A 115,343-nucleotide genomic window follows, 5' to 3' on the forward strand; every position below is an offset into this window, starting at 1 on the left:
AGATCACCCGCCGCTCTGCACCTATGCAGATTGTTAAATGACGCTGGACTGAATGTGTATGGAGCAGATAGTGATCCTTATTCACTTACAAAAGCCTCGAACTCATTAAAGAAATTTATTCTTCTGCCTTCAGCGAAGTTCGAAACGAATACTTATATCAGCAAACTAAATGAGATCATATTAACCTATAAAATTGACTGTATAATCCCTACATGTGAGGAAACGTTCTACTTATCTAAAAAAGAAAAGGAACTAAAGTGCCCAGTTTTTGCAGGAGGTTTTCAGCATTTGGAGGTTCTGCATAATAAAAATTCGTTTATTCAGCTTGCGAACAACTGCGGGCTGCCAGCTCCGCAGACTTGTGAATTAACAAATAAAGCAGCCGAACAATATAGTCAATTGGTAAACGGTTTTGTTGTGAAGCGTAAATTCTCACGTTTTTCGGATCATGTGATCTTTGGAAAAAGTACTGAAGACATTCCACATACTTTGTTTGAAGATGCTCATGCATGGATCATCCAAGAAAAGCTGACAGGAATTCAGTATTGTTCATACTCCATTGCAAAAGAAGGAAAAGTTGTTTTGCATTCTGTTTATAAAGCTGAATATACGGCCGGTGAGGGTGCGTCGATCCATTTTCAGCATGAATCAAGAGCGGATATAGAGAACTTTGTTCAATTCATTGTGGATAAATTGCATTATACAGGCCAAATTTCCTTTGATTTTATTGTAAATGAGAGCAATCAAGCCATTCCGATTGAATGCAATCCGCGCACGACAAGCGGCATTCATCTTTTTGGAAAAGAGCTTGTAGACTATCTGCTGGCCAAACAAAATAAAGTTCTTTACCCGAAGAAAGAGACAAAATTTGCAATCAGTGCTGCCATGCTTTTATACGGATATACAAATATAAAAAAAACAAGAGATTGTAAAAAATGGTTGAAAGCATTTTTTACCTCACCCGATACCGTTTTTCTTATGAAGGATATCAAGCCGTTTTTCTATCAATATATCAGTTTATTACATATATGGAGAGATAGCAGGAAAAATTCTGTGAGTGTATTAACACAATCAACCTACGATATATGCTGGGATGGTGAAGATTTTTGAAGATGCTCGTAACTGGAGCGACGGGTTTTCTTGGTCAAAAGCTTGTTGTGAGATTAGTACAGATGGGATATGAAGTAATTGGTCTGGGCCGGAATAAACAAGCTGGAGCAGCCTTGCAGAAGAGCGGTGTATTGTTTAAACACGTGGAACTTTCGAATCGCGAAGAGGTGCTCGATGCCTGCCAGCATGCAGATTACGTTTTCCATTGTGGAGCTCTTTCTTCACCTTGGGGAAAATATGAAGATTTTTATCAAGCGAATGTCATGGGAACAAGGCATATCATCGAAGCCTGTCAAACACATAGAGTGAAACGCCTGGTTTATGTCTCTACCCCAAGTATTTATTTTTATTATGATGAAAGAAAAAATGTAAAAGAAGACGATGTTCTCCCAGCAGCATTTGTGAATGAATACGCACAAACAAAGTTTTTAGCAGAGGAAGAGATTGATCAGGCATTCCGTAATGGGTTACCTGTGATTACGATTCGACCAAGAGCGATCTTTGGACCTGGAGATCAAGCAATTCTGCCGCGGCTTATAAGAGTTTGCGAAAAGGGAGCACTTCCAATAATAGGAAATGAAAAAGTGGAGGTAGACATCACATATGTTGAAAATGTCGTCGATGCTCTTCTTTTGTGCTTGAAATCTGGTGAACACACACTTGGCCAAAAATATAATATTACGAATGGTGTTAATGTTGATTTATATGAAATGATTGAAAAGGTAATGGAGCAGCTTGGAAAACCAGTTCGCTATAAAAAGATATCAGAAAAGACAGCCTTTTCGTTAGCGAAATGGCTCGAGTTTATCTCAAAACACCTTTTGCGCGGGCGTGAACCTATTTTAACAAGGTATACAGTCAGTGTGCTTTCAAAAAGCCAGACTTTGAATATTGAAAGAGCGAAGGAAGAGTTAGGGTATAAGCCGAGAGTCAGCATTGAAGAAGGCATGCTACATTTTGCAGAATGGTGGAAAGAAAACAATGGCAATTGAATGGGTTAAATTATATGAATGCGGCTATTGCACACATCCTGAAAAAATCGTCCATCCCAAGGCGGGTCTCAAACCTGTTAAATTTCCAGCAACAGTTGCACTTATTAAACATGAAACAAAAGGATATATTTTATTTGATACAGGCTATGCACAACGGTTTTTATCTGCAACTGAAAAGTTTCCTTATTCTCTCTACAGAAAGCTGACACCTGTCTTTTTTTCAGAGGAACAGGCAATTGTAAATCAGCTTGCAGCGGACGGCATTACTCCAGATGAGATCACAACCATCATCCTTTCACATTTTCATGGGGATCATACAGCCGGGTTAAAGGATTTTCCGCAAGCGGAAATTATTACTTTTCGTAAAGGGTATGAAGATATTGAAAACAACAGTAAGCTTCGGGCATTAACTAAAGGGTGTCTGCTCGATTTGCTTCCGGCCGATTTCAAAAGCCGCGTCCGTTTTATAGATGATCAACAGCCAGTTGCATTATCGAACCTAGGCGATTTTCATGAAGGATTCACTGTTATTGATGATGACGTTTCAATTGTTGCTGTTGATTTAACAGGACATGCCATCGGACAGTTTGGCATATTTATTAGGTTAAAAAGCGGAAAAGTCTTGTTTTTATGCGCAGATGCAGTCTGGAGCAGCAGGGCTTATGAAAAACTGGTTTACCCGCATATTATGGCGAATCTTTTGATTGCTGATAAAAGAGCCTATGTCCATCATATCCAGCGGCTGCATTCTTTAATGCACACACATCCTGACATCGATATCCTGCCCACTCATTGTCAGGTGACATGGAACAAAATTCAAAAAGGTGAAATTTATGAATAAATGGCCGATTTTAAAGCAATATATGAAAACAAAAAGAAGAACCTTTCGTTCAAGAGCAGATTTATTGGCATACCAAAATAGAAAGATTAAAGCTCAGCTGCAGTTCGTCCAGCAAAAATCACCGTTTTACGCTGACTTACTGAAGCCGTACCAAAAAGAAATAAATGAAAATCGGTGGGATGAACTGCCGATTATAGATAAAACAATCATGATGGAACATTTTGATACATTTAACACGGTCAATATTAATGCCAACGAAGCGTTTAATGTTGCAATGGAGGCAGAAGAGACGAGAAACTTTTCACCAAAAATCAGAGATGTTTCCATCGGGTTATCCTCTGGTACAAGCGGAAACAGGGGATTATTTTTAATATCTGATCAGGAAAGAGCCATATGGAGTGGGACCATCCTCGCAAAATTGCTGCCTTCCTCCATTTTCAGAAAGCATTCAATTGCTTTTTTCCTGAGAGCAAACAATAATTTATATGAAGCAGCAGGAGAAGGACGAATTTCTTTTCATTTTTTTGATCTTCTGGATTCCTTAGAATCTCATAAAAAGAGATTAAATGATTTAAAACCTTCTATAGTTGTTGGACCGCCATCCATGCTAAGAATGATCGCTGACTGGCAGAAGCAAAGTGACATTGAATTGGCTCCTCAAAAAATGATATCTGTTGCAGAAGTACTGGAAGAGATCGATCAGCGTTATATTGAAAAAGTATTTCAGCAAAAGCTTCATAATGTTTATCAATGTACAGAAGGCTTTTTGGCAGCCACATGCAGTCATGGAACCATTCATTTCAATGAAGATATTGTTTGTATCCATAAACAGTATGTAGATAAAGAAAAAGGCATGTTCATGCCAGTCATTACTGATTTCACACGAACATCTCAGCCGATTATTCGCTATCAGCTTGATGATTTATTAGTAGAAAAGAAAACAGCCTGTTCGTGCGGATCTCCATTTATGGCCGTTGAGCGAATAGATGGTCGCAGCGATGATCTTTTTTATGGAATTCAAACAGACAGCGGAGAGAAGCTGCCGATCTTTCCAGACTTTTTAAGAAGAGCCGTCATGACAGCACACGAGCAGATCACTGAATATAAAATGGTGCAGTTTCACTTGGATAAAATCATCATCTTGATTAAGGGTAAAGGTGATCAAGCGGGAATGGAACAAGAAGTGAAGAAAAATTTATTGGCGTTATATGATACATTGCAGCTTCATCGTCCCCAGCTGATTTTCCAAATATATGCTGAAACTCCTTCTCATATTAAACGCAAACGAATTGAAAGCAGACTACAAGAAAAATCATGATCGTAAGACTATATGATCAACATACGTTTGACCAGATCCCTTGGAGTGACATTAAAAATGGAGCCTACATACAGGCATATTTTGAACATCTTGTAAGAGATGGAGTGCAACATTATATTGAAAATGTGAAAACAAATTTATATTTTATTAGAATAGATCATCTGCTTTTGCCGATCACCAAAAATGATAGCCAATATGAAAATTCGTATATTTGTTCTCCCTATACTCATTATATTTCTTATGCAAAAGAAGAGCTTTGGGAGCTAGGCAATAAGCCCTTAGAGTATATTTTTGAAAAGATCATCAACATATTAGGATTATTCCTAAGAAAAAGCTCGTTTAATAAAGTGGTGATTGTGAACAATTGGCTCTTATCGACTAATTTATATTCTGCACAGCTTACATCACAGCAAATGAATGAGCTAACGGCGTGTTTAACAGAGGCTTTTCCAAAGCATACCATCATGTTTCGCTCTCTTAATAACAGGCTGCATGCTTCCATGATGAGAAATTTTCGTGAAGCGGGTTATGAAAAAATCATGTCCCGTTCGATTTATTTGATGAATGAAGACGCTGGAAGCATCTTGTCAGGAAAAGAGAAGAAATTGCTGCGGCAAGATGCCTCTTTGTTTGCAAAGTATATGCTGCAGGTGGGAGAGACACCAACGAATATAGAGGGGTACGCACCTTGCGCTTGTGAACTTTATCGTCAGCTTTATATTCAGAAATACTCCCAGCATAATCCGCAATTTAATGTGAGATACTTTAACGAAATTATGAAGAAAAACTTGATGCATTTTAAATGGATTAAAAATGAGGAAGTTGTTGGTGTCATTGGCTATTTTACCGTTAGTTATGTATTGACAACACCTATTTTGGGATACAACACTAAAATAGGGAAACAACTAGGCTTATATCGAATGCTTTCATATTTGATCACCAAAGAGATCCTCGATCACGGATATATCGGACACAGAAGTGCCGGTGCAAGTATATTTAAAAGAAAACGCGGTGCAAAACAGTATATCGAATATAATGTCATTTATCAGAAACATTTGTCCTTTAGCCGAAAATGGTCATGGCTGCTTGTGAAATGGGTGATGGACCGATTTGTGGAACCACTGGCGAAAAAAAGAAAGTTTTAAGATAGGAGATCGGAGGATTTTTGTTGGAACTCTGGTATTCCCGAAACCAGTTCCCCGCAAGGATTTCAGGAATCAGAATAACATTGTAAATCCCGAAACCAGTTCCCCGCAAGGATTTCAGGAATCAGAATAACTTGTAAATCCCGAATCCAATTCCATGCAAGGATTTCAGGAATCAGAATAACATTTTAATTCCCGAAACCAGTCGACCGCAGGATTTGGGAATCAGAACACAGAGGTAAGATAATAAGAGCCTTACAAGAAATCGTTATATCTAAATAACAAAAACTACCTAAATACTAATTTTTCCATTGATATTTCTCTTTGCATGCTTTATTATAAGAACTAAGCTGCATTGTACGTAATCATAATTAAGTTTTAACCTTTAAGCTGTAATAGGGAGTTTAAAATCAAAACAGGAATGACAAGCCTCTGTCTATACGACAAGGAGGACACGCAGGATCGTTTTTGCGAACACCCACTTTGAGAAGTGGTGGTTTAAAACTTTCTTATACTTTATTACGGCAAAGGCGGCTTTCTAAAATGTAAATGGAACTCAGTTCTCGATTCGGGGACTGAGTTTTTTATTGAGTAATTTTGAAGTGAATTTGTATCAGTATATGAAGTATAAGATGCATGTTTTTAATAGTGAATATCAGAGAATTAGCTTTACACTACAGCCATTATGTCTTTATTATGGGTATTAAGTTTAATTCTTTATATCAAAAAGGAAAGCGGATTATTTTAATCATTAGAAAAGAGAGTACCAATTTGAAGATTATATAAATTTAAATGACGCTGATTATATTGTAGTTGTGCACTAATATAATAAATAGCAAAATGATTCAAAGGAAAATTTTTTTATCCATGTTATATTTATTTAACCCAAGTGCAATGCAATTTAACTATAAAATCATACGTATAAAATCAAGGGGAAGGGAAAGTGCTAAAATGAGTCATCATCGTTTAGAATTTGGAAAGTACCTTAAGGAACTAAGGGAGTCTAAAGGTTTTTCTAGTCAAAGAATATTAGCAAATAAGATAGGGACATCTAACTCAACTATTGCAAAGATAGAGAGAGGTGAACATGAGGCGAGTGATGAAACACTTCATAAGCTTGCAGAGGTTTTCGATATGTCATATATAGAACTACTAGAGAGACAAGTTGCAGGGAATAAGGTCGACGATGAATTAATGATAGAAAAAATTAAACGATTAAGTAAGCCGCAAGTTGATATAATAAATGGAATAATTGACGAATTCTTGCGGCTAGGAGGAAGATCACACTAGTAGCTGGAATCGTTGTTGTAGTAGTTATCATGTTTATTCTATCAATAATCGGTTCAATTATTGGTGCAATTATATCAGCAACTGAAAGAAAGAAAGTCAAGGATGGTTTGAACGTGTTTCTGAAGGAACACTCCATCGTAGATTACTACGGAGAATACTATTCGGCAGGTAATCACTTTATTATTCATGACAGGTCTAACGGAATGTTTTGCGTATACGGAGATGGGTACAACGGTAGGTACTACCATGAAATAACAAAAGTGGAACTTGTTATAGATGACACTGTAGCTTACCAATCATCTTTAAGCAGTGCTGTTGGAAGAGCGGTTGTAGGTGGTGTCTTAGCAGGCGGTGTTGGAGCGGTTATAGGTGGTGTAACAGGGAAAAAAATGGTGCGAAAATGATTAATAGAGTTGAATTGATTATATCTTACAATTCGCAACAAATTCCATTTAATAGAGTTACTCTTCTAAGTGAAAAGCAAGGTGTGGACATATTCAGCGATGAATATAAACATGCAGAAGATAGAGGTCTATTCTGGAGTAACTTAATATCTTCTACTATAGGAAACTAAATTGAAAACCACAGAGCTATGAAACATAAGATAGATAGAAGAAGGATCCGACATAAGTATTTAACACGACCATAGAACCGAATAGTTAGGAATTTTATCTTCCTAACTATTCGGTTTTTTATCTGCTATCTTAAAATATTTTTTAACATGAGTGAAATGGAGCGGAGGACCCTCGACTCCAGTGGGCAATAGAGGAAAAGGTGAGACCCCGCAGAAGCTTTGCTTCGAGGAGGCTCAGCTTCCTCCCCACGGAAAGCGAGGGTCCGCAGCGAAATGGAACGGACTTGTTTGAATACCCAAATCGAGATATTGAATATTCGTGTTTTATAAACAATAAATTTTGTTTTATCTCAACATCATTCGGTTTTTATAAGTTATCTTAAAATATTTTTTAATTGAGTGAAATGAAGCGGGCTTGTTTAATTATCACCCTATGAAATTGAATACGCGCGTTTTAGATCGCATTTTAATTTATATCAGTCTTAATTTTAGAATAATCTTTATAAATGACTTGCTTTGTATTTTTTCTGTTTCAATTCTTCGTCTAGAACAGAGTAAATAGAATTTTTCCCCAACAAAAACAATTGTAAATTTTTAAATTATTTGTTATCTTTAAAATGGAAAATTGAATAATAGGTAAGATCATCCTTATTATTCTGTATACTCAAGCTTTATGATCACTTTATACATAAGCTAGGAGGGATGTGCACTAGTCATTTAAACACTTTATTACCTTGTTTAAGTATGTTTTCCACCAGTTATCATAGGTGAAAGCATCAAAGTGAAAACTGAAAATATTGTAGAAAAAGCTATTTTTTTAAATAATTTTGTAAGGGCTTTCACTAAAACGATATAGGGAATGGAGGATGAAATATGAGCAATGAAGTAATTTACTCTCCAGGTTTAGATGGTGTCGCAGCAGCAGAAACACGTATTTCTCTACTTGATACGAAGTTAGGCGAGATTGTCATTAAAGGCTATGATTTAATTCAGCTTTCAGAGTCGAAAGAATACCTGGATATCGTACATTTGTTATTGGAAGATGCACTGCCAACTCCTGCGGAAAAAGGTAAGCTAGCCAAACAGCTGCAGGATGAATATCAAATCCCCTCAGCAATCAACGACATATTTAAACTGCTGCCTAAAGAAACTCACCCGATGGATGGGCTTCGAACGGGAATTTCTGCACTGGCTGGCTTTGATCGTGATATTGACGATTCATCAGCAGAAGCCAATAAAAGAAAAGCCTACAAACTGCTTGGCCATATGCCAAACATTGTGGCGAACAGCTATCATATTCTTCAGAATAAGGAACCAGTTGCACCGCTTGAAGAATTGTCGTATAGCGCAAACTTTTATTATATGCTGACAGGAAAAGTACCTACATCCTTAGAAGAACGCATTTTTGATCAATCACTTGTCCTCTATAGTGAGCATGAAATGCCAAACTCCACATTTACTGCCAGAGTCATTGCTTCCACTAAATCAGATTTATATGGTGCCCTAACCGGCGCGGTGTCTTCACTGAAAGGAAACTTGCATGGCGGCGCCAATGAAGCAGTCATGTATATGCTGCTAGACGCTAAAACACCAGCAGAATTTGAAGCACTTCTTCAGTCGAAATTGGAAAAGAAAGAGAAAATTATGGGCTTTGGCCACCGAGTGTATATGAAAAAGATGGATCCGCGGGCATTGCTTATGAAAAAAGCGTTAAAGGAGCTTTGTGATGAACAAGGCGATGACACCCTTTATCAAATGTGTGAGGCCGGGGAAAAAGTAATGGAGCGGGAAAAAGGAATTTTCCCAAATCTTGATTACTATGCGGCACCGGTATATTGGATGCTTGGGATTCCAATTCCACTATATACACCGATCTTTTTTAGCTCAAGAACTGTAGGGTTATGTGCACATGTGATTGAGCAGCATGAAAACAATAAATTATTCAGACCAAGAGTTCATTATGTAGGCGAACGGCATCTGTTAAATCAATAGTACAACTGGGGAGTTGTTTAAACGCCGTCCGCCGAAAAAGTGCGTGTTCTGCCAAACACACCTTTTAACTATAGCTGAAATGAATAAGAAAGGAAAGATGACCATTGCTAAAAGTGACAAATGAAACGAAAACAGATCGTTTGCTGGAGCAAATTGCTGATTATGTGATTGACAAGGAGATTACAAGTGAAGAGGCTTACCAGACTGCACATTATGTATTGCTTGATACATTGGGCTGTGGAATTCTTGCTCTCAACTATCAGGAATGCACGAAACTTCTGGGACCAGTCGTGCCGGGAACGGTTGTTCCGAATGGCACAAGAGTACCGGGAACTTCCTATGTATTAGATCCCGTTAGTGGTGCGTTTAATATTGGCTGTATGATCAGATGGCTGGATTACAACGATACATGGCTTGCAGCAGAGTGGGGACATCCATCCGATAACCTGGGAGGCATTCTTGCTGTTGCCGACTATTTGAGCAGAGTCAATATTGAAGAAGGTAAAGATCCATTTACCGTTCAGGATGTATTAGAAATGATGATCAAGGCACATGAAATTCAAGGTGTGCTTGCATTGGAAAACAGCTTAAATCGCGTCGGTCTTGACCATGTAATGTTTGTAAAAATTGCTACAACGGCTGTTGCGGCGAAAATGATTGGCTGTACAAGACAGGAGATTATCAATGCATTATCAAATGCATGGATTGATAACGCTGCTCTTAGAACCTATCGTCATGCACCAAATACCGGATCAAGAAAATCATGGGCTGCAGGAGATGCAACAAGCCGCGGCGTTCATTTCGCTCTAATGGCAAAAAAAGGTGAAATGGGCTATCCATCGGCATTATCCGCACCAGGCTGGGGCTTCCAGGATGTTCTTTTTAACACAAAAGAATTAACACTTGCCCGTGAGCTGGAGTCTTATGTCATGGAGCATGTATTGTTTAAGGTTTCATTCCCGGCAGAATTCCATGCGCAAACAGCTGCAGAATGTGCAGTGAAGCTGCATCCGATTGTTAAGGATCGTTTAGATGAAATTGATAAAATCGATATTATTACACATGAATCAGCGATCCGCATTATTGATAAAAAAGGACCGCTTCATAATCCTGCTGACCGTGATCACTGTCTGCAATATATTACGGCAATCGGCCTGTTAAAAGGGCATATTACCGCAGAACACTATGAGGATGCGACAGCAGCAGAGCCTGAGGTTGATCAGCTTCGAGACAAAATGGTTGTCACTGAGGATAAGCAATTCAGTGTTGATTACTTAGATCCGAACAAGCGCTCAATCGCTAATTCGGTTCAGGTTCATTTTAAAGATGGTACTGCGACTGAAAAACTGACAAGTGAATATCCATTAGGACATCGTTTCCGCAGAGAGGAAGCACTTCCAAAGGTCATTCAAAAGTTCACTGACAATTTAAAGTCTTATTACAGTGAAGAGCAGCAGGAAAAGATTGAAAAGGCTTGTTTTGACAAGTCATCTCTTGCAAAAATGAACGTCAATGAATTTGTTGAGCTATTTGTCCGATAAAATAAATTGATTAGAGATTGAAAGAAAAATAGTGTAAAAGGAGGACAGAACATGGCATGGATTGTAGATCAGCCTTTAACACAAGCAGAGCTGGCGGATGCTTTTCGCAAGCTTGTTGACAACGCAAATATCGTGCAAATTCCCGGTGCACATGATGCAATGGCTGCGTTAATTGCAAAGAATACTGGATTTAATGCTCTTTACTTATCGGGAGCAGCCTATACCGCGAGTAAAGGACTTCCTGATTTAGGGATTGTCACTTCAACAGAAGTAGCGGACAGAGCAAGAGATATTATACGGGCAACAAATCTGCCATTGCTTGTAGATATTGACACCGGCTTTGGCGGAGTTTTGAATACAGCTAGAACAGCAAGGGAGATGGCAGAAGCTCATGTCGCGGCTGTGCAAATTGAAGACCAGCAGCTTCCAAAAAAGTGCGGACACCTTAATGGGAAACAATTGACCACAACAGAGGAAATGGTGCAAAAGATCAAAGTGATTAAGGAAACTGCACCGACTCTTTATGTGGTTGCCAGAACAGATGCACGCGGTGTTGAAGGAATGGATGCCGCGTTAGAGCGGGCTAAAGCATATGCCGAGGCAGGAGCAGATGCTATTTTTCCAGAAGCTTTGCAATCAGAAGAAGAGTTTAGACAGTTTGCGGCACAGCTGTCGGTTCCGCTGCTTGCCAATATGACCGAATTTGGAAAAACACCATATTATTCAGCAGAAGACTTTGCACAAATGGGCTATAAGATGGTCATTTACCCTGTTACCTCTTTGCGGGTCGCAGCTAAAGCATATGAAAACGTCTTTTCGCTTATAAAAGATACCGGAAGCCAGAAAGAAGCTCTTGAAAACATGCAAACTCGAAGCGAATTGTATGAAACCATCTCTTATTATAAATTTGAAGAGATGGACAAAGAACTGGCCAAAACGGTGCTAAATAAAGGACAGTAATATAATCTCGAAATGATTGAGAGGAGATATGAGAATACCATTTTAACGGTATTTCTCATCTCTCTTTCCTGATTGGAGGTTCTTGAGAATGGATAAAGCAAATATGGTGTCACACACTCCTTTTCTATTTTACGATAGCATTCATGCTCCTTTTACCCCAGAAGACTTTACAGATGATGATGCTCTTATTGCAAAAACAGCAGAACTTTTTGTGAAAAATGAAGTGAAACCTAAAATGGATGATATTGAAAAACAGCAGCATGCTGAAGTAGTAGATTTATTCCGTAAAGCAGGTGAGCTTGGCTTATTGAGCATCGAAATACCTGAAGACTATGGAGGCTTTCAATTAGATAAAAGTATTTCCGGCGTTGTCGCAGAAAAGCTGGGCTGGGCGGGTTCATTCAGTGTTTCATTTAACATTCATGCCGGTGTGGGCACACTTCCGTATATATACTATGGAACAGAAGAGCAAAAGCAAAAGTATTTGCCTAAACTAGGTTCGGGTGAATGGATTGGCGCATATGCACTGACCGAATCAAATGCAGGATCTGATGCTTTAAACGCTAAAACAACAGCGAAACAATTGGATGACGGCAGCTGGGTCATCAATGGGGAGAAACAATGGATTACAAATGCGAATGTCGCGGATGTTTTTCTCGTATTTGCGAAAACGGACCGTGGGATGACCGCGTTTATCGTTGATCGAGATTTTACAGGCGTGTCGATTGGTGCAGAAGAAGAAAAGATGGGCATTAAAGGATCTTCTACAGCAACCCTAATACTAGAGGATTGCCATGTTCCTTCCGAAAATGTACTGAGTGAAATTGGAAAAGGCCATCTTGTAGCATTAAACATTCTAAACTTAGCGCGTTTAAAGCTGTCTTTTGCAAATGTTGGGACAGCAAAGCAAGCACTGCAGCTGGCGATTCAATATGCGGGAGAACGGCAGCAATTTGGAAAAAGCATTAGCGAGTTTCATATGATTCAAGAGAAGCTGGCCAATATGGCGCTTGCTATTTTTGGAGCAGAAAGTGTTTCATATCGGACCGCAGGCTATATTGATGAGGTGTTAAGTAGTAAAGATTCAGCTGCAGACTTTAATTCACTTGTTTCAGGTTTTGCACTTGAGGCTTCCATTTGTAAAGTGTATGCTTCTGAAGCATTGGCCAGAAACGTCGATGAAGCTGTCCAAATTCATGGCGGCAATGGCTATATGAAAGACTATACAGTGGAAGCACTTTATCGTGATGCTAGAATCAGCCGGATTTTTGAAGGTACGAATGAAATCAACAGGCTAACCATTGCGAAAAATGCATTAAAAAGAACTTCCTTGCCTCAGTCTATGACCGATTTGAAAAAGAAAGAGAAATTGACTAGACAAGAGGGCTATATAGTCGGAGCGGTCACATTATTCGACAAAGTTTTGAAAGCGCTTACCAATAAAATGCAGCCAAAACAGGTTGAGCAAGAGGTAATGAGAATGCTTGCTGACATGACAACTGAACTATATGTAATGGATTCTTCCTATAGACGAAGTCTTAAATATCAAGATCATGAGTTTATACAGCTATTATCAGAAACGATTTGTGAAGAAGGCTTTTATAAAATAGCTTCTGAGGCAGCTGTGATGATCGCTTGTTCATATGAAAACGAGATGGAGAGAGAAGAAAAATTGAATGAGCTCTCAGCCATTCGTGTCCCAACACGAAGCCATTCTATTATCCAAAAAAGAAAAATCGCACAAGTTCTCCTGCAAAAAGGTCAATATTAACCCGTTTATTGAATGATTAGCGTGTATGTATAGCTTTTTTAAAGGATGGAGGTCTGGTTATGAAAAAAATAGGATTTATTGGACTGGGTAATATGGGGATGCCCATGAGCAGCAATTTAGTAAAAGCAGGTTATGATGTTTATGGATCTGATATTAACGAAAAAGCTGAAGAGGCTTTTCAAAAGCTTGGCGGCAAGATTGGAGTTCCCGTTGAAGAATTATCAGGAATTTGCGAAGTGATTTTCACCAGTCTGCCCTCAAATAAGGCAGCAGAAGCGGTTTATTTTGCTGACCATGGTCTGATCGAAAACAGCACAAAGGAATGTATTTTTGTCGATACAAGTACGATTTCACCAGAGCTTCATCAAAAAATAGAAAAAGCCATAAAGGAGAAAAATGGTCATTTTTTAGCTGCGCCAGTAAGCGGAGGAGTTGTCGGGGCAGTCAATAAAACACTGACTTTTATGGCAGGCGGCTCAAAATCCGTCTTCGAACAGGCATCTCCCGTGATGAAAGCAATGGGAGAAAACATTTTTCATATTAGTGAACAAGTGGATAGCGGAACGATCACAAAGCTGATGAACAATCTGTTGATTGGCTATTACACTTGGGGTGTGGCAGAGGCGTTAACGCTTGCTGAGAAGAGCGGACTGGATTTAAAGCAGCTTTTTGAAGTATTAAATGTAAGCTATGGCCAGAGCCGCATATACGAACGAAATTACGAATCTTTCATTGCTAAAGATGATTATAATCCAGGTTTTACTCTGAAACTGCTGATTAAGGATTTACAATTTGCGATGGAGCTGTCTGAACAGCAGCAAGTAGAACTGCCCCTTTCAAAAGAGCTTTTGGCCAAATATCAAGAAGCTGATACTGAGGGTTATGGAGATCTGGATATGTCCATCGTTTATAAAATGATTCAGGATCGCAACAGCTCAAACAAAGAGGAGGAACGGCTCGTATGATTCATACAGATGTTAAAAAAATGAAAAATCATATTAACGGAGAATGGGTAGAATCTTTAGGTGAAGCAACAGAATCTGTTCCAAACCCTGCAACTGGTAAAATCATTGCTTATGTGCCTCTTTCAACAGAGGAGGATGTAAACCGGGCTGTGCAAGCAGCGCAAACTGCCTATACCTCCTGGTCAAAGGTGCCCGTGCCGAATCGAGCTCGCTATTTATATAAATATTTAGAGCTGCTGCAATCGCATAAAGAGGAGCTGGCACAGATCATCACAGCTGAAAACGGGAAAACTCTAAAAGATGCACGCGGAGAAGTTCAGCGCGGCATTGAAGTGGTGGAGCTTGCTGTGTCAGCGCCTAATCTGATGATGGGAGATGCACTTCCGAATATTGCAGAAGGAATTGATGGGTCAATTTGGCGCTACCCGCTCGGTGTCGTCGCAGGTATTACTCCTTTTAATTTCCCGATGATGGTGCCATTATGGATGTACCCGCTCGCGATTGCATGCGGAAACACATTTGTCTTAAAAGTATCAGAACGTACGCCTGTTCTTGCTGAAAGATTAGTAGATTTATTTTATGCATCCGGCTTCCCAAAGGGCGTATTAAATTTAGTTCATGGCGGTAAGGATGTTGTCAACGGCATACTGGACAATCCGCAAATTGCGGCGGTTTCATTTGTGGGCTCTGAGCCTGTTGCGAAATATGTGTATGAAAAAGGGTCTGCCAATGGAAAAAGAGTGCAGGCTTTGGCGGGAGCTAAAAACCATGGCGTTGTTCTAGGTGACTGTAACCTGGAAAAAACCGTTCAAGGTGTGATTGGTGCAGCATTCGGCAGCAGCGGCGAACGCTGTATGGCTTGTTCTGTTGTCGCGGTAACCGAGGATATTGCGGATGAATTTGTTGCTCTACTAACAGAGGAAACACGGAAATTAACAGCAGGAGAAGGGACAAATGAGGAGCATTTTGTTGGACCGCTTATTCGCGAATCGCATAAGGAACGTGTGTTAAGCTATATTTATAGCGGCATATCGGAAGGAGCTAAGCTTCTTGTTGATGGCAGGGAAGACAGCAAAAAAGCGGAAGGCTATTATGTTGGAGCAACCCTTTTTGATCATGTCACAACAGACATGAAAATATGGCAGGATGAAATTTTTGCGCCTGTGTTAAGCATTGTCAGAATAAAAGATTTACAAGAAGGAATAGAGCTGACAAACCAATCAAAGTTTGCAAACGGTGCAGTGATATATACATCTAGCGGAAAAAGTGCACAAATCTTCCGCAACTCTATTGATGCCGGCATGATCGGTGTTAATGTCAATGTACCAGCACCCATGGCCTTTTTCTCGTTTGCGGGCAACAAGGCATCATTTTACGGAGATCTAGGTACAAATGGCAAGGATGGAGTACAATTTTATACGAGGAAAAAAGTGGTTACGGAACGTTGGTTTTAAGAGCAGTCTAATTGAAACTTTACATTATCATGAATTCCCCTGGACTTCTTTCAGGGGAATTTATTGCTAAGACCTATTGTTACTAAAATATGAACATATGGTTTTAAGGAGAGTCACCGGTTATAAACCATGTTAAGATGAAACCAGGTTTTACATCCATAGAACAAAGAAATGAGAAAAGCAGCATGGATCATGTTTATACGAGGAGGATTCCAATGTCAGACGTTGTTATTGCGGAAGTGAAGGGAAATGGTGTAGCAACATTAACACTCAATCGTCCTAAGGCGATTAATTCGCTTTCCTATGAAATGATTTCGATTATTAGTGAAAAATTAACCAAGTGGCAATCAGATGATGCAGTTAAAGTAATTGTCATGAAAGGGGAAGGAACGAAAGGCTTTTGTGCTGGCGGAGATATTAAAACATTATATGAAGCACAATCAAGTGAAATTGCATTTGAACGTGCATGCCATTTCTTTGAATTGGAATATATGCTTGATCTCTTTATCTATCAATATCAAAAGCCGATTATAGCGATATTAGACGGCATTGTGATGGGCGGCGGTGTTGGGCTTTCGAATGGAGCCTCACATCGAATTGTGACGGAGAGGACAAAATGGGCAATGCCGGAGATGAATATCGGCTTTTTCCCTGACGTAGCTGCCGCCTATTTTCTTAACAAAGCTCCAGGTCAGATCGGAGCATACCTTGCATTAACAGGCTCAAGTATTCATGCCGCAGATGTTTTATATATTCATGCAGGAGATGCCTTTATGAGCAGTGAAGATATCCCGCTCTTTTTACAGGAAATCGAAGCATTTGAATGGAAGGAAGCATCTCAAGTTGGAGAGATGATCAAGAAATACAGCAAGACACCAACAGAAAAAAGTCTCTTAAAGGAAAGGGAAGAAGAGATTAATAGTCATTTCCGCTATGACACTGTTGAAGAGATTGTGTCTTCATTAGAAAATGCTTCTAGCGAATTTGCGGCAGAGACGTTAAAGATCCTATTGTCGAAGTCACCTGTATCGTTGAAGGTGAGCTTAAAACAGTTAAGAGACGGAAAAGCAAAAACAGTCCGCGAATGTTTTGAAACAGATTATGTATTGGCCTTAAACTTTTTAAAGCATCGTGATTTTTATGAAGGCATTCGTTCGGTATTGATCGATAAGGATCGTAATCCTCAATACCAGTATACGAAGCTGGAAGATGTTTCAGAGGAATTTGTTAATCGATTCTTTACTCTATAAAAAAACAATAAGAGGCTGGGACAAAATGAAATTAATATTTCTAAAATACGAATATTTATGATCCTGGTTTGGGTATTTAAACAAGCCCGTTCCACCTGCGCTGCGGACCCTCGCTTTCCGCGGGGAGCAAGCTGAGCCTCCTCGTCACTCCGTTCCTGCGGGGTCTTACCCTTTGCTCTTCAGCCCGCAGGAGTCGAGGGTCCTCCGCTCCATTTCACTCATGTTTAGAAATATTAAATATTAAACAAATAAAGAACCGAATGATTAGAAAGATTCACTTCCTAATCATTCAGTTTTGTGGTTGTGTTAAACACTTATGTCCCTGGCTCTTTCCATTAAGTTAAGTAATGAATAGATTGGTTTGAACTGCCTCTAAATGGGAGAGTCATATCTTTTTGCTCGATCATAAAGCGGCCATCTACCAATACATCACAATAGGACAATAGTTCCTGCTGGTCGCTGCTGCCGTTTTCCTGAAGCTCAGCAAGTGTATACCCGGTATATGCCCATATATGCTTACCAAGACTTTTAAGTCTCTTCGCAACAAGCTTTACTTCTTTTGCCTGAAGAAATGGTTCACCGCCGCTTAACGTAATGTCAGTTAAAGGATTCAATGCTTCCTGGACAACTTCTTCAACACTCATGTCGGTTCCATTCTGCATATGCCAGCTGGCGGGATTATGACATCCAGGGCATTGATGGGGGCAGCCGGCAAAAAAGATGACCGTGCGTAATCCTTCGCCGTCCACTACTGAATCATGCAAAATATTCATGACCTTCATTTGTTGTCCCCGTGCTTTACGCGATTACGTTCCTCTTCCATTTTTGCCGTATTCCACTTGCTCATATCACCAACTAAATAACCTGTTATTCTGCGAATACGATGAAAGTCCTCTTCATCCCTGCTTTTACAGCTTGGGCATTCTTCATTAATCAAACCGTTATATCCGCAAGCTTTGCAATGATCTACAGGGTGATTTATACTGCCATAGCCAACATGATGGGCTGCCATTGCTTTCACTAGCCTATCTAAAGCAGTTAGATTGCGTCTTACATCCCCATCAAGCTCAATATAAGATATATGGCCTGCATTGCACAGTTCATGGAAAGGTCCTTCTAATCTAATTTTATCAATAGCCTTAATGGGATAGTGAACAGGAATATGAAAGGAATTTGTATAATAAGCCCGGTCTGTTATACCTTTTATAGCCCCAAAATGGAGCTGGTCCTGCTGTACAAATTTGCCGCTTAATCCTTCAGCAGGAGTTGCGATTAAACTATAATTCATGTCATATCTCTCAGCCGCATCATCCATCTTATTCCGCAAAAATTGGATGATTTCATAACCGAGCTTCCAGGAGTTCTCATCTTCACCATGATGTTTTCCAGTTAAAGCTTTTAAACACTCAGCTAAGCCGATAAATCCAAGCGATAAAGTGCCTTGTTTTAGAATATCCTGCAAGGTATCATCCGGCTTTAATTGTTCACCGCCTAGCCAAACGCCCTGAGAATAAAGAAAGGTAAAATCTCTCGCCTGTTTTTTTGCTTGAAATAAATAGCGATCATAGAGCTGACGAATGACAATTTCACTATATTCATTTAATAGGTGATAAAATTCAGCCATATGTGTAGAAACGAGAGCGAGTTTCACTAGATTGAGACTTGTAAAAGACAAGTTCCCTCTGCCAACGCTATTTTCCGCGCCGTGACGGTTGCTCATCACTCTTGTCCGGCAGCCCATATAGGAAACCTCTGATTCGGGAGTGCCATCATAATGTGCAAGATTAAAGGGAGAATCAATGAATGAAAAATTTGGAAATAACCGTTTTGCTGTCGTTTCTAATGCTAATTCATACAAATCGTAGTTTGGATCATTAGAAAAGAAGTTAACACCTTTTTTTAGCTTAAACACTTGAATGGGGAAGATCGGAGTCTCGCCTTTTCCCAAACCTGCCTGCGTGGCAAGAAGCAGATTTTTAATTAACAGACGTCCTTCTTTTGAAGTGTCTGTTCCATAGTTAATAGAAGTAAAAGGAGTTTGTCCGCCTCCTCTGCTATGCATGCTGTTTAAATTATGTATAAAAGCTTCACACGCCTGATAGGTAGCCCGCTCAGTTTCAGCCCATGCCTGTTTGCTCTTTTCTTCATTCGTCCAATGCAGGGGATAGCTGCTTAAGCGATTTAATATCTTTAAATAGGTTCTTTTCACAAAAGGAGCTAAGTCGTAATCAAAGGCAGGGATAGACTGACCGCCATGCTGCATATTCTGGTTAGACTGAAAAACAATAGTGGCTAATGCCATTGCACTTGTAATGTCACTAGGTGTTCTCATAGATCCATGGCCAGTATGAAAGCCGTTTTGCAAAAGCTTTCCAAGCGGAATTTGTGCACAGGTTGTTGTACCTGTCGCATAATAATCGAGGTCATGTGGATAAATGAAATTATTCTTCATCGCTTCTTTAGCTTCGTCACTTAACAGTTCTGTTTTTGTATAAAACTTTGAGGCTTCACTGGCAAATTTGTTCATCATTCCACACGGACTGCGGCCATCCATATTGGCATTTTCCTGAATGACATCTTGTTTTTTGGTTGTGACAATATCTTCAAAGGAAAGAGCTAATTGCTCGTATTGTTCAAATGGGGTGCGGTTCGTCATAATCGCTTGCTTCAATTTTGTTTCTCCTCCAATACTATATATGCTTTGTTTATGTTTATTTGGATCTATATATAGTAATATACCGTTAAATTCTAGTGGTGAATCGGCAGAGGTTAGAACATTTTGTGACAATTACTATATTGGAAGGAAACGTTGCTTCGAAAAAAAAACATAAACATACTAAGATTAGTGGGTAAGGCCATTGACGGATGGCTTTACCCACTATTTTTCTTTTTTGAGATATAGTGAGAAGTGTAAGAAAGCTCTACCAGCCTCAGGGATCTCGAATCCGAAACATAAACTGAGCTTCTTCACTTTCATTTTTGAATCAGATTTAAGTATGTTGGGGCCAATGAGCTCGTGTATAGGAAATTGGAATCGAAATGAATAAGTGAAGATCTTACAAATAATAAGAAGGGAGAATAAGATATTGGAATTGATAATGGCATTAGATATTTCAATGGGAAAAAGTTATAAAGTCTTATATGACGGTCAAACATGCCTCTCAGAAGGAGAAATTCTTCATAATAAGATTGGTTTTCAAACATTAATTGAGGAAATTTGGAGCCTTCCCGACCAACCTATTCTCGTTTTCGAATCAACTGGGATTTATTCAAAACCAATTGAAACCTTTTGTCAAAAAAATAATTTAAACTATTGCTTACTAAACCCTCTTGAATCAAAAAAGCAATTAGAACAAGGAACTCTTAGAAGTTGGAAAACAGACAAACATGATGCTCATAAATTGGCAAAGGTTCATCAATTGTTTAGTCGACCTAGAAAAATACACCAACCAGAAATATACGATGATCTTCGTGATCTTTCACGTTTTTATCAAGAAATTGAAGCTGAAATAAAACGTACACGTATGTACTTGCATCACGCGATTCAGCTAAGTTTTCCAGAGCTTGAGCAATTTTTTTCAAGCAGAGTTACGCCATATGCCTTAACACTTATTGAACTATTCCCACATCCTGATTTAGTACTACAGACAAGTATAACGAAAATCAAGAATTTATTGATGAAAAGTACAACCAAAAAGATATCAGAAAACCGCGCCAAAGAAAAAGCCCGGCAAATTACAGACTATGCACACGACTCGTATCCGGCTGTCTCCTCAAACAGTGTTCAAACTCAAAAAGTTCAATATTACGCCAGACAACTCCTTCATCTATTAAGAGAGAAGGAAAAAGTTTCAGAACAGTTAATTGCGAAAGCGAGACAGCTTTCAGAGTTTGAATTACTTATTAGCTTTCCAGGTATTGGTGAAATTAGTGCAGCGCTCTTTATTGGAGAGATTGGCGATCTGTCGCGTTTTTCAAATCATAAAAAAGTGAATGCCTTTATCGGGATTGATATCAGAAGATATCAATCTGGTAAATATGCAGGTCAGGATCATATCAATAAACGTGGGAATCCAAAGGGAAGAAAAGTCTTATATTTAATTGTTAGGAACATGATTCGTCAACAGAAAGCAGCTCCCAATCATATCGTAGATTATTATTATAAATTAAAAAAGCAACCTAATTCCAAAAAGGACAAGGTTGCCACTGTAGCTTGCATGAACAAGCTATTGAAATGTATCTATTCCATGGTCAGGAATAATATAAAGTACGAGTACTCGTACGCGGTCTCTATGGACCAATAAGAAATATTATACTATAAATCCCCCCAATTTTAAAAAAATGAATGACCGGGGTTTATTTCTTGTGCGCAAAATAAAAAAATAAAAAGAAACAGTTTATTAATAACACTTGACTAATCGTAGGAAAAGAGGCTGGGACAAAGCGAAATAAATCTTTCTAAAACACGAACTTTCAATATCTTGATTTGGGTATTTAAACAAGTCCGTTCCATTGCGCTGCGGACCCTCGCTTTCCGTGGGGAGGAAGCTGAGCCTCCTCGGAGCAAGCTCCTGTGGGGTCTCACCTTTTCCTCTATTGCCCACAGGAGTCGAGGGTCCTCCGCTCCATTTCACTCATGCTAATAAAACACATTTTATAATCGTAAAAAAACCGAATGATTAGAAAGATGACTTCCTAATCATTCGGTTCTATGAGAGTGTTAAATACTTATGTCCCAGCCTCTTGATATGATCTGGTTTAATAGTTTTATGATGCCACACAGACTCTATTTCGGCCTACGTGTTTGGCTTGGTACAGGGCAGTGTCGGCATAATCGATTAACATTGATGGATTATCAGTTGTTTCTCTATAGCTTGCTACACCAATTGAAACGGTAATATAAATAGGTTTGCCTGTACTTAATAGGAAGGCATCTTTTTCAACACTGACTCGAATTCGTTCTGCAATTTCAACAGCTCGGGCAGAGGGGCAATCCAATAGCAAGACAGTAAATTCCTCTCCGCCATTTCTGCTTACAATATCGAAACTTCTGGTAGCCTTCTGCAATCTTGCCCCTAATTCAATCAAAACGATGTCGCCTTCTTTATGGCCGTATGTGTCGTTAATTTTCTTGAAATAATCGATATCAATATAAAGCAGGGATAGCTGCTGATCACTATCCTTAACATCCTGCACAAACCGGTTAAATTCCTCATCAAATTTACGCACATTGTTTAAACCTGTAAGGCTGTCTGTTAATGAATCATTCTTATATTTTGCAAACAAAGCTTGGCTTTCACGGATATATCGTATCAAATAAAACGTTAAAAATGTAGAGATATAAGAAATGAGCCAATAAAAAATGAGAACTTCCTTTATAATGGCTGTGTCCTCACTTAGATAAATAAAAAAGATTGAAAAGATCATATTGTTAAATGTGTAGATGGATAAAATTCTCAACACAGCGGATATCTTTACTCTAGAAAAAAAGATGCCAAACAAGGTCCCAGTCACACTAATGATCAAAGCATATACCGAAATGACATCAGTCGATATAATAAATCGGCATATAATGGTCATAGTCATTGAGATCAGGGCTGGAATTGCTCCTCCATAAAAAGCAAGCAAAAGTGTCGGTATAAAACGCAAATCAACAAGCAGATCACCAATGTTAATGCTGAATAACATTAATACAATACTGATCACTCCGCCAGAGAGACCGGCAATGATTTTCATTTTTACTGCTGAATGTAAATGAAGCGGCTTTTTCATGATTACTTGAGAATATAGAAAAAGCAAAGTACCGAGTAACGCTAAATTGGCTATAAATTCTTTAATTATCATCATAGGTATCACCTAGAGTAACATACCACATTCCTGACAGAAAAAATACGGGTAGAAGCCATCTTCAAATAATTACTAAGGAAAATTCCTTTTTACACCAAATAATGCTTTTTCAATGTTAGACAAGTAAATAAACCTAAAAATGGCAGAATCAATTCAGGAAATCTATCATTTGGTGAATGAATCAGAAATAGAGGACATAGAGTAGTAATAAGTGATTCGAAGTTATTACGATTTAGGGGAGATTGATATGAGTGTAATCTCTAACGTACGGAATTTATTATTTACAATTCTATTATTTCTAATGATGTCTCTATTCCTATTTGGAGATCATGAAGGCTTCTCCTTTCTTGAGAATCTTCTTCAAGGAGAGTTAAAGGCAATTTTTATCATTTTTATTGGGATCTTCATGGAGGCCATTCCATTTCTATTGATCGGCGTCATTTTTTCTTCCATTATTCACGAGTTTATTACTGAAGACTACATAAAAAGATGGATACCTAAGCAACCTGTATTGGCTGTAGTTGCTGCTATTTTGATTGCTGCTATTACGCCAGTATGTGAATGTGCCATCATTCCAGTTGTCCGCAGGCTGATTCAAAAAGGAGTTCCGATTCATGCTGGAATAGCTATTTTAACAGCAGCACCGATCCTCAACTTCGTTGTATTTGGTTCCACGTTTTATGCCTTTCAAAGCGAACCCGGCATGTATTTGGGCAGAATGGTTCTATGCATCGCTGCATCATTAACGGTGTCTCTAATCATATATGTATTTTTCCAAGGCGGCAGCATTCTGCGTAAGCTTAAAAACGATTTTTCAGCATCTGACCATCATCATCATAATCATTCAAGATTTAATCATATTATGAATCATAGTATTGATGAGTTTTTCTTAGTGTGTAAATACTTCATTATTGGCGGGCTTTTGGCCAGTGCCGCACAAGTGTACCTCGACCGCAGTTCTTTAATAGAGACAAGCTCAGATCCAGTCATTGGCACCGCTCTTATGATGGGACTAGCCTACTTATTATCTCTATGTTCTGAAGCGGATGCTTTTGTGGCGGCAGCGTTTCAGCATGTAGTGCCACAGCATTCCATTCTTGCTTTCCTTGTATTCGGACCGATGCTTGATTTGAAAAACACACTTGTCATGCTTGCTAGTTTTAAGACGAAATTTGTACTTTTCTTTATTTTCATTGTGACTGTGGTTGTCTTTTTATTGTGTATGCTGACAGGTGTATTTTTAAAGGAGGGTTTGGTTTGAATTCTGAAGAGCGTTTGCATGTTTCTTTTCAGCAGCAATTACAGGGCATCATTTTAATATCCATAAGCCTGGTGATTTTCAAGCTGTATGTAACTGGGAATATGGCTTATATTATGGCACCAAAGATGATGCCGTTTGTCCTTTTTGCCTTTATTGTCTTACTGTTATTAGGAATGTACAGGCTGTTTCGTTCAAATCAAGAAGGAATGGCAGAGTGTAATTGTTTGTCCGTTAACTCTCATAAAAATTTATGGAAGGAGTATCCGGTTTATGGTGTGTTTTTAGCATCCATCAGTCTTTCTTTTGTAACGGAAGATTATCAATTGAATGCTGCCTCGCTAGCAAATAGAGGAATCATCAGTACTGTTTCACCGAACTTATATGATGATGTTTTGCTGGGTGAAATTTATAATGAACAGACGAACCAAATTACTGTTAATGATGATAATTACTTTAAAGTGATGCAAGCAATGAACTCAGAATTGGATCAACTAGAAGGAGTGAGCATTCTGATTCAAGGATTTATTTATCGTGAAAGTGATTTTAACGATTATGAAGCGGTCATTGCGAGACAGTCTATGACATGCTGTGTGGCTGATTCCAGTGTATATGGCTATATGCTGGAAGGGGACGTGCAGAAGTTGCCGACAGGGAAGTGGTATGATGTTAAAGGAACCATTCAGAAGGGAAGTATGAATGGAAATATAATGCCGGTGATCAGTATATCATCGATCAATGAAATAGAAACGCCTCAGGAAGTATTTTTATATGAATGATTCTTGAAATAATGTTTCTTTAAAAAGAATGTACCTCTTGAAGCGTATATAACAATCCGCTTTCTATTTCAGCTGTTTGTATTGGAGATAGAAGTGTAAAAAGGTATCTAATCGCTGGTTGTATCCGTATCAAAAAGAAATTTATATAAGATATAACCAGTAAAAAGCTCAAATAAATCGATAAAATGTTTTGGATTCTTCTCGGTCAGGGTTTCAATCTTCTGCAGGCGATAGGCAAGACTATTTCTGTGGATATGAAGGTCTGCTGCAATTTCATTCATGTCACCGTTATGCTTAACATAACTCAGCAAGGTTTCAATTAGTTCTTTGCCTTTTGTGCTATTATCCATTTTCTCAATAAGCGTAACGATATGATGGAGGTCACCATCTCGATTTGTGAGGTAATCAATAAATTGAACCTCGTCATAAAAGCAGTAAATGATCGATAATCCCATTTTATCTGCAATTTCAATCGCACGCTGAGCCTCTTGAATTGATTTCGCTAAATGAGTATATGAACCTCCTATCCCAACTAATGTTCCTTTAGCTAAATTGCTCGCTTCTAACCTTCTGATAAAATCACTATTTTCCGGCACAATGTATAAAACCATATGCTGATTATATCTAAGAGAATACTCTTGTTCTGTTAAAGTCATTTCTCTTACTTGTTTTCCTTTAACAATAATCGCTTTTCTTGGGATATTAAGAACAATGCCAAAGGTTTCCGCATTACTGGTAAATGATTCATCATATTCATCCTGACGAAAGACCCATTGATATAAAAATTCCTCTTTCATCTGTTCTTTAACTCTTCTTTCATAAAATAAAAACTCCTGATTGATCAGCAGCTCAGCAGTAACTCGAACAAGTTCAGCAAAAGAACCAACGATTTTAGGGTCTCCGCTTATACCGATGACCCCAATGATCCTATTTCTAAAATATATCGGGATATTCACACCAGGTTTACTGGAGTGATCTGTTTTATATATTGTAATCATCCTGCTTTGTTCTATAGAATTAATGGCTCCTTCATGATAGGTATTTATTCTCTCCTTTTCACCGCTTCCGATTATTAATCCTTCTTCATTCATTATGTTCACATTATATGGAATAACCGTCATTACTTTATCTGATATTTTTTGAGCTAGCACATTATCAATTCGCATACGAACATCTCCTTCTACAAATATATGTGAATTTGCCTAAATACCCTTTGCAGTTAGGAATAGAAGGTGGAACTTTATATCTTTAGTATAATGCAAATTTTGTAAGCGGCTGCCTTCCGAATGGCTTTAAATCAATAAGTTCGTTAATTCGTAATAATATGTTCACCTGTTTGAAGTTGACAAAATACAAGGTTGCAAGAATATATGTAATTTTTAGGCAAATGCATAAAAAACACTGAAAAAATTCAGACGATTACCTAAAGAAGTTTACGTAGTAATCGTTTACAATGAACTTGTGAAATATTTCTCAAAGGTTGTTAGGAACTTGAACAATATCTAGATAATGTAAGAAAAGCTGAGGAACAGGAGAAGCAGCCATCTGCAAATCTCAAAAATTCAACAAACATTAGATCTATCCAATTCCAAAAGGGGGAACTAACATGTTCGAAGCAAAAGGAGTACTGCCAGCACTTGTTACACCGTTAGATAAAAGCGGAAATGTAATGGAGGATTCTTTAAAGAAGGTAATCGATTATACGATTCAGGAAGGTGTCCACGGATTATTTGTTCTTGGCAGCAGCGGTGAGATTTATGGCCTGACAAAGGAACAAAAACGCCGGGTATTAGAAGTAACTGTTGAACATACAGCAGGCAGAGTACCTATTTATTGCGGAGCAAGCGAAATCACGACAAGGGATTGCATTGAAACGGCTCAAATGGCTAAGGATGTCGGAGGGGTAGCAGCATTATCCGTTTTAACTCCATTCTTTATGACACCAAATCAGCAGGAACTAACTACTCACTTTGCTGAAATTGCGAAATCAACTGACTTGCCGGTAATCCTATATGGGAATGAAGGTCGCACACAAGTGAAGATTGACGTAAACACTTGTGCAGAACTGAGCAAGATTGACAATATCGTCGGAATAAAGGACAGCAGCGGAGATATGACAAAAATGATCGAGTATTTAAGAGTAACGGATCGAGATACTTTCTCAGTCTTAGCTGGACGTGACACTCTGATCTACGCAGGATTATGTCATGGCGCAACTGGTGCGATTGCAAGTACAGCGAATATTGCTCCAAGATTGGTTGCGGACATTTACAATGCATTTGTTGAAAAGGATTATAAGAAGTCATTGGAATTACAATTTAAACTTTCTCCATTGCGCTTAGCAGTAGATAAAGCTACATTCCCGGTTGTTTTAAAAGAAGGATTAAGAATGGTTGGCATCGATGTAGGCTATGCCTTTGCACCATCAGCAGAAATGAGTCCGGAGAGCAGGCTGATACTAGAAAACGTTTTAAAAGATTTAGAGCTCTATAACTCTTTTAACTAATAAACAAACCTAGAAAGGTAGGGAATTAGCCATGCCATTACTCTATGCGGCACTTGGTGTTGTTTTAATCCTTATTTTAATGATTCCTTTAAAAATGAATGGATTTATCGCTTTACTGTTAGCGGCTATATTAGTGGGTTTACTGCAGGGAATGGATTTAAATCACATACTAGAATCAATGACACATGGAATCGGCGGTCAGATTGATGAATTAATTCTAATCCTAGGTTTTGGAGCTATGCTTGGTAACGTTATGGCGGATGCCGGAGCGGCTCAGAAGATTGCCAATACACTGATCGATAAGATGGGCGTTAAACGAGTGCAAATCGCTATGCTCATTGCAGCTTATATATTAGGAATCACCATGTTCTTCGAAGTAGCCTTTGTACTGCTGATTCCTTTGGTCTTCACAATTGCAAGGCAAACGAAACTAAACTTGCTCTGGGTTGCACTGCCAACGGTTGTAGGATTGTCAACAACACACAGCTTCCTGCCGCCACATCCAGGCCCAGCAGCTGTAGCAGGCGTTTTTGGAGCCAGTCAAGGTGTAACACTGCTTTATGGATTAATGATTGCCATCCCAGTCGGAACAGCTATCGCCCTGTTATGGCCAAGACTTCCTTTCGTTAGAAGTTTAAATCCGAGCATCCCAGAAGGATTAGTTACAACAAAGATGTTTACAGAAGAAGAAATGCCAGGATTTTTTGCAAGTGTTTCAGCGACTTTAATCCCTGTATTCTTGATGGCAATATTGGCTATTGCTGAAATCTTCTTACCGGAAGGAAACACTTTTAGACACTATATGGAATTCTTTGGTTCAGCACCAATCGCATTATTGCTGGCATTGCTTCTATCATTCTATCTATTAGGACCTAAAATCGGAAGAAGCTTAAAAGATGTTATGAATTCATGTTCCAATGCTATTAAACCGATGGGGATGATCATCCTTGTAATCGGTGCCGGCGGAGCATTTAAAGAAATATTAGTAGAAAGCGGTGTATCTGATTATATCCAGCAGATCACCAGCGGCTGGGATATATCACCGATTATCCTTGCTTGGCTAATCGCAGTCATCTTACGGATTGCATTAGGGTCAGCAACTGTAGCTGTTATGACAGCATCTGGTATCGTGCTGCCAATCGCTCAGGCGTCCGGCATCAGCATGGAACTCATGGTTCTAGCAGTAACAAGCGGAAGCGTAGCCTTCTCACACGTAAATGATCCAGGCTTCTGGATGTATAAGGAGTACCTAAACCTATCATTAGTAGACGCCTTGAAATCAAGAACAACCTATACTACAGCACTTGCCATCTTAGGTTTAATTGGCGTACTAATCTTAAATGTATTTGTTGGATAACATTAAATCGTTTTAAGGAGTTAGAAATAACTCTTTAAATATAAATCTTTAAAAAAATAGTAGGAGTGATTGAACAATGAAAAAAGTAGGATTCATCGGACTAGGAATTATGGGAAAACCTATGAGTAAAAACTTAATTAAAGCTGGTTATCAGCTAGTTGTAAGTGACTTTAATAAAGATGCAGTAAAAGAATTAGAATCACTAGGTGCTGAATCAGCGTCCACTCCGAAAGAAATTGCTGAAAAAGTAGATGTAGTCATTACGATGCTTCCAAATTCTCCAAACGTAAAACAAGTTGCTTTAGGAGAAAACGGCTTAATTGAAGGCGCTCGTGATGGTCTGATCTTTATCGATATGAGCTCAATTGCTCCAAAAGCTTCTCAGGAAATTAATAAAGAACTAGTTGAAAAAGGGGTGCAAATGCTGGACGCACCAGTAAGCGGCGGAGAGCCAAAAGCAATTGATGGAACGATTTCCGTTATGGTTGGCGGTAATAAAGAAGTATTTGAAGATGTGAAAGAAATTTTAGAAGCAATGGCTGGATCTGTTGTACATGTTGGTGAAATTGGAGCAGGTAATGTGACAAAGCTTGCAAACCAAGTGATTGTTGCGTTAAATATTGCAGCTGTATCAGAAGCATTTGTTTTAGCTCAAAAAGCTGGTGTAAATCCTGAAGCTGTGTATCAGGCGATCCGCGGCGGATTAGCAGGCAGCACAGTATTGGATGCAAAAGCGCCAATGATGCTTGACCGCAACTTTAACCCGGGATTCCGCATCAACCTGCATATCAAAGACTTAACAAATGCAATGGAAACAAGCCATGAATATGGTTCTCCAGCGCCATTAACAGCAGCAGTACTCGAAATGATGTATACATTAAAACAAGACGGATTCGAAATGGAAGATCATAGCAGTCTATTGAAATACTATGAGAAATTGGCTAACACTGAAGTAAGCAAATAATACACCTAAATATGGGCAGGGAGATCAGTTTCCCTGCCACCTAATAAAATAAATTGGAGCGGTGAACATGAATACATTAAAAGAAACCGTATTAACACCTGTCGTAACAGAAATGGAAGTGTATCCTGTAGCTGGCCGAGATAGTATGCTGTTCAACCTAAGCGGTGCACACGGTGCCTATTTTACGAGAAATATAGTAATATTAAAGGATAGCAATGGAAATACCGGTGTAGGAGAAGTACCTGGAGGCGAAAGCATCACAACAACATTAGAAGACGCCAAGAAATTTGTGATCGGAGCTTCTATCGGAAACTATAATAAAATTTTAAATGATGTCAGAAAAGAATTCGCAAATCGTGATTCAGGCGGACGCGGCTTGCAAACGTTTGACTTGCGGATCACCATTCACGCTGTTACAGCTATTGAAGCAGCTTTATTAGATCTTTTAGGAAAACATTTAAATGTACCTGCTGCAGCACTTTTAGGTGAAGGCCAGCAGCGTGATAAAGTAAAAACATTAGGATATCTATTCTATATTGGAGACCGTAATAGAACCGATTTACCTTATTACAGCAATGAAAATGCTGAAAACGAATGGTACCGCATTCGTCATGAAGAAGCATTAACACCAGAAGCAATTGTAAAACTTGCTGAAGCATCTCAAGAATTATATGGCTTCAAAGACTTCAAGCTTAAAGGCGGAGTACTTGAGGGAAAAGAAGAAATTAAAGCAATCAAAGCATTAAAAGAGCGCTTCCCTGATGCAAGAATTACACTGGATCCAAATGGCGCATGGTCATTAAAAGAAGCAGTTTCATTATGTAAAGATATGCACGGAATTCTAGCATATGCTGAAGATCCATGTGGTGCTGAAAATGGTTATTCCGGAAGAGAAGTTATGGCTGAATTCAAAAGACAAACAGGTCTTCCAACAGCAACGAACATGATCGCAACAGACTGGAGACAAATGGGTCATACGATTTCCCTTCAGTCAGTTGATATTCCACTTGCAGATCCGCATTTCTGGACCATGCAGGGTTCTGTACGTGTAGCGCAAATGTGTCATGAGTGGGGATTAACATGGGGTTCACACTCAAACAATCACTTTGATATCTCCTTAGCAATGTTTACACAAGCGGCAGCAGCTGCTCCTGGCGACATAACGGCTATTGATACTCACTGGATTTGGCAGGAAGGAATTGAGCGTTTAACAAAAGATCCATACCAAATCAAAGATGGCTATTTGACGATTCCAGACAAACCAGGTCTTGGTGTTGAGGTAGACATGGAACAAATCCAAAAAGCTAATGAACTCTACCATAACATGGGATTAAATTCACGTGACGATTCAGTCGGAATGCAATTCTACATCCCAAATTGGAAATTTGACAATAAGCGCCCATGCCTTGTGCGCTAATATATGAAGATGGATGGCTTAGGTCATCCTTCTTCCATTTAAGCAAATGAAAAAATGATGAAAACAGGAACGATTTCTATGTAAAGGAACGATGATTATGAAGTTTGTAATAGCACCTGACTCATTCAAAGAAAGTATGACGGCGAAAAAAGCTGCTACTGCGATTGAATCAGGAATACACGCAGTTTTTCCTGATGCAGAATGTACAATTGTTCCTATGGCTGATGGAGGAGAAGGGACGGTTGAGTCACTAACATCGATGTCAGATGGAGATATCGTAAAAGTTGAAGTGGTAGGTCCATTAGGTGAAACAGTAACAGCCGAATATGGAATCATTGACCATGGTGAAATCGCCGTGATCGAGATGGCAAGTGCGAGCGGAATAGAATTAATTTCATCACAAGAGCGAGATCCTTTAATTACAACAACATATGGAACAGGACAGCTGATCAAGCATGCCCTTGACTCAGGAGTAAAAAGAATTTTAATAGGAATTGGCGGCAGTGCCACAAACGATGCTGGCGCAGGCATGCTGCAGGCATTAGGGGTTTCTTTTAAAGATCAAAATGGCGAAGAACTAGCATATGGCGGCGGTGCACTTGACCTATTAGCTGAAATTGATATCAGTGGATTAGACAGCAGAATAAAAGATGTTCAAATTGATGTGGCTTGTGATGTAAGCAATCCGTTAGTTGGTTCTAATGGGGCATCTGCTATTTTCGGTCCACAAAAAGGAGCAACACCAGAAACAGTTGAAATACTCGACCGAAACCTTGCTCATTTTGCAGAGCTAGTGAAAAGGGAACTTAATCTGGATATTGCTCACATGGAAGGAGCAGGTGCAGCAGGTGGTCTAGGTGCTGGATTATTGGCCTTTTTGAATGCCCGACTAAAAAAGGGCATTGAACTTGTCATTGAATATACTGGGTTAGAGGAACATGTAAAAGACGCAGACTATGTCTTTACTGGTGAAGGAAGCATTGATTCTCAAACCATTTTTGGGAAAACACCATATGGAGTCGCAACCATTGCAAAAAAATACGATATACCTGTTTTTGCTGTAGCCGGTAAAATTGGTGAAGGCGTGGAACCTCTTTACGACACGGGATTTACTTCCATTTTTGGTATATTAAAAGGTGCGGTTCAATTAGAAGAAGCTTTAAAAGAAGGAGAAAAAAATCTGACTTTTACAGTAGAAAACATCTGTCGCTTAATAAATAAACTTCAGGCAGAAACAAACTAAACAATCATTGGCTAACCAACGACAAGCGACAATGGTTAGCCTTTTATAATATATGGAACATGAATATCTAAGATAAAAAGTTGTAAAAGCCTAAGCTGAAAATTAGGCTTTTTTATTTTACTATCAAACTTTAACTCTAACATTTCTGCTTGAAATTCCTTTTGAAATGATAAGATTCTTCAACAAACACATTAAATATTTCTGCAGGCTGCTTACGCCAGATAAGCAAAAAGCCAATGAGATTTTCAGCATCCACCTCCTGAAATTCCATGAAAGGGAATACAAATTGTCCAGAGTAAATGGTATAGTAAATATAAAGAGGTGGGATATGGAATTTTTAATAGCAATTGTTATTTTAATATTAGTTCTTTCATTAATTGGAACCTTAATTTTAACAAGAAAAAGTGATGAGAATTATCGTCAATCCACTAAACGGAATACAGCCAATCTGACGATTATTTATGCAATTGTAATAGTCGTTTCATTGATTGCCTTGGGCGTATATATTAGGTTTTATTAAGAGAATTTTTTATGAATAAGATACAACTTAAAAACATCATTTACCGAAGTTAAACTCCAGGTGAATGGTGTTTTAATTTCTTAGTGGTGAAATTTACGAGAATCATTTTTCGTAAGCTCTTATGACAAATTCATGAACAAATTGCCCCTTTTTCAAATTGAAAACGCTACAATTTAATTATTTTTTTTGTACATATTGACTATAATTCACCCTATTTTATACTACAGGTAAGAGAACAGAAATAGCATCTAATTATCTTTATTTGTTAATTTATTCACAAATAGAGCGATAAAAAATAAAAAGGAAATTACTGCAGGGTGGGTAGGAAATGAGTCAGCATTCTCAGAATTTAGAGGGAGAGCAGCAAAATAATTCATTTAAGCGTGGTACTAGAAAACCATTTATTCAAGATATAAGTAGCAAAAATGTTTCATCAGGTTTAATATCATTCACATTAATTATGACCGGTCCTGCATTAATGATTTTGCAAGCGGCTGAAGCGGGGCAATTCACAAATCAGCAGACGATCAACTGGATTTTTTCTGTCTATTTTTTTGGAGGCTTATTTGGGATTTTATTGCCATTCATTTTTCGTATTCCAATCACTGGAGCTCATTCTATTTCAGGTGTTGCTTTCCTAGTGACTGTGACTCCATATGTGACATACGAGCAGTTAATCGGCGGCTATGTGATCTCCGGCTTGCTCATTGCAATGGTTGGGTTTTCAGGTGTTTTTACAAAAATTATGAAATGGGTTCCGAAAGAAGTCATTGCCGCGATGCTTGCAGGCTTAGTGGCCAATTATGTTCTGCAGATTGTCCATAATATTAAACTATTGCCGATCGTAGGCAGTGCAGCATTGGTTACTTTCTTTATAAGCACCAGATTCTCTAAGCGTATCCCAGCTGTGTTAATAACAGTTATAGTAGCATTTATAAGCTTATTTTTAACAGAGGATTTGCATATTGCTTTAAATGACCTTCCTTTTACCATTCCATCTATACAGATGCCAGACTTCTCATGGACCAGCATCTTAACCATCGCTCTGCCTTTAGCATTGCTGATCTTGAGCAATGATGTAGCTGCTGGCATCGGAGCTTTGGAAAGCTCAGAATACGACCCGCCCATTCAAAAAGTTGTTTCATTTAGTGGAATATTTTCCGTCATTGCAAGTTTTTTTGGAGGACAAAGTGCAAATATTGGCGGCATGATGACAGCGATTTGCTCAAATGAAGCAGCTGGAGAAAAACCGAAACGATATATAGCGTCCATGGTATCAGGCCTATTAACCATTCTTTTTGGGATCTTTGCGTGGAAGATTGTACCGTTCATTCAGTCTCTTCCGCAATCGTTTGTAGCGATGCTTGCAGGCTTCTCATTAATAGGTGTTTTACTGTCTAGCCTGCAGCTGGGCTTTTCAGAAAGGAAATATCAGCTAAGTGCCGTATTTGCTTTTGCGATCGCTCTATCAAACGTATCTTTTTTTCATATAAGTGCTCCTGTTTGGGGATTAATTGTGGGAGCAATCATTGCGAAGACAGTAGAGAAGTAGTGAGGTTTCTTAGATCTAATAATCCAAGCCAATTTTTGATAAATCACCCTTTAATGAAACCCCTTTCGCCATTTACACGTATATAAGGTACATAAATGATCTTTTAGATTGGAGATGAACCTCATGTTCTTTGGATCGGCTACGGGGTTAAAGTTAATTATAGATAATGAGACGTCAAAAACATTGAGCAACCTTACCTTTTATGTAAATGGTAAAAGTGCTCCGAGGTCAGCAAGCATCAAAAGGATTAAACCTGCAGACAGAAAAATCATTGCCATCATTCCACAAGGTTTTAACCTTTTAGAGGACCATTATGCATTATCTATGAGCATGAACGAATGGCAAGAAACATTAGAAATTCAGCAGGAAGTCGGTAAAGACTACTATGGTAGCTATTTGATTGAAATCAGAGAAGACGACAATGATAATTTATACGTTGAATGCAGGATAGTTGATTTTTAATTGAAGAAAATGTTACTAAGGATTAAGGCTAAATGACGTTTCTTTTAAAGTTTACCGATTCCACTATAACTCAGTAAGCCTTGCTGGATGTTATGCGGCAAGGTTTTTTAAATTATGATAAAATCTAAGCTGAAAGCAATAGGGTTTTTCAAACACGTTAAACATTAAATTCATATAGAGATAAGAGGAATTAAAAGATGAAAATGATAAGAATTGTCAGTATCATATTAGTATTATCTATAATTATATTGTTTTATGTTCCATTTACTTTTAATCCACCAGGTGATACAAGAATGATTATTGATCATAATACAAGTACATATATCGCACCGCCATGTTTTGAAGAGTCAGGCGCGACGAACTACCTTCAAGAAACGACATATAAAGAGGTAAAAGAAAAAGGCTATAACTCAAATTCAGCTTGTTCGGACGAGCTGACAGCAGCTCAGAAATTGACGCTAATTGAATACTTAACAAGTCCGAATTGGGATTGGTAAACATTATTATATGGATATTTTTAAATGCATCTAGTGAAACGTTTTTAAACAGAGAGATTTTTTTTGGGGCGAAGAGAAAAAGCCGTCATTATTGCTGTGAATGTGACCGCTTTCTTAACAAAAAAATGTTATCGTAATCATCAATGCAGGCAATGCCAAAAATTTGACCGGAATATAACGAATCGTGACATTTTTATTGAATCCGATGGAAATTTTGCTTTTAATGCGGGTTATACTGAGGGCGGAATCCCATTTGGCATTACTCATGAAGAATGGTTTGAAATGGAAGAAAAAGAAAACAGAAAAGCGGATTGAGCTTAAGAATATAAAAATTGTTTAATTTTAAACACTAAGGTTCAGAACTGAAAACAATTTATAATGGAATCACATCATCGTAAATTTTTTGCTGTTGCTAATGAATAAAGAAGAAGTATATAAGGGCTAATCATTATGTTTTAATTCTAGTTTACATAATATATATTATCGGAACCAATTAATTAAACTGGATTTCCTGTCTCAACACCTAAGTATACTCAAGTTAGTGAGACAGAAAAGAAATTTTACAATTAATCCTTATAAAATACTTCACAGAGATTTATGTATTAAACTTTATTATTTTTTTCGCTCCGAAAGTCAATTATTGTTAGTTGCCAGATTTTAAACTATTTCTCATAACCATATTCACAATTTTTTCTAAGCAAAAACTCGATTTCCAAATGGTGCTAAACTTCCATTATGAAATCGAGTTTTTGTCATTATTAGATTTTCATTACGCCACCTGTACTAGCATTTGTAACAAGTTTTGAATATCGTGCCAGATAGCCTTTTTTCACTTTTGGCTCAAAGCCTCTCCAGTTTGCTTTTCGTTTTTCGAATTCTTCGTCAGCAATTTCCAGGTTAATGGTACGATTGTTCAGATCCAGTTCAATCATATCCCCATTTTCAACAAATGCAATTGGTCCGCCTTCTGCTGCTTCAGGTGAAATATGACCGATGCTGATGCCGCGTGAGGCTCCAGAAAAGCGTCCATCTGTTATGAGACCTACTTTTGCTCCAAGACCCCTGCCGACGATCTGTGAGGTTGGTGCAAGCATCTCAGGCATGCCTGGTCCCCCCTTCGGCCCTTCATAGCGAATAACAACGACGTTTCCTTCTTGAACTTTACCAGTAATAATGCCTGATAAAGCATCTTCTTGAGAATCAAAGCAAATGGCTGGCCCTCTATGGTAGCCGCCTACAGATTCATCTACTGCTCCTACTTTAATAATGGAACCTTCTGGAGCTAGATTTCCGAATAAGACGGCAAGACCTCCGCGTTCGCTATGAGGATTCTCCATCGGACGAATTACATTATGATCCAGAATTTCACAGCCTTCTACATTCTCTCTAAGTGTTTTTCCTGAGACGGTGAGGCAATCACCATTAAGTGCATCTGGTTTTTTCAGCAATTCGTGGATTACCGCGCTTACGCCACCTGCATTGTGAACGTCTTCGATATGGTAATCTGATGCTGGTGCAATCTTAGCGAGATGCGGAACTCTATTGGCAATTTCATTGATTCGTTCGATTGGATATTCAATTTCTGCTTCATGTGCAAGTGCTAATGTGTGAAGAACCGTGTTCGTAGATCCGCCCATTGCCATATCTAATGCAAATGCGTTATCAATCGCGTCAATTGTCACGATATCCCGTGGTTTAATGTTCTTTTTAATCAAATCCATTAATTGCACTGCAGAACGTTTGACAAATTTTTTCCGTTCTTCAGATACAGCCAGAATCGTTCCGTTCCCAGGCAGCGCTAATCCAAGTCCTTCTGCAAGACAGTTCATTGAATTTGCTGTAAACATGCCTGAACACGATCCGCATGTCGGACAAGCAACCTGTTCGATTTCCTGCAGCTGTGCTTCATTGATTTTACCAGATTCATAGGCACCGACACCTTCAAACACAGAGCTTAAGGATAACGGTTTTCCACTCGAATCTACTCCTGCTTTCATCGGTCCGCCGCTGACGAACATCGTTGGAATGTTTACCCTGAGCGCACCCATCATCATACCTGGTGTAATTTTGTCACAGTTCGGAATACAAACCATCCCGTCAAACCAGTGCGCAGAAACAACTGTTTCAAGGGAATCGGCAATGATTTCACGGCTTGGCAAGGAATATCGCATGCCGATATGGCCCATTGCTATTCCATCATCTACGCCGATTGTATTGAATTCAAAAGGAACACCGCCTGCTTCACGAATGGCTTCTTTCACTATTTTTCCGAATTCCTGCAGATGAACATGTCCTGGAACAATATCTATGTAAGAATTGCATACAGCGATAAACGGTTTGCCAAAGTCCTCTTCCTTTACACCTGCTGCCCGCAGTAAGCTCCGATGCGGTGCGCGGTCTACACCTTTTTTAATCATATCACTTCTCATTTGAGAATCACTCATGTTTAGAAACCTCCTATTATGCTATATTCGCATAATCTTAAAATAGTTTCTTTACAATATAAATCTTTTTTCTAACAATTTCAATAATTTCAGCAATATTTGTTTATTACTTTAAAGGATAAAATTTTCTATCTCTCTAATCGTATCCTTAATTAACATAATAAAATTATTATCAACTCTCATATTTCAAAAAAAAACAGACACAATCTGTGCCTGCTTACTAAATCTTATTCACTATCTTGTGTACTATTAAAAAACAAATTATCTTCAGTCGTTTTATCATGTTTCTGCTGCTTTTCTTTCCCCATTTGTCCGTCTGATTCATAACTTAGCTTATTAGGTGTTTTTAAATTTTTTTCTTTTGGCACTATAAACGGCCTCCTTTTTCTTTATCTTATCCGTTATAAGTGCTCTTATTCATGTGCTGGCTGTTACTACATCCGCAGCCTTTTGTAAATACTGCCTTGGTGTGCCATAATAAATCATTTTATGAAATTCTGGATAAACAGATTCGAAATAGATATAAATGGGCGAGTCTAATAGCCAAGGATAATGGGAGAAAAACTCTCGATCTCCGTAAATAAGCGCGGATAAAGCGCGATCAGCTTCCCGCTGGAAAATTAGATAACGTGCATGAGCGTATTGCTGATCAAAGTCCCCATTACTTATATGGAATTTGCCTGCAAGCACATATTGACCAAGCTGCGGAAGCCATTCTGCAGCTAATTCGTCCCTCACATTCAGATTCAATGAACTGACGTCGTATTCATGGCCAATTGATAAAAATAACTCTCCAGTTTCGTCACTATGTGTAAGTGTATATTTTCTGCGTTCCACTGGACGAAATGCGGTTGCTGGCGGTAAATAAGTAACATGCAGCTGAGATGGGTTAAACATTTCCATGGGCAACGGCTCCTTTATAAACGTATTTACTACCGTTGCCCTATTTTATGATATTCGCCTAAAATGTGTGACATTTTACACCATGCCGCTTCGTGTGTTGCACAACGCTTATTTTAGGTTCTTCATCACTTTTACATCTTGAAGCACCCATTTGCCTTCCTCATACAGCCAAGTGGATTCTATATAGCCAATGCCATCTGCATGATAAGCACCACTAATGCCCTGCACGGCTCTTAAACCATATTGCCCGTTTTCTAAGAGGATGGGTTTCAAGGATCCATAAGCGTCAATCATTAATTCTAATGGTTCATTTATCTTTCCGTTTTGATACAAGCCAAGGCGGTCATATTCTTTTTTCCTTTCTTTCAAGTCAAATTCAAAGGTTTGTCCTGTGTCTTGTATTTCAAGTTTTGCTTTGTAATCATCTAAAAACTGACTGCTTGCAATTAACCCTTCAGGAATACCTAAATCCTTTAAATCAAAATCCTTTAAAGTGTATAAAAAATAATGTGATAAACCTCCACTGCCTCCGGTTGGAATCATAATCAGCATATCTTTTACATCATCATGATTTAAGTCTTCGAAAACAATGCTTGGTTCATATCCGGCTGCTAGTTCTTTTGTATATGTTTTGCCGTTGCTGGCCTGTATTTCAAGTTTCGTTTCCTTTAGAAAGCCTGCTCCTTCATCATACGGCAGTCCGTTTATATAAATGTAGTCGGGTTTCCCATCTCCTGAAACATCTTGTTCTGCTTCAAAAACCGTATTCATTTTATCATTTTCATTGGCAAAAGCCGCCGTGATCGCTGACAGGGAAAAGAAAAACACTGCAGCAAGCGGAATCATAACTTCTTTACGCATTTGTTTGCCTCCTTCATGCTTATTCCTCATTATGATAACCATTTATGGAAAAAACATGTATGATGGCACCAACTTTTACCAAACGAAAAAGAGGCTGGGACAAAAATGAAATTAATCTTTTAAAACACGTATATTCAATATCTTAATTTGGTTATTTAAACAAGCCCGTTCCATTGCGCTGCAGACCCTGTTTTTTTCGTGGGATCACAAGCTGAGCCTCCTCGAAGCAAAGCTTCTGCGAGGTCTCACCCTTTCCTCTATTGCCCACAGGAGTCGAGTGTCCTCCGCTCCATTTCACTCAAGTTAATAAGATATATTTTATATTCATAAAAAATAAACCGAATGATTAGAAAGATGACTTCCTAACCATTCGGTTCTATGGGTGTGTTAAATACTTATGTCCCAGCCTCTTGTCAAAATTTTATTCTTTCTCTTTTTGACTTTTTACTTCCCAGCTTTCAATTCCTTTTAATCCAGGGATTGAATCACGATAAAAGGCTGGATCTTTGCCATCTTTACGCTGCTCCAGGTAGTCTTTTAAGGCAGCCCAGGCTATTCTGCTGAGAAGAACAATGGCTGTTAAGTTTATGAGGGCCATTACACCCATAAAGAGGTCAGCAAGGCTCCATACTAAGTCGAGCGATGCCACTGCACCGAATAGAACCATTACGATAACACCTAATCTATAAACAAACACAGCTATGCGGCTTTTCTTAATAAATTCAATATTGGTTTCACCATAATAATAGTTTCCAATAACCGAGGTAAAGGCAAATAAGAAAATAGCTACTGCGACAAAGACCGAAGCCCATGAACCAACCTGAACAGACAGAGCAGATTGAGTTAATTGTACACCTGACAGATCTGAGTTCATGTAATCGCCAGATAAAATAATGATAAACGCTGTTGCTGAACAAATAATAATGGTATCAACAAAAACACCAAGTGTCTGAATTAATCCTTGCTTAACAGGATGGCTGACTGCTGCCGCTGCCGCTGCGTTAGGCGCACTTCCCATTCCGGCTTCATTTGAAAAGAGACCGCGCTTAATGCCCATCATGACAGCCGCACCCATAGTACCGCCAAGCGCTTCTTCTAATCCAAATGCACTCTTTATGATCAGAGAAAACACAGCTGGGATTTCAGTAACATTCATGATCATAATCACTAGAGCCAATATAATATAAATTACGGCCATAATAGGTACGACAATTTGAGATACTTTAGCAATTCTGTGAACACCGCCAAAGATAACAGCAGCTGTTAAGACGGCTAAAACAATGCCCACCACGGTCTGGTTTGTGCCAAATGCATCCTCAAATGCTAAAGCGATCGTATTGGACTGCACGGAGTTAAAAACAAATCCAAAGCAGAAAGTAATAATAACAGCAAACAAAATCCCCATCCAGCGCTTATTGAGTCCTTTTTCCATATAATAGGCAGGACCGCCCCGGAAGCCGTCTTGGTCTTTCACCTTATAAATCTGCGCTAATGTACTTTCTACAAAACTCGAAGCACCGCCAAGAAAGGCAATAAGCCACATCCAAAAGACAGCACCTGGTCCACCGGCTGCAATAGCAGTTGCTACTCCTGCAATATTTCCTGTCCCTACACGAGAAGCTGCACTAATACAAAAAGCCTGAAACGACGAAATGCCTCTTTTTCCTTCAGAAGAGATCATCGCTTTGTCTCCTAAAATGCGGAACATTTCAGGAATTAGTCTAAACTGAACTAATTTACTCTTAATGCTGAAGAATAATCCGCTTGCAAGTAAGGCGGCAATTAAAATATACGTCCACATTACATCATTTAGTTCTCCGACTGCTAACTCAATCCATTCCATACAATTCCTCCGAAAATAGCTTGTTGTTTTAAATGTTTCTTATACTCATATAACAATACTATTTAAATTTATCAGATGAAACCGCTTAGCACAAGGAATTATATAACAGTCAGACATTTTAAAAGAATGTTATACGACTGTAATCCATGTAAAAAAGCACCTACATTTGATTTGGAACCGAGTGTTTTACAAATAGTTTGTGATGTCATGATTTAAGAATTAAAAGTTATATTTTAAACTAAAAAAAACTGAATGATTAGAAGGATCAACTTCCTAATCATTCAGTCCTATGGTCGTGTTAAATACTTATGTCCCAGTCTATTGGTTTTTACTGATCTGCCTGCCTGCTGATCCATACTTTATTTGCTTTGCCGCTGTCTGTTTCATCGATGATAAAAGATCCGTTAGAATAACGGTCATTAAAACGAATATCTGCAGCTTGCACAGCTTCCACATGCCCTTTTTCAGATTCAATGGAGATTTCATCCGTCGCTTTGGCGACCACAAATCCAATAATGCGATGCGGATTTGATTTCAGCTCTCTTAGAACCACGACGCCGCGTTTAGCACGTGAAGTTTTTTCAAACTCGGTCAGCTTCATTCGCTTGATCGAACCGCGCTGTGTCACGATCACAACAGACTGCTCTCTTTCATTTTCAATCAGCTTTCCGCCTGTAACGAAATCGCCGTCTTTTAGATTAATTCCTTTAACACCTGCCGCTCTTGCACCAACAATGTTGATTTCCTCTTCGTGGAACCATAGAGCGTAACCATGGTGTGTAACAAGAAAGAGCTGTGTATTTCCATCTGTCTTATGAACATCTACGACCTCATCAGTGCCTTTTACATTAATGGCAACAAGCGGTTTTGAAATACGCTGAGCCTGGTAGGCGCTGATTTCAGATTTCTTGACCATCCCGTTTTTCGTAACAAATACAAGGAATTCATTCGTATTAAAATCCTTCATAGGAACTGCCTTAATAATCGATTCATTACGATCAATCGGAATGATATTAGCAATATGCTGGCCAATCTCTTTCCAGCGAATATCCGGCAGCTGGTGAACTGGACAGTATAAATAATTTCCTTTGTTCGTAAATAGTAGAACAACATCCGTTGTATTCATTTCAAGCTGAGAAATGATGCGATCTGAATCCTTCATGCCGAAATCCTGTCCATTTGAAGCAGCAAACGAGCGCTGACTTGTACGTTTAACGTATCCTTCTTTTGTGACAGTTACGATCACATCTTCGCTTGCGATCAGTACTTCCAGATTGATTTTAATTTCTTCAATTTCCGCTTCAATTCTTGTTCTGCGCGCATCTGTAAATCGTTTTTTAACGTCTTTCAGTTCTTTTTTAATCACTTGCAGTAATTTCTTTTCACTTTCAAGAATGGAGGACCATTCTTCAATTTGGGCAGCAAGCTCTTCTGCCTCAGCCTGCAGTGCAGTGATATCTGTATTCGTTAATCGATAAAGCTGTAATGAGACAATCGCTTCCGCCTGTGGTTCTGTGAAAGCAAATTTGCTGATTAGGTTATCCTTCGCATCACGTTTATCTTTTGAAGCGCGGATGGCAGTGATGACTTCGTCTAAAATTGATAAAGCCTTCATTAATCCTTCTACAATATGCTGTCTGGCTCTTGCTTTTTGCAGTTCAAATTCAGTTCTGCGTGTAACAACCTCTTTGCGGTGGCCAATATATGCATCAAGCAGCTGACGGAGCCCCATCAGCTTTGGATGACGATTATGAATGGCAACCATATTAAAATTGTATGGGATCTGCAGGTCGGTATTTTTATACAAATAGTGCAGAACACCTTCTGGATCTGCATCCTTTTTCAGTTCGATCACAACTCGCAGCCCGGTGCGGTCTGTTTCATCACGCACTTCAGCAATCCCCTCAACTTTTCGGTCAAGGCGCAATTCATCCATTTTCTTTACTAGGTTGGCTTTATTGACTTCATATGGGATTTCTGTAATGACAATTTGCTTTTTTCCGCCGCGTAAATCTTCAATATCCGCTTTTCCGCGAATGATGATTTTCCCTTTGCCTGTTTCATATGCTTTCCGGATGCCTTCAACACCTTGGATAATGCCTCCAGTTGGAAAATCTGGTCCTTTAATGTATTCCATTAAATCATCAACAGAGCAACTTGGATTGTCCATGCGGTGAATCGCTGCATCAATGACCTCATTCAAATGATGAGGAGGGATCTCAGTTGCATAACCAGCAGAAATACCTGTTGAACCGTTCACCAGCAAATTTGGGTACATGGCAGGCAGCACAGTTGGCTCTTCTGACGTATCATCAAAGTTTGGGATAAAATCAACTGTTCTTTTTTCGATATCTTTGATCAGCTCAGCAGAGATAGGCGATAACCTAGCTTCTGTATAACGCATTGCTGCTGGCGGATCACCATCAATGCTTCCGTTGTTTCCGTGCATTTCAATTAACAGCTTACGAAGCTTCCAGTCCTGACTCATCCGCACCATCGCATCGTAAACAGAAGAATCACCATGCGGGTGATAGTTACCGATTACATTTCCGACGGTTTTCGCCGACTTACGGAAGCCTTTATCATGTGTATTGCCGTCGACATGCATAGCGTAAAGAATTCTCCGCTGCACCGGCTTTAACCCGTCACGTGCATCCGGCAGAGCACGCTCCTGGATAATGTATTTACTATAACGCCCAAATCTGTCACCGAGGACATCCTCAAGCGGAAGGTCACGAAACTTTTCTGCAGGATTCAACTTTCAACACCCTCCTCTGCAACAGAAATATTTTCATTTTCAAGGATGCTTCCATCTTCTTCAAGACCAAAAGCAACATTTGTTTCAATCCACTTTCTGCGCGGCTCGACTTTATCTCCCATCAGGGTCGTAACACGGCGTTCAGCACGGGCAGCATCATCAATTTTTACGCGGATCAATGTTCTTGTTTCCGGATCCATTGTCGTTTCCCAGAGCTGATCGGCATTCATTTCACCGAGTCCTTTATAGCGCTGAATCATATAGCCTTTGCCAATCTTTTTGATTGCATCCTGAAGATCATCGTCACTCCATGAATATTCAATCTGCTCTTTTTTGCCGGAGCCTTTGCTGACTTTATAAAGAGGAGGCAGTGCGATAAACACTTTGCCTGCTTCAATTAATGGCTTCATATAGCGGTAAAAGAAAGTTAAAAGCAGCACTTGAATATGCGCTCCATCTGTATCAGCATCTGTCATGATGACGATTTTATCGTAATTGACATCTTCAAGGGTAAAATCAGCACCAACACCAGCACCAACCGCATGAATAATCGTGTTGATTTCTTCATTTTTGAATATATCTGCGAGTTTGGCTTTTTCCGTATTTATAACCTTGCCTCGCAATGGGAGCACTGCTTGGAAACGGCGGTCACGCCCTTGTTTGGCAGAACCTCCGGCAGAATCACCCTCTACCAGATATAATTCATTCTTTTGGGGATTACGTGACTGAGCAGGTGTTAATTTGCCTGAAAGTACCGCTTCGCCTTTTTTGCGTTTTTTACCGCTTCTGGCATCTTCACGCGCTTTTCTAGCCGCTTCCCGGGCTTGGTACGCTTTAATAGCTTTTTTGATCAGCAGCGAGCTTGTTTCCGGATTTTCCTCTAGAAAATAAGACAAATGCTCTGACACAACAGAGTCTACCGCAGAGCGGGCTTCACTTGTTCCGAGCTTTCCTTTTGTCTGGCCTTCAAACTGCAGAAGTTCTTCAGGAACACGTACAGAGATAATCGCTGTAAAACCTTCACGAATATCGGCGCCGTCCAGATTTTTATCCTTCTCCTTCAGCAGGTTTACTTTACGGGAATATTCGTTAATGATTCTTGTCATTGCCGTCTTAGCTCCCGCTTCATGTGTCCCGCCGTCTTTTGTACGGACATTATTGACAAATGATAAAACATTTTCTGAATAGCCGTCATTAAATTGGAAAGCAAAATCAACTTCAATGCCGCCGTGCTGCCCTGCAAAGCTGACAACCGGATGCAGCACATCTTTTTCTTCATTTAAATATTGAACAAACGCTTCAATCCCGTTTTCATAATGGAAAAGCTCCTGTACAGCATTGCGTTCATCAATAATTTCGATTTTCATTCCTTTTAACAAAAACGCCGATTCTCTTAACCGTTCGCATAACGTTTCATAGTTATAGGTGGTTGCTGAGAAGATGGTTGGATCTGGTTTAAAATGAATAATGGTTCCAGATTGATTGGTTTTCCCAACCTTTTCAAGCGTTGTAACCGGCTTACCGCCATTTTCAAACCGCTGCTCATACACAAAGCCATCACGGCGGATTTTTACAACAAGCCATTCTGATAGAGCATTTACGACAGATGCACCAACACCATGGAGACCGCCGCTCGTCTTATATCCGCCTTGGCCAAATTTACCGCCTGCATGAAGCACGGTTAAAATGATTTCTGGTGTCGGTTTTCCCATCTTATGCATACCAGTAGGCATTCCGCGTCCTTTATCCTGAACGCTTATGGAGTTGTCTTTATGTATTTTGACAATAATATGGTCTCCAAAGCCAGCAAGTGCTTCGTCAACTGAATTATCGACAATTTCATATACTAAATGATGAAGCCCTCGGTTATCTGTACTGCCGATATACATTCCAGGCCGTTTTCTGACAGCCTCCAGTCCCTCCAGCACTTGTATGGCATCATCATTATAATCAAAAGCATCTTGATTTCTTGCCACAATCATACCCCTTTCATACTTCCAAAAGAAAGAAATTCCCGCGCATTCTCTTTAGCAGAGGAGGATCATTTCTTTCTGTGCCTGCTCTTGGTCTATTTTTTTACTAGAGCATTCGTATCGTATTCGTTTTTAGAAAAGCATTTTCCTTTAAAATAGATGAAATTTCCACAGTTAGGAACAAACGTTCGATGTTGGTATTTTACCATATTGACATGGAACGTCTATGCTTTATTTTATCTATTTATTTCGTTTTGGCAAATGGCTTATGCATAATTCATAGAAAAAACATGAAGATCAACTAATTGAAAGTCGTGTCAGTCATGGTGTTTTAGTATAAGAGAAAAAGAAAACATGAGACCGTAATAGTCTCATGCATCCTAACATATTTCTCATTATTTTGTCATTGCGTGTTCAACTTTAATGCATCTGTCCATGATCACTGTGTAGCCTTTTTCTTTCAAAAATTCGTACGCTTCCTCATTAGCTACGCCAAGCTGCGCCCAGAATACATCAGCATCTATTTGATCAAATTCTTTAGCTATTTCAGGCAAATATTCGGATCTTCTGAAAATATCAACAATATCCACATGCCCTTCAACGTCTTTTAAGGAAGCAACTGCTTTTTCCCCAAGTACTTCATCGACGTTCGGATTAACAGGGATGATTTCATAACCAGCATCCTGCATCGCTTTTGAAACCATATATGAAGTGCGGTCTGGATCAGCACTTAAACCTACAACAGCAATTCGTTTTGCTTTCTTTAAGATTTTCCCTATTTCTTCACGGCTTGGTATCTCAATTGTCATGATAAAGACCTCCTATTTGTATGTCCTTGAATTATTATAACCTTACCCTTATTTAGCAATTGAATGCAAGTTCTTACTGTTTTTCTTCATTCTCTTCTTCAATTGCTAATGCACTCCATGCGCTTTCATCTGCAAAGTAGCGGGACCAGCTGGCAACCCCTGCCAAATCATATTCTACAGCTAAGTCTGCCCGTTTTTTTAAGGATAATGAATCCTCGAGCCAGATCTTATAGGTGGTTTTCTCTGCTTCATCATAGTATTGGGCATAGTTTTGACCGCTGATCGGATCATACTCCGGAGTCACACCATGTTCATTTAGCCATTCCTGCACCTGGGCCATTGAAAGAGCCTGAGATGAGACTTCACCATTTTCTGTTTCTGCCCAAAGTCTGGCATATAAAGGCACTCCTAGAATGAGACGATCATTCGGAACGATCTCCAGAAGCTTTTCTAAATTACTTTCCACCCATGGAAATGAGGCAACACTGCCAGCTACGGGAGATGTTCCCCAATGCTCGTCATAGGCCATGACAACTAAGTAATCGACGATGTCAGAAAGCTTCTCTCTTTCATAAAAAGCAGACCAATTTCCGCTTGCGATAAAGGTAATATCCATGGAAACCGTTAAACCCGCTTCATGAAAATATGGAGTAGCTTCACGCATGAATTGCGTAACAAGCGGACCATCTTCTGGATTTACATTTTCAATATCAATATTAATGCCATCCAGCTTATAGATTTGGCTATAATGCAGCAGCTGGCGGATGATCTTTTGTCTTGTTTCAAATGAAGTGAAGGCCTGATGCGTTAATTCAGGATCAAATGCATTTGAAAACAGTCCCCATACTTGGTAGCCTTGCTGCTGTGCCCATTCAGAAAAGGATACAGAAGCTAAATTCTTGATGGCTCCATCAGGCGAAGCCAGTTCAAACCAAGTTGGTGAAATCACATTCACGCCAGGCATAGCCGGCATGTTTGCCGTGTCAGGATTTTGCGTATAGACAGCTTCCCATGTTAAATGAATGGGACCTTCAATTTCCGGAATCTCATGCTTCACAGGCTCTTCTGCCATAACTATTTCTTCTGTTTCGCCTTTTTGCACGAGCGACTTCTCCATATAACCCGCTTGTCCGTCAGCTTTTCTCACAAAATAGTAATCTTCTTGTTCCTGTTCAATGAATACCTCTTCATCTGCTGATACCTCAGCTACATAAGCTGATTGCAGCGTGCCTGAGGAGCGCAAGCGCAGTTTTTCTTTATGTCCATCGATAACGGTTCCATGTGTGATTGAATCTCCGTTCTGCTGAATCCAGATTGCTCCCGTTTCAGGTAATACCTCATAGTCAAAAGAATAAAAAGACATTAGCGGGTCGATCGCTACATACATTTCTCCATTATCTGTCCGAATCGGTGTAAACTGAAGTTCTACGGCTTCTTCATTTACATAGTATGATAACGATTCAGAGGGCATTTGCACTACTTTACTTTTCGTTGTAATGATCATTGAATCTGATGCCTCGTCATATATCAGACTATTATCCATATGCTCTTGTAAAAAAGCAAACGGTACATAAACGCTGTCTCCATCCATGACAGCATTCGCCACCTGGCTGCCTTGAAAGACAACAGGGTGCTCACCTGTAAAATAGTCCGTTTTTTCTTTGGAAGCAAATGGATATAATAATAAAATTATACTTGAAATAATGATGAAAAACGCTGCAAATAGTCCCGTCAAAATCCACTTTTTTGCAGGAGTTTTCGTTGTTTTTGAAAGTTCAATTTGGCTCATGTGTATTCCTCCCCACTCCCTATCGTACCTAATCCTAAACAGAAGGGAAAGGGATTTTATCATCCAAATCCTTCCCCCCTATGATAGAAACGAGAGAATAAGAGAAAAAGTTTCACAAGGCTAATAAGTTGTAAAACGGAATAACTTTTGAATTCGATAGAGAATATATTTGAAAACCGGGAGCTCTTCTTTTTCTTCATAAGCAACCGTATACTCACCATCTTCATTATTCCATAATCGATTAAAATAACGGGAAACATCCTTCATGATTTTCTCCTGTGATGGAGCTAATATTTTTAAGTTGGTCTCCAAGTTGTAATCATCTAAGTTCCTAGAAGTAAAATTGGTTGAGCCGGCGATCAGCATGCTATCGCTATTTCCTTCAATGAAAAGCATTTTACTGTGATATTGTTCTTGTCCTGTGTTATACCAGCGTATATCGATTTGCTCATTGCCCAGCTTTTTCAGCTCTGCTGCAACAGGAATATTCGGCAAGCCTGCTTTCTCAGAACCAAAGGCATTTTCATTCGGATCCAAGATCATCTTAATCGCGACACCGCGTTCGGCAGCAGCTATTAATTCATCAATCACCTGGCGATCGGATAAATAAAACATTCCAAGCCAGATTGTTTCATCTTTCTTCGTATGACGGATGCTGGTTAATACATGCTTGTTGATTTTACCTTCTGTAAGCAGCTGAACCTGTGAAGAGGATTGAGATGAATCAGCAGCATTGTATTGAATATCTTTTAGCTGTAAATCGTACCCGCTATAATCAATGACCGCCTGCTCAGATTGGATGACTTCTTCAATGATTTCCCCTTTTACTTCTACTGCAATATTTGAATGATGTGCACTGGCATTATGGGGATTTGCGGATGTGATGATCGCTGTTTTTTCTGTTGCCAGCACCTTTCGATGATTAGCCTTTATATTTAATAGCGTAAAATAAGAGCGTAACGTAACATCAGGAGCAGAATTAGCAAGAGGGTTAGGCAGCACTCCGCTCTCAGGATCATTTCCCAGCCAGCGAAGCGAGGTTCGCCAAATAGAAGAATATAATGGATTTGGATCTCTTAGCTCTGTTAAATTAGTCATAATTACGTCTATTCCATTTTGTTCTAACGACGTAAACTCCGGCACCTTATGTGAACCATAAGTTGTATTGATTTTATCTGTAATGACAGCAATTTGGATGTCAGGATGGTTTTTCTTAGCAGCAATTAATGCATCTGTTAATTTCCCGCTGATATCAGGAAATGTCTGTCCTTCATCAGTAAAGCTATTAAATAGAAACATATCAAGGACAATTAAATCCTCTGCTTCCAAAATAGCTTCTTCTATTCTATTCATAATATGTAATTCGTGCTGTGTTTCCCCATTCTCATTTTGATAGGTTAAATCATATATAAAATCAGCTTCATCAGCCAGAGAAAGTTCTCCTTCATACGAAGTTCCAGGAGGCAGCGATTTTGTATTGTGAACATAGATGATTCCTGCCAAAAACAATCCAATCAGGGCAAGGATCAGCCATAGTGTAAGGCTTTTCAGCAGCTTCATAGCATTTCCTCCAACTTATACAGAAAACATGCAGGAGAAGATTCCCCTGCATGTTTTAATCTATTTTCCCAGTTGAGCGCAGTCATATTTATTGGGAATAGCGCTTATTTGTTGCTTACTTTACTAATTTTACTAGCATATGAGCTAGCATATGCTTTTCTTCTTCTGTACCTGTTTTCCATAATTCTTGCAGCAATTTTTCTTCACGATTGCGAGGACTTTCGTTTTTAGCCAGATACTCGGCCGCGACTTTTGCCGCATTCGCCAGCTGTTCCTCATTTAAACCTAATTTCTCGCCTTTTGCTACTTTTTTACCTAAATAACTTTTAAATTCATCAAAGTTTTCAAGAATCTCAGCTGTTTGTTCAGATGTAAGGTCTTGCAGCTTGTCATTCACTTTTTCAGCTTGTCCATTAGTGTTGTAATCATGATTCATGTTAAAGCCCTCCTTGTTGTTTGTTGTTGACAATAGTTGTATACCCGATGTCATCCTGTTCAAACTTTTAATAAAAGACTCTACTCCCTAATAAAAGAGTCCTATAGCAAGCGGATCGTATTCGAATTTGAAAACATGAAACGATATATAGCTAAGTGAAAAATGAAGATGCATCCAGAACACAGAAGGGCTCCTGGCAGCCCTCCATTCCAAAATGACTCATATTTCGTGGGTGAAAATCATATAAATCTAACGTACAAGCCCGGTTATTCCTCGTTTTCTTTCATCTTTGCTATGAAAAGATGCCTGGATTTAATGAAACACTTTGTAAAGAACAAAAAAATAATGGATAGGCTAAAAAGAAGCGTTAGGCTGTTTGATAGCAGACATGGTACAATAAAAGAACTGCAGATCAAGTGAGAAGGAGAGTTATCATGGCAGTTAGTGCAATTATTATTATTTTGGCGTATTTAATTGGATCCATTCCGTCTGGTTTAATCGTCGGCAAAACCTTTTATGGAATTGATATTCGAGAACATGGAAGCGGGAATCTAGGTGGGACAAACACCTTCCGGACATTAGGGGTAAAAGCTGGACTGACAGTGACGCTGGCTGATATCTTAAAAGGCACGCTTGCTGCCTTGCTGCCTATTATGGCAGGAGCTGATCTTCATCCGCTGATTCCTGGTGTTATCGCTGTTATTGGTCATATGTTTCCAATCTTTGCAGGCTTTAAAGGAGGAAAGGCGGTGGCTACCTCTGGAGGTGTGCTATTGGCATATGTTTGGCCGATGTTTCTTGTCATCCTGCTCGTGTTCTTTATCAGCCTATACATATCAAAATACGTTTCGTTATCATCCATGTTCGCGGCTGTGGCAGCCTTCATTTATGCGATTGTTTCAGGTGATATTCCGCTGATTATCGTTGTCTCAATCCTAGCCTTTTTCGTCATCTATAGACATCGTGCTAACATCAAGCGAATTAAGGATAAAACAGAGCCAAAAGTAAAATGGATATAAGTTTCTTTAAAAAAATTCGAGCATTATGATGAACCATACGGTAAGATAGTGGGACATAATGACCCAATCCACCTATACGACCGAATGATTAGGTATTAATATTTCCTAATCATTCGGTTTTTTTATTGTTCCTTCTAAAACTCATTTATTAAACGTGAGTGAATGACAGCGGAGGACCCTTGACGTCTGTGTGCTATAGAGGTAAGGGTGACACCGCCTAAAGAGCAGCAGAGACAATGATCCGCAATCTTATGATCCCGCGAATAAACATGGGCCTTAGTGTGGTTGGAACGGACTTGTTTAAATAGCTAGCCATGACAATAAAACATTTGGGTTTTAGAAATATTATTTAAGTCTTCACCCAATCTCTTTTTTCAAATAATAAATAGATTTTGAGATGTTCTTAAAAATAGAATAAAATGTTCTCTATTGATAACAGACCGCAACTTGCTATATTATAGTCAAAAAGGTGCATATCATCCTTCTTTTCATTTTTTTTCTACAATTGATAACATATTCCGCTGATGTTTTTCATAGATTCTAGTAATGTTGCAAATAAGCATGTTAGGATGGTTTGTTATGAATAATAGTATCTATAAAAAGTTGCCATTTCCCTATTTTGAAATCAATGAGGATTTCATCATTACCTCATCGTCTTTATCATACGAAAATATCCCTTTTCATGATTTGCTCGTTCCCCCATTAAAACTTACCTTTCCGCAGCTACTTGAAGAGAAAGAAATCATGAATCTGGAGCTGAACATACACGATTGCATTACTTCCTATGATGTGTATATTGTCCGAGATGATGAAAATCGGCTTCATCTATTTTGCTATCCAATCAAACAGCAAGAAGTACAGAATCATACAATTGCTGCTGTCATGGCTCATGAAATCAGGAATCCACTAACAACGGTAAAAGGGTTTCTGCAGCTCGTTCGTCCGAATTTAGTAGAATCCGGGAAAGCAACATATGCAGATGTGGCGATCCTGGAAATCAACCGGGCGAATGATCTTATTGCTGAGTTTTTACATACAGGAAAACCCTATATTCATGATAAGAAAGCGATAGTTTTGAATGAGATTGCAGAAGATGTCTTTATGCTTTTTGAAAGCAAAGCACTGCTTCAGCAAGTAAGTACTCAATTATCTGATTTTGGGAAAGATGTTGTCGTGTATGGAAATGAACAGCAGCTCAAACAGGTCCTGCTTAATATATGCAACAATGCCCTTGAGGCGATGGATAAACAAAAAGGCGTCATTTCCATATGGCTTGGAGCAGATGAGAAAAATGCAAGATTGGTGATTAAAGATAATGGCATGGGGATGTCTCCGGAAACGGTCAAGCGATTGTTTTCGCTGTATTATTCTACTAAGGCCACGGGTACTGGTCTTGGACTATCGATCTCAAAGAGAATCATTGAACTTCATAACGGGGATTTACGTATCTCTTCAACTGAAGGCGAAGGAACAACGGTTACCATTGAACTGCCGCTTCTAGATAAAGGTTCGGCAAATTGACACATCTGAAACCTTCACAAAAGCAGATCATCCTTATAATAATAAGTAAAAGAAACGAGATGGTGATTTGATGAAAAGTGAACGTAATATTATAAATAATTATCTGTTCTCAGCAGAAGTTGATGAACAAACGCCACCAGATGAGTTTGCGATTGATATTGCATTATATTCTGATGACTTGACGGCATCTGCGCACGCCTTTAAGATTAATAGCTTTGACGATCTCATTTACTTCTTTGAAAATGTGGATCATTCATAAAAAAAGACTTTTGAATATTACTTAAAAAGGTTTGCAAATAAGCCAAGAATGCTTAATAAGGCACTCTTGGCTTTTCATTAAGATACGCTATACACGAAGAATTTTAAAAGACTTTTTTCCAAAAGGATCTGTTATATAATCCAGCTTTGTATCCTGAAAATAAACAGCATCATCTTCATGAATTAAAAGATGTATCCCCTCTGTCACTATACTGATATCCTTTGATAATGGCTGCTCCTCCAGAGACAGCTTAAGCTCAGGGCCTCCTCAGCCAATCCCCATTGATAGACGGACATAAAGTTTGTCGGCAGGTTCTTTTTCCATCTCAGCTCTAATAACCGATTGCAGAATGTGTAATGCAGGTTCTGTTATTTTTATCATATTTTTTCTCCTTTTTTGTCGTTTTTTTGCGCCATTTTTACGCGCAAAAACCAATTTTATATTATAGTAAGGGTAGAAAGTCATACGTATTTAGGAGTAGTTTATGTATAAAGGAATAACACTTGTTGCCATCCTTCTCAGCCTTTTGTCTGCTATCATCTTTTATAACATGTATGGAGCTCAAGAAGCAAAAAATAATGATTCTCACTTGATTTCTTTCCTTAATGTTGAAAAAGAAATGACTTTAAACTTAAAGCGCCTCGAAACGCAAACGACCATTGCTGGCATTGGAGATATTCTAATCCATGATCGAGTATACAATGTTGCGGAAACAGCTGATGGTTATAATTTTTCACCATTGCTTCAAGAAGTTGAAAGCATGCTAAAAACACCAGATCTTCTTATTGCTAATCAGGAAACAATCCTAGGCGGCGAACAGATCGGAATATCAAGCTATCCTTCTTTTAACAGCCCGCAAGAAGTCGGAGATGCTCTAGTAAAAGCTGGTGTAGATATTGTATCAACAGCTAATAATCATAGTTTAGATAAACTTGAAAAAGGACAACTCGCTTCTCTCTCTTATCTGGAGGAAATCAGTCTTCCTCACACTGGAACCTATCGCAGCAAAGAAGAACGAGATCAATTGACGATCATCGAATCAAACGGCATTTCCTTTGCCTTTTTATCTTACACCTATGGAACAAACGGAATTCCTGTTCCTGAAGGAAAAGACTATTTGGTTAATCTTATAGATCGTGATGTAATGAAGGCAGATATTCATAAAGCCAAACAACAAGCGGATGTTGTTATCATGAGCGTGCACTGGGGAAATGAATATGAGCGCTATCCAACTGCTGAGCAGAAGGAATTGGGAGCATTCTTGATAGATGAAGGTGCAGATCTGATTTTTGGACACCACCCCCATGTCCTGCAGCCAATGGAATGGCATACAACGGCTGATGGCCGCAAAGGATTGATTGTTTATTCGTTAGGCAACTTTTTGAGCGGACAAATACATGATTACAAAGATTTGGGTGGTATGGCGGCGGTCGATATTAGTATGACCATTGAAGATGGAAAGAGACACATCTCGCTCTCCAATCCGCAATTTCACCCAACATATGTAACCAGCCAACCTTCTCGTATGTATCATGTTGTCCCGCTTCTGGCAGCAGACAATTTTGGATTAGAGCAATCTGAAGAAGTTTACAGCGAAATTATGGAGCATATGACATCTTCCCTTCAATGAGTAAATAAAAGACCAAATCCTGTGCAGATTTGGTCTTTTTTAATCAGTTCTATGCGCTTTTCTTTATGTTTATATCTGAAGCTCCCCCATTTTTTATCATTGAGACGACAAAACCAAGAAGTGCTCCGATGATTGCAGGGATCACCCAGCCGAGTCCGACACCATAAAGCGGCAAATATTCAGTGAATAGATTTTCAATAAAGTTTACTTTAATGTCTGCAGCAGCTAAACCGTCGAATAAACTCACAATAAAAGTGAACAGCATACTGAATTGATAAACTTCTGTTCTGCCTTTGAATAGCTTGTGTGTAAACGTTAAAATCATTAAACAGATCGCCAATGGGTAAATCGCAACTAATACAGGGACAGAAAATGCAATCAGTTCATTTAACCCGAAATTGGCAAGGATTGTGCTAAAAGCAGAAAATATAATCACAAATGCATTATAAGAAAGAGCCGGCAGCAGTTTGCTGAAATAGGCTGCACAAGATGTGATTAATCCGATGCTTGTTGTAAGACATGCACCTAATACAATAAGACTAAGCAAGACACCGCCAAATGAACCAAAATAATGATTGGAGGTGCTTGTTAATACAGATCCGCCATTTTCTAATAGCCCAAATGGCTCTACACTCGATGCACCGATTAATCCAAGCGAAGTGTAAATAAGAGCTAGAAGTCCAGCAGCAATAAGTCCAGCTTTTAAGATCGCTTTTGTAATATCCTTTTTAGCAGTGACGCCTTTTGAGCGGATCGCTTCAATAACAATGATGCCAAATACAAATGAAGCAAGAGCATCCATTGTTAAATACCCTTCCTGAAATCCTTTAAAGAACGAATCACTTAAATAGTTTTCCGTTGGTGCTTGAAATGCCCCCAATGGGTTAATCAGTGCAGTTATGATCAAAATGGCAATGAACACTAATAGCATTGGTGTAAGAAACTTCCCAACTATATCAACGATTTTCGATGATTTCATTGAGAAAAAGGCTGTTACAGCAAAAAAGATAATTGTAAAGATCACAAGTGCTAATGTTTGAAAATCTTCACCAATAAAAGGCTTGATGCCTATCTCATAAGAAACAGTGCCTGTCCGCGGAATGGCAAACAATGGACCGATTGATAAGTATAAGGCCACTGTAAAAACCAATCCAAATACAGGATGAACTCTGCTTGCCAGGGATTGAAGATCATCCTTACCGGAAATACCTAAGGCAATCACCCCAAGCAAGGGTAATCCTACGCCGGTTACAACAAAGCCGGCATTAGCCCACCAAATATTTGATCCTGCTGATTGGCCAAGCATAGCAGGGAAAATTAAGTTTCCAGCACCAAAAAACAGTGCGAAAAGCATAAACCCAACTGCAATAATAAAAGAGAATGATAGCTTTTGATTCATGTTTGCTCCTCCTGGAAGAATGTTTTGTTTTTATAGTTTTAAATTTTCAGTTTATTAACCATACACTCAAACGATAAACCACTTTACCGCGTTGAAGTATGTAATATATTGCATAACATACGATAACATACTCGCTTTCCTTTCGCAATATACTATTTTAAAAAAGTATCTTATGTATGCAATATATTGAATTCTTCCTGTTAATATCTTATAATCTCAGTATATTTCTATATTCATAGTGTATATAAATTAATATTCTTTTACATTTTGGATAATAAAGGTGGTTTGTTGAAATGCCTGTACCCGTAAATTTTTCGTCGCCCATAAGGATCACAGCTAAAAATCGTGCTTTTTTACAGCTTCAAGAATGGATTATTGATGGTACCTTACAGCCTCAGGAGAAATTAAATGATGCAGAGTTAGCACAAGCGCTTGGTGTCAGCAGAACTCCAGTGAGAGAAGCATTGCAGCTTTTGAACGTTCAGGGTTTTGTTCAAATGTATCCAGGTGTTGGAACTCAAGTTACACCTGTTAAGAAAAGTGATATTACAAAAATATTGCCACCTCTCGCCTCGCTGCAAGCATTAGCAGCCGAGTATGCTGTTCAGGAAATGACAAGTGCCACATTATCAGAGCTAAAAGAATTAAATCAGCAATTCTCACAATATATTAAAAAGGGAGATTTCTATAACGCGCTAAAAACAGATGAACAATTTCATCATCTGATTATTCATAGTGCAGAAAATCCTTATTTGACAAATAGCATCTCAAATCTTCAAGGCCATGTCTTTCGTCTTTACTTTCATCAGTCGATTATCATGACAGCTCAATCGGTTCAGGAACATGAAGACATTATTCATGCCATCGAAAGCAAGGATGTCAAAATGGCAGGCTCAATAGCGAGACAAAACTGGCTGCGCGCCATAGATGAATTTTATGCAGAACATGGTGTATGATGAAACTGTGAACGTAATTACATGCTTTGTCATTCTGGAATCAGTTGATATTGTAAAAAGTAAAAAGGAGGAATTCTTATGAATATTCAAGTTAGTGATCGGGCGGCTGAATGGTATAAGAAGGAAATGGACCTATCACATGGGGATTATTTGCGTTTCTTTGCCCGTTATGGAGGCTGCAGTACTGTACAGCAGGGTTTTTCGCTTGGAATTTCAAATGAAGAGCCGTTGCATACAGGAGCTTCCATCGAAAAAGATGGAATCACTTATTATATCGAAGAAAAAGATCTTTGGTATTTTGACCAGCATGATCTGAAAGTTGATTATGATGAAGGTGCAGATGAACCCATCTATCATTACTCTGCGTAAAAATAACAATTCTAGCTAAATTAATGAAAAAAACGAAGAGGCTGGGACATAACGAAAATACTCTTTCTAAAACACGAATGTTCATTTTCATGGTTTGCGTGTTTACACAAGCCCGTTCCATTTCACTCATGTTTAGAAATAGTAAATGTTAAAAATAAATAAAAAACCGAATGATAATGTCTAATCATTCGGATGAATCTCAAGGGTGGAACACTTATGTTCCACCCTTTTGTATTACTGGGATGAAGATGTCCCAGCCTCTTTTTTTTCATTCCATATATGTTCGTGCAATCCTTCTTTTTCAAGAATCTCTCTTTGTTTGTTTCCCAGTAAATCAAAGTGAGGATAACCATCTTTCCGGTTATGGATCCATTCGGCTTTTAGACCGTGTTTTTCTCCCCATGAAATAAGCTTGTTCATATCCCCGCAGCCTACCTTTGTGACCGTGGTGCAGCCTGGAAAGCGATCATCAATCCAATAATGCGTTAAAAAAGCAATGTCACCTTGATTAATCCTTTCCTTCCACTTTTGCAGGTCTTTGCGTTTTATGCCAAAAGCCATGACAGTCGCCGCCTAGTCTTCAGAGGAAACCGGTTTTTTTGCTCTTTCATAAGCAGCATGCCAGTCCGGGAATTTCCTTCTGATAGAGATCGGCCGAAAATTATCCTTCTGTACACATACATGCTTTGAATAAGCAGTGATCGCCAGTTCCTCTTCTTCTGTATATATTTCATATCCATAGGTTGTTCGAAGACCATCATATGCATCAATCCATGTTTTCACGGTTGCTGTTTGTCCATAGCGAAGCGGTTTTTTATAACTGATTTGCACATCTGTCACCGGAGAGAGCACGCCTTCTTCTTCCATTTGAGCGTAGTTAAAACCTAAATCTTTAACGATTTGTGTTCTGGCTACTTCCATCCAAACAAGATAGTTTGCATGATAAACGACTCCCATTTGGTCCGTTTCAGCATAACGAACCTCAATTTCTTTTGTAGATAGTAACATGTTAATTCCCTCTTTCAAAGCTCTGCAGCGCGTTTTCGAAATCTGATTTTGATAAATATGGAGATATGTCCATTAATTCATCTTGTTCATTAATAAGTCTTAAGGCTTGGGCTTGAATGGCCTCATCTGCCAGATTAGATGCAAATCTTCCGTTGCCGCTCATATCCATACCAGGCAGTGACTGTGACAAGAACTGCTGTGCATCTTCTGTTAGCTGGTATTCATATTTCTGTATATAAAAACGAAGGATATTAATTAGTTGTTCAGGAGTATAATCCTGAAAATGATAAAATTTCTTAAAACGGGACATAAGGCCAGGATTGCTGTTTAATAGGTTGTCCATTTCTTTCGGATAACCTGCTAAAATCACGACTAAATTTTCATTGTGCTTGGTCATTTCATCGACAAGCGTGTCAATCACTTCTTTGCCGAAATCCCCAGATGTTCCAGATAACAGCGAGTAGGCTTCATCAATAAAAAGGACGCCCCCCAGAGCTTGTCTAATTAACTTCTTTGTTTTAATAGCCGTTTGTCCCACATAGCCGGCAACAAAATCAGCTCTGCTGGCAACGATAAGATGACCTCTCTTTAGGATGCCGCATTCTTTAAGAAGTTCAGAATATAGCTTCGCCACGGTTGTTTTCCCGGTTCCAGGATTTCCTGTAAAGACGGAATGAAGCTGAATCGGCAAAGATGGCATGCCATTTTCCCGGCGTTTTTGCTGCATTTTTACATAAGAAATCAGTTTTGTGACTTCATCTTTTACCTGCTCAAGTCCGATGAGCTGCTGTAATTGTGAGAGCGGTTTTTCGCGTTTGCTGCTTTCATCTACTTGAAAATCTTCTTTTTCCAGCAATGAAAACGATAGCACATGATTTTGGTTCTCGTCCTGTGCTCCTTTTTTAAAAATGGCATCAAGAACAATATTATAGACCGTTCTGGCGTTTCCAAATGTGTCATCGACGCGTTCATTATCAATTCTTTTCAGCAGTTCAGCTTTTGCTTGTTCAGTCAGTATATAATCATTTTCTGCGGCCATTTTCTCGGCGATTTGAAGTAATTCTTCATTTGAATAATCGGGCAAAGGAATATGGTTGGACTGCGGAAAGCGGCTGCGCAGTCCTGGATTTGAATCAATAAATTGCCTCATTTCCTCCGGATAGCCTGCCAAAATAACGGCAAATCGGCCTCCATATTCAGATCCTGTCATTAAAGAAACTAACGTATCAATGGCTGTTTGTCCGTAATCATTGCCTGTTTGCCCCTCGCGTTTCAGGCTATAGGCTTCATCAATAAACAGTACTCCGCCTAACGCTTTTTCTACCATTGCCCTTACATTTTCCTCTGTCTGACCAACATAGGAACCAACGAGTGATGTCCGGTCGGCTTCTACAACTTCTTTTCGCGGCAATACGCCAAGATCATAATAAATTCTGGCAAGCAAACGAGCTAGCGTTGTTTTCCCAGTTCCCGGATTTCCCGTCAATACCATATTTAAACTAAGCTCATCCTTTGTTTGAAGTCCGAGTTTTTTTCGTTCGTTTTGGTATTTTAAGAAACGGTAATAATCATTAATCCGCTTCTTAACAGATTCCATGCCAATCATGTTGTGAAGCTCATCAAGCGGTACTTTTTCAGGAACAGGAGCTTTATAAGAGCTAAAAAGCTGGCTCCAGTCGCGCTTTAGCTTCTCTAATCTCTCTAAGTGTACTTTCATATCTGCATAATAGGTTGCAGTGTGAAACACACCTGAAATCGACTGCTCATATTCTTCAGAAGCTTTCAGCAGTCCGGCGGTCTCAATCAGTGTTTCCTCTAAAATGGAAATAAGCTGCTCATAAATTCCAGGCTGATTAGTTTCTTGGAATTTGTCTGCCGCTAATTTATTTTTTTGCATCTGTTCCATTTCTTCTTCAGCGGCATGCAAAAAACTGCGCGATATTTCAATAAATTGCTCTGCTGTTTTCTTTTTGGCAGCACGATTATCCGTTTCTCTTAACGGCGGATATTTTAAAAGGTTTAGAAAATCTTTTTTGCTTTCCCATTCATACTGAGCTAAATATTGAGCTGCCTTACTATTTGTGCTATCGAGGCTCAGCGCTTTATGCATCCATGCATGCACCAATGTGCTTTGTTTGTCTTTATGTGCTCTTGATAAAGCAGCCATGGTTAAAAGAATAGAAATTTGTTTTGCATCCTGGTATTCATCGAGAAGCGAAATTTCCCGTAAGAGAGCTAATTCGTCTTGTATAAACCCTTTATCCTGCAACTCCTCATCCCATAATTGCCATTGTTTATTTTCCATATATGATCACTTCTTTTTTTAGATTCCAATGTTCATCATATCATAATTGCTCTTATTTCGTTAAGAAAAGAGCATGATCTCATTTATGTAAAAAGGAAGCCTGATCGGTATGATCAGGCTTTTCCCCACCGTTACTTGTTATGTTTTGCTTCATCTTTTACTTCTGCACGGAATGCTTCGAGGCTATTGCGGCGGCGCTCATTTTTGGCAGCAATGTTTGCACGCTCGTCTTCGCTTGCAAACTCCATTGCATGTTCAGCTTCTTCCATGTTTTCAATCGTGTGAACAATCATGGATTGAAGCTTTTCAACATTATCACTGCGATCATCTGGGTTCGATTTACGATTAAAGGCCATTCGTATAACCTCCTTGAAATTAGAAGTACTTTCAATAGGTAGTCTGTGATGGATTAGCAGAAATTAATGAAGGAAATGAGTGGATGGAAAAAACAATGTTTTTTGACATTTATTTTTTGTTTACTAAAAATAAAAAGCCAGCCACTTACGAATAGATGGCCGGCTTTGCAAAATTATTTATTCACCTTTTGTCTGGATGACTTGAGGATGCTGACCCGATTGATCCTGCATCTGCTTCCCTTTGTTGCCTCCAGCTGAATGGCTTTGTGTACCAATATGGCTTGGTCTAAAACCTTGAGAATGCTTTTTTGGATTGCCCATCATTTATCCCCCCTCCTTTACAGTATGGACATCAGAGAAGGAAGTATGTAAGGCAATTCCTGCTTATTCAGCTTTATTTAAACGTTTTTGTTCGAGTTTTGCTTCTATTTTTTCCATTGCGGCTTGATCTTTAAGTAATTGACGTTTGTTTTCAGAAACCAATTCTGAAAAAGAGCGCTTACGTGGTTTTCGCATAAGGTTCACCTTCCTTTAAACATATTGTAACAGTTATTATGTCCTGAAACCGCTTTAATTATTACAACTTTTCGAAAATTTAAAAGAGAAACGAAATATTTACAAAAAAACATAATATTTAACTTGCTTTTTAGCTAGTGTCTTTGCGCAGATTTTGATGTTGTTTCTTGAGGCTATTTTTAAAATGACTTTAAATAAGGGGAAGTGGATTTGCGTTCATGATGCTCGCTTTGTGCGGGGTGGGCCCTAAGTCTCCTGGTTCCTTACGTTCCTGGGGGTTTCACCTATCCCACTTTTCTACCAGGAGTCTCACACCTTCTGCTCAAATTAACTTTTAAAAAACAGCAAAATTACAATCTTAAAAATAGACGGAAGAAATCCGGTTAAATCGTTAAAACTCTTAAAAAGGGCCTAAATAGAGGGAGATATTCCGACTATTTAACCGAAAAACGTAGAAATGGACTAATTTATTCGATTTAACCGGAAAATCTCCGCTTATTTCTCTCTAAGATAGCTTGATTTTGTAAATAAGGGGAATTTCTCCGCTTATTTTGACTGGATCATAGGAGCTTAAAGGTCTTTGTCTTATTCATGCATGAGCTCTAAAAAATAGACGGAAGAAATCCGGTTAAATCGTTAAAACTCTTAAAAAGGGCCTAAATAGAGGGAGATATTCCGACTATTTAACCGAAAAACGTAGAAATGGACTAATTTATTCGATTTAGCCGGAAAATCTCCGCTTATTTCGCCCAAATATAGCTCAATTTTGTAAATAAGCGGAATTTCTCCGCTTATTTTTCACCGCATCCTATAATTGCAGGGGAACAAGTAGAAATGCACCTTTCGTTAAAAAGGGGAAACAACCGTTTTGGTGTTTCCCTTCGTAGTACCCGCATATTACCTTACAGGTCTCTGGTATATTCCCGCATGATTTCAATCGGCATGGCACTTAAGTATTTATGGCGTACAATCCCTTTTTTATCGATGAAAAAGGTTGTTGGGATGGTGAGTATCTGGTAATCATTGTTGACCTGGTCTTTTTCGTCAAGAAGAATGGGAAACGAAACGCCCATTTTATCAACGTACGATTGAACATCATAGCGAGTGTCGATGTTAACAGCTAGGATGACGACATCATCTCCTACTTCGCCATGAAACTTTTCCATTGCAGGCATTTCTGCTTTACATGGCGGACACCATGTTGCCCAAAAGTTGAGCATGACCTTTTTTCCTTTATAATCTGATAGCTTTACCATATTTCCATTTAAATCTTTTAGAGAAAAATCTGGTGCAGCTGTGCCAATTTTGAGGCCAGGCAGCCGATCTTCTGGAGGAGCTTCATTTTGTGCAAAGGCTTGACCGGATATGATAATGAAGAAACCAAAAAGCAATAATAGTGTTTTTTTCAGCATGTTGATGTCCCTTCTTTCTAGAATTTATTTGTGCTTTGCACCTATTCTTTCCAAAAAAAAGAGAAAAACACCATGTGATTTTTCACATGGTGTTTAGCATAATCCTATTAGTTTGCAAGCTTTTCACGAAGAACCATTTGCAGGATTCCACCGTGACGGTAATAGTCAATTTCAACTTCTGAATCAAAGCGAACAAGTGCTTCAAATGTTAATTTGTTGCCATCTTCGTCCGTTGCAGTGACTTGAACGAAATCACGAGGACGAACGCTTTCGTCGATTTGAACTGAAATCTCCTCTTTACCTGTTAATCCAAGTGATTCAGCGCTATCTCCAGCTTTGAATTGAAGCGGAAGTACACCCATCAGCACTAGGTTAGAACGGTGGATACGCTCGTAGCTTTCAGCAATTACCGTCTTGATGCCAAGAAGGTTTGTACCTTTTGCTGCCCAGTCACGGGAAGATCCCATTCCGTAATCTTTACCAGCTAAAACAACAAGGCCCGTTCCATCTTCTTTGTATTTCATACAAGCATCATAAATTGAAGTTACTTCACCAGTTGGCCAGTAAGTAGTGAATCCGCCTTCTGTGCCTGGTGCAATTTGGTTGCGGATACGGATATTTGCAAACGTACCGCGCATCATGACTTCATGGTTTCCACGACGAGAACCATAAGAGTTAAAGTCACGAGGTTCAACACCATTTTCACGCAAATATTTGCCGGCTGGTGTATCTTTGCCGATTGCCCCTGCCGGTGAAATGTGGTCAGTTGTCACTGAGTCGCCAAATTTACCAACAACGCGTAAACCTGCTAATGGTTTTACTTCATCCGCATTAGGTGTTAATCCTTCAAAGAATGGAGGATTTTGGATATAAGTTGATGTTTCATCAAAGCTGTATAATGGCTCATTGCTCGTTTTAATTTCGTTCCAACGAGCATTATCGTCAAATACATGCTCATATTCTTTGCGGAACAATTCAGGTGTAACGGTACGCTTAACAACTTCATTAATTTCTTCAGTTGTTGGCCAAATATCTTTGAAGAAGATATCTTTTCCGTCTTTGCCTTTTCCTAAAGAATCGTTTTGAAGATCGATATCCACAGAACCAGCAAGTGCATAAGCAACAACTAATGGCGGTGAAGCTAAGTAGTTTGCTTTGACAAGCGGGTGAATACGTCCTTCAAAGTTACGGTTTCCAGATAATACGGAAGTAACAAGCATATCATTATCCGCAATTGATTTCTCAATTTCTTCACGTAAAGGACCAGAGTTACCGATACATGTTGTACAGCCATATCCTACAAGGTTAAAGCCAAGCTGCTCTAAATATGGAAGCAAGCCTGAATCATGAAGATATCCTGTAACAACCTTTGAACCAGGTGCTAATGATGTTTTTACGTATTTTGGTACTTCTAATCCAAGTTCAACTGCTTTTTTCGCAACTAAACCTGCGCCAACTAGTACGTAAGGGTTTGATGTATTTGTACAGCTTGTAATCGCTGCGATTGCCACTGCACCTGTTTTCATTACAGTTGAATCACCGTTATTAAATTCAACAGTTACTTCTTTATTAATTTCTTTTTTATCTAAACCAAAGCCTTGGTTCCCTTGTGGAGCTGTGATTGCTTTGTTGAATTCTTCTTTCATAACTGAAAGCGGAATTAAATCCTGCGGACGCTTAGGACCAGACAGGTTTGCTTCGATTGCAGTTAAATCAATTTCTACGACATCTGTATAAACAGGCTCTAATGCTGGGTCGAAGAATAAACCGTTTTCTTTGCAGTACTTTTCAACGATTTTAATTTGATCTTCTGAACGGCCTGTTAAACGCATATAATCGAGTGATTCTGCATCGATTGGGAAGAATCCGCAAGTTGCGCCATATTCAGGTGCCATATTGGCGATTGTTGCACGGTCTGCAAGCGGCAGTGCCGGAACTCCAGGTCCAAAGAACTCTACAAACTTGCCGACAACGCCAAAGCTGCGCAGCACTTGTGTTACTTTTAAAGCAAGGTCAGTTGCTGTTGCGCCATTTGGAAGTTCGCCTGTTAATTTCACACCAACTACTTCAGGTACAGGGAAGTATGAAGGCTGTCCAAGCATACCTGCTTCTGCTTCGATTCCGCCAACACCCCAGCCTAATACACCAATTCCATTGATCATTGTTGTATGTGAGTCAGTACCAACTAATGTATCCGGGAATGTTTCAAAATCGCCTTCTGTTGTTTCAAGTGCATGAACAACATTCGCTAAAAATTCCAAGTTTACTTGGTGAACAATTCCAGTTGCAGGCGGTACTGCACGGTAGTTATCGAATGCTTTTTGTGCCCAGCTTAAGAACTGGTAACGCTCTGCATTTCGTTCAAATTCAAGCACCATGTTTGCTTCAAGTGAATCTGGTGTGCCGTATTTATCAACTTGAACAGAGTGGTCAATAACAAGATCAACCGGCTTTTCAGGATTGATTTTGTCCGGATCTCCACCCATATCTGCCATCGCTTTTCTCAATGAAGCTAAATCAACAACAGCTGGAACACCTGTGAAATCCTGCAGAATAACACGAGATGGCTTGAATGGCACATCTACTTCACGTACTTCTGCAGTTCCCCATTTTGCTAAGTTTTCAACATGCTCTTTTGTAATTACACGTCCGTCATATTGGCGAAGCACAGACTCTAATAAAACCTTAACAGAATAAGGCAATTTTGATACCTTGCCTATGCCAGCCTCTTCAAGTGCGCCCAAATGATAATAATGGTAACGCTTCCCGTCAATGTCAAAAGATTTGCGGGCTTTAAAAACATCGTTCTTAGCCATACGATTTCCCCCTCAATTCGAACTCGTATTCATCATATAACAATCATTAGGTAATTGTCGAAAAGTTTGAATTTTTACCCATCCCTACTTTTCTCACAATTCTTATATTAATACAACCTTATATATAAGTAAATAACAAGAAAGTTATTGTTTTTGATAAGTTTTACTTATGTTAAAAAGGATTATCAATTCAGAATTCAATTCAAATCGCTAATTGATAGTCTTTTTCAATTAGAGGTTAAGAATTGATTTTCGATCGTTATTATTTTGACATATCAATTTTAGCTGGTGTTATTTTCACAACATAAAACGACAAAAATGACAAATAATGAACTTGGAGGTGATGAAGAGTGGCGAAAAGAAAATCGAATCATCTGATCCCGGGAATGAATGCTGCGAAAGGTCAAGGCATGGGAGCTGGCTATAACGAAGAATTTGCCAATGAACCATTGACAGAAAAGCAGAAGCAGAACAACAAGAAGCGAAAGAAAAATCAATAACACCAGAACAAAAAGGACACTTCACTGGCTGTCCTTTTTGTTTTTTAGCGGCAGTAAAAAAGAGACAGCCCCATTTCTCGCCGTCTCTTCCCTGTTATTATTCAAATTCATTTACTTCAGATACCATGGATGTTAAATCCTGCTGAAATCTTTCCAGCTGCTCGCGCTGTCCTTCTGAAGCAACTTCAAGTGCATTTTGAATTTGTTCGTATGCTTCATTTACTTCCTGTTTGAGATGCTTGAGCTGGTGTCCATATGCAGATGAATCGCGTACGATTTCATAATATAGCTCTTGAGCGTCCTCCAGCCCTTGCTGTGCAGCCTGGAACGCTTGCTGTTTATCTTTATGATACGGCATGTTTTTCCCCCCTTATTTGATTTGTAACTTTAAATTGCGCAGTCCTCCTCAAAAATATTCCGCATAATTTTTTTGCTGTTTTCCATCCTATAAGTAGGAGGGATGAATATGAATAAGAATGACGGCAAGGATATGAGAAAAAATGCGCCAAAAGGCGATCAGCCTGGACAGCCTGAACCTTTAAGAGGTTCTAAAAAAGTGAAGAACCGCAATCACTCAAGACAAAAACATAATTCCCATCATGATATGTAAACTCTATAAAAAAAGCGATGCCCTTTAAGGCATCGCTTTTCCATATTACTGAAGTGCTTGCAGCGCTTCAAGAATCGTCTGTTCTTCTTCACGGGTAACCGTTCGAAGATCCAAATGAAGTTCTTCATGCTTAATTCGAGCCACAATGGCTGTTTTTTCGGTTCGAAGAGATTTTGCCAGCTGCTCAGCAGATTTGCTTTGATGGCGAATGGCAATCGTATAGGATGGCAATTCAACATCCGGCATCGTTCCCCCGCCAACAAATGCAATGCTCTCAGAGATTTCGGCAGTATATGCAGTTGTTAAACGTGCAAGCTTTTCGGCAAAATGAAGGGCACGATCATGCTGAACATGAAGCGGAACAAGCATATCTTTTATAACAGGGATTTTTTTTATTTCTTCGCTTCCTTTTACATAGTGCATTAATGTGCCTTCAAGTGCGGCTAGTGTCATTTTATCTACTCGCAGCACACGGGCAAGCTGGTGTTTTTTCAGCTTTTGAATGAGTTCTTTTTTCCCGGCAATAATCCCAGCCTGAGGACCGCCTAAAAGCTTGTCTCCGCTAAATGAGACAAGGTGAACACCTTCTGCTAACACTTCCTTAACAGTTGGCTCGTCTCCGATTCCTTTGCTGCGGAAGTCATATAGTGCACCACTTCCTAAGTCTTCATAAAAGAGAACATTATTTTGAGAGGCTAATTGAGCAAGCTCCCCCGTTTCAACTGTTTTCGTGAAGCCAATGACTCTAAAGTTACTTGTATGTACTTTCATGATCATCGCAGTTTCTGAATGGATAGCATTTTCATAATCAGCTATATGCGTTTTATTCGTTGTCCCTACTTCAACGAGTCTGGCACCGCTCTCTTCCATAATGGAGGATACTCGAAATGAACCGCCAATTTCAACTAGCTGCCCTCTGGAAACAATCACTTCCCTATTTTCGGCAAATGCTTTAAGAATGAAATAAACAGCGGCTGCATTATTATTAACAACCATGGCGGCTTCAGCACCAGTTATATGTTTAATTAGCGTTTCGGCATGAATATGGCGTGAGCCTCGCTCACCTTTTAATAGATCGTATTCTAAATTTGAATAAGACTGAGCTGTTTCAATGACATGTTTTATGCTCTCCTCACTCATTCTTGCTCTTCCCAAATTTGTATGCAGAATGGTCCCTGTCGCATTGATGGCTTTTTTTAATGTATATTGAAAATCCTCTTGGAATGCTTTTTCTACAAGCTGAAAAATGTCTTGTACAAACATATCATCACCAGGTGCAGCACCCTCCCACTCATCCTGAAGCAAGCACTGGCGGATTTCAGATATAACGGATTTCAGTTGAGTTGATGCATATACTGTATCAACACTATATTTTTCAGTAATCTCACTAAAGCGGTCATTTTTTAATAATTCATGTATAGGCGGAATTTTCTTTAGAACCTCTTTCACTAGTGATTCCCTCCAATCTTGGCAACTACAGTATATCATCTTTCACATATAGGCATGAGCTGAATATAGTATGGCTGAGGAGGTTTCATGATGAATGATCATAATAAACACAAAAAGGATGATTTATCGCAGGTGGAAAAGTGGATGGAACAGTTTTTCCTCGATCCGCAAACCTCATTTATGGATCAATTGACTTTTCGTATCGATTTATATGAAACCAATACACATATCATTGTAGAAGCTTTATTGCCAGATGTGGATTTGAAACATATCAGTATTATGATAGATGCTTGCGTTATGACGATTTCTGTCATTAAGAAAAATACAGAATCATGCAGCCGTAAAGTTGAAATGCCTTTTCCTTTGGTTGATAAAAGAGTTCATGCTGTGTTTGCCAATGGCATTCTTGAAGTGTGGATTGATAAAAATCGCAGCGGTAATGGGAAAAAGAGATATATTATTATCAATGAGTAAGTCTTTTTTTTTGTGATTTAGTTATCATAATAAATTATTGTATATAACATACAGCATTCAGAAATTTCTCCTGTTCCGCTGATTGATCCTTCTATAGATATGAAAAAACCTTTCTATATTCAAGCACAGAGCTTTCATAGAGAAAGGTTACATCTAGCGGTTATGCTTCCATTTGATCAATGATCTGCTGTGATTTAGGAAAAACACCTGTTTCCTTTTTTGAATAGAAGTTCTCATTATTCACAGTCACTTCAAAAACGCCTCCAGAGCTTGGAATAAGCTCAAGGCTGGTAATGTTTCCTCGAAAATGGTTAAAAAGATCTTCCGCGAGACCCGCGGCTTTTGGTGCGTAGTTTCACATCATGCAAAATTCAATTTTTACAGTATACTTCATAATTAATCCCCCTCAATACTTTGAAAATTCACTAAATGTTCACATTTACGATTGTAGTATAACTTGTTTGGATTCGCAATGTGTTTCCTTCTGAATGAAGTTAGACATCTTCTAGGATTCCCCTTTTTTCCTGACAAGCATTTCACGATCAATTGTGCCTGGCGGCTGTTCGAGCCAGTTGTTTTTAATCATGATATCGGCACCTTGCTTCGCAAATCGGGCAATTTCAAATGATAAACGTTCATAATTGATGGCCAGATCACTGCGCTGACTAGCTGCTGCAGCAGTTGCATAATTACCGGTCCCTGCAGCACTAAGTAAAGACATGTGAAACATGACTAACTGGTCTGAAAAAACTTGTGTGGTTGATGAGGTTACACATTCATCCGGAGAAGTTGGTGCTGTAATATTGCTGTCTAATAACGTTTTCGTAAATACCGTAATTTGTTTTTCAGAGATTTGTTTTCCGCGAAGCAGATATTCCTGCACTTCTTCACGCGGAGAGGTTTGGCCAAACGCTAAGCATAATTTAATGCCAATTGAATTGGTTTGAATGTTGAGAAACAAATGGGAAATTTCAATCGAATTTAATGGTCGCTTTTTTGAAAAAGGATTAAGTCCGCTTAAATATTTGCTCGAATCAACATAGTCGGTTTCAGACGGCAATGGAATATAAGGTGCCCTAACATAGAGCCCGTTTCTAATCATAACTTTTAATGTTTTTTCATATAAGTTTCTTGTCTCTAATAATGCCTTTGAATAGTAATCTACGATGTCCTCTCTGCCACTCATGGCGAGCATCCCGCTATAGCCTAACATTCCTGCTTTAGCCATATGATTAATATACGTAACAGCAAAGGCATCTGAAAAAAGACGGGGTGCGTTTAAATTTACGTCTTTTTCTGTAAAACCTGTTGGCTTTGCATATCCTTCTTTTTCAAAAAGAGCTGTCAGCTTTTCAATATGTACAGTTGCAATATTTAACGCAAATTCTATAGCTTCTTTTATTTCTTTATCATCTGCATATTTCAGCATATGTGAAAGAATGCAGGCGGACATACTGTCGTTTTGAAAGGAAGTCCAGAGAATTCCAATTTCAGAAGCCATTAATGGTTGTTTCATACATTCTTCACCATCCTTATTGTTAGTATTTACGAAGTTGTAATCATTATCCTCGATAAATATGAAAAACATAGGTAAAAACGGCTGGGAATACTCTGGGTAAATGCATGCTTTGACGTATATACATAAGGCTCGTCATTTTAGGCTTTGGAATTCAGCTCGCTTCTAAAAGGCTGTTTTCGCAAATCTTGTTTTTACTTAAATGTACAAAGCTTTCCATTTCAGCATTTGCTTTCCGGAGGGGTGGTACTGAGCAGGAGCCTCGCAGTCTTTCGTTTCAATCAACAGGAAAATGCTTGGAGATAGTGTTCCAAGCATTTTATCCCACTTCCTATATGTCAGGACCAATAATAGTTTAAGCGATGCTGTTTGAAATGTAGAAAAGCTCATTAACAAAAAGTCAGTTTTTTCACAGTTTAAAGTGATTCAATTCGTCCTTGAGTTCTTCCGCCAGCTTATTTAGAGATGCTGCAGATGCACTGATTTCCTGCATGGTTGCGAGCTGCTGCTCCGATGATGCAGCAACGTTGCCGGTATGATTTGATGTCTGTTCTGCCAAAACGGCGAGAGATTCAATGGTTGCGTTCACTTCTTCTGCTGAAGCAGCCATTTCTTCTGCTGATGATGTTACTTCTGCCATTCTTTTTGAAACCATGTCGATTGATTTAAAGATTTCCGTAAACGATGATCCCGTTTCATTTATAATCTTTGTGCCGATTTCTACTTCTACTTTTCCTTGAGACATCGATTGGACCGCTTCTGTGGTATCTTCTTGTATTTGTCTAATCAGCTCTGAGATTTGGTTAGCTGATCGATTGGATTGCTCAGCTAATTTTCGCACCTCATCCGCTACCACAGCAAATCCTTTTCCGTTTTCTCCTGCTCTGGCAGCCTCGATTGCTGCATTCAAAGCAAGAAGATTCGTTTGTTCTGATATTTCTCTCATGACACTGATAATTTGCCCGATTTCAGTTGAGCGCTGTCCGAGCAATTCCACTTGAGTGGTTCCGGCAGCTACTGCTGTTTCAATCGATCTCATTTGCAATATGGCGTTTTCAACTAACGTATTTCCAGTCTGTACATGGTTGGCAGCCTTTTGGGATTCTCTTGAAACGTCAGCGGACGTTTCTGCTACCAGTTGTACACCTGAAGATAATTGGGTCATTGCTTTTACTGATTGTCCTGCGCTTGCTGCCGAACTATCCGCTCCAGCAGCAATATTCTGTAAGGACGATGCAGCGAGCTCTGCACTCTGTACGGTCTCTTCAGCGGATGAATTGAAATGCTGAGATGAGGCTGCAACCTGTTTGGTGGTAGCAGAAACTTTTTCAAGCAGTCCTTTTAAACTTTCAGACATTTTATTAATCGCCAAAAACAGACGGCCAATCTCATCCTTGGATTTTGTCACCAAAGGGTTACCTGTCAAATCACCGTCCGCAATCTCTTCTAATCTGTTCACAACCGAAATAATCGGTCTTGTTAATTTTACTGAGTTTGTTACAGCAATGAAAATGGATCCGATGACAGCTATGATGGAAAGAACCATGATTAACATTTGGTTGTTAAATGCTAATTCATTAACTTCTGCTGCTTCTGTTTGGGTTGAGGCATTTTGTATATCAACTACATATACCCAAGAATCAATTGCATCCTGGCTGTAGGGTAAACAAAGCTCTTCCATTAAGCGAATCGCCCCTTCAAGATCTCCGCGATCAAAGAGAGGGATTATTTCATTCATGACTAAATCTTCCCATTTTTTTGTTTTTTCGAATGCGTCCGTAAATGCCGCTGATAGTTCAGCAGTTGAATGATTGCTGCCTAAGGCTGATGCCAGCTGCTGCTCTAATTCACGGGCCTTTTCTGTTTCGGTAAGGAAATTCTCCTTGAACTGTTCCTCGCCAAAAAGAATATAATCTCTAGCAATCTTTGCCCGGTTTGCTACACTAAATGACATTTCATTAACAGCTTCAACCATCTTCATATCGTTTTCCGTTATATTTTTCAAGCTATTTGATATGGTGAAAATGGTGACAAAGCTAAAAACAGCAATACAAGTCATGAGCAAAACAATAATGGCAAAGCTGCCTAGCAACTTGGTCTTGATGCTTTTCATACAATGTATCCTCCACGTACTTTGATATGTATTAAACCCTATTATGTAAAAGCTATTATGTTTGTTTAATAACTAGATTAAACTATCACAACTAAGACTTTTTTACTAGTTAATAAATGTAAAATTGACGTAAAGAACATCACGAGCCGTCCATTTTCAGCTAGTTTTTAGCTTTAATTTTTTGAAGAAATCAAGGTATACTGTTAGTGGAGGTGATAATTTTGAGTGAACATGAAAAAATTCGCCTGACTTCACTGTCAACCAAAGCCGGCTGAGGCTGCAAAATTGGTCCTGAGGACTTGGCGCAAGTTTTGCGTCTATTGCCAAAGCAAGAGAGTGTGCCTGAACTGCTGGTTGGCCATGAAACATCAGACGATGCAGGCGTCTATCAGATAACAGATACAATTGCCCTCATTCAAACAATCGACTACTTTACTCCGATCGTTGATGATCCGTATATGTTCGGCCAAATTGCAGCTGCGAACGCCTTGAGTGACGTATATGCAATGGGCGGCCAGCCGAAAACGGTCTTAAATATAGTAGGCTATCCAGTCAAAAAACTAGGAGCTGATATGCTCTCAGATATTTTAAGAGGAGCTGCCGATAAGGTGAAAGAGTCTGGTGCCGTGACAGTTGGCGGCCATTCCATTGATGACCAGGAGCCTAAATTTGGTCTGTCGGTTACAGGGATTGTTCATCCGGATAAGATTTGGAAAAATGTTGGCGCATTGCCTGGTGATGTTTTGGTTCTAACGAAGCCAATCGGTGTGGGGATATTAACAACAGGAATTAAGAGAAATGCGGTTACAAGTGAGCAAGAACAGGCTGTTACTGAAGTGATGGCCGAATTAAATAAGACTGCGGCGGAAATTCTCATGGAGTTTGCACCACATGCAGTGACAGATGTGACTGGCTTTGGACTTCTCGGTCATGGAAGCGAGATGGCCAAAGGAAGCCATGTTAGCTTGGAGATTCATGTAGATCTTGTACCGGTGTTAGAAGGTGCAAAAGAACTGGCAAATGAAGGTGTGGTGCCAGGCGGTTCTAAAGCGAATCATAAGTGGCTGTTACATGATGTCGATTATGGTTCAATAGGTGAAGACATTCAGCTTTTGCTATGCGATGCCATTACATCCGGCGGGTTGCTTGTTGCAATGCCGGAAGAAGAAGCACAGAAATACGTTGAGAAACTGCATCAAGCAGGTTTATCCCATTCCTCTATCATTGGGAGAGTAACAGAACCAAAAGAAAAACTTATTATCGTTGGCGAATAATCAATATTGCCGGAACACATTTAAGTATCTCAGAGCTTTTTTGCTCTGAGATTTTTGGTTTAGTTCGTTCACAGATCACTCTATTGCATGAAAGGATTTTCGTCTGCTAAACCAATGAGAAAGCAAATACATAATGGTTAGGAGGATAAATGAATAATGCAGAGACCAATCAATCTTTTTATATAAATCAATGACACCTAACAATGGCAAACCAATATATGCCCCAAAAACTCCAAAAATTATAGCCTTTATAAAAGGGTTTAATTTCGGTTTAATTTGCATTAATAGCATGGCAAATACAGGAAGCATCGATAACCTAAATGAAAAGCTGACTGTTGCAATGGGAATTACTTTTACAGGGTACGCCCATTTGCCTAAACCAACTCCAACAATATCAAGGACTTCTGATAGAACCATTAATAATAATCCAGCTGCAAAAATGCGGGCTGAACTCTTACGGTCTCGAAAGACAAACCAAATAACCCAGGGAATGATAATCATTGCCAACGCGATCCACCATTGCCAGGTAAACAGGAACGCATGGTTTACTGCTTCCATTGTTAACTGATTTGCTTCAACAATTTTTTGCGATGCTTGATCAATTTGCTTTAAACCTTCCTGATAAGTCATGCATATCATCCTTTTTACTATTAAATGATCTCAGGTTCGTTAGATAATTGCCGGCTGTAGATTCTTAATATTTTCTAATTCCTTTGTATTCATTCATGATTAGCAATATCGTTTGGGTATTTAAACAAGTCCGTTCCATTGCGCTCCAGACCCTCGCTTTCCATGGGGAGGAAGCTGAGCCTCCTCGGAGCAAAGCTCCTGCGGGGTCTCAGCTTTTCCTCTATTGCCCATAGGAGTCGAGGGTCCTCCGCTCCATTTCACTCATGTTTATAAAATTTATTTTATAAGCATAAATAAAAAAGAGTGGGACCAAACGAAATTAGTATTTGTAAAACACGAATGTTCATTTTCAATGTTTATGTTTTTATACAAGCCCGTTCCATTGCACTCCAGACCCTCGCTTTCCATGGGAAGGAAGCTGAGCCTCCTCGGAGCAAAGCTCCTGCGGGGTCTCAGCTTTTCCTCTATTGCCCATAGGAGTCGAGGGTCCTTCGCTCCATTTCACTCATGTTTATAAAATTTATTTTATAAGCATAAATAAAAAAGAGGCTGGAACCAAACGAAATTAGTATTTGTACAACACGAATGTTCATTTTCAAGGTTTATGTTTATACAAGTCTGTTCCATTGCGCTCCAGACCCTCGCTTTCCATGGGGAGGAAGCTGAGCCTCCTCGGAACAAAGCTCCTGCGGGGTCTCACCTTTTCCTCTATTGCCCATAGGAGTCGAGGGTCCTCCGCTTCATTTCACTCATGTTTTGAAATATTAAATGTTTAACAAATAAAAAAACCGAATGATTAGAAAGATTTACTTCCTAATCATTCGGTTCTATGGGTGTGTTAAATACTTATGTCCAAGTCTCGTATTTTAGATATTTTTTATTTAGTTGTATCGGTAAACTCATCTGGAAATATCTTTACCCTTTAAAATAAGAGGATCTTATTTCTGTTTCAGTTTTTCCAGCATATCCACTGTCATTTTCGCTAAATCATAATTAGCTTTAAATCCCCATTCTTCAACAGCAGCAGACTCATCGATTGAGTTCGGCCAGCTGTCAGCAATGTTTTGACGAACTGGATCAACCTGATACGAAATCTCGAAGCCAGGAATATGTTTGCGGATTTCAGCAGCAATTTGTTCAGGCTCAAAGCTCATAGCAGTAACGTTAAAGGAATTGCGGTGCTGCAGCTTGCTTGGATCAGCTTCCATTAATTGAACAATTGCATCCAAAGCATCTGGCATGTACATCATATCCATATACGTTCCTTTATCAATATATGAAGTGTATTTTCCATTTTTAACAGCTTCATAGTAGATTTCTACTGCATAGTCAGTTGTACCGCCGCCTGGAGGTGTGACATAGGAGATCAATCCAGGAAAACGCAATCCTCTTGTGTCTACTCCAAACTTATGAAAATAATAGTCTGACAGCAATTCTCCAGCCACTTTGTTCACCCCATACATGGTAGTTGGGCGATGAATCGTATCTTGAGGGGTACGATCCTTTGGTGTTGACGGACCAAAAGCACCAATTGAGCTTGGAGTAAAGAATTGAGCATTCAGCTCTCGTGCTGTTTCAAGAGCGTTCATTAAACCGCCCATGTTTAAATTCCATGCAAAAACAGGATTGGCTTCTGCTGTTGCAGACAATAAAGCAGCCATATGAATGACACTATCAACTTCATATTTCTTAGCAACTTCTAACATCGTGCGGGCATCTGTCACATCTACGATTTCGAATGGACCAGACAAAGCCGCTTCTGTTTCATTTTTTCGAATATCGGTTGCAACCACATGATCTGCTCCGTAAATTTCTCTCAATTTCACTGTAAGCTCTGACCCAATTTGCCCTAACGCCCCAGTAATCATTATTCGTTTCATACTCATCCCCAGCCCTTTCTCATGTAAAGACAAAGCTCTATCGCTCTTTCACTTATAAAAACATTTATTTGAATTGCGCTCCTAGGAGTTGATCCTCTTATATCTGTTTTAGGAGGAATAACGAGCCTGTCGCCTTTTTTCAGTATTTAGAAGGGAAGGATTTGCTCATTCCTTCCCCCCTTCACTATTTTTACTTTAAATCAATCCCATTTCCTTGCCGACTTTTTCATAAATGGCCAGTGCTTCATCCAGCATGTCAGTTGTATGAGCTGCAGAAGGCATATTTCTTACACGTCCTGTTCCTCTTGGTACAGTTGGGAACACGATCGATTTGGCATAAACACCTTCTTCATTCAGACGTTTGCTGAATTCCTGTGTTTTTACTTCATCTCCAATAATGCATGGTGTGATCGGTGTTTCGCTTTCCCCAATATCAAAGCCAAGCTTTTTTAGGCCATCTTTTAAGTAATTGGCATTGTCCCATAGCTTTTCATTTAACTCTGTGCTCTCCATTAATAGCTCAATGGATTTAATGCATGCAGCAATATCAGCAGGTGTTAAGGATGTCGAGAAAAGGAAAGGTCTGCTGCGCACCTTTAACCAGTCAATAAGGGATTGCTTTCCTGCCACATAACCGCCGACAACGCCGATTGCTTTGGAGAGAGTTCCGATTTGGAAGTCAATTTTATCTGACAAACCAAAATGCTTAACAGTACCCGCACCTTTGCCCAAAACGCCGGAACCATGGGCATCATCTACATATGTAATTAAGTCAAATTCTTCAGCAATCTCAACGATCTCAGGCAATTTTGCAATATCTCCATCCATTGAAAAAACGCCATCTGTAATGACCATGACTTTATTATATAAACCTGATTCTGTTGCTTCCTTTGCTTTTGCACGTAAATCATCCATATCTGAGTGATTAAAGCGGATGATTTTCGCTCTTGAAAGACGGCAGCCGTCGATAATAGATGCATGATTTAATTCATCAGACAGGATCGCGTCATTTTTATCCATCACAGCCGAAATAGCTGCCATATTACAATTAAATCCTGATTGGTATGCAATCGCTGCTTCTGTATGCTTAAAGCGTGCAAGTATCTCTTCAAGCTCGATATGAATATCAAGCGTTCCATTTATTGTTCGGACTGCACCAGCACCAACACCATATTTTTCAAGTGCTTCATTAGCAGCTTTTTTAAGACGATCGTCTGTAGCTAGCCCCAAGTAGTTGTTAGATGATAAATTAATTAATTCTTTACCGTTTATTTTGATCTTTGGGCCATTTGGACTTTCCAGTGGATCAATTACATTATATAAACCTCTGCCTTTTAAATCATTTAAATTTTCATCAAGGAATGAATCTAATATTTTGCTTGTCATAATTTTAGCCTCCATTCTTTTCTTTTCCTCAATTAATACATTTGTCCACTCTGCAAGGACAATAAAAACCTTGTTTTGTTGAGCGTTTCCACTAATAACTTTATCATATATTTTTGTTTTGTACATATATAGCGGACATAAAGTTCTGAGACTTATGCATGATTTTACGCTCCTATCCCATACTATTGGTGAAAATATTCGCTTTTATCCTCTTTTTGAAAGCATGAATATTTATACAAACAAATGATCTGTTTACTCTACCAATTTGAAGGGAACGGCTCAAATAGAAAGAAATTAGGAGGAAAAATAGAATGCAGCAGCAATTAAATGTAACTTCAGAAATCGGTAGACTTAAAACAGTTATGCTACATAGACCAGGATTGGAAATCGAGCATTTAATGCCACAATACTTAGAAAGACTATTATTCGATGATACTCCTCACCTTCCCATCATCCAAAAAGAACATGATTATTTTGCGCAACAATTAACGAATAGAGACATCGAAGTTCTCTATCTCGACGTATTAATGAAAGAGGCTGTACAGAATCAGGATGCCAGGCAATATTTTATGGATGAGATCTTAAAAGATGGCCTGGAAAACTTAGACGGATCATATGACAGTGTAAAAGAGTATTTTCAATCATTAGGAGGAGACGAGCTCGTCAGCATTGTCATGTCTGGGGTGCCTAAATCCAAAATACCAAAAAGCAAACAAGTTCATTTGCATGAGATAACAAATGAGCATTATCCCTTTTATTTAGATCCGATGCCGAATCTTTATTTTACAAGAGATCCAGCAGCGGTGATCGGAAATGGCATTTCCATTAATCGGATGTACGAGCCTGCGAGAAGGCGTGAGTCCATCTTTGTTGATACGATTATGAAGTTTCACCCCCGCTTTCGAGACGCTCAAAAACAAACGTACTTCTCTAGGAATGATGTTTATTCAATGGAGGGCGGCGATCAGCTTGTTTTAAGCAGTGAAGTTTTGGCGATTGGTGTAAGCGCAAGGACAACTGCACAAGGAATTGAGAAATTAGCGTCAGAAGTGTTTAAACAGAACAATACATTTAAGAAAGTTCTGGCAGTTGAGATTCCGAAAAAAAGAGCCTATATGCATTTAGATACTGTGTTTACGATGGTTGATTACGACAAATTCACCTATCATCCAGGGATTGAAAGTGAAGAAGGCGGACTTAATATCTATATTCTAGAAAAAACATCTGAAGAAGGTGAATTTGAAATTTCCAGAAAATCTGATCTAACCAGTGCTTTAAAGGAAGTGTTAAATCTTAAAGAAATTACGTTAATTCCCTGTGGAGGCGGATGTCCGATCGCAGCTGCCCGTGAGCAATGGAATGATGGCTCTAATACACTCTCCATTGCACCAGGTGTTGTAGTTACCTACGACCGCAATACGGTTACAAACAATGTTCTCCGTGAGCATGGAATTGAAGTCATCGAAATTGAAAGCTCAGAATTATCCAGAGGACGTGGCGGTCCACGCTGCATGAGCATGCCGCTTGTTAGGGAGAATTTATAGTGACGTGCGTGCAGGGATAGACGTTCCGCTTCTTTTCAGTCAAAATGAACCCAATTTAAAATAGCCAGTATCTGCCCGAAGGATTAGACATGTTAAACTACTGCCTAATCCTCCGGGTAGTTTTGTGAATTTTTCCCCCGAAAAAACAGTGTGCAATCTCCAAGTTTCAAATATAACCTTGCTCCCTGGAATCGATCTATTTGTTCCTAACCAAAAAATTGTTCTTAATCATATAGGATTTGTCATAACATTTATGTATAATTGTTTTATAATGTATAATCTTGTAAGTTATTTTTATAAACAAAAATGTTAACGCTTTCTATTTCTTTTTTTTATTTCATGCTGCATCGATAGGAGTTCATAATGGAAAAAAATCAATCACTGCATGCTTATGTGAAAGAAGAACTGATGAATCAAATTAAATCAAACAAATACAAGCACGGAGAACAGTTCCCTACTGAATATAAACTTTGCAAAGAATTTGACGTCAGCAGAACAACGGTTCGCGCCGCTCTGCATCAGCTCACACAAGAAGGATACCTTGTTCGTCATCAAGGAAAGGGAACATTTGTAGCTGATCCTAAAGTAAGTCAAACGCTCACCCAAACAGTTAAAAAATATAGTGACCAAGTGGCTATGCAAGGAAAACAAGCAAGCACACAGCTCATCAGCATCCAAGTCGTCCCTGCTAATGAATTTCTGCAAAATGCATTAAAGGTTGCTATAAATGCACCTATTCAGCGAATTGAGCGCACACGTGGTGCCAACGGAGAGCCGACACAATATCAAATTTCATATATTCCATGGGAAGTCGCACCCGGGATCACAAAAGAACATGCTGAATCATCTCTATATACCTCTTTAAAACAGCAGTTTTCCGTCCATATCGCGAAAACAACGGAAAATGTTGAAATTACACTTGCAGATGAACGCACGAGCAATTACTTAAAATGCAAACGGGACATCCCCTGCTTCTACCTTGAAACAGTGGCAGTTGATACTACAGGACGACATGTTGAATTTTCCCGCTCTTATTTTAGAGGAGATAAAACGAATTTTATCATTGAGAGGAATTACCCGGAAGAACAATAGAAATCGGAGGGTTAATATGAAGATACTTCTGAATGCAGATGATTACGGACTTACGAAAGGTGTTACTGATGGCATTATTCAATCACATGTTAATGGAATAGTTCAGTCAGCAACACTGATGATGAATGGACTTGCTGTTTCATATGCAGTTGAACAAGCACACAAGCATCCCAGTTTACAGGTTGGCATTCATCTTGTACTGACATGGGGAAAGCCGGTTGGTAGAGATGCTGCTTCATTAACGAATGAAAAAGGGCTTTTTAAATTCAGCAATTCCGAGAAATCCAATATTGACTTGGATCCTCAACTGGTCGAAAAAGAATGGGAAGCTCAAATAGAAGCTTTTCTTAATACAGGTCTCCCCCTTCACCATATCGACAGTCATCACCATGTCCACAGCTGGCCAGCTTTGAAAGAGGTCATCGTCCGGCTTGCAAAAAAATACAAGGTCCCCGTTCGTTTTGCTGATTCAATTAAAGATGAATCTGATATTCTCTTAACCCAGGCACTTTGGTTGGACTTTTATGGGGACGGTGTTGATGGTCAGCTTTTTCATAAACTTAAAGATTTGCCATATGAATCTATTGAAGTGATGACCCACCCTGCTATTATTGACCATGATCTCCGCAGTGTAAGCTCATATGTTGAGAAACGAAAAACAGAACTTGAGCTATTATGTTCCATGAGTATGCCAGATTGGGCTAAAGCATTTTAATCGGTTCCTTCAACCACATAAAAAACCGAATGATTAGATAAACTTCCTAACCATTCGGTTCTATTTTCATATTAAATATTTGTGTCCCAGCCTCTGTGAATTATAGACAGAACAGTAATTCTACTACTTTAATATGTCAGCGTTTATAAAATTGCGTACTCAATTTCTTTCAGAATTTCATAAGCACCTTCAGATTCATTTGAGCATACCACAATGTTTAGCTTTGTATCTGGATAATATACACAACGAAAGTTTACACCAGGGTCATATCCCATTAAGATGTACTTTTCGATGGCTTCTTCTTCCCTCAGCATATATACTCCATAACCGTAAAACAGATCTTCATCGATCTCTGCCATCGCTTTCAGTAATGTCTGTGTCGTTTCTGGCTTTAACAGCTGGTCGTTCATTAATGCTTCCCAAAAATGAATCATATCCTCTGCTGTAACATATGCCCCGCCATCAGATGCAGATTTGGCTGGGAGTGAATAAATATTTGTTTTCCAGCCTCCATCAGGCTTCTTAACATACCCTAAAGCCGTTCTCTCGGGCAATTCATCTATTTCAAAATAACCGGATTCTGTCATTCCAGCCTTCTGAAAAATAAATTTTTCAATATAATCACTAAAGATCATTCCGCTTACCTTTTCAACAATCAGACCTAAGACAATATAGCCGGCATTATTATAATGAAAAGCTGTGCCAGCAGCATTCTTCATCTTTCGGTTTTGGAATAATGGCAAAAAATCCTGCAGTTTCCGAATATGATACATCGGTGTTGTGATCCATAGCTCTTCGTAATCATCCATTTCTTCTTCATCAAAATAGTCTGGGATCCCAGATGTATGAGAGAGCAAGTGGTGTATGGTCACATTTGGATCAAAATAAGGAAAATCAATATCAAGGCACTCATTCAATTTTGTATTAAATGAAACCTTCCCCTCTTCAACAAGCTGACAAATGGCGATAGCTGTGAAGATTTTACAGCCAGAAGCTATTCCATATCGAGTTTTGGATTGATTTTTAATCTTTTCGGAACGATTCGCATAACCATAACTTTCTGTTAAGCTAACAGTTTTCGATTTTACATAAAACGTTCCTGAAAATTGAATTTTTTCGGCCGTTTGATTGATTTTTTCTAATAGATCGCGATTGTTCATAATTTATTCCTCCTAAATGTCTTTTTAACTCTTCTCCTCTAATAACAGGGAACTAAAAAGTACATTTAGTTAGCCTCTTCACATTTGAAAACGCAACATCCCCTCATCCTCCTTTATAAAACCGTAACACAATTTCTAAATTTTACAAATACTTATAGGGGAAATTGTATTTTCTTTTATTAACAAAAACCAACTATTATTCATTTTAAGCAAACCATATGAAACGTTTCTTCTAACCAGCAGGTTTAAGAGTTACCAACATGGATCTAAATCAGTCCTCTTAAAGACTATATTAGAATGAACAAAGTGCTGTATGAACCCCTCTCCTTTCCAAATCTTCTAAAAAGATCGTTCTATCCTATAATTCTAAAAATATAAATAGAATATATGCTTAAAGGACTGATAGACTTTTGCTCTTCTTATCATAATTATAAATACTTCTACATTATAAAAAGTTTTTATTTATAATTATTATAAAAAAGTATTGATTTTTGAGTGATAAGTGTTATCATTAGTTCATAAGCAATCGAAACTACTATTTGAGGTGATTTTTTATGACAACTAATAATCGATTAACAACAAGCTGGGGCTCTCCTGTAGGTGATAATCAAAATTCAATGACAGCAGGCGGACGCGGTCCCACTTTACTTCAAGATGTACACCTGCTGGAGAAACTAGCACATTTTAATAGAGAACGAGTTCCAGAGCGTGTTGTTCATGCGAAAGGTGCCGGCGCACACGGGTACTTTGAAGTAACAAACGATCTATCAAAATACACAAAAGCAGATTTTCTATCAGAGGTTGGCAAACGCACACCAATGTTTATCCGCTTCTCTACTGTTGCCGGTGAGCTTGGCTCCGCTGACACGGTTCGCGACCCGCGCGGATTTGCCGTTAAGTTTTACACGGAAGATGGAAACTATGATTTAGTTGGAAATAACACACCTATCTTCTTCATTCGGGATGCGATTAAATTCCCTGATTTCATTCATACACAAAAAAGAGATCCGAAAACACATCTTAAGAATCCTACAGCGGTTTGGGATTTCTGGTCACATTCACCAGAATCATTGCACCAGGTGACATACTTAATGGGAGATCGCGGAATCCCAGCAAGTCTCCGTACAATGAATGGCTATGGCAGTCATACATTCAAATGGGTTAACAGTGAAGGCGATGCTGTTTGGGTGAAATATCACTTTATTGCAGACCAAGGCGTTAAAAACATGGATCCGCAATTAGCCGCTAAAATTGCTGGTGAGCACCCTGATTATCATACAGAAGATTTATTTAATGCGATTGAAAACGGCGACTTCCCTTCTTGGACATTAAAGGTTCAAATCATGCCTGTTGAAGATGCAGATACGTATCGCTTCGATCCATTCGATGTCACAAAGGTATGGTCACACAAAGATTATCCATTAATTGAAGTTGGGAAAATGGTGTTAGATCGAAACCCAGAAAACTATTTTGCTGAAGTGGAGCAGGTTACGCTTTCACCAGGCAATATGGTGCCAGGCATTGAGCCTTCTCCTGATAAAATGCTTCAAGGACGTTTATTTGCATACTCTGATGCTCACCGTTACCGTGTGGGAGCTAACCACAACATGCTGCCAATTAACCGTCCAAAAAACGAGCAGGCTAACTACCAGCGCGATGGACAGATGCGTTTTGACAACAATGGCGGCGGCTCTGTTTATTACGAGCCAAACAGCTTTAACGGTCCTGCAGAAACACCTGAAAACCAAACTTCAGGATTTGCTGTAAATGGTGTGGCAGAAAGTGTTTCATATGATCATAACGACCATTACACACAGGCAGGTGACCTGTATCGCTTAATGGACGCTGATGAGCGTGAACGACTTGTTGCAAACATTGTGGCATCTATGAAAGAGGTAAAACTTGAAGAAATCAAAAAGCGCCAAATTCAGCACTTCTATAAAGCAGATGCTGAATATGGAACAAAAATTGCAGAAGGATTAGGTTTATCAATTGGCGAAGAAGTAAAATAACTAAAGCAAAATTCTTAGTTTTAAATTCTCATTTTATCTTCTCGATTCTCATTTAAAGACAAAATTCTTTTTGGAGGAGCTGTTATAAATGAAACAGACTCCTCCCATTTTTATATAAAGAGGCTGATTAGTGATGGAAGATGAACGAATAACAGAACTCGTTCCCTTTTTAAAAGAAAAGGGGCTGAGAATCACACCGCAGCGTATTCAGATCTTAAGTGCAATGATGGAAACTGATGGCCACCCAACCGCTGAAGACATTCAGAGTAAGATTCCCATCATCAGTCTTGCTACCATATACAATAATTTAAAATTATTCGTCAAGCTTGGCATTGTTGAAGAACTTCCTTATGGGAATGGTGTGAGCCGCTTTGAATTGTATAAAGCACCTCATTACCATGTTATTTGTGAAAACTGCGGAAAGATTGCTGACTTAAACTTTCCAGATTTAAAAGTCGTAGAAGCATTCGCTTCCAGTGTAACAGGCTTTAAAATTCACACACATAAAATGGAAGTATATGGACAATGTACGAAATGTCTACCATCGTAGAAAGGTGATTTGAATGAAAAACAATCGAAATGTTTGCCCTGTTTGCCGCAAACCCATTAAACAGCTGAAGCATAGCAATTTATGTGCATGCGGGATTAAAATTAAAACGAAAAAAGCGATATCCTAATATGGAAATTTCGGTATATATCACATGAGAGAAGGAATCGCTTAATAAGGAATTCCTTCTCTCTTTATACTTTTTTACAACAAAAAAAGCCACCCGAAGATGACTTCTTTTTTGGCCTATAGGCGAGGATCTATTTGTTCCGATTCTAATGCTAATGAGGCTAACACACATTCATGCACACGTTCAACAGACTCCCCTGCTATAAACCGCTTAACACTTTCCATGCTAAGTGCAAACTCCTTCAATGCATTCCGCTGCTTTTTGTTTGTATTTCTTTCCTTCAGCCTTTTTAAATTGGCAGGCTCTAAGTAGTCAATGCCATAAATAATATGCAAATACTTCTGCCCTCTTACCTTAATCGCTGGCTGAAGCAGCTTCCCTTTTTCTTTCATTATAAAAACCTCTGGCTTAATGACAATGCCTTCATGACCATCCTCTGTCATGCTTTCCCACCAGCTGATGACTTCCTCTTCACTTTGTTCATCGTCAATGATTTTGTATTCAGTCACGGTAAATAGCTTTGATAACTGTGCAAGCTCCTGATTCTGCTTCATATGCCATTCATGTGTTTGACCGAAAAATTCACCATTGCTGTGAGCAAGGACATGAAAAGGCGCAATGCTGATTTCAGCAAGGTCATGGAGATCCCAGCAATACTTTTGGAAAACAGTCTGAAAGGTTTGCGCATTTTCGAGCTTTTGCTCGTATTGCTCCAGCCAAATCTTCGTTTCAGGATGCTCCGCTTTTTTGAGTTTTGACAAAAGCCTCTTTCTGTCTAATATCGCATGCTCAGCCACATGGGCATATTGCTTGCTGATCAATTCTTTTGCCTTTAAATTCCAGGGCATGATTTCTGCATCTAACAGGACAAAATCGGTTTGATATTTTTCAAAGTAAGGCTGCAGCTCTTCTGATAGTTGAGTTAGTATCTTAATTTCAGCTTCTTTATTGAAAAAACGTCTTCCAGCTCTCGAGTAAATAACCCCTAAGCTCGGATATCCAAAAGACAGTTTACCCGCTTCTGCGTTCTTGAAAATATGCAGGATGGCACGTGAACCCATATGTTTTTTCTCAGCAATCATTCTTTGAACACCCTGTTTGCGATAAAATTGGAAGGCTTCTCGAGGGTGCTCTAAGTAATTTTCCAAAGACGATGCAGCTGGCGGCGGTGTCATCGTAGGCGGGATATAAATTAGCTGTTCGATTGGAATGGTATAATGTGATACATCATCGATCGCCGGTTTGACATATTCAGCACCTACCATAATCTCTTTCATATGTTCAGGAGAAACAGAATACCCATTAATGAATTTACCGATATTTGGCGGTGCAAACCGTTTCTTTTTCCATTCTATTAATGGATTTTGATCTGTTTCTGAATAGTCTTGCTGAGCTTGAACAGATTGGATTTCCCGTTCAGGAAAACGCAGAGCGGTCAGCTCGCCGCCAAACACCGCTCCCTGATCAATATTAATGGTATTGCCGACCTTCAGCGGTTTTGGCTTTGGATCATGACCCCAGATAATGAATTCACTCGAGTGATGATGGATAAACCAGTCTTTGCGGATCGGCTTGCCCTTCTCATCTACTCCGTCTGTATCTCCATATCGGCAGAAATCACTAATTCGCTTCGAGCTTTTGCCGATATAATGATCTTTAATGCCCGCATGTGTGCACACCGCTACATTTACTCCATTTTGCTGTAGCACATAATGTGAAGGTGCTTGCAGAAAAAGAGTTTTTAATGCTGCTTTCAATTTTTCAGCTTCTTCTGTACCCTTTTCCTCAGCATAGGCATTAAATTCTTCCTCTACCTTTTCATCTCCATGACTTAACGTAACCTTGCGTCCATCGAGCCAGCGCGCGATTTTCCAGCCATGGTTGCTGTCAATCATATAGGCATATCCTGCTTGTATATGTCTCAGCCAAAATTCCATCGTCACAAGCGATTTTGGCCCTCTGCTCATTACGTCACCTATGGAAAGAAGCTTTCTTCCCTCTTCATGAACATAATAGCCTTCTTCATTTTGCTTGTAATTCAGTTTTTCCAAGAGCTGAATCATTTCATCATAACAGCCGTGAATATCGCCGATAATATCCAAGCCTGAAGCGACATCAAGCGTTAGTTTATTTTGCTCCCTGGTTATCGTGCTGTTTTGCTGATCTTCTTCCTTCAAATAATAGACGCGTGTATAGCCTTCGTTTTTAAGAAATCGTTTCTCACGTTTAAAAGTACTGTATTGCTGCTTAATCCGCTTTTTTCCGCGAGGATCTTTTCTTACTGAATCCCTGGAAATCAGTGTGTCTTCCTTTATATCCAGAACAATAGCGATGATTGGAACATGCTGCCGGCTCGCCATTTCAATATATCTTTTGCGGTCATCACTATAAAGATTGGTGGCATCCACTATGGTGACTTTATTTAAACGTGCGCGGGCTTCAACCGTCTGATCCAGGAGCTTAAAGGCAGCTCCGGAGATCTTTTGATATTCGTTCAATAAGCCATCACTTTCTACTTTTGGGCGATTGCTGTAATCGATATATTCTGTATCTCCTACTAAAACACGAAAGTCATCTGAACTCACTTTTTCGGAAGCTTTTATATATCCCTTTTCAATCCAATTTGAGAGCAGGGTAGTTTTACCGCTGCCTGAAGGACCGATTAAGAGAGCGATACATCCAACTGGAAAGGAAATATTCATGCAGATTCCTCCTTTCTTGTAAATAAACAAAGCTGAGTGGGAGATCCTAAAGTTTCGTGCGTTTCCCCAATGCCCTCAAAGGTGAGTGAATATGGGTAATCCTGGCTTCTTTCAGCACACCACTGTTGAAATTGCTTCCGATCTAACTCAAAGCGATGATCCGTATGGCGGAAGGAATCTCCTAATTCGTAAACTTGGTTATATTCTGCATTAGGTGTTGTGATGATTAAGCTCTTTGGCTTATATTCTGAAAAGATCGTATCGATTATTTTCGGCAAACGTTCATAATCGATATGCTCAATAACTTCACATAGTATCATGACATCTTTCCCCGCCAGTCTTTCATCATAGTAAAACAAAGAGCTCCAAATTCGTTCTGGCATAAGGAAACTTTCTTTCTTAGCAACTTTCTCAAAGCGCTCCAATGCTTTTTTTGTGGCGATTTGGGAAGGTTCCGCCGCTAGAATTTCTTTCACACCTCTAATGAAACCTAAGCGAACCGATAATTTCCCTTCCCCGCTTCCAAAATCAACAATGGTTTCTTTTTTCGCAAGTTTTTCAATGGTTTCAATAATTTTTTCATAGCGCATGTCATTTAATCGCTTTTTAGGCGGTTCTTCCGCTTTAAATTTTTCTTTTGCAGGCTGATCAATTAGCTTGTACACTTCCTCAAAACGCAGTGACTGCTTTAAGATCATCTCTTTTAATGGATGATCATCTAGCCAGCCCTCTCCATAGCGCTCCAGCTTCTCAATCTCTTTTTCATCAATATAATAGTGCTTATAATCATCGATTACAGGAATGAGCACAAACAGCTGTCTTAAAACCTTCTGCAAAGTTGTTTTTCCAGTTAAAGTGACAAAACGCGCTGTGCTGCGTGACTTGAGCTCAAACTGATAATTCGTCTCTCCTTCTTCTAATAAAACTTCATAGTTTAGAGGAGAGAATAACTCGTTCAGCTTTTCATCTGATAAGCTGGAGGAAATTGGTCCAAAATCAACTTGAAAATCGAACGGTTCATCTACCCACTTTTTATATTCATCAGCAGGCTGGCCGTTTAAAGCCGTTCCAAGTGCAGACCGAATAAACGAACAAAAAATACTGCTGACGGCAAATTCGCGGTCATTAATATAATGAGTAATATCGTATGTACTAGATGAATTTTTCGTCAGCTCAATCGGATCAGGTGTCACAAAAATGGTGACCTCTGTCTCTTCTTCTGAAAACTTGCTGTAAAAAAGGCGAACAGAATGCCCCTTTTGTTTTCGTTCATATATATTATTCGGATTTTTAGCCAGTAAATAAGACATCACACTGGCATTTTGTCCTTTTGCGTTGAGGGTTAATTGCATTGGTTTCACTTCCTTTAGTATAAAATGATCTATTAAGAAATTTGTCTAGCTTCAGGGTTTCAGAACTCGAGTTCATAAGCCAATCCAGTCAAAAGGTTAAAGAACGCCCTTCCGCCTGGCTCGTCTTAAGCTTGTCGGGGCTGAGCAAGGCGCTTCCGCTTTTCCTGGTGTCTAGCTGCAGCGCCTAGCCCCTCGAGGTCTTAAGCCAATCTGTCCAGAAGGTTAAAGAACAACCTTCCAGCCAGCTTGTCTCTTAAGCTTGTCGGGGCTGAGCAAGGCGCTTCCGCTTTTCTTGGTGTCTAGCTGCAGCGCCTAGCCCCTCGAGGTCTTAAGCCAATCTGTCCAGAAGGTTAAAGAACAACCTTCCAGCCAGCTCGTCTTAAGCTTGTCGGGGCTGAGCAAGGCGCTTCCGCTTTTCTATAGACCACATTATTTTCCATTTAGTATAATTCATTTACAAGTAAAGGGTCTAGTTTTTATCGCTTTTTTTTAGTATGATGTAGAGATGATGACAAATAAAGTGGGGAACAAAAAATGAGTTTATTAACAGTAGAAAATTTGAGTCACACATTTGGTGACCGTACATTATTTAAAGATGTTTCATTTCGTTTATTAGCAGAGGATCATGTCGGACTTGTCGGCGCGAATGGCGTTGGAAAATCGACATTGATGAATATCATTACGAAACAGCTGATCCATGATTCCGGGAAGGTTGAGTGGACGCCAACTGTTCATTATGGCTATTTAGATCAGCACACAGCACTTACAGCAGGAAAGACCATTCGTGATGTATTAAATGAAGCGTTTCTTCCTTTGTTTGAAAAAGAAAAAGAGTTAAATGAAATCACAGCTAAAATGGGAGATGCCACTCCTGAAGAACTGGAAGAGCTGCTGGAGCAAATGGGCGAAATTCAGGATCATTTAGATGCAGGCGGCTTTTATACGTTAGATTTAAAAGTCGAAGATGCAGCAAGAGGACTTGGCCTTGATGCGATCGGGATTGACCGTGATGTGGCAGCACTGAGCGGAGGGCAGCGTACGAAAGTTCTGCTAGCGAAACTATTGTTAGAACAACCTAAGGTTTTACTGCTGGATGAGCCAACCAACTATTTGGATGTTGAGCACATTAAGTGGCTTACAAACTATTTAAAAGAGTATCCGCATGCTTTTTTGCTGATTTCGCATGATACAGAGTTCATGAACGCTGTATCGAACACGATCTTCCATTTAGAATTTTCAAAGCTGAGCCGTTATACAGCGAGCTACGATAAATTCCTGGAGCTTGCTGAGATTAATAAAAATCAGCATATCAACGCCTATGAAAAACAGCAGGAATTTATTAAGAAACAAGAAGATTTCATTTCGAAAAATAAGGCGCGTTACTCTACAACCGGCCGTGCGAAAAGCCGTCAAAAGCAGCTGGATCGAATGGAGCGTATTGACAGACCGGAAACGGCTGCAAAACCTACTTTTGAATTTAAAGAATCTCGCGGAAGCAGCCGCTATGTGTTTGAAGGGGAAGATTTTGAAATCGGCTATACACACGCACTTCTGCCGAAAATGACTATGACCATTGAACGCGGTGAAAAAATTGCCATCGTTGGCTGCAACGGTGTCGGTAAATCAACACTATTAAAAACGATGCTTGGAAAAATTAAACCGATCAGCGGAAAAATCCATCACGGTGACTTCCTCTTCCCTTCTTATTTTGAACAGGAAGTAAAGGCAGATAACATTACACCAATCGATGACGTGTGGAATGAGTTCCCTGGTATGGATCAGCATCAGGTGCGTGCTGCCCTTGCCCGCTGCGGATTGAAAAATGAACACATCTCCCGTCCGCTTAATCAATTAAGTGGTGGCGAGCAAGCGAAAGTACGCTTATGTAAACTAATGATGCACGAAAGCAACTGGCTTCTGTTTGATGAGCCAACCAACCACCTTGATGTGACTGCTAAAGCTGAATTACAGCGTGCGCTGAAAGCATACAAAGGCACTGTTGTTCTTGTCTGCCACGAACCTGATTTTTATGAAGGCTGGATTACCAAGACTTGGGATGTTGAAGAATGGTCTAATCAGTTGAATTAAATTGAAAAATCCTCCGCTGAGCCGGAGGGTTTTTTTGTGATTGTAGGTGCACTTAGCAGGAGGGTTAGTTCCCTTCAGATCGCTTTTGAGTTGTGACGGGCACTTAGCGGGGGTGGTAGTTCCCTTCAGACCGGATTTTGAGTTGTGACGGGCACTTAGGAGGGGTGGAAGTTCCCTTCAGACCGAATTTTGGGTTGTGACGGGCACTTAGCGGGGGTGGAAGTTCCCTTCAGACCGGATTTTGGGTTGTGACGGGCACTTAGGAGGGGTGCTAGTTCCCTTCAGACCGGACTTTGGGTTGTGAGGGGCACTTAGCGGGGGTGGTAGTTCCCTTCAGACCGGATTTTGAGTTGTGACGGGCACTTAGCAGGGGTGTTAGTTCCCTTCAGACCGGATTTTGAGTTGTGACGGGCACTTAGCGGGTGTGGAAGTTCTCTTCAGATTGGATTTTGGGTTGTGAAGGGCACTTAGTAGGTGTGGAATTTCCCTTTAGCCCGGTTTTTGCGTCCAGTGTTGGATTCGTTGGATTCCAGAAATCGCGAAAAAAGCACAAACACCCCTCGATTACCCAGTATTTGGATTTTAGAGTCGCAAAAAGACCCAAAACCCCCTCCATTACCCAGTATTTGGGTTCTGAAGTCGCGAAAAGACCACAAACACCCCTCCATTACCCAGTATATAAGTTCCAGTATCGCAAAAAAATCGGATCTCCCCCTAACACCCGATCCCTCAATACGGATAATCAATATGTACCCCATAAATCGTGCCCGGTTCATTGTTTGGCTCTTCTAGTGATTGCAGATACAATTCGAATTCCTCCTGCAGTTTTTTTGGAGCTCCTTGCTTCATATGCCAGTTGCCCGGTTCGTCAACAAAATAGGAACTATTCATAAAATCTGGTCGTTTTTCTGTCATAATAAAAATCCTCCAATCGGTATCACTAATCATAGTGTTTTCCAATAAGGAGGACATTCATGCTATTCTTCGTATATCATTTTTCGCGTCATGCCGCCATCGACAACTAAGTTAATGCCTGTAACAAAGTCATTTTCCGAGGAAGATAAATAGAAACAGGCTCTTGCGATATCATCGGGTTTGCCGACTCTTTTAGATGGATGCTGCAAATGATCTATTTCCCGGAGCTCTTCATAATTCCCTGTTTCGATCCATCCTGGAGAGATGGCATTGACAGTGATTCGGTCTTTTGAAAGAGATACCGATAGTGCATGTGTCAGTGCAACGATTCCGCCTTTTGAAGCTGCATATGCCTCTGAATTTGGTTCAGACATCGTTGCTCTTGTCGAGGCAAGATTAATGATAGAGCCGCCGTTCTCATTTTTCCTCATATATTTTGCTGCTTCTCTAGATCCTAGGAAAACGCTTCTCAAATTGGTCCCGATGATGTCATCCCATTCATCAGCACTCAAATCATACGGTGATTTCCATCTTGAAACACCTGCATTATTGATAAGAATATCAATTCCGCCAAACACTTCGTCAGCTGTTTTCATAAGCTTGATTATCTCATCTTCTTTCCTTACATCGGTTTTTACAAAATGAATGCTGCCGTTAACCGTATCCGTTAACTTTCTTCCTGATTCTTCATCAAGATCGGCGGCAATGACATTGGCTCCTTTTTGGCAATAAGCTTTAGCCAGTGTGTGGCCAATTCCATTGGCTGCACCAGTAATGACGACTGTTTTGTTGCGAAACATATTTAAATCCCTCCTAATCCCACTCTTTTAATTTCCGAATTAACTTGTTTTTAAACGCAATCAAAATGGACTCTTTTCCTTTTGACTTCTGCTGTTTTTGCCATTCATGATAGCTGGCAACACTGATCAAAGCTGTTCCGGCGAGCAGCAAGTACGCCCACCATGGCATATTTCCCCAGTAGGGTCGTGTCTGAAGAAGTACGTTAAGCAGTAGAACGCCAGATCCGATAAAGAAGTAAGCTTTCATTTTAAAATAAAAGCCGGCCAGAATGGAAATCAATGAAAGTGACCCAAGAATAATGGCATCCATGACGGTTGAGCTTTGCAATCCATCTTCTATAAGCAAAAATGAAACAGCAATCAGTATAAACCATTGCAGTTTGTTTGTATGAGATTGGTATCTTCCCTTTAAGGTCCATTTGCCGAGAATGACGAGCAGAACGAACGGAAGTACTTGAACCTCTCTCAAAAATACAGCTGGGATCTGAATGAATCCTATGAAAGAATAATACGGCTGCAGCAGCCATACTAGCGCCATGACAGCAGGAATCCACTTCTGTTCACTGGCAAATCGGCTGCGAAGAAACACAAATAATAAACTGATCAGCAACCCTGGTGCCAATTGGGAAAGCAGTGTCTGATCCTGGAAGAAATACAAACTAACTACAAACAGGAATGCAAGGATCAGAAATGGATCTCCGTATGAAAAAACAGCGGCTTTTTGTTTATATTTTTTATACACTCCCATGCCGATTAAGGCAAGCACAACAGCAAACAATGCAAGGATTCCCTGTTTTAAAACGGAGCCCGCCACATGCAGCATGAGAAACTGCAGGGTTCCTGCCAATAAGAAAACAAGCGGAATGCTGGCTACGTAATAAAAGCGACTTTTAAACAAATAAAAAATGAAAGCCGCTATATATAAAAGCAGTGCAGCATAGTGCATGATGCCAAAAGGATATACGAAAAGAAGCACAAGTATCCCAAACGAAGACCACGGGATTAAAAACCAGTTAATATGTTTTTGATTTGATACTCTTCCAAATTTCCATAGACAATAAACAGCTATACTGATGACCAATGGTGCAAACTCTTGAAGCTGCCCATTATGGTATAAGTCCAAACCAAGAAGCAAGACAGCATATGAACTTAAAAAACAGCTATATAAATATACTTTTATCTTCCAGCCTGTTTTTGTTAGGTTGCNCCTTCAGACCGGATTTTGAGTTGTGACGGGCACTTAGCGGGTGTGGAAGTTCTCTTCAGATTGGATTTTGGGTTGTGAAGGGCACTTAGTAGGTGTGGAATTTCCCTTTAGCCCGGTTTTTGCGTCCAGTGTTGGATTCGTTGGATTCCAGAAATCGCGAAAAAAGCACAAACACCCCTCGATTACCCAGTATTTGGATTTTAGAGTCGCAAAAAGACCCAAAACCCCCTCCATTACCCAGTATTTGGGTTCTGAAGTCGCGAAAAGACCACAAACACCCCTCCATTACCCAGTATATAAGTTCCAGTATCGCAAAAAAATCGGATCTCCCCCTAACACCCGATCCCTCAATACGGATAATCAATATGTACCCCATAAATCGTGCCCGGTTCATTGTTTGGCTCTTCTAGTGATTGCAGATACAATTCGAATTCCTCCTGCAGTTTTTTTGGAGCTCCTTGCTTCATATGCCAGTTGCCCGGTTCGTCAACAAAATAGGAACTATTCATAAAATCTGGTCGTTTTTCTGTCATAATAAAAATCCTCCAATCGGTATCACTAATCATAGTGTTTTCCAATAAGGAGGACATTCATGCTATTCTTCGTATATCATTTTTCGCGTCATGCCGCCATCGACAACTAAGTTAATGCCTGTAACAAAGTCATTTTCCGAGGAAGATAAATAGAAACAGGCTCTTGCGATATCATCGGGTTTGCCGACTCTTTTAGATGGATGCTGCAAATGATCTATTTCCCGGAGCTCTTCATAATTCCCTGTTTCGATCCATCCTGGAGAGATGGCATTGACAGTGATTCGGTCTTTTGAAAGAGATACCGATAGTGCATGTGTCAGTGCAACGATTCCGCCTTTTGAAGCTGCATATGCCTCTGAATTTGGTTCAGACATCGTTGCTCTTGTCGAGGCAAGATTAATGATAGAGCCGCCGTTCTCATTTTTCCTCATATATTTTGCTGCTTCTCTAGATCCTAGGAAAACGCTTCTCAAATTGGTCCCGATGATGTCATCCCATTCATCAGCACTCAAATCATACGGTGATTTCCATCTTGAAACACCTGCATTATTGATAAGAATATCAATTCCGCCAAACACTTCGTCAGCTGTTTTCATAAGCTTGATTATCTCATCTTCTTTCCTTACATCGGTTTTTACAAAATGAATGCTGCCGTTAACCGTATCCGTTAACTTTCTTCCTGATTCTTCATCAAGATCGGCGGCAATGACATTGGCTCCTTTTTGGCAATAAGCTTTAGCCAGTGTGTGGCCAATTCCATTGGCTGCACCAGTAATGACGACTGTTTTGTTGCGAAACATATTTAAATCCCTCCTAATCCCACTCTTTTAATTTCCGAATTAACTTGTTTTTAAACGCAATCAAAATGGACTCTTTTCCTTTTGACTTCTGCTGTTTTTGCCATTCATGATAGCTGGCAACACTGATCAAAGCTGTTCCGGCGAGCAGCAAGTACGCCCACCATGGCATATTTCCCCAGTAGGGTCGTGTCTGAAGAAGTACGTTAAGCAGTAGAACGCCAGATCCGATAAAGAAGTAAGCTTTCATTTTAAAATAAAAGCCGGCCAGAATGGAAATCAATGAAAGTGACCCAAGAATAATGGCATCCATGACGGTTGAGCTTTGCAATCCATCTTCTATAAGCAAAAATGAAACAGCAATCAGTATAAACCATTGCAGTTTGTTTGTATGAGATTGGTATCTTCCCTTTAAGGTCCATTTGCCGAGAATGACGAGCAGAACGAACGGAAGTACTTGAACCTCTCTCAAAAATACAGCTGGGATCTGAATGAATCCTATGAAAGAATAATACGGCTGCAGCAGCCATACTAGCGCCATGACAGCAGGAATCCACTTCTGTTCACTGGCAAATCGGCTGCGAAGAAACACAAATAATAAACTGATCAGCAACCCTGGTGCCAATTGGGAAAGCAGTGTCTGATCCTGGAAGAAATACAAACTAACTACAAACAGGAATGCAAGGATCAGAAATGGATCTCCGTATGAAAAAACAGCGGCTTTTTGTTTATATTTTTTATACACTCCCATGCCGATTAAGGCAAGCACAACAGCAAACAATGCAAGGATTCCCTGTTTTAAAACGGAGCCCGCCACATGCAGCATGAGAAACTGCAGGGTTCCTGCCAATAAGAAAACAAGCGGAATGCTGGCTACGTAATAAAAGCGACTTTTAAACAAATAAAAAATGAAAGCCGCTATATATAAAAGCAGTGCAGCATAGTGCATGATGCCAAAAGGATATACGAAAAGAAGCACAAGTATCCCAAACGAAGACCACGGGATTAAAAACCAGTTAATATGTTTTTGATTTGATACTCTTCCAAATTTCCATAGACAATAAACAGCTATACTGATGACCAATGGTGCAAACTCTTGAAGCTGCCCATTATGGTATAAGTCCAAACCAAGAAGCAAGACAGCATATGAACTTAAAAAACAGCTATATAAATATACTTTTATCTTCCAGCCTGTTTTTGTTAGGTTGCTGCTGATGAAATAGATAGCAGCTGCTAGCACGAAGCTACTTACTGATAGCACCCCTTCATTTAAGTACGTAATAGCCAATACAATGGGCAGAATCAGGTGTCCGATCCATGCAAAACCTGCTGCTAAGGATGAATCTTTTTTCAATAATAAAGTTGAAACGATTAGCAATATACAAGGGCCCATCGTCAACTGGTACAGTTCAATGCTAACGGGCATTCCTTCCATAAAGGGATTCAGCAGTGCAATATAACTTAATTGCATGAGAATTGGAATCATATACGTAATCCACTTAAATGAATTCTGCTGATAGTAGCGCCAATACAGCACGGCCCCTGATACGAGAATAAATGGCTGCAAAAACTGATTGTAAGTAAAATCAATATAGGTTAAAAGAATAGCAGCAGTATATACAGCAAGTGAAGCTTCGTTTGCATTTTTGGCTATGTCTTTGACACGATATCTTACAGCAAACGTACTTAGAATCAGCAGTAATGCGCCGCTTAAGGCAAAAGTGGCTGTCAGACCAAAATGATTGTGATAGTACTCGCTCGCTGAACTCATTGCCTCTCCTGCTGCAATGATTGATACTCCAAATAAAATCGGAATGCTCCAAGGCGTCAGCTGCTTATAGAACTGGCGGTCATCATACCGATAGCTGACGCCGAGAATAACGGTTAAGACAAGCAGCATAAATGCCGTTTTATTATACTCAGTGAAAGTGAACCCTATCATCACCGTATAAAACATAACAATAAAACCGGCATCACGCGAGCTATAAAGAATCACGTTGAAAAAAGCGTGTTTGATGAGAAAGCCAAAAATCAGGCAAACGCCAGCACCGATTAAAAAGATGCTCAGCAAATCTTGAACCGCCCCTGCTATCCGGGCTATTTCATACAAAGCAGCCATCGCGAAAAATGGCGGTATATAAGTGTAAAGAGTTCGCTTAAACGCATTTGCCAAATAGACATGTAACCCAAAGAGAATTACAAATGACAAGAACAACATAATCGAAGGCTGACCTTCACCTGCTAGAACCAATTCTGCCACACTATAGAAAAAGGCAACGAACGACACAAAACTGGCCGTTTTCCTAAAAATAACATCCCAAGAATAATCTCCTGGCAATAATTTCGGAATGAATAGAAAGCAAGATGCAGCCAGCACAGTTAAGAAAGGGCTCCAATCAGCAAGAAAGGAAAATTCAATCACTTGAAATAATCCATATAGAATAAATAGTGTAAAAATAAAGTGATATTCCCTCCGACCTGATACATAAATAAGAGCCAAATAGATCCCTGCAGCAATTAGTGCGTTTATGCCAGCAAAGAAATGACTTTCATATAAAAAGGCCATGAATAAAGAAGTAAGAATGAATTGAATTTGCACGTAGGATGCAAGCTCACGGTTAAACCATGTATATTTCTCCTGCTTCTTCACATAATGATAGCCAACAATCAACAGGACCTGAAAGAGAAGCATTCCAAAGAAAAAGGCATCAGGTGACAGCCTAAAAGCTGCTATGAAGAAGCTAACCAACAAGGATAGTGCTATATAAGAAAACCAAACATATAAGCGAGATTGAAGCGTTTTAGCAAAATACAGATAGATGGGAATCAACAGGAATGCGCCTCCGCTGCCAAACCATAAGCGGCCTTCCCCAAAAACTGAAAAATATGTTCCAAACAGTTCAAACCAGCTTGCAGACAAAAGAATGATCGGAAGAAAAAGGCTGCCGAGTACATGAAAAGCAAATGCAGACTTGCTGATTTTTAAGAACTTCTGAGCCACAAAGCTCAATGAAAAAAACAGCAAAGAAACAGCTCCAATTGAACTGGTGCGCATCACACCTGACATATAGTCCCACCTGCTCGTGGCTACAAATAATCCGCCAATTAAAAGGAGAAAAACACCGATATGTAAAAGCCAGGATATATTTCTTTCCCTGATCTCTTCTGGAGAACGTACTGGTGGAATCTTTTTAACGGCAGGTTTAACGGTTTTTGCTTTTGGCTCATGCACATTTATCACTTGTTCGTTCATTTCTCCAGTTTGTTGAACAGGACGACCACTTTGTTTTCTTTGTAGATCTGAATAAAATTTAGAATACGCCGCCGTTACCACATCATAGCTTTCCACCGTTATATATTCATGCTCTTTCAGCCGTTTTAACTCGTTGTGAAAAATTTGCTGCTCAATATTGGTTATTCTCCTTCTCATATAATTGCTCCCTTGGTTTAATTAGTGTAATATTACACCTAAAGGAGTTATTTTTCAATAGAAAAAAACTCGCCTTTTTTGACGAGTTTTGACATGCGGTCTTTATTCCTGAATGGTGATCAGTTTTACATCATCTATATTAAAGCGATGAAAATGGTTTTCTACGCAATATACCTCTATAAAACCATCTAAATCCTTTGTTTTTCCGATGACTTCAGATTTGTTTTCTGCTTTCACCTCTTCTGTTATGGCTAGATCTTTTTCAAACGTGTAAATGAGTTTAAAAGTTTTCATCTTCTCACTCTCTCCCTTCATCCCTTCTTTTCCCGATCATGATTAAATAAAACTAGATTCTTTAGATGTTTACTCTTTTTCAATATAAACAGATCTTACGATTGTTCTTGTTACCTTTTTACCTGCAGTGTTGGTTCCTGTCACTTCGATCGTGAGGTTATAGACTCCCGAATCCTTGACTTTTGGTATCAGCTGCTGGTCGTCTGCGGTCGTATTCTCAGTAACCATATTTCCGTTTCTGTCTATTACTTTGATATGGTATTTCGTGTTTTTTAAGCTAGAGGGAGAATGCAGCTCCATTTGTTTGTCACCTTGCTTCACTTTACCTGGAAGACTTAAAGAATACTGCAGCGTTTCATTCAAGTCAGCCATAAAAAAGTAAGCATCTTTTTCTGCATAAGAAGTAATCTGGAATGACCATACTCCTTCTTCCACTTTAATTCTTTCGAAAGCGGATTGCTCGGCACCATGAAACACCGAAAAACCTTCCTGTTTCGCTATACCGATGTTCTGATACACTTTCCCTGACGGAGAAACAAGACTTGCTTCAATATCTTTACTGGCTGTATATAATTGAAAAGCTGGCTGTGATCTTCCATCCATATAAAAAGGAATCTTGACTTTTTTCTGCTTATCAAGTGGGCCTCCATGAATAAATTCAGATGAATTCGCAGTTATAGGCGCTGGTTTCTCTAGCGTTGATACACGGGTTTGGGAAACAGCTGAATTGCGCAAATACGGTTCAATTCTCGAAAATACCTTCCCGCCGACACGGATATGATCATGATCTAAGCTTGCATCTGTAAATAGATGGGCAGCATATGGCAGTTTGGTACTCCATTCATTTACGAGGCCATCATTTGCACCATGTGATGATAAATACTGTCCGCCCATCCATAGTGCAGAAAATGCTGGACCACGGTGCGTTCCCGCAACCGTATAATAAGCATTTTTCAGTATATTTGCATGTGCATCTGTTTCTGCACGGAATTGAGCCATTTCGCCTGTTTGCAGGGAGAATGTTCCCTCATCGTTTTGTCCTAATAAAGAGCCAAGCCATCCAGCATACCAGCTATTGGATAAATCAGCGAGGTGAGTGCCGTGGTGTGGCGAGCCAAGCGTAATGACCTTTCCGACATATGGGTGGGCACCATAATGAACAAGCGCTGCCTGTGTATCCGGACCACCCTTGCTGTGTGCAACAATATTTACTTTCTTTCCGCCAAAATGATCATGAATTTCTGCTAACATCCCCGCAAGCAATTCTCCATTGTCATATTGTGTTGCCGATCCATCCCCAGCCGCATCGTGCAGCTGCACAAAAACGGTTTGGTAGCCTGCTTCATAAGCCTTTGTATACATATCATTAATTCCATGATGCTCCGTGTCTTCATACCAGCTTTTTGCACTTCCGTTCCTTCCTTGTACAAAAACAATTGGAGGCTTATTGTGATTCACATTAGAGGGTATGCTGCCAAGAAACCATTCGCCTGGCGTAAAGCTTTCATCTGGCGGCTTTAATTTCCCCATTGGCTGGATCGTTTGTGCTGAGAAAAGCGCTGGGCTCACAACAAGCAGAAGCAAAGCAAAAAGAATTGGAACAAGCAATGGCTTTCTCATTTTCCATCTCCTCTCAAGATCGAATGACATTCAACCATATGCGGAAATAGAAAACATTCTTACTACTATTGTAAAAATAAGCAAATAACCTAGATGAAAGCTTTCACAAATAGGAGAAAGGACATCGTTTAATCAGTGTCTTCGTTTAGCTGTCATCGTAGAGCTGCGGACACTCGAATACTGAGGAAGTAAGGGGAACCTTATCTTCCAGCCTGCGATCTCCCCTTCTTTTACTCTATTCCACTCTTGGTTTCAACTAAAATTTATTATAAGGAGTAATTATAGAATACTGTTATTTGTTTTTTCTGAACATTTGTTCTATAATAAGTGACAAAATTACCGATAGCGAATGAGTTTATTAACACAATCTTAGCCGTATAGATCAGCAAAGGGGAATTTATGAATTAATTAAGGGGAACCACTGAAAACTTGAATTTAAGAAGAAATACAAACATAAATGCAAAGAAGGTTACAACTGCAATCATTCGATTCGGTAAACTTCATTTAAATCGGCAATCAATACCATTGAACGTATAAAGGGAGAGAAGGTCATGAGTACATCATTTATTGAACAAGTCCATTATATTAGAATTCCCGTAAAAGATTTAGAAATGTCTGCACATTGGTATAGAGATATATTAGGGATCCAATTACTAAACACTACTGAGGAGCTTGCCATTTTAAAAGTAAACGATGGACCTTTCTTACTGATCTTAGTTCCTACTAAAGATGATACATTTGCCCATTTTACAGTTAATAATGAACAAGAATTTAGCATTGGCTTTACGAGTCCAGAACTATCTAAATTTCATCAACATTTAAAGGATCATCGTGTTAAGGTTGAGGATATTAAAGAAGATAATGGTCATGCCTTTTTCCACTTCTATGACCCAAATGGCAATAAACTTCAAGTACACTGGTGAGAATTTGCAAAATAATAGTCCTGAAGAACAAAAATAGCCAAATGATTAAATAGACTCTAATCATTCGGCTTGTTAAATGTTGTATCAGCATTTTAATGCACGTCTGCCGCAATGCTAGAAAGTTTATCTGCAGATGCTGCTACTTCATCAAATGCATTGCCAAGTTTGGCTATAACACTTGTAAATTGCGTAATTTCATTTTCAATCATTTTATTTTGCAGCATGGTTTCATTCATTGTTGAAACGATCTCCGTGAAATGGCTTTTTGTTTGCTCCATCCCTTTATTTCCAGCTTCAACAGATGAACGAATATCTGTCAGTGAGTGATTTAATAGATTCATCTGTGTATGAATATTTGTGATCAGGCTCGACACCTCAAGGACAGATTTTTTGGTCTCATCTGATAGCTTTCTCACTTCTCCTGCCACAACTGAAAAACCAAGACCATGCTGTCCGGCGCGGGCAGCCTCAATCGCTGCATTAAGAGATAATAAATTGGTCTGATCAGCAATGCCTGTTACCATGCTGACGATTCCCTGCATTTGCTGTGAAATCCCCAGTAAAATATTAATATCTTTAGAAATAGCAGCTACAGAGTTTTCGATTTTTTGCATGCTCTCATACTGCTGCTCGAGCTGATTTGTGCCTAGCTCTGCTCTATTTTCGGCAGCAGCTGATAGATCACTTCCTTTTTTCGCTACTTCCACGATCTTATCTGATTGCTGGTGAAGCAGATGAAAAGAAACCTTTGTCTCTTGTGAAATGGCGGCAAGATGCTGAGAGGAGCTTGTCATATTTTCAACAATCACCATTTTCTCCTTGGCTGCTTCAGCTTGAATTTCCCTAATTTCATCATCATAGGCTTCGAGAACAATCTGCTGCTCAAGATTAAAGATCTTCGTAACGGCCTTCATTTTCAGCAAGACTTCTTCCTTCTCATCGATATTTTCTTCAATTACATCTATGATAGAAATCAGCAAATTCTGAAAGGCGCCTAAATACCATTTGGTCGGCAGTTTAATTCTGACGTGAATATTAGCAATTCGTTTCCGCATATTTATATAATTCTCATCGACAATTCCGTTGAACATTTCGGCTATATGCCGCTTTAGAGTTACTTTTAAACGTTCAATTGAACTATGCTGTTGAATAATCTCCACTAATAAAGGCTCTGTTTCTACCTTCTCATAAAATTCATCCACTATTTTCGTGATTTGCTCTTTCACTAAAGGCTGCAGCGAAACAAGCTGCTGTAAATCACCAGCTGTGAGCCCGATCATCTCAATTTGTTTATTACATCCTTTATTTACACTGATCGTTACATTAGCATTATGATTAACTTGCTTTGCTGTATCATTTTTTCTTTTAAATATCAAAGGAATCCCCCATTCAAAATGCACTAGGATAATAGTAACACGCATATTTTTAATGTCATTATAAATAGAAAGGTAATGCATGTAAATATTACCAGATACTGATTTTATGGGTATAAAGATCTATCTTTTACCTATTCATTTTGTTGCTGGATAAAAAACAAGAATGCCATTTGGTTCGGCATTCTTGTTTGTAAAGCTGATTTAAAATACTACTTTTCGATAACTCGATTGGTCTGCTTCTTTTAAGAAGATGTTTGTTTCTTTTGTTTGGAACAGGCATAATTCATGCATCGCTCTTGTACAGGCCGTGTAGAACAATTTCCGTTCTCGTTCTTCTGTATAGTCGTCTGCATCGATCACGATCACGGCATCAAATTCAATTCCTTTGGCCAGATAGGCGGGGATTATCTGAACACCTTCAACATAGTCAGTTGTGGTTTTTTCAATAAGATGAACAGTCAGCTGCTCCCTAATGCTCTGATAAATCTCAGCGCTTTTCTTCGCCGTTTTCGTAATGACCGCAATATTGTTAAAGCCTTTTTGCTGCAGAGCCTCTATATTTTCAATTAAGGAAGGATATAACATATCTTCTGTTGCAGTGATGGCAAGAGGCATTTCACCTTCCCGGTCAAACGGTTCAATAAGGTGACCATTTGCAATAAAGCTTGATGTGAACTGGCCGATCTGCTTGGTGGATCGGTAGCTTTTTGTTAGTGTTAAGAATTCTGCTTCTTCGCCTGGAAAAATGGTCTCCCGGTCTAAGGAATGCCAGTAAATGGCCTGGTTGATATCCCCGAGCAATGTCAGCTTGCTGTACGGAAATAAAAAGCGCAGATAGGCAAACTGAAACGGCGAATAATCCTGTGCTTCGTCTATAAAGATGTGCTTGATAGATCCATTTGTTTTGCGGCCTTCAATATGGTCTTTCAAATACAAGAAAGCGGTAGCATCCTCATAAGATAAGCAATTTTTATCGATTTCATTGATTGTTTTTTCTTTCATATGTTCCCAATAAGACGCCGTGTTATCTCTTGTAAATAGTTCTCGATACAGCTTTTTAAAATCAATGTATTTAAGCTTTTTCACATAATTTTTTAACGGTTTAAACGTCTGGCTGACAACTTTGTTGATTAAATATTTTTCTTCTTGGTCTAAATCAGCAAAATCATCTTCTTTTTTTTGCATATGCTGAAATGCCTCTAAATAGTCTTCTCTGTCCAAAAGCTCAATCTCTTCTTGTACCCATGAAGCTTTTCGTTCTTTTTTCTCTAACTGACGGATCTCCTTCAATAGCCATTCCTGTAAAAGCTGGATCCGATTAGGAATCGGCAAAGCTTGATCATATTGATAAAATTGCTGATAGAGATCCTGGGCTGTTATGAGCCTTCGTCCTTTAAACACGATGTCCTTAAATAGAAGCCCTTTGTTCGATAATGATGAGATATACTCATCAATAAAAGTCTTGAACGCAGTTTGCGATTTATATTGGATTTCTTCAAGTCGTATAGTTAGATGTTCTGAATTTGAAGAAATCAGCAGCTCCTCCAGCTGATCAAATGGATCCTCTATGTCAAAGCTGCCTGATAAACGCCTCTTTACATATTCTTGATAGGTCATTTGCTCTGTATTTTCTTCCCCAAGTTCTGGTAAAACACTGGACACATAGCTGTTAAATAAAGGATTTGGTGATAAAAACAAAATATTGCTCGCCTGCAATGTATCACGATGACGATAAAGTAAAAAGGCAGCACGCTGCAGAGCCGCGGATGTTTTTCCGCTTCCTGCTGCTCCTTGTACGACCAGAATTTGACTTTTTTCATTGCGGATTAAGGCATTTTGTTCTTTTTGAATGGTCGCAACAATGCTCTTCATTTTGGCATTGTTCTGCCCGCCAAGTACTTCCTGCAGCATTTGATCGCCAATGGTAAGACCGGTATCAAACATCGCGGTAATCTCTCCGCTTTTAATCATAAATTGCCTTTTCAATGTCATCTCACCATGAATGAGCCCAGATGGAGTCTTATATTCTGCTTCACCAGGTGAAAAGTCGTAATAAAGACTCGAAATAGGGGCACGCCAATCATAAATTAAAAACTCTTCATTGTTTTGATCCATCAAAGAAGCAATGCCAATGTAAATGGGCTCCGCTTCCTTCTCTCCATCTTCATGAAAGTCAATGCGTGCAAAATAGGGAGAATCCTCTAAGCGCACTAATGTTCTTAATTGCTGATCAATGATATCTTTGCTTCGCTCACGTTCGGCCAAAAGCTCAGCCTGCTGTTTCATACTTGTAAAGGTTTCAATAACATCATCCGGTTCATCGAGATTGACTGTCACATCTTCCCAAAAGGTTTGTTTAAGATGCTGTGCTTCAGAGCCGATCACATCTGTTAAACCGGAATGCTGTTTAATTTTCTCTTTAATTTCCTTCACTACGAGATTGACTCTCTGCTGTTCTTCCTGCTTTTTATTCAATTCTTCGCTCATGTAACCGCTCCTATACGAAAATTTTAAAGCAAGATGGTTGACATTCATTTATTTTTGTAGTAAAGTATAATTAGATATTTATGAATGAAACCACTTTTTAGTTAGTCCGATTATTATCATACCATATTGTTGAGTCGTCTTCAACATTACATATTGAAAAGCGTCTGTTCATTTGAACAGACGCTTTTTTTTATTTCCTAAGAATGGCTCGTACTGGACTTCCATCCGCTTTCTCTATTTTGAGCGGCATTGCAATTAACTCATACTCACCGGTTTCCACTGCATGCAGGTCAATTGATTCCAGGATATAAATGCCTTCATTATTTAATGCATGATGAGCAAGCATCTCTTTGCTGTTAAGCGGGTCAACCGATGGAGCCTCTACTCCAAGAAGCCGTACACCTGCTGAGGCAAGAAAGCTCGCTGCCTCTGGGTCTATATATGTATAGGATTCAGGAAATACAGCTGCATCTGGCCATGAGCCTGTTTTAATCAACAGCCTCTTCATGCCTTGAATGTCATGCTTTTGCAAATCCTCCACTGTTATATATGCCTTATTCCTGATCTCGATCACAAGAGCAGGTCCAATATATAACGATAAATCCAATTCCTCTATTCTTTTTCCTGTATCATCGAAATGAAACGGAGCGTCAACATGGGTGCCTGTATGTGTACTCATCGTCACCATTCCAACATTCGCTGATCCATTTTCAGCCAGCGCTGAGCTAATTTTATATGAAAATGGTGTATCTCCAGGCCAAACGGGCATACCGTTTTTTAGGCTTCTCGTGATATCAATAATGGTCATTATGATGTCCTCCTTATGATTCTTTATATTTATGGAAGTAAATATGTTTTAAGTAACTTTATTTGGGCTCGGAACGTCTGTTTCATGAAGGGAGCTGAAACAGTGAATATAATAGAGTTTATCCAAAAGAATGATAATGATGGTAGACTTATCATTGGTATTGATGGTTTAAGTCGTTCTGGAAAAACCACTTATGCAAAACAGCTTGAAAAAGAATTATCAGCCTTATCTTATTCAGTAGTTGTTTTACATATAGATGATTTTATTACATGCCGATCAGATCGATATCATACAAAATTTGAAGAATGGTATGAATATTATTATTTACAATGGAACTCAATTGAACTTAAGAATAAATTATTTAATAAAATAAAATCAGCTAGTGTTCTGCAATTACCATACTACATTAGCACTTTAGATAGACGTATACAAAAAAATGTGAGTATTAGACATGCAGATATCATTATGATTGAAGGTGTCTTTTTACAGCGTCCCCAATGGAGAGATTCGTTTGATTTTGTCGTTTATATAGAATCAACACGATCTGCTCGATTTAATAGAGAAAATGATGAAACGAAAAAGGATATTGAAAAGTTCAAAGAAAGATATTGGAAAGCTGAGGATTATTACATTCATAATATAAATCCTGCTAAAAAGGCAAATGTCATCATTTCGAACCTTTAACATTCTTTCGGTTGTTTAAGGTAAAAACGTGAACTATTGAAGAGTGTTTTTTGCTGTACCAGAAAATCTGAACTCACCTGATTGGCTCTTTGGAAAGTTTGCATCTATGAATCGGTACATGTTCTTCCGTCTTATTCTTTTACCCTATTATATCTTTTTTCATTTTCGTAATATTGCAAGATGCCGGTGACAACGTAAAATATAAGTATAAAGATCATAAAAAATATTAAAAAAGGTACATTCACTTCATTAAAGGATTGCCTGTAAAGCGCAATAGGTGTCATTCCATAAGCGAATAAAGGGGTCAAAGAAGAGATTATTAATATTAGGACTATTGATCTTACACCCTGTATCAATACATTTCTCCAATAGCCTTTCTCTCTTGTTTTTTTCCATCTTCGTGCAAATTTTTGTTCAAAATGTTCATGTCGAATGAGGCGATAAAAGCTTAAAGGAATTAGGATCACGGCTATAAGATAATAGAATGGCAAATAGTAGATTTGCATAAGAAGAGGCAATATCAGCATGGCAATAGATGCGATTATGAGTATGATGGTTTTGATTATTTGTTGGATGATCATCACTTCCTATTTAAACAAAGAAATAAAATGTATCACAAGCGCCAAAGTTGATAGCAGAAAAACGAACCAAAACGTAAAAGATGTCACTCTTTCTTTCAAGAGCGTTGTCTTTTTTTGAAAAATAAACACGCGGACAATGGTCACGAAGCAAAACAGGAAAAAAGCTAACGCAAAGGAGATCATTCCAGCATCGGCAGCTGATTCTATGCCATAATACTCATCAAGCAGCCTAAGTCCATAATGGGCACCAGTAAAACCAATGAGTATGAAAATAAGGATTTCAAATAGTGTTACCAAGTATAACTTCAGGTGCATTCCCTATACCCCCTATCCCCTAACTTTAACATAAACATGAAAAAAAGGTCATCCCTAAGAATGACCTTTTTCTTTAAGCTCCATTATATTCGTCTTTAATTTCACCAACAATTTCTTCTAAGATATCTTCCATCGTTACAAGACCTGTTGTTTCACCTTTACCAGAAATGACAAGGGCCATATGAACATGATTTTGCTGCATTTTAAGAAGGACTTCTTTTAATGAGCTCGTTTCAGGGAAACGGGGGATGTCATGGATCAAATCTTTAATTTTCCCTTCTCTTCCGGCTGCAATGCTGGTCATCATTTCCTTTGTATTGACAAAGCCAATGACTTTCTCATTTGCTTGGACAGGATATCGGGTATAATCATGTAATTCTAAAACCTTGATGATCTCCGCAAATTCCATATCCTTTTGCAGCATAACCACTTGCTCTTTAGGTATCATGATATCTTTAAGAGAACGCTGATCAAATGCGAAGATATTCTTCAAGTATGCAAGTTCTGTATGATTGATCTCTCCGCTTTCGTAGCTTTGGTTTACAATTAATTTTAGCTCTTCTTCTGAATGGATGGTTTCGTGCCCAGCAGGCTTTACACCAAACATACGAAGCAGCCATGTTGCTGAACCGTTTAATGCTTTAATAAACGGATTGGTTATTTTACCGAACCAATACAAACCAGGGGCAAGCAGCAATGTCATTCTTTCAGCATATTGGATGGCAAGTGTTTTAGGCGCAAGTTCACCTAGAACAACGTGTAAAAAGGTAACAATCGCCAATGCAATTGCGTAAGAAAGAAATGTCGCTAAGCTTTGAGGAACGTCAAACCGTTCAAATACCGGATGCAGGATTCTTTCCACTGTAGGTTCCCCAAGTGCTCCAAGAACAAGAGCTGTGATCGTGATGCCCAGCTGACAGGCAGATAAATAATAATCGAGCTCATGTGCCACTTTTTTAGCCAAAACGGCTTTTTTATTTCCTTCTGCGATAAGCTGATCGATTCGAGACATTCTCACCTTCAGAATGGCAAATTCAGCTCCTACAAAAAAGGCTGTCAGGCCAATAAATACGGCCACCAAAAATAAATTCAATCCTATTAATCCGTCCAATTATGTCCCTCAAAAGAGGGATTCACCTCCGAGTTGTTTAAAATACCTGCTTTACTGTGCAGAAAGTTCAAGCATGACGACCTTCACTTGAAAATGATCCATTTCAATGACCGTCCATATATGATCACCGTGTGTAAAAGTATCTCCGGATTCAATTAAGTCTACCTTTTGATGCTGCAGCCAGCCGCCAATCGTTGCGATATCCTCCCGATCTTCGAATACGATACCGAATTGATCCACTAGGTCGTCTAAAAGAACGCGACCATAAATCATATATTGATTTTCAGCGCTATGAACGATATCCTCGTTTTCATCTTCATCAAATTCATCCCTTATTTCTCCCACAATTTCTTCTAAAACATCTTCCATTGTGAGCACGCCTGATGTGCCGCCGTATTCATCAATGACGATAGCCATATGAACCTGTTCCTGCTGCATCTTTAACAAGGCATCCTGAATTCTGGCTGCTTCTGGTATAAATGGCAGATCGCGCATAAAATCATTTAGTTCGATCGCTTTTCCAGCCGCTATATAGGTTAACATTTTCTTCACATTGACGACTCCGATGATTCGGTCCTTATCACCCTCTTTAATGACAGGGTATCTGGTGAAATTATGTTCATCAATTACAGCAACCATTTCTTCCTGGCTCATTTCAATATCGAGCGTGACAAGATCAATCCGCGGAACCATAATATCTCTGGCACTGCGCTCGTCAAAGGAAAATACATTTTCCATATACGCTAATTCTGTCCCATCAATTTCTCCGCCCTGGAAGCTTTGTGCCATTATAATTTTTAATTCTTCTTCAGAATATGCTTGGTCATGACCTGCAGGCTGCACGCCAAAACCACGAAGCAATAAACGCGAAGTCCCGTTTAATAGCCAAATGAGCGGATACATGATTTTTCCAAACCAATATAATGGTGCTGCCAAAAGCATCGTCATTTTTTCTGCAAATTGAATGGCCAGTGTCTTTGGTGCCATCTCCCCTACCACAACATGCAAAAAGGTAACAAGTAAAAAGGCAATTGCATAGGAGGCAATTGAAGAAACCTGATCTGATAGATTCAGTATATTAAATACAGGATATAGTAAACTTTCTACAGCTGGTTTTCCTAGTGCACCTAATCCTAATGCCGTAACCGTGATGCCTAATTGACAGGCTGACAGATAATAATCCAGATCACTTGCCACTTTTTTGGCCATGAACGCCTTTTTACTGCCTTCTGCAATTAACTGATCAATTCTTGACATACGAATTTTAACGACAGCAAATTCAGATGCTACGAAAAAAGCTGTCAGTGCAATTAAAATAACCAGTAAAATTAAATTTGTAATCGTAATGATGTCCAATGATTTCCCTCGGGTTGAGGGATTCACCTCCGTGAAATTGTTATAGCTCAGATAATTTTGTTAACGTTTTTGTTAGTTTCGTTTCGAGCATATTGCACACTCGCTGTTTTTCAGCCTCAGGCAGCTCATTGAGAGATTCAATTCTTTCATGAATATCTGTAATACGGTCTTCAATCTCTCTTATGGCAACTACCGAAGCCTCTTCGGAATGCAAATCCTTTTTAATTTCCTTTAGAGACATTCCTTTATTTTTCAACTTTTTTATTTTTTCAAGCGTCAGAAGTGCCTCTTCTGAATATAAGCGATAGTTCGAGCTTGAACGCTGAACACGCAATAAGTTATGCTGTGTATAATAATCAATTGTTCTGGGAGTTAAACCACTTAACTTTGCTACTTGACCGATACGAAATAATGACTTCCCAATTCACACACCTCCTTCAAAGCTAAAATAATGCTTTTCTATAACGTTATAGTTCTCTCATGTTATCGTATTAGTTATGTATTAAACTTACAAAAAACTGAAACCATCACGAGATAGTTATGATTGAAATTATACATTTATGTTGAATACTTTTCAACAAAAAAACACTTCACCCTAAGGCAAAGTGCATGTTGGTTACATAATTAAATCTTCAAGTATCTTCTGAACCTTAACACCTTCGTGGAAATCAACGAGCTGTGCGGCTTCTCCTCTGATCGCTTTTGTTAGCTCAAGTACCAAGTCGTGCTGATTTTCTCTCTTGATTTCTAAAACTTCTCCACTTGTTTCTGATGTGCTCACTGAAAGAACGCTCCAATTCGTTAAATCAATTGCCCCTTTTTCTCCATATACCTTGCAGGACAAATGTTCTTTTTGCCCTATCCCGCTTACACCATTAAATAGAATGGGAATATTGTTTTCTGTTTCAAGCCTGCTGATGAAGCCTGTTTCACATTTGGACAGGTCTTCTGGATAATCTACAAAACTAGCTGTCACCTGCAGGTTACCAAGAATATGCTGAAGCATTTGTATGTAATGTGGTGCTACTTCGCGAATAAAGCCACCCTGTTCTCTGCCTGCAATCCAATCGTTCTGCTGCCATTGACGCGGCCATTCAGTGAAATGAAAGTTTACTTCTGCTTTCTTCAGTTCACCTAATGACCCGCTTCTGATTTTTTCTTTAAATAGATGAAAAACATTGCTATAAACCATCGGAAAGTTAATGGCATGCACAATCCCAGCATCTTCAGCTGCCCTCGCCATCTCTTCTGCTTCAGCTAGAGAATTCGCAAGAGGCTTTTCACATAATAAGTGTTTTCCTCTCTTGATAATGTCAAGCGCAATCTTATGATGAAACTTCGGCGGAACAGCCAAATAAACGAGCTGAATCTGTTCATCCTCCAGTAATTGTGTATAATCTGTATAAAGAGAAACATCTGGAAGCTGTCCCTTGAAGCTGTTTAACCTTTCGTGATTTTGATCACAAAGAGCAGCAATTTCCACTTCTTTATGCTGCAGAAAGGTATTCAAAAGTCTTTCTCCAATTGCTCCTACTCCAATAATCCCTATTTTTATCATGCTGCACCTCATTCATAAGTTCTATAAGAGTATTATACTACTAATCTAAGAATTCTGAACAATAAAAATAGAGTGCTGAGTTTTTCTCTAACATTACGAAGAAAATTTGCCGTATTGGGACGAACCTTCATTATAATGATCGTTTGCATTTTAATTATTTTCTTCTTCTTCTTCAAAAAATACTGTCCACTGAAAACCAAGCTCCACTGCAATCTTTTTTGCAATAGAGACACTAGGGGTTCTTTCCCCATTTTCAATCATCCCATAATATTGCCTCGTAATATCCACTGAGTCTGCTACTTGCTGCTGGGTGCACTTCTTTTGGATTCGGTAGGTTTCAAGCCATAGTCTTCTCATTATTTGCAACCCCTCATTCTGATCCTATTAATTCCCATTATTATGAAACATTTTGTAGCTGTCGATAGAGTATTGATATTTTTCGTAGCTTCCATAACACGCAACAGTTTGTTGCTTTATAATGTCTTTAATAAGTACCGATATGTAAAGCTCTATTATGTAAGGGAGAGAAAAAGATGCTTCATATTCGACTAAAGGAACGAAGAAAGGAATTGAAGTATAACCAAGAGGATATGGCGAGAATGTTAGGCATCACCCGCCAAGGTTATGGTCATTACGAAACAGGCAGAAATGAGCCTGATTTTGAAATGCTGCTTCATATATCAAAAATTTTAGCCTGTTCCACTGATTACTTGTTAGGCAAAACAAATTTTATAACTCAAACCGTTCAAAATAGAGAGTATGAGGAAATCGCAGAAATTTCCCATGTTGTTAAGGAAGCAGGAATTGATTCATCCGCTTTCTTCAGCGCAAAAATGTGGAAGCACCTTTCGAAAGAAGACATAGATGAAATACACCACCATTTTGATTGGGTCATTGAAAAAGCAAAGAAAAGAAGTGAAGGAAAATAAGACACCGGGATACAGCTTCCGGTGTCTTATGCATTATATTGTTGAAAAACCATATGCTATTTCTTCTAATTGCTCTCCGCCCATCTCTATATTCAAACGCTCTAATTCCTTCCCTCCAAGCTTCTCATAAAAGGTCCGTGTCGGATTATCAGCTAAAACAAACAGCATAAACGAGTTCATGCCTTTGTCTATCATTTCTTCTCTACAATGCTGAAAAAGCGCTTTTCCCAAGCCTTTTCCATGTTCTTTCTTTAATAAATATAGAGTATAAATTTCTCCTGTGTATCCTTGATAATCCCCAGATCTTTCCTTGCCGCAATTTGCGAACCCAACGACTTCCTGAAGTTCATTTTCAGCAACATAGACCGTCGCATGTGGAATAATACTATTCCACATTTTTTCTCTATTTTCATACGATAAGTCCTCTAAATAGGAATCAGCCACAATTCCCTTGTATGTTTCACGCCAGCTATCAACATGAATTTGGGCTATCTTTGGGGCATCTTCTATGACCGCTTTTCTAATTTTCATTATATTCTCCTTTATTGATCCTTTTTTAATATCCCTAAATATTCGACCCACGGTCCCACATCTGCACGATAGGATTCAGCCATAATTCTAACGATCTGTGATATATGTGTTAGATCATGAACTGCCCAAGTGGATATGAGTTCGCGGACTTTCACGGTTCCAAAAGCTGGGTGGTAGCCTGTTTGTTCAAGTAAATCTTCTGAGGAGATCAGATGTTTTAAGGTTTCTATATTTTCTGCTCTCAGCTGTTTAAAAGTAAGTAATGCCTGTTCTAGGGGCACTTCATTGTTTTGCAGATGTGCAAAACGATCAAAAGCTGGGAATGCTTCTTTATCTCCTTCTATTAAAATAAATTGCAGGCGCGGAATCCAATTGGATCGCTCTCCTTCAATTAAATGTAAGACGACTTCCTTTGCATTCCATGTTCCTTCCCCTTCACGGCCATTTGTCCATTGACCACTTAATCCGGTTAAAAAAACATCTAACATATTTGGTGTTCTTTCCAAAATCTCAATCGCTTCACTTAGCTTGAACTTCATTATCTGCCCTCCTCTTTTTTTCTTTTCTATGACTATTTTAATCTATTCAGAATAAAACGAAAATAGATTTTGTTTTTTGATTAGAGGCTAAAGCTTCTGCATTGGTTTCTATAGGAAAACATAATTAAGGGAGGAAACGGGACTCTGAAATCCAGATACTGGTTATTAGAGGGGTGTTTAAGCCGGAATCACGACTCTAAAATCCAGATACTGGTTATTAGGCGTGTGTTTAAACCAAAAGCATGACTCTAACGTCCAGATACTGGGTATTAGGGGTGTGTTTAAACCGGAATCACGACTCTAAAATCCAGATACTGGTTATTAGGCGTGTGTTTAAACCAAAAGCATGACTCTAAAGTCCAGATACTGGGTATTAGGGGTGTGTTTAATCCAGAATCACGACTCTAAAATCCAAATACTGGTTATTAGGGGTATGTTTAATAAAGAATCATGACTCTGAAATCCAAACACTGGTTATCAGAGGTGTGTTTAAACCAGAAACGACACTCATAATCCAGGTATTATCTATCAAGGGGCAAGTTTAAGCCGGAAAAGCCCTAGTTTCTATCTGTTGAAAATGAAAGAATACGAGACAAGATCTGAGTTGCATCTAACCACTCTTCCAACATACCAGATGCCTTTGAACTGAATCTTGTGCTGAATTCATATTTCCTGAGATAAGAACAAAGAGGCTGGGACATAAGTATTTAACACAACCACAGAACCGAATGATTAGAAGTTAATATTTCTAATCATTCGGTTTTTTATTTGTTTAACATTTAATATTTCTAAACATGAGTGAAATGGAGCGGAGGACCCTCGACTCCT

General features: G+C 39.2%; 99 protein-coding genes, 1 other RNA gene and 1 pseudogene. 47 read left to right on the forward strand and 54 right to left on the reverse strand.

Annotation, left to right across the window (positions count from 1 at the left end; translation table 11 throughout):
• The 15 genes from B7E07_RS11700 to B7E07_RS11770 form a co-directional block, all read left to right on the forward strand.
• The coding region (locus B7E07_RS11700; RefSeq protein WP_080846034.1) for an ATP-grasp domain-containing protein at window positions 1-1,110 on the forward strand (1,110 nt) is incomplete at its 5' end.
• Window positions 1,107-2,102, forward strand: a complete 996-nt coding sequence (locus B7E07_RS11705; protein ID WP_080846035.1) for an NAD-dependent epimerase/dehydratase family protein — start codon at window positions 1,107-1,109, stop codon at window positions 2,100-2,102. The genes B7E07_RS11700 and B7E07_RS11705, both read left to right, overlap by 4 nt.
• Window positions 2,092-2,943, forward strand: a complete 852-nt coding sequence (locus tag B7E07_RS11710; protein WP_080846036.1) for an MBL fold metallo-hydrolase — start codon at window positions 2,092-2,094, stop codon at window positions 2,941-2,943. The genes B7E07_RS11705 and B7E07_RS11710 overlap by 11 nt, the downstream gene beginning before the upstream one ends.
• Window positions 2,936-4,261 carry a F390 synthetase-related protein gene (locus B7E07_RS11715; protein WP_080846037.1) on the forward strand — a complete coding sequence of 442 codons (1,326 nt, stop codon included), beginning with the start codon at window positions 2,936-2,938 and terminating at the stop codon, window positions 4,259-4,261. The genes B7E07_RS11710 and B7E07_RS11715 overlap by 8 nt, the downstream gene beginning before the upstream one ends.
• Window positions 4,258-5,406, forward strand: coding sequence for a hypothetical protein (locus tag B7E07_RS11720; protein ID WP_080846038.1), 1,149 nt, complete (start codon window positions 4,258-4,260; stop codon window positions 5,404-5,406). Before B7E07_RS11715 ends, B7E07_RS11720 begins: the two co-directional genes overlap by 4 nt.
• Window positions 5,407-5,750: 344 nt before the next feature.
• A non-coding RNA gene (gene ssrS / locus B7E07_RS11725) (6S RNA) lies at window positions 5,751-5,947 on the forward strand.
• A gap of 410 nt (window positions 5,948-6,357) precedes the next feature.
• Window positions 6,358-6,696, forward strand: coding sequence for a helix-turn-helix domain-containing protein (locus B7E07_RS11730; RefSeq protein WP_176215184.1), 339 nt, complete (start codon window positions 6,358-6,360; stop codon window positions 6,694-6,696).
• 29 nt (window positions 6,697-6,725) lie between these two features.
• The gene (locus B7E07_RS11735; protein WP_139785622.1) at window positions 6,726-7,100 is read left to right on the forward strand and encodes a hypothetical protein; all 375 of its coding nucleotides are present in this window, start codon (window positions 6,726-6,728) and stop codon (window positions 7,098-7,100) included.
• A gap of 1,043 nt (window positions 7,101-8,143) precedes the next feature.
• Complete coding sequence (gene mmgD / locus B7E07_RS11740; protein ID WP_080846040.1) at window positions 8,144-9,262, forward strand: citrate synthase; 1,119 nt, start codon at window positions 8,144-8,146, stop codon at window positions 9,260-9,262.
• Window positions 9,263-9,375: 113 nt separating this feature from the next.
• Window positions 9,376-10,803 carry a bifunctional 2-methylcitrate dehydratase/aconitate hydratase gene (locus tag B7E07_RS11745; protein ID WP_373886072.1) on the forward strand — a complete coding sequence of 476 codons (1,428 nt, stop codon included), beginning with the start codon at window positions 9,376-9,378 and terminating at the stop codon, window positions 10,801-10,803.
• Between the two features lie 51 nt (window positions 10,804-10,854).
• Window positions 10,855-11,763 carry a methylisocitrate lyase gene (gene prpB, locus B7E07_RS11750; protein WP_080846042.1) on the forward strand — a complete coding sequence of 303 codons (909 nt, stop codon included), beginning with the start codon at window positions 10,855-10,857 and terminating at the stop codon, window positions 11,761-11,763.
• Between the two features lie 88 nt (window positions 11,764-11,851).
• The gene (locus B7E07_RS11755) at window positions 11,852-13,534 is read left to right on the forward strand and encodes an acyl-CoA dehydrogenase family protein (protein ID WP_080846043.1); all 1,683 of its coding nucleotides are present in this window, start codon (window positions 11,852-11,854) and stop codon (window positions 13,532-13,534) included.
• Window positions 13,535-13,593: 59 nt separating this feature from the next.
• Complete coding sequence (locus B7E07_RS11760) at window positions 13,594-14,499, forward strand: NAD(P)-dependent oxidoreductase (protein ID WP_080846044.1); 906 nt, start codon at window positions 13,594-13,596, stop codon at window positions 14,497-14,499.
• On the forward strand, window positions 14,496-15,953 hold the full coding sequence (locus B7E07_RS11765; RefSeq protein ID WP_080846045.1) for a CoA-acylating methylmalonate-semialdehyde dehydrogenase: 1,458 nt from the start codon (window positions 14,496-14,498) through the stop codon (window positions 15,951-15,953). The genes B7E07_RS11760 and B7E07_RS11765 overlap by 4 nt, the downstream gene beginning before the upstream one ends.
• A gap of 215 nt (window positions 15,954-16,168) precedes the next feature.
• Window positions 16,169-17,203: an enoyl-CoA hydratase/isomerase family protein gene (locus tag B7E07_RS11770; RefSeq protein ID WP_080846046.1), complete on the forward strand. Its 1,035-nt coding sequence runs from the start codon at window positions 16,169-16,171 to the stop codon at window positions 17,201-17,203.
• Window positions 17,204-17,538: 335 nt separating this feature from the next.
• On the opposite strand, the gene nrdG is transcribed toward B7E07_RS11770, so the two are convergent.
• Together nrdG and B7E07_RS11780 are read right to left on the reverse strand one after the other, a co-directional pair.
• Entirely contained in the window at window positions 17,539-17,985 is a 447-nt protein-coding gene (gene nrdG / locus B7E07_RS11775; RefSeq protein ID WP_080846047.1) for an anaerobic ribonucleoside-triphosphate reductase activating protein, read from the reverse strand.
• A complete protein-coding gene (locus B7E07_RS11780) occupies window positions 17,982-19,859 on the reverse strand; it encodes an anaerobic ribonucleoside triphosphate reductase (protein WP_139785727.1) in 1,878 nt (625 codons plus the stop codon). The genes nrdG and B7E07_RS11780 overlap by 4 nt, the downstream gene beginning before the upstream one ends.
• Window positions 19,860-20,289: 430 nt before the next feature.
• Here B7E07_RS11780 and B7E07_RS11785 point away from each other — a divergent pair, with 430 nt between their 5' ends.
• The gene (locus B7E07_RS11785) at window positions 20,290-21,507 is read left to right on the forward strand and encodes an IS110 family RNA-guided transposase (RefSeq protein WP_139785623.1); all 1,218 of its coding nucleotides are present in this window, start codon (window positions 20,290-20,292) and stop codon (window positions 21,505-21,507) included.
• Between the two features lie 463 nt (window positions 21,508-21,970).
• Here the strand turns inward: B7E07_RS11785 and B7E07_RS11790 are convergent, their stop codons facing one another.
• Window positions 21,971-23,050, reverse strand: coding sequence for a GGDEF domain-containing protein (locus tag B7E07_RS11790; RefSeq protein WP_257391441.1), 1,080 nt, complete (start codon window positions 23,048-23,050; stop codon window positions 21,971-21,973).
• 247 nt (window positions 23,051-23,297) lie between these two features.
• On the opposite strand from B7E07_RS11790, the gene B7E07_RS11795 reads away from it, so the two are divergent.
• Together B7E07_RS11795 and B7E07_RS11800 are read left to right on the forward strand one after the other, a co-directional pair.
• Window positions 23,298-24,311, forward strand: coding sequence for a permease (locus B7E07_RS11795; protein WP_080846049.1), 1,014 nt, complete (start codon window positions 23,298-23,300; stop codon window positions 24,309-24,311).
• On the forward strand, window positions 24,308-25,087 hold the full coding sequence (locus B7E07_RS11800) for a TIGR03943 family putative permease subunit (RefSeq protein WP_176215185.1): 780 nt from the start codon (window positions 24,308-24,310) through the stop codon (window positions 25,085-25,087). The genes B7E07_RS11795 and B7E07_RS11800 overlap by 4 nt, the downstream gene beginning before the upstream one ends.
• 107 nt (window positions 25,088-25,194) lie before the next feature.
• On the opposite strand, the gene B7E07_RS11805 is transcribed toward B7E07_RS11800, so the two are convergent.
• Window positions 25,195-26,253 carry a CdaR family transcriptional regulator gene (locus tag B7E07_RS11805; RefSeq protein ID WP_080846051.1) on the reverse strand — a complete coding sequence of 353 codons (1,059 nt, stop codon included), beginning with the start codon at window positions 26,251-26,253 and terminating at the stop codon, window positions 25,195-25,197.
• A gap of 440 nt (window positions 26,254-26,693) precedes the next feature.
• Between B7E07_RS11805 and dapA the strand changes: the two genes are divergently transcribed.
• From dapA to B7E07_RS11855, 10 genes are all read left to right on the forward strand, one after another.
• A complete protein-coding gene (dapA, locus tag B7E07_RS11810) occupies window positions 26,694-27,593 on the forward strand; it encodes a 4-hydroxy-tetrahydrodipicolinate synthase (protein WP_080846052.1) in 900 nt (299 codons plus the stop codon).
• A 31-nt stretch (window positions 27,594-27,624) separates the two neighbouring features.
• Window positions 27,625-28,950, forward strand: a complete 1,326-nt coding sequence (locus B7E07_RS11815) for a gluconate:H+ symporter (protein WP_080846053.1) — start codon at window positions 27,625-27,627, stop codon at window positions 28,948-28,950.
• Window positions 28,951-29,026: 76 nt separating this feature from the next.
• Window positions 29,027-29,914 carry a 2-hydroxy-3-oxopropionate reductase gene (garR, locus tag B7E07_RS11820; protein WP_080846054.1) on the forward strand — a complete coding sequence of 296 codons (888 nt, stop codon included), beginning with the start codon at window positions 29,027-29,029 and terminating at the stop codon, window positions 29,912-29,914.
• A 67-nt stretch (window positions 29,915-29,981) separates the two neighbouring features.
• Entirely contained in the window at window positions 29,982-31,331 is a 1,350-nt protein-coding gene (gene gudD, locus B7E07_RS11825; RefSeq protein ID WP_080846055.1) for a glucarate dehydratase, read from the forward strand.
• A gap of 97 nt (window positions 31,332-31,428) precedes the next feature.
• Window positions 31,429-32,574 carry a glycerate kinase family protein gene (locus B7E07_RS11830; protein WP_080846056.1) on the forward strand — a complete coding sequence of 382 codons (1,146 nt, stop codon included), beginning with the start codon at window positions 31,429-31,431 and terminating at the stop codon, window positions 32,572-32,574.
• Between the two features lie 166 nt (window positions 32,575-32,740).
• Window positions 32,741-33,094, forward strand: a complete 354-nt coding sequence (locus B7E07_RS24445) for a hypothetical protein (protein WP_257391442.1) — start codon at window positions 32,741-32,743, stop codon at window positions 33,092-33,094.
• A 328-nt stretch (window positions 33,095-33,422) separates the two neighbouring features.
• The gene (locus B7E07_RS11840) at window positions 33,423-34,646 is read left to right on the forward strand and encodes a benzoate/H(+) symporter BenE family transporter (RefSeq protein WP_080846058.1); all 1,224 of its coding nucleotides are present in this window, start codon (window positions 33,423-33,425) and stop codon (window positions 34,644-34,646) included.
• Window positions 34,647-34,769: 123 nt separating this feature from the next.
• Entirely contained in the window at window positions 34,770-35,108 is a 339-nt protein-coding gene (locus B7E07_RS11845) for a hypothetical protein (RefSeq protein WP_080846059.1), read from the forward strand.
• Between the two features lie 197 nt (window positions 35,109-35,305).
• Window positions 35,306-35,605, forward strand: a complete 300-nt coding sequence (locus B7E07_RS11850; RefSeq protein ID WP_080846060.1) for a hypothetical protein — start codon at window positions 35,306-35,308, stop codon at window positions 35,603-35,605.
• Between the two features lie 63 nt (window positions 35,606-35,668).
• Complete coding sequence (locus tag B7E07_RS11855; RefSeq protein WP_080846061.1) at window positions 35,669-35,920, forward strand: hypothetical protein; 252 nt, start codon at window positions 35,669-35,671, stop codon at window positions 35,918-35,920.
• 443 nt (window positions 35,921-36,363) lie between these two features.
• On the opposite strand, the gene ilvD is transcribed toward B7E07_RS11855, so the two are convergent.
• The 11 genes from ilvD to B7E07_RS11905 all read right to left on the reverse strand — a co-directional run bounded on the left by ilvD (window position 36,364) and on the right by B7E07_RS11905 (window position 50,981).
• Entirely contained in the window at window positions 36,364-38,034 is a 1,671-nt protein-coding gene (ilvD, locus tag B7E07_RS11860; protein WP_080849181.1) for a dihydroxy-acid dehydratase, read from the reverse strand.
• A gap of 242 nt (window positions 38,035-38,276) precedes the next feature.
• Entirely contained in the window at window positions 38,277-38,417 is a 141-nt protein-coding gene (locus B7E07_RS23750; RefSeq protein ID WP_176215187.1) for a hypothetical protein, read from the reverse strand.
• Window positions 38,418-38,466: 49 nt separating this feature from the next.
• Window positions 38,467-38,952, reverse strand: a complete 486-nt coding sequence (locus B7E07_RS11865; RefSeq protein ID WP_080846062.1) for a staygreen family protein — start codon at window positions 38,950-38,952, stop codon at window positions 38,467-38,469.
• Window positions 38,953-39,060: 108 nt separating this feature from the next.
• Window positions 39,061-39,813 (reverse strand): hypothetical protein, encoded by a 753-nt coding sequence (locus tag B7E07_RS11870; RefSeq protein ID WP_080846063.1) that lies wholly within the window; start codon window positions 39,811-39,813, stop codon window positions 39,061-39,063.
• Between the two features lie 421 nt (window positions 39,814-40,234).
• Entirely contained in the window at window positions 40,235-41,656 is a 1,422-nt protein-coding gene (locus B7E07_RS11875) for an alanine/glycine:cation symporter family protein (RefSeq protein WP_080846064.1), read from the reverse strand.
• Window positions 41,657-41,984: 328 nt separating this feature from the next.
• Entirely contained in the window at window positions 41,985-44,414 is a 2,430-nt protein-coding gene (parC, locus tag B7E07_RS11880; RefSeq protein ID WP_080846065.1) for a DNA topoisomerase IV subunit A, read from the reverse strand.
• Complete coding sequence (parE, locus tag B7E07_RS11885; protein WP_080846066.1) at window positions 44,411-46,390, reverse strand: DNA topoisomerase IV subunit B; 1,980 nt, start codon at window positions 46,388-46,390, stop codon at window positions 44,411-44,413. The genes parC and parE overlap by 4 nt, the downstream gene beginning before the upstream one ends.
• A gap of 392 nt (window positions 46,391-46,782) precedes the next feature.
• Window positions 46,783-47,196: a CoA-binding protein gene (locus B7E07_RS11890; RefSeq protein WP_080846067.1), complete on the reverse strand. Its 414-nt coding sequence runs from the start codon at window positions 47,194-47,196 to the stop codon at window positions 46,783-46,785.
• Between the two features lie 73 nt (window positions 47,197-47,269).
• On the reverse strand, window positions 47,270-48,985 hold the full coding sequence (locus B7E07_RS11895; protein WP_080846068.1) for a glycosyl hydrolase family 18 protein: 1,716 nt from the start codon (window positions 48,983-48,985) through the stop codon (window positions 47,270-47,272).
• A gap of 120 nt (window positions 48,986-49,105) precedes the next feature.
• Window positions 49,106-50,545, reverse strand: a complete 1,440-nt coding sequence (locus tag B7E07_RS11900; protein WP_080846069.1) for a phospholipase D family protein — start codon at window positions 50,543-50,545, stop codon at window positions 49,106-49,108.
• 115 nt (window positions 50,546-50,660) lie between these two features.
• Window positions 50,661-50,981 carry a DUF3243 domain-containing protein gene (locus B7E07_RS11905; protein WP_080846070.1) on the reverse strand — a complete coding sequence of 107 codons (321 nt, stop codon included), beginning with the start codon at window positions 50,979-50,981 and terminating at the stop codon, window positions 50,661-50,663.
• Between the two features lie 434 nt (window positions 50,982-51,415).
• Between B7E07_RS11905 and plsY the strand changes: the two genes are divergently transcribed.
• The 4 genes from plsY (at window position 51,416) to B7E07_RS11930 (ending at window position 55,410) form a co-directional block, all read left to right on the forward strand.
• Window positions 51,416-52,000, forward strand: coding sequence for a glycerol-3-phosphate 1-O-acyltransferase PlsY (plsY, locus tag B7E07_RS11915; protein ID WP_080846072.1), 585 nt, complete (start codon window positions 51,416-51,418; stop codon window positions 51,998-52,000).
• Window positions 52,001-52,579: 579 nt separating this feature from the next.
• Window positions 52,580-53,521: a sensor histidine kinase gene (locus B7E07_RS11920; RefSeq protein WP_176215188.1), complete on the forward strand. Its 942-nt coding sequence runs from the start codon at window positions 52,580-52,582 to the stop codon at window positions 53,519-53,521.
• Between the two features lie 70 nt (window positions 53,522-53,591).
• Window positions 53,592-53,780, forward strand: a complete 189-nt coding sequence (locus B7E07_RS11925; RefSeq protein WP_080846074.1) for a hypothetical protein — start codon at window positions 53,592-53,594, stop codon at window positions 53,778-53,780.
• 484 nt (window positions 53,781-54,264) lie between these two features.
• Window positions 54,265-55,410, forward strand: coding sequence for a CapA family protein (locus tag B7E07_RS11930; RefSeq protein ID WP_080846075.1), 1,146 nt, complete (start codon window positions 54,265-54,267; stop codon window positions 55,408-55,410).
• A gap of 49 nt (window positions 55,411-55,459) precedes the next feature.
• On the opposite strand, the gene brnQ is transcribed toward B7E07_RS11930, so the two are convergent.
• Window positions 55,460-56,809, reverse strand: coding sequence for a branched-chain amino acid transport system II carrier protein (gene brnQ / locus B7E07_RS11935; protein ID WP_080846076.1), 1,350 nt, complete (start codon window positions 56,807-56,809; stop codon window positions 55,460-55,462).
• A 293-nt stretch (window positions 56,810-57,102) separates the two neighbouring features.
• Here brnQ and B7E07_RS11940 point away from each other — a divergent pair, with 293 nt between their 5' ends.
• Together B7E07_RS11940 and B7E07_RS11945 are read left to right on the forward strand one after the other, a co-directional pair.
• Complete coding sequence (locus tag B7E07_RS11940; RefSeq protein WP_080846077.1) at window positions 57,103-57,765, forward strand: GntR family transcriptional regulator; 663 nt, start codon at window positions 57,103-57,105, stop codon at window positions 57,763-57,765.
• Window positions 57,766-57,843: 78 nt separating this feature from the next.
• The gene (locus B7E07_RS11945) at window positions 57,844-58,134 is read left to right on the forward strand and encodes a HesB/YadR/YfhF family protein (protein ID WP_080846078.1); all 291 of its coding nucleotides are present in this window, start codon (window positions 57,844-57,846) and stop codon (window positions 58,132-58,134) included.
• A gap of 234 nt (window positions 58,135-58,368) precedes the next feature.
• On the opposite strand, the gene B7E07_RS11950 is transcribed toward B7E07_RS11945, so the two are convergent.
• The 8 genes from B7E07_RS11950 to acnA all read right to left on the reverse strand — a co-directional run bounded on the left by B7E07_RS11950 (window position 58,369) and on the right by acnA (window position 66,547).
• Window positions 58,369-58,695 carry a hypothetical protein gene (locus tag B7E07_RS11950; protein WP_080846079.1) on the reverse strand — a complete coding sequence of 109 codons (327 nt, stop codon included), beginning with the start codon at window positions 58,693-58,695 and terminating at the stop codon, window positions 58,369-58,371.
• Between the two features lie 12 nt (window positions 58,696-58,707).
• Complete coding sequence (locus B7E07_RS11955) at window positions 58,708-59,142, reverse strand: acyl-CoA thioesterase (RefSeq protein WP_080846080.1); 435 nt, start codon at window positions 59,140-59,142, stop codon at window positions 58,708-58,710.
• Window position 59,143: 1 nt separating this feature from the next.
• Window positions 59,144-61,447: an AAA family ATPase gene (locus B7E07_RS11960; protein ID WP_080846081.1), complete on the reverse strand. Its 2,304-nt coding sequence runs from the start codon at window positions 61,445-61,447 to the stop codon at window positions 59,144-59,146.
• 131 nt (window positions 61,448-61,578) lie between these two features.
• Window positions 61,579-61,803 (reverse strand): small acid-soluble spore protein Tlp, encoded by a 225-nt coding sequence (gene tlp, locus B7E07_RS11965; protein ID WP_080846082.1) that lies wholly within the window; start codon window positions 61,801-61,803, stop codon window positions 61,579-61,581.
• Window positions 61,804-61,980: 177 nt separating this feature from the next.
• Window positions 61,981-62,124 (reverse strand): acid-soluble spore protein N, encoded by a 144-nt coding sequence (locus B7E07_RS11970; RefSeq protein WP_080849182.1) that lies wholly within the window; start codon window positions 62,122-62,124, stop codon window positions 61,981-61,983.
• 63 nt (window positions 62,125-62,187) lie between these two features.
• Entirely contained in the window at window positions 62,188-62,319 is a 132-nt protein-coding gene (locus B7E07_RS11975; RefSeq protein WP_080846083.1) for an FbpB family small basic protein, read from the reverse strand.
• Window positions 62,320-63,221: 902 nt separating this feature from the next.
• On the reverse strand, window positions 63,222-63,731 hold the full coding sequence (locus tag B7E07_RS11980; RefSeq protein WP_080846084.1) for a peroxiredoxin family protein: 510 nt from the start codon (window positions 63,729-63,731) through the stop codon (window positions 63,222-63,224).
• A gap of 107 nt (window positions 63,732-63,838) precedes the next feature.
• Entirely contained in the window at window positions 63,839-66,547 is a 2,709-nt protein-coding gene (gene acnA, locus B7E07_RS11985) for an aconitate hydratase AcnA (RefSeq protein WP_080846085.1), read from the reverse strand.
• Window positions 66,548-66,897: 350 nt separating this feature from the next.
• Here acnA and sspO point away from each other — a divergent pair, with 350 nt between their 5' ends.
• The gene (gene sspO, locus B7E07_RS11990; RefSeq protein ID WP_080846086.1) at window positions 66,898-67,047 is read left to right on the forward strand and encodes a small acid-soluble spore protein O; all 150 of its coding nucleotides are present in this window, start codon (window positions 66,898-66,900) and stop codon (window positions 67,045-67,047) included.
• Window positions 67,048-67,144: 97 nt separating this feature from the next.
• On the opposite strand, the gene B7E07_RS11995 is transcribed toward sspO, so the two are convergent.
• The gene (locus tag B7E07_RS11995; RefSeq protein WP_080846087.1) at window positions 67,145-67,405 is read right to left on the reverse strand and encodes a hypothetical protein; all 261 of its coding nucleotides are present in this window, start codon (window positions 67,403-67,405) and stop codon (window positions 67,145-67,147) included.
• Between the two features lie 108 nt (window positions 67,406-67,513).
• On the opposite strand from B7E07_RS11995, the gene B7E07_RS12000 reads away from it, so the two are divergent.
• The gene (locus tag B7E07_RS12000) at window positions 67,514-67,657 is read left to right on the forward strand and encodes a small acid-soluble spore protein P (protein ID WP_080846088.1); all 144 of its coding nucleotides are present in this window, start codon (window positions 67,514-67,516) and stop codon (window positions 67,655-67,657) included.
• A 45-nt stretch (window positions 67,658-67,702) separates the two neighbouring features.
• Here the strand turns inward: B7E07_RS12000 and selA are convergent, their stop codons facing one another.
• Window positions 67,703-69,106: an L-seryl-tRNA(Sec) selenium transferase gene (gene selA / locus B7E07_RS12005; protein WP_080846089.1), complete on the reverse strand. Its 1,404-nt coding sequence runs from the start codon at window positions 69,104-69,106 to the stop codon at window positions 67,703-67,705.
• An 87-nt stretch (window positions 69,107-69,193) separates the two neighbouring features.
• Here selA and B7E07_RS12010 point away from each other — a divergent pair, with 87 nt between their 5' ends.
• A complete protein-coding gene (locus B7E07_RS12010) occupies window positions 69,194-69,580 on the forward strand; it encodes an Hsp20/alpha crystallin family protein (RefSeq protein WP_218970420.1) in 387 nt (128 codons plus the stop codon).
• A 160-nt stretch (window positions 69,581-69,740) separates the two neighbouring features.
• Here the strand turns inward: B7E07_RS12010 and B7E07_RS23755 are convergent.
• From B7E07_RS23755 to B7E07_RS12025, 3 genes and pseudogenes are all read right to left on the reverse strand, one after another.
• Window positions 69,741-69,923 (reverse strand): annotated as a pseudogene (locus tag B7E07_RS23755) (Rdx family protein); the annotation flags it as partial.
• A 162-nt stretch (window positions 69,924-70,085) separates the two neighbouring features.
• The gene (locus B7E07_RS12020; RefSeq protein ID WP_080846091.1) at window positions 70,086-71,096 is read right to left on the reverse strand and encodes a DUF3231 family protein; all 1,011 of its coding nucleotides are present in this window, start codon (window positions 71,094-71,096) and stop codon (window positions 70,086-70,088) included.
• A 409-nt stretch (window positions 71,097-71,505) separates the two neighbouring features.
• Window positions 71,506-73,209 carry a methyl-accepting chemotaxis protein gene (locus B7E07_RS12025; protein WP_080846092.1) on the reverse strand — a complete coding sequence of 568 codons (1,704 nt, stop codon included), beginning with the start codon at window positions 73,207-73,209 and terminating at the stop codon, window positions 71,506-71,508.
• Window positions 73,210-73,430: 221 nt separating this feature from the next.
• On the opposite strand from B7E07_RS12025, the gene selD reads away from it, so the two are divergent.
• Complete coding sequence (gene selD, locus B7E07_RS12030; protein WP_080846093.1) at window positions 73,431-74,483, forward strand: selenide, water dikinase SelD; 1,053 nt, start codon at window positions 73,431-73,433, stop codon at window positions 74,481-74,483.
• A gap of 75 nt (window positions 74,484-74,558) precedes the next feature.
• On the opposite strand, the gene B7E07_RS12035 is transcribed toward selD, so the two are convergent.
• The 3 genes from B7E07_RS12035 to B7E07_RS12045 form a co-directional block, all read right to left on the reverse strand.
• Window positions 74,559-75,113: a CBO0543 family protein gene (locus B7E07_RS12035; protein WP_080846094.1), complete on the reverse strand. Its 555-nt coding sequence runs from the start codon at window positions 75,111-75,113 to the stop codon at window positions 74,559-74,561.
• A 938-nt stretch (window positions 75,114-76,051) separates the two neighbouring features.
• The gene (locus tag B7E07_RS12040; RefSeq protein WP_080846095.1) at window positions 76,052-76,993 is read right to left on the reverse strand and encodes an L-threonine 3-dehydrogenase; all 942 of its coding nucleotides are present in this window, start codon (window positions 76,991-76,993) and stop codon (window positions 76,052-76,054) included.
• A 195-nt stretch (window positions 76,994-77,188) separates the two neighbouring features.
• Entirely contained in the window at window positions 77,189-78,379 is a 1,191-nt protein-coding gene (locus B7E07_RS12045; protein ID WP_080846096.1) for a glycine C-acetyltransferase, read from the reverse strand.
• A 311-nt stretch (window positions 78,380-78,690) separates the two neighbouring features.
• Between B7E07_RS12045 and arcA the strand changes: the two genes are divergently transcribed.
• The 3 genes from arcA to chbG all read left to right on the forward strand — a co-directional run bounded on the left by arcA (window position 78,691) and on the right by chbG (window position 81,730).
• Window positions 78,691-79,923 carry an arginine deiminase gene (gene arcA / locus B7E07_RS12050; protein ID WP_080846097.1) on the forward strand — a complete coding sequence of 411 codons (1,233 nt, stop codon included), beginning with the start codon at window positions 78,691-78,693 and terminating at the stop codon, window positions 79,921-79,923.
• 363 nt (window positions 79,924-80,286) lie between these two features.
• Complete coding sequence (locus B7E07_RS12055) at window positions 80,287-81,015, forward strand: GntR family transcriptional regulator (protein ID WP_080846098.1); 729 nt, start codon at window positions 80,287-80,289, stop codon at window positions 81,013-81,015.
• Window positions 81,016-81,031: 16 nt separating this feature from the next.
• Complete coding sequence (gene chbG / locus B7E07_RS12060) at window positions 81,032-81,730, forward strand: chitin disaccharide deacetylase (protein WP_080846099.1); 699 nt, start codon at window positions 81,032-81,034, stop codon at window positions 81,728-81,730.
• Between the two features lie 143 nt (window positions 81,731-81,873).
• Here chbG and B7E07_RS12065 read toward each other — a convergent pair whose 3' ends face one another.
• Window positions 81,874-82,890 carry a serine hydrolase domain-containing protein gene (locus B7E07_RS12065; RefSeq protein WP_080846100.1) on the reverse strand — a complete coding sequence of 339 codons (1,017 nt, stop codon included), beginning with the start codon at window positions 82,888-82,890 and terminating at the stop codon, window positions 81,874-81,876.
• A 554-nt stretch (window positions 82,891-83,444) separates the two neighbouring features.
• On the opposite strand from B7E07_RS12065, the gene katA reads away from it, so the two are divergent.
• Complete coding sequence (gene katA, locus B7E07_RS12070) at window positions 83,445-84,902, forward strand: catalase KatA (protein ID WP_080846101.1); 1,458 nt, start codon at window positions 83,445-83,447, stop codon at window positions 84,900-84,902.
• A gap of 133 nt (window positions 84,903-85,035) precedes the next feature.
• Window positions 85,036-85,452, forward strand: a complete 417-nt coding sequence (locus tag B7E07_RS12075; RefSeq protein WP_080849183.1) for a Fur family transcriptional regulator — start codon at window positions 85,036-85,038, stop codon at window positions 85,450-85,452.
• Window positions 85,453-85,695: 243 nt separating this feature from the next.
• On the opposite strand, the gene B7E07_RS12080 is transcribed toward B7E07_RS12075, so the two are convergent.
• Window positions 85,696-88,281: an AAA family ATPase gene (locus tag B7E07_RS12080; RefSeq protein WP_080846102.1), complete on the reverse strand. Its 2,586-nt coding sequence runs from the start codon at window positions 88,279-88,281 to the stop codon at window positions 85,696-85,698.
• Window positions 88,278-89,633, reverse strand: a complete 1,356-nt coding sequence (locus B7E07_RS12085; protein ID WP_080846103.1) for a 3' terminal RNA ribose 2'-O-methyltransferase Hen1 — start codon at window positions 89,631-89,633, stop codon at window positions 88,278-88,280. Before B7E07_RS12085 ends, B7E07_RS12080 begins: the two co-directional genes overlap by 4 nt.
• Window positions 89,634-90,167: 534 nt before the next feature.
• On the opposite strand from B7E07_RS12085, the gene B7E07_RS12090 reads away from it, so the two are divergent.
• Window positions 90,168-91,721, forward strand: coding sequence for an ABC-F family ATP-binding cassette domain-containing protein (locus B7E07_RS12090; protein ID WP_080846104.1), 1,554 nt, complete (start codon window positions 90,168-90,170; stop codon window positions 91,719-91,721).
• A gap of 729 nt (window positions 91,722-92,450) precedes the next feature.
• Here the strand turns inward: B7E07_RS12090 and B7E07_RS12100 are convergent.
• The 8 genes from B7E07_RS12100 to B7E07_RS12140 all read right to left on the reverse strand — a co-directional run bounded on the left by B7E07_RS12100 (window position 92,451) and on the right by B7E07_RS12140 (window position 101,227).
• The gene (locus B7E07_RS12100; protein ID WP_080846106.1) at window positions 92,451-92,636 is read right to left on the reverse strand and encodes a hypothetical protein; all 186 of its coding nucleotides are present in this window, start codon (window positions 92,634-92,636) and stop codon (window positions 92,451-92,453) included.
• A gap of 62 nt (window positions 92,637-92,698) precedes the next feature.
• Entirely contained in the window at window positions 92,699-93,436 is a 738-nt protein-coding gene (locus B7E07_RS12105; RefSeq protein WP_080846107.1) for an SDR family NAD(P)-dependent oxidoreductase, read from the reverse strand.
• Between the two features lie 13 nt (window positions 93,437-93,449).
• A complete protein-coding gene (locus B7E07_RS12110; RefSeq protein WP_218970421.1) occupies window positions 93,450-94,559 on the reverse strand; it encodes a hypothetical protein in 1,110 nt (369 codons plus the stop codon).
• A gap of 431 nt (window positions 94,560-94,990) precedes the next feature.
• Window positions 94,991-95,176, reverse strand: coding sequence for a hypothetical protein (locus B7E07_RS12120; protein ID WP_080846106.1), 186 nt, complete (start codon window positions 95,174-95,176; stop codon window positions 94,991-94,993).
• Window positions 95,177-95,238: 62 nt separating this feature from the next.
• On the reverse strand, window positions 95,239-95,976 hold the full coding sequence (locus B7E07_RS12125) for an SDR family NAD(P)-dependent oxidoreductase (protein ID WP_080846107.1): 738 nt from the start codon (window positions 95,974-95,976) through the stop codon (window positions 95,239-95,241).
• Between the two features lie 13 nt (window positions 95,977-95,989).
• Window positions 95,990-99,403 carry a hypothetical protein gene (locus B7E07_RS12130; protein WP_080846109.1) on the reverse strand — a complete coding sequence of 1,138 codons (3,414 nt, stop codon included), beginning with the start codon at window positions 99,401-99,403 and terminating at the stop codon, window positions 95,990-95,992.
• A gap of 102 nt (window positions 99,404-99,505) precedes the next feature.
• Window positions 99,506-99,697 (reverse strand): hypothetical protein, encoded by a 192-nt coding sequence (locus B7E07_RS12135; RefSeq protein WP_080846110.1) that lies wholly within the window; start codon window positions 99,695-99,697, stop codon window positions 99,506-99,508.
• A gap of 69 nt (window positions 99,698-99,766) precedes the next feature.
• A complete protein-coding gene (locus tag B7E07_RS12140) occupies window positions 99,767-101,227 on the reverse strand; it encodes an esterase/lipase family protein (protein WP_139785728.1) in 1,461 nt (486 codons plus the stop codon).
• A 641-nt stretch (window positions 101,228-101,868) separates the two neighbouring features.
• On the opposite strand from B7E07_RS12140, the gene B7E07_RS12145 reads away from it, so the two are divergent.
• Window positions 101,869-102,240 (forward strand): VOC family protein, encoded by a 372-nt coding sequence (locus B7E07_RS12145; RefSeq protein ID WP_080846112.1) that lies wholly within the window; start codon window positions 101,869-101,871, stop codon window positions 102,238-102,240.
• A 92-nt stretch (window positions 102,241-102,332) separates the two neighbouring features.
• Here the strand turns inward: B7E07_RS12145 and B7E07_RS12150 are convergent, their stop codons facing one another.
• The 3 genes from B7E07_RS12150 to kynB all read right to left on the reverse strand — a co-directional run bounded on the left by B7E07_RS12150 (window position 102,333) and on the right by kynB (window position 106,911).
• On the reverse strand, window positions 102,333-103,616 hold the full coding sequence (locus B7E07_RS12150) for a globin-coupled sensor protein (RefSeq protein ID WP_080846113.1): 1,284 nt from the start codon (window positions 103,614-103,616) through the stop codon (window positions 102,333-102,335).
• Between the two features lie 201 nt (window positions 103,617-103,817).
• Window positions 103,818-106,103, reverse strand: a complete 2,286-nt coding sequence (gene helD / locus B7E07_RS12155) for an RNA polymerase recycling motor HelD (protein WP_080846114.1) — start codon at window positions 106,101-106,103, stop codon at window positions 103,818-103,820.
• Between the two features lie 190 nt (window positions 106,104-106,293).
• On the reverse strand, window positions 106,294-106,911 hold the full coding sequence (gene kynB, locus B7E07_RS12160; RefSeq protein ID WP_080846115.1) for an arylformamidase: 618 nt from the start codon (window positions 106,909-106,911) through the stop codon (window positions 106,294-106,296).
• Window positions 106,912-107,013: 102 nt separating this feature from the next.
• Between kynB and B7E07_RS12165 the strand changes: the two genes are divergently transcribed.
• Entirely contained in the window at window positions 107,014-107,595 is a 582-nt protein-coding gene (locus tag B7E07_RS12165; RefSeq protein ID WP_257391443.1) for a kinase, read from the forward strand.
• A 587-nt stretch (window positions 107,596-108,182) separates the two neighbouring features.
• On the opposite strand, the gene B7E07_RS12175 is transcribed toward B7E07_RS12165, so the two are convergent.
• From B7E07_RS12175 to B7E07_RS12200, 6 genes are all read right to left on the reverse strand, one after another.
• Complete coding sequence (locus B7E07_RS12175) at window positions 108,183-108,491, reverse strand: hypothetical protein (RefSeq protein WP_080846117.1); 309 nt, start codon at window positions 108,489-108,491, stop codon at window positions 108,183-108,185.
• A 73-nt stretch (window positions 108,492-108,564) separates the two neighbouring features.
• Window positions 108,565-109,602 carry a hemolysin family protein gene (locus tag B7E07_RS12180; protein ID WP_080846118.1) on the reverse strand — a complete coding sequence of 346 codons (1,038 nt, stop codon included), beginning with the start codon at window positions 109,600-109,602 and terminating at the stop codon, window positions 108,565-108,567.
• Between the two features lie 51 nt (window positions 109,603-109,653).
• Window positions 109,654-110,958, reverse strand: a complete 1,305-nt coding sequence (locus B7E07_RS12185) for a hemolysin family protein (RefSeq protein ID WP_080846119.1) — start codon at window positions 110,956-110,958, stop codon at window positions 109,654-109,656.
• Window positions 110,959-110,998: 40 nt separating this feature from the next.
• Complete coding sequence (locus B7E07_RS12190; RefSeq protein ID WP_080846120.1) at window positions 110,999-111,382, reverse strand: helix-turn-helix domain-containing protein; 384 nt, start codon at window positions 111,380-111,382, stop codon at window positions 110,999-111,001.
• Window positions 111,383-111,574: 192 nt separating this feature from the next.
• Complete coding sequence (locus tag B7E07_RS12195; protein ID WP_139785627.1) at window positions 111,575-112,516, reverse strand: Gfo/Idh/MocA family protein; 942 nt, start codon at window positions 112,514-112,516, stop codon at window positions 111,575-111,577.
• Window positions 112,517-112,666: 150 nt separating this feature from the next.
• Complete coding sequence (locus B7E07_RS12200; protein ID WP_080846122.1) at window positions 112,667-112,873, reverse strand: helix-turn-helix transcriptional regulator; 207 nt, start codon at window positions 112,871-112,873, stop codon at window positions 112,667-112,669.
• A 176-nt stretch (window positions 112,874-113,049) separates the two neighbouring features.
• Here B7E07_RS12200 and B7E07_RS12205 point away from each other — a divergent pair, with 176 nt between their 5' ends.
• Window positions 113,050-113,445: a helix-turn-helix domain-containing protein gene (locus B7E07_RS12205; protein WP_080846123.1), complete on the forward strand. Its 396-nt coding sequence runs from the start codon at window positions 113,050-113,052 to the stop codon at window positions 113,443-113,445.
• A gap of 33 nt (window positions 113,446-113,478) precedes the next feature.
• Here B7E07_RS12205 and B7E07_RS12210 read toward each other — a convergent pair whose 3' ends face one another.
• Window positions 113,479-113,976: a GNAT family N-acetyltransferase gene (locus B7E07_RS12210; protein WP_080846124.1), complete on the reverse strand. Its 498-nt coding sequence runs from the start codon at window positions 113,974-113,976 to the stop codon at window positions 113,479-113,481.
• A gap of 11 nt (window positions 113,977-113,987) precedes the next feature.
• The gene (locus B7E07_RS12215; protein ID WP_080846125.1) at window positions 113,988-114,515 is read right to left on the reverse strand and encodes a DinB family protein; all 528 of its coding nucleotides are present in this window, start codon (window positions 114,513-114,515) and stop codon (window positions 113,988-113,990) included.
• Between the last annotated feature and the right edge of the window lie 828 nt (window positions 114,516-115,343).

The sequence above is a fragment of the Cytobacillus gottheilii genome (assembly GCF_900166665.1).
GTDB classification, from domain to species: Bacteria; Bacillota; Bacilli; order Bacillales; family Cytobacillaceae; genus Cytobacillus; species Cytobacillus gottheilii_A.

What these genes read in the sequence shown, in the direction of transcription:
- B7E07_RS11710 (WP_080846036.1), top strand. Translation starts at nt 2,092, where the DNA reads ATGGCAATTGAATGGGTTAAATTATATGAATGCGGCTATTGCACACAT.
- B7E07_RS11715 (WP_080846037.1), top strand. Translation starts at nt 2,936, where the DNA reads ATGAATAAATGGCCGATTTTAAAGCAATATATGAAAACAAAAAGAAGA.
- B7E07_RS11720 (WP_080846038.1), top strand. Translation starts at nt 4,258, where the DNA reads ATGATCGTAAGACTATATGATCAACATACGTTTGACCAGATCCCTTGG.
- B7E07_RS11730 (WP_176215184.1), top strand. Translation starts at nt 6,358, where the DNA reads ATGAGTCATCATCGTTTAGAATTTGGAAAGTACCTTAAGGAACTAAGG.
- B7E07_RS11735 (WP_139785622.1), top strand. Translation starts at nt 6,726, where the DNA reads ATGTTTATTCTATCAATAATCGGTTCAATTATTGGTGCAATTATATCA.
- mmgD (WP_080846040.1), top strand. Translation starts at nt 8,144, where the DNA reads ATGAGCAATGAAGTAATTTACTCTCCAGGTTTAGATGGTGTCGCAGCA.
- prpB (WP_080846042.1), top strand. Translation starts at nt 10,855, where the DNA reads ATGGCATGGATTGTAGATCAGCCTTTAACACAAGCAGAGCTGGCGGAT.
- B7E07_RS11755 (WP_080846043.1), top strand. Translation starts at nt 11,852, where the DNA reads ATGGATAAAGCAAATATGGTGTCACACACTCCTTTTCTATTTTACGAT.
- B7E07_RS11760 (WP_080846044.1), top strand. Translation starts at nt 13,594, where the DNA reads ATGAAAAAAATAGGATTTATTGGACTGGGTAATATGGGGATGCCCATG.
- B7E07_RS11765 (WP_080846045.1), top strand. Translation starts at nt 14,496, where the DNA reads ATGATTCATACAGATGTTAAAAAAATGAAAAATCATATTAACGGAGAA.
- B7E07_RS11770 (WP_080846046.1), top strand. Translation starts at nt 16,169, where the DNA reads ATGTCAGACGTTGTTATTGCGGAAGTGAAGGGAAATGGTGTAGCAACA.
- nrdG (WP_080846047.1), bottom strand. Translation starts at nt 17,985, where the DNA reads ATGAAGGTCATGAATATTTTGCATGATTCAGTAGTGGACGGCGAAGGA.
- B7E07_RS11780 (WP_139785727.1), bottom strand. Translation starts at nt 19,859, where the DNA reads ATGACGAACCGCACCCCATTTGAACAATACGAGCAATTAGCTCTTTCC.
- B7E07_RS11790 (WP_257391441.1), bottom strand. Translation starts at nt 23,050, where the DNA reads ATGATGATAATTAAAGAATTTATAGCCAATTTAGCGTTACTCGGTACT.
- B7E07_RS11795 (WP_080846049.1), top strand. Translation starts at nt 23,298, where the DNA reads ATGAGTGTAATCTCTAACGTACGGAATTTATTATTTACAATTCTATTA.
- B7E07_RS11805 (WP_080846051.1), bottom strand. Translation starts at nt 26,253, where the DNA reads ATGCGAATTGATAATGTGCTAGCTCAAAAAATATCAGATAAAGTAATG.
- dapA (WP_080846052.1), top strand. Translation starts at nt 26,694, where the DNA reads ATGTTCGAAGCAAAAGGAGTACTGCCAGCACTTGTTACACCGTTAGAT.
- B7E07_RS11815 (WP_080846053.1), top strand. Translation starts at nt 27,625, where the DNA reads ATGCCATTACTCTATGCGGCACTTGGTGTTGTTTTAATCCTTATTTTA.
- garR (WP_080846054.1), top strand. Translation starts at nt 29,027, where the DNA reads ATGAAAAAAGTAGGATTCATCGGACTAGGAATTATGGGAAAACCTATG.
- gudD (WP_080846055.1), top strand. Translation starts at nt 29,982, where the DNA reads ATGAATACATTAAAAGAAACCGTATTAACACCTGTCGTAACAGAAATG.
- B7E07_RS11830 (WP_080846056.1), top strand. Translation starts at nt 31,429, where the DNA reads ATGAAGTTTGTAATAGCACCTGACTCATTCAAAGAAAGTATGACGGCG.
- B7E07_RS24445 (WP_257391442.1), top strand. Translation starts at nt 32,741, where the DNA reads ATGATAAGATTCTTCAACAAACACATTAAATATTTCTGCAGGCTGCTT.
- B7E07_RS11840 (WP_080846058.1), top strand. Translation starts at nt 33,423, where the DNA reads ATGAGTCAGCATTCTCAGAATTTAGAGGGAGAGCAGCAAAATAATTCA.
- B7E07_RS11845 (WP_080846059.1), top strand. Translation starts at nt 34,770, where the DNA reads ATGTTCTTTGGATCGGCTACGGGGTTAAAGTTAATTATAGATAATGAG.
- B7E07_RS11850 (WP_080846060.1), top strand. Translation starts at nt 35,306, where the DNA reads ATGAAAATGATAAGAATTGTCAGTATCATATTAGTATTATCTATAATT.
- ilvD (WP_080849181.1), bottom strand. Translation starts at nt 38,034, where the DNA reads ATGAGAAGTGATATGATTAAAAAAGGTGTAGACCGCGCACCGCATCGG.
- B7E07_RS11865 (WP_080846062.1), bottom strand. Translation starts at nt 38,952, where the DNA reads ATGGAAATGTTTAACCCATCTCAGCTGCATGTTACTTATTTACCGCCA.
- B7E07_RS11870 (WP_080846063.1), bottom strand. Translation starts at nt 39,813, where the DNA reads ATGCGTAAAGAAGTTATGATTCCGCTTGCTGCAGTGTTTTTCTTTTCC.
- B7E07_RS11875 (WP_080846064.1), bottom strand. Translation starts at nt 41,656, where the DNA reads ATGGAATGGATTGAGTTAGCAGTCGGAGAACTAAATGATGTAATGTGG.
- B7E07_RS11890 (WP_080846067.1), bottom strand. Translation starts at nt 47,196, where the DNA reads ATGACAATTGAGATACCAAGCCGTGAAGAAATAGGGAAAATCTTAAAG.
- B7E07_RS11895 (WP_080846068.1), bottom strand. Translation starts at nt 48,985, where the DNA reads ATGAGCCAAATTGAACTTTCAAAAACAACGAAAACTCCTGCAAAAAAG.
- B7E07_RS11900 (WP_080846069.1), bottom strand. Translation starts at nt 50,545, where the DNA reads ATGAAGCTGCTGAAAAGCCTTACACTATGGCTGATCCTTGCCCTGATT.
- B7E07_RS11905 (WP_080846070.1), bottom strand. Translation starts at nt 50,981, where the DNA reads ATGAATCATGATTACAACACTAATGGACAAGCTGAAAAAGTGAATGAC.
- plsY (WP_080846072.1), top strand. Translation starts at nt 51,416, where the DNA reads ATGGCAGTTAGTGCAATTATTATTATTTTGGCGTATTTAATTGGATCC.
- B7E07_RS11920 (WP_176215188.1), top strand. Translation starts at nt 52,580, where the DNA reads ATGAATAATAGTATCTATAAAAAGTTGCCATTTCCCTATTTTGAAATC.
- B7E07_RS11925 (WP_080846074.1), top strand. Translation starts at nt 53,592, where the DNA reads ATGAAAAGTGAACGTAATATTATAAATAATTATCTGTTCTCAGCAGAA.
- B7E07_RS11930 (WP_080846075.1), top strand. Translation starts at nt 54,265, where the DNA reads ATGTATAAAGGAATAACACTTGTTGCCATCCTTCTCAGCCTTTTGTCT.
- brnQ (WP_080846076.1), bottom strand. Translation starts at nt 56,809, where the DNA reads ATGAATCAAAAGCTATCATTCTCTTTTATTATTGCAGTTGGGTTTATG.
- B7E07_RS11940 (WP_080846077.1), top strand. Translation starts at nt 57,103, where the DNA reads ATGCCTGTACCCGTAAATTTTTCGTCGCCCATAAGGATCACAGCTAAA.
- B7E07_RS11945 (WP_080846078.1), top strand. Translation starts at nt 57,844, where the DNA reads ATGAATATTCAAGTTAGTGATCGGGCGGCTGAATGGTATAAGAAGGAA.
- B7E07_RS11950 (WP_080846079.1), bottom strand. Translation starts at nt 58,695, where the DNA reads ATGGCTTTTGGCATAAAACGCAAAGACCTGCAAAAGTGGAAGGAAAGG.
- B7E07_RS11955 (WP_080846080.1), bottom strand. Translation starts at nt 59,142, where the DNA reads ATGTTACTATCTACAAAAGAAATTGAGGTTCGTTATGCTGAAACGGAC.
- B7E07_RS11960 (WP_080846081.1), bottom strand. Translation starts at nt 61,447, where the DNA reads ATGGAAAATAAACAATGGCAATTATGGGATGAGGAGTTGCAGGATAAA.
- tlp (WP_080846082.1), bottom strand. Translation starts at nt 61,803, where the DNA reads ATGGCCTTTAATCGTAAATCGAACCCAGATGATCGCAGTGATAATGTT.
- B7E07_RS11970 (WP_080849182.1), bottom strand. Translation starts at nt 62,124, where the DNA reads ATGGGCAATCCAAAAAAGCATTCTCAAGGTTTTAGACCAAGCCATATT.
- B7E07_RS11975 (WP_080846083.1), bottom strand. Translation starts at nt 62,319, where the DNA reads ATGCGAAAACCACGTAAGCGCTCTTTTTCAGAATTGGTTTCTGAAAAC.
- B7E07_RS11980 (WP_080846084.1), bottom strand. Translation starts at nt 63,731, where the DNA reads ATGCTGAAAAAAACACTATTATTGCTTTTTGGTTTCTTCATTATCATA.
- acnA (WP_080846085.1), bottom strand. Translation starts at nt 66,547, where the DNA reads ATGGCTAAGAACGATGTTTTTAAAGCCCGCAAATCTTTTGACATTGAC.
- B7E07_RS11995 (WP_080846087.1), bottom strand. Translation starts at nt 67,405, where the DNA reads ATGCCGTATCATAAAGATAAACAGCAAGCGTTCCAGGCTGCACAGCAA.
- B7E07_RS12000 (WP_080846088.1), top strand. Translation starts at nt 67,514, where the DNA reads ATGAATAAGAATGACGGCAAGGATATGAGAAAAAATGCGCCAAAAGGC.
- B7E07_RS12010 (WP_218970420.1), top strand. Translation starts at nt 69,194, where the DNA reads ATGATGAATGATCATAATAAACACAAAAAGGATGATTTATCGCAGGTG.
- B7E07_RS12020 (WP_080846091.1), bottom strand. Translation starts at nt 71,096, where the DNA reads ATGAAACAACCATTAATGGCTTCTGAAATTGGAATTCTCTGGACTTCC.
- B7E07_RS12025 (WP_080846092.1), bottom strand. Translation starts at nt 73,209, where the DNA reads ATGAAAAGCATCAAGACCAAGTTGCTAGGCAGCTTTGCCATTATTGTT.
- B7E07_RS12035 (WP_080846094.1), bottom strand. Translation starts at nt 75,113, where the DNA reads ATGACTTATCAGGAAGGTTTAAAGCAAATTGATCAAGCATCGCAAAAA.
- B7E07_RS12040 (WP_080846095.1), bottom strand. Translation starts at nt 76,993, where the DNA reads ATGAAACGAATAATGATTACTGGGGCGTTAGGGCAAATTGGGTCAGAG.
- B7E07_RS12045 (WP_080846096.1), bottom strand. Translation starts at nt 78,379, where the DNA reads ATGACAAGCAAAATATTAGATTCATTCCTTGATGAAAATTTAAATGAT.
- arcA (WP_080846097.1), top strand. Translation starts at nt 78,691, where the DNA reads ATGCAGCAGCAATTAAATGTAACTTCAGAAATCGGTAGACTTAAAACA.
- B7E07_RS12055 (WP_080846098.1), top strand. Translation starts at nt 80,287, where the DNA reads ATGGAAAAAAATCAATCACTGCATGCTTATGTGAAAGAAGAACTGATG.
- chbG (WP_080846099.1), top strand. Translation starts at nt 81,032, where the DNA reads ATGAAGATACTTCTGAATGCAGATGATTACGGACTTACGAAAGGTGTT.
- B7E07_RS12065 (WP_080846100.1), bottom strand. Translation starts at nt 82,890, where the DNA reads ATGAACAATCGCGATCTATTAGAAAAAATCAATCAAACGGCCGAAAAA.
- katA (WP_080846101.1), top strand. Translation starts at nt 83,445, where the DNA reads ATGACAACTAATAATCGATTAACAACAAGCTGGGGCTCTCCTGTAGGT.
- B7E07_RS12075 (WP_080849183.1), top strand. Translation starts at nt 85,036, where the DNA reads ATGGAAGATGAACGAATAACAGAACTCGTTCCCTTTTTAAAAGAAAAG.
- B7E07_RS12080 (WP_080846102.1), bottom strand. Translation starts at nt 88,281, where the DNA reads ATGAATATTTCCTTTCCAGTTGGATGTATCGCTCTCTTAATCGGTCCT.
- B7E07_RS12085 (WP_080846103.1), bottom strand. Translation starts at nt 89,633, where the DNA reads ATGCAATTAACCCTCAACGCAAAAGGACAAAATGCCAGTGTGATGTCT.
- B7E07_RS12090 (WP_080846104.1), top strand. Translation starts at nt 90,168, where the DNA reads ATGAGTTTATTAACAGTAGAAAATTTGAGTCACACATTTGGTGACCGT.
- B7E07_RS12100 (WP_080846106.1), bottom strand. Translation starts at nt 92,636, where the DNA reads ATGACAGAAAAACGACCAGATTTTATGAATAGTTCCTATTTTGTTGAC.
- B7E07_RS12105 (WP_080846107.1), bottom strand. Translation starts at nt 93,436, where the DNA reads ATGTTTCGCAACAAAACAGTCGTCATTACTGGTGCAGCCAATGGAATT.
- B7E07_RS12120 (WP_080846106.1), bottom strand. Translation starts at nt 95,176, where the DNA reads ATGACAGAAAAACGACCAGATTTTATGAATAGTTCCTATTTTGTTGAC.
- B7E07_RS12125 (WP_080846107.1), bottom strand. Translation starts at nt 95,976, where the DNA reads ATGTTTCGCAACAAAACAGTCGTCATTACTGGTGCAGCCAATGGAATT.
- B7E07_RS12130 (WP_080846109.1), bottom strand. Translation starts at nt 99,403, where the DNA reads ATGAGAAGGAGAATAACCAATATTGAGCAGCAAATTTTTCACAACGAG.
- B7E07_RS12135 (WP_080846110.1), bottom strand. Translation starts at nt 99,697, where the DNA reads ATGAAAACTTTTAAACTCATTTACACGTTTGAAAAAGATCTAGCCATA.
- B7E07_RS12140 (WP_139785728.1), bottom strand. Translation starts at nt 101,227, where the DNA reads ATGGGGAAATTAAAGCCGCCAGATGAAAGCTTTACGCCAGGCGAATGG.
- B7E07_RS12145 (WP_080846112.1), top strand. Translation starts at nt 101,869, where the DNA reads ATGAGTACATCATTTATTGAACAAGTCCATTATATTAGAATTCCCGTA.
- helD (WP_080846114.1), bottom strand. Translation starts at nt 106,103, where the DNA reads ATGAGCGAAGAATTGAATAAAAAGCAGGAAGAACAGCAGAGAGTCAAT.
- kynB (WP_080846115.1), bottom strand. Translation starts at nt 106,911, where the DNA reads ATGACCATTATTGATATCACGAGAAGCCTAAAAAACGGTATGCCCGTT.
- B7E07_RS12175 (WP_080846117.1), bottom strand. Translation starts at nt 108,491, where the DNA reads ATGCACCTGAAGTTATACTTGGTAACACTATTTGAAATCCTTATTTTC.
- B7E07_RS12195 (WP_139785627.1), bottom strand. Translation starts at nt 112,516, where the DNA reads ATGATAAAAATAGGGATTATTGGAGTAGGAGCAATTGGAGAAAGACTT.
- B7E07_RS12200 (WP_080846122.1), bottom strand. Translation starts at nt 112,873, where the DNA reads ATGAGAAGACTATGGCTTGAAACCTACCGAATCCAAAAGAAGTGCACC.
- B7E07_RS12205 (WP_080846123.1), top strand. Translation starts at nt 113,050, where the DNA reads ATGCTTCATATTCGACTAAAGGAACGAAGAAAGGAATTGAAGTATAAC.
- B7E07_RS12210 (WP_080846124.1), bottom strand. Translation starts at nt 113,976, where the DNA reads ATGAAAATTAGAAAAGCGGTCATAGAAGATGCCCCAAAGATAGCCCAA.
- B7E07_RS12215 (WP_080846125.1), bottom strand. Translation starts at nt 114,515, where the DNA reads ATGAAGTTCAAGCTAAGTGAAGCGATTGAGATTTTGGAAAGAACACCA.